This is a genomic window from Streptococcus sp. HMSC034B05 (genome assembly GCF_001809055.1).
GTDB classification, from domain to species: Bacteria; Bacillota; Bacilli; order Lactobacillales; family Streptococcaceae; genus Streptococcus; species Streptococcus constellatus.
The window spans coordinates 1-98,634 of record NZ_KV795609.1; the positions used below are offsets into that span (position 1 = coordinate 1).

The 98,634-nt window shown below is 37.7% G+C and carries 93 protein-coding genes, 4 tRNA genes and 7 pseudogenes; 86 read left to right on the forward strand and 18 right to left on the reverse strand.

The window, feature by feature from the left end; all coding sequences use genetic code 11:
- The 4 genes from HMPREF2542_RS04775 to HMPREF2542_RS04790 form a co-directional block, all read left to right on the forward strand.
- Positions 1-274: LPXTG cell wall anchor domain-containing protein (locus HMPREF2542_RS04775; protein WP_398578083.1), on the forward strand; the 274-nt coding region annotated here is incomplete at its 5' end.
- 192 nt (positions 275-466) lie between these two features.
- The gene (locus HMPREF2542_RS04780) at positions 467-772 is read left to right on the forward strand and encodes a rhodanese-like domain-containing protein (protein ID WP_049480438.1); all 306 of its coding nucleotides are present in this window, start codon (positions 467-469) and stop codon (positions 770-772) included.
- 22 nt (positions 773-794) lie between these two features.
- Positions 795-2,450 carry an FAD-dependent oxidoreductase gene (locus HMPREF2542_RS04785; RefSeq protein WP_058669600.1) on the forward strand — a complete coding sequence of 552 codons (1,656 nt, stop codon included), beginning with the start codon at positions 795-797 and terminating at the stop codon, positions 2,448-2,450.
- Positions 2,440-2,736 carry a rhodanese-like domain-containing protein gene (locus tag HMPREF2542_RS04790; protein WP_003024965.1) on the forward strand — a complete coding sequence of 99 codons (297 nt, stop codon included), beginning with the start codon at positions 2,440-2,442 and terminating at the stop codon, positions 2,734-2,736. The genes HMPREF2542_RS04785 and HMPREF2542_RS04790 overlap by 11 nt, the downstream gene beginning before the upstream one ends.
- A gap of 135 nt (positions 2,737-2,871) precedes the next feature.
- On the opposite strand, the gene HMPREF2542_RS04795 is transcribed toward HMPREF2542_RS04790, so the two are convergent.
- Positions 2,872-3,360, reverse strand: a complete 489-nt coding sequence (locus HMPREF2542_RS04795) for a prolyl-tRNA synthetase associated domain-containing protein (protein ID WP_037596898.1) — start codon at positions 3,358-3,360, stop codon at positions 2,872-2,874.
- A gap of 603 nt (positions 3,361-3,963) precedes the next feature.
- A complete protein-coding gene (locus tag HMPREF2542_RS04800) occupies positions 3,964-4,221 on the reverse strand; it encodes a metal-sensitive transcriptional regulator (RefSeq protein WP_003068825.1) in 258 nt (85 codons plus the stop codon).
- Between the two features lie 106 nt (positions 4,222-4,327).
- On the opposite strand from HMPREF2542_RS04800, the gene HMPREF2542_RS04805 reads away from it, so the two are divergent.
- From HMPREF2542_RS04805 to HMPREF2542_RS10245, 8 genes and pseudogenes are all read left to right on the forward strand, one after another.
- The gene (locus tag HMPREF2542_RS04805) at positions 4,328-5,182 is read left to right on the forward strand and encodes a GNAT family N-acetyltransferase (protein WP_058669599.1); all 855 of its coding nucleotides are present in this window, start codon (positions 4,328-4,330) and stop codon (positions 5,180-5,182) included.
- Positions 5,183-5,318: 136 nt separating this feature from the next.
- Positions 5,319-6,227, forward strand: a complete 909-nt coding sequence (locus HMPREF2542_RS04810; protein ID WP_006269372.1) for a LysR family transcriptional regulator — start codon at positions 5,319-5,321, stop codon at positions 6,225-6,227.
- On the forward strand, positions 6,224-6,697 hold the full coding sequence (gene lspA / locus HMPREF2542_RS04815) for a signal peptidase II (RefSeq protein WP_058669598.1): 474 nt from the start codon (positions 6,224-6,226) through the stop codon (positions 6,695-6,697). The genes HMPREF2542_RS04810 and lspA overlap by 4 nt, the downstream gene beginning before the upstream one ends.
- Positions 6,675-7,571: an RluA family pseudouridine synthase gene (locus HMPREF2542_RS04820; RefSeq protein WP_070484431.1), complete on the forward strand. Its 897-nt coding sequence runs from the start codon at positions 6,675-6,677 to the stop codon at positions 7,569-7,571. The genes lspA and HMPREF2542_RS04820 overlap by 23 nt, the downstream gene beginning before the upstream one ends.
- Before the next feature lie 139 nt (positions 7,572-7,710).
- The gene (locus HMPREF2542_RS04825) at positions 7,711-8,049 is read left to right on the forward strand and encodes a zinc ribbon domain-containing protein YjdM (RefSeq protein WP_058669596.1); all 339 of its coding nucleotides are present in this window, start codon (positions 7,711-7,713) and stop codon (positions 8,047-8,049) included.
- 8 nt (positions 8,050-8,057) lie between these two features.
- Positions 8,058-8,693: a Pr6Pr family membrane protein gene (locus HMPREF2542_RS04830; protein WP_058669595.1), complete on the forward strand. Its 636-nt coding sequence runs from the start codon at positions 8,058-8,060 to the stop codon at positions 8,691-8,693.
- Between the two features lie 336 nt (positions 8,694-9,029).
- Positions 9,030-10,265: an aminoacyltransferase gene (locus HMPREF2542_RS04835; RefSeq protein WP_049480447.1), complete on the forward strand. Its 1,236-nt coding sequence runs from the start codon at positions 9,030-9,032 to the stop codon at positions 10,263-10,265.
- Positions 10,266-10,936: 671 nt separating this feature from the next.
- A pseudogene (locus tag HMPREF2542_RS10245) lies at positions 10,937-11,764 on the forward strand (lytic exoenzyme target recognition domain-containing protein); the annotation flags it as partial.
- A 165-nt stretch (positions 11,765-11,929) separates the two neighbouring features.
- On the opposite strand, the gene HMPREF2542_RS04845 reads toward HMPREF2542_RS10245, so the two are convergent.
- Positions 11,930-13,444 carry a helix-turn-helix domain-containing protein gene (locus HMPREF2542_RS04845; protein ID WP_070484436.1) on the reverse strand — a complete coding sequence of 505 codons (1,515 nt, stop codon included), beginning with the start codon at positions 13,442-13,444 and terminating at the stop codon, positions 11,930-11,932.
- 307 nt (positions 13,445-13,751) lie between these two features.
- On the opposite strand from HMPREF2542_RS04845, the pseudogene HMPREF2542_RS04850 reads away from it, so the two are divergent.
- The 12 genes and pseudogenes from HMPREF2542_RS04850 to HMPREF2542_RS04905 all read left to right on the forward strand — a co-directional run bounded on the left by HMPREF2542_RS04850 (position 13,752) and on the right by HMPREF2542_RS04905 (position 25,601).
- A pseudogene (locus HMPREF2542_RS04850) lies at positions 13,752-14,611 on the forward strand (phosphate ABC transporter ATPase).
- Positions 14,612-14,631: 20 nt separating this feature from the next.
- Entirely contained in the window at positions 14,632-14,895 is a 264-nt protein-coding gene (locus HMPREF2542_RS04855) for a chorismate mutase (RefSeq protein WP_006267865.1), read from the forward strand.
- A 15-nt stretch (positions 14,896-14,910) separates the two neighbouring features.
- Positions 14,911-16,128 (forward strand): voltage-gated chloride channel family protein, encoded by a 1,218-nt coding sequence (locus HMPREF2542_RS04860; protein ID WP_058669593.1) that lies wholly within the window; start codon positions 14,911-14,913, stop codon positions 16,126-16,128.
- Positions 16,129-16,213: 85 nt separating this feature from the next.
- Positions 16,214-17,053, forward strand: coding sequence for a thymidylate synthase (locus HMPREF2542_RS04865; RefSeq protein WP_058669592.1), 840 nt, complete (start codon positions 16,214-16,216; stop codon positions 17,051-17,053).
- Positions 17,054-17,337: 284 nt separating this feature from the next.
- Positions 17,338-17,850, forward strand: coding sequence for a dihydrofolate reductase (locus HMPREF2542_RS04875; RefSeq protein ID WP_037596910.1), 513 nt, complete (start codon positions 17,338-17,340; stop codon positions 17,848-17,850).
- A complete protein-coding gene (locus tag HMPREF2542_RS09765) occupies positions 17,850-18,023 on the forward strand; it encodes a hypothetical protein (RefSeq protein WP_148129462.1) in 174 nt (57 codons plus the stop codon). Before HMPREF2542_RS04875 ends, HMPREF2542_RS09765 begins: the two co-directional genes overlap by 1 nt.
- A 52-nt stretch (positions 18,024-18,075) precedes the next feature.
- Complete coding sequence (gene clpX / locus HMPREF2542_RS04880) at positions 18,076-19,308, forward strand: ATP-dependent Clp protease ATP-binding subunit ClpX (protein WP_003068865.1); 1,233 nt, start codon at positions 18,076-18,078, stop codon at positions 19,306-19,308.
- 12 nt (positions 19,309-19,320) lie between these two features.
- Positions 19,321-19,908, forward strand: coding sequence for a ribosome biogenesis GTP-binding protein YihA/YsxC (gene yihA / locus HMPREF2542_RS04885; RefSeq protein WP_003068868.1), 588 nt, complete (start codon positions 19,321-19,323; stop codon positions 19,906-19,908).
- Positions 19,909-20,232: 324 nt separating this feature from the next.
- Positions 20,233-20,940, forward strand: a complete 708-nt coding sequence (locus HMPREF2542_RS04890; RefSeq protein WP_058669590.1) for a glucosaminidase domain-containing protein — start codon at positions 20,233-20,235, stop codon at positions 20,938-20,940.
- Between the two features lie 175 nt (positions 20,941-21,115).
- Positions 21,116-21,913, forward strand: a complete 798-nt coding sequence (locus tag HMPREF2542_RS04895; RefSeq protein WP_070484443.1) for a formate/nitrite transporter family protein — start codon at positions 21,116-21,118, stop codon at positions 21,911-21,913.
- A gap of 213 nt (positions 21,914-22,126) precedes the next feature.
- A complete protein-coding gene (locus HMPREF2542_RS04900; protein ID WP_070484446.1) occupies positions 22,127-23,863 on the forward strand; it encodes an ABC transporter ATP-binding protein in 1,737 nt (578 codons plus the stop codon).
- On the forward strand, positions 23,853-25,601 hold the full coding sequence (locus HMPREF2542_RS04905) for an ABC transporter ATP-binding protein (protein ID WP_058669588.1): 1,749 nt from the start codon (positions 23,853-23,855) through the stop codon (positions 25,599-25,601). Before HMPREF2542_RS04900 ends, HMPREF2542_RS04905 begins: the two co-directional genes overlap by 11 nt.
- A 117-nt stretch (positions 25,602-25,718) precedes the next feature.
- On the opposite strand, the gene HMPREF2542_RS04910 is transcribed toward HMPREF2542_RS04905, so the two are convergent.
- The 3 genes from HMPREF2542_RS04910 to HMPREF2542_RS04920 form a co-directional block, all read right to left on the reverse strand.
- A complete protein-coding gene (locus tag HMPREF2542_RS04910) occupies positions 25,719-27,254 on the reverse strand; it encodes an ATP-binding cassette domain-containing protein (protein ID WP_058669587.1) in 1,536 nt (511 codons plus the stop codon).
- 375 nt (positions 27,255-27,629) lie between these two features.
- Entirely contained in the window at positions 27,630-28,370 is a 741-nt protein-coding gene (locus HMPREF2542_RS04915; protein WP_003032251.1) for an amino acid ABC transporter ATP-binding protein, read from the reverse strand.
- Positions 28,370-30,547 (reverse strand): ABC transporter substrate-binding protein/permease, encoded by a 2,178-nt coding sequence (locus HMPREF2542_RS04920; RefSeq protein WP_058669586.1) that lies wholly within the window; start codon positions 30,545-30,547, stop codon positions 28,370-28,372. Before HMPREF2542_RS04920 ends, HMPREF2542_RS04915 begins: the two co-directional genes overlap by 1 nt.
- A gap of 194 nt (positions 30,548-30,741) precedes the next feature.
- Here HMPREF2542_RS04920 and uvrB point away from each other — a divergent pair, with 194 nt between their 5' ends.
- The 25 genes and pseudogenes from uvrB to HMPREF2542_RS05045 all read left to right on the forward strand — a co-directional run bounded on the left by uvrB (position 30,742) and on the right by HMPREF2542_RS05045 (position 55,537).
- Positions 30,742-32,730 (forward strand): excinuclease ABC subunit UvrB, encoded by a 1,989-nt coding sequence (gene uvrB / locus HMPREF2542_RS04925; RefSeq protein ID WP_070484449.1) that lies wholly within the window; start codon positions 30,742-30,744, stop codon positions 32,728-32,730.
- Positions 32,731-32,752: 22 nt separating this feature from the next.
- Positions 32,753-33,249: pseudogene (locus HMPREF2542_RS04930) on the forward strand (GNAT family N-acetyltransferase).
- A gap of 36 nt (positions 33,250-33,285) precedes the next feature.
- Positions 33,286-33,836 (forward strand): annotated as a pseudogene (locus tag HMPREF2542_RS04935) (DUF1697 domain-containing protein).
- A gap of 202 nt (positions 33,837-34,038) precedes the next feature.
- The gene (gene hemW, locus HMPREF2542_RS04940; protein ID WP_058669585.1) at positions 34,039-35,169 is read left to right on the forward strand and encodes a radical SAM family heme chaperone HemW; all 1,131 of its coding nucleotides are present in this window, start codon (positions 34,039-34,041) and stop codon (positions 35,167-35,169) included.
- 3 nt (positions 35,170-35,172) lie between these two features.
- Positions 35,173-35,913, forward strand: coding sequence for an acyl-[acyl-carrier-protein] thioesterase (locus tag HMPREF2542_RS04945; RefSeq protein WP_049480998.1), 741 nt, complete (start codon positions 35,173-35,175; stop codon positions 35,911-35,913).
- Complete coding sequence (locus HMPREF2542_RS04950; RefSeq protein WP_049476364.1) at positions 35,900-36,526, forward strand: NUDIX hydrolase N-terminal domain-containing protein; 627 nt, start codon at positions 35,900-35,902, stop codon at positions 36,524-36,526. The genes HMPREF2542_RS04945 and HMPREF2542_RS04950 overlap by 14 nt, the downstream gene beginning before the upstream one ends.
- Before the next feature lie 93 nt (positions 36,527-36,619).
- Positions 36,620-37,393 carry a TIGR01457 family HAD-type hydrolase gene (locus HMPREF2542_RS04955; RefSeq protein WP_070484451.1) on the forward strand — a complete coding sequence of 258 codons (774 nt, stop codon included), beginning with the start codon at positions 36,620-36,622 and terminating at the stop codon, positions 37,391-37,393.
- Positions 37,383-38,021: a TIGR01906 family membrane protein gene (locus tag HMPREF2542_RS04960; protein WP_058669583.1), complete on the forward strand. Its 639-nt coding sequence runs from the start codon at positions 37,383-37,385 to the stop codon at positions 38,019-38,021. The genes HMPREF2542_RS04955 and HMPREF2542_RS04960 overlap by 11 nt, the downstream gene beginning before the upstream one ends.
- Positions 38,021-38,971, forward strand: coding sequence for a CPBP family intramembrane glutamic endopeptidase (locus tag HMPREF2542_RS04965; RefSeq protein ID WP_058669582.1), 951 nt, complete (start codon positions 38,021-38,023; stop codon positions 38,969-38,971). The genes HMPREF2542_RS04960 and HMPREF2542_RS04965 overlap by 1 nt, the downstream gene beginning before the upstream one ends.
- A 77-nt stretch (positions 38,972-39,048) precedes the next feature.
- Positions 39,049-39,471 (forward strand): annotated as a pseudogene (gene ndk / locus HMPREF2542_RS04970) (nucleoside-diphosphate kinase).
- A gap of 154 nt (positions 39,472-39,625) precedes the next feature.
- Positions 39,626-40,516 (forward strand): RNase adapter RapZ, encoded by an 891-nt coding sequence (gene rapZ / locus HMPREF2542_RS04975; protein ID WP_058669581.1) that lies wholly within the window; start codon positions 39,626-39,628, stop codon positions 40,514-40,516.
- On the forward strand, positions 40,513-41,490 hold the full coding sequence (locus HMPREF2542_RS04980; protein WP_003035601.1) for a YvcK family protein: 978 nt from the start codon (positions 40,513-40,515) through the stop codon (positions 41,488-41,490). The genes rapZ and HMPREF2542_RS04980 overlap by 4 nt, the downstream gene beginning before the upstream one ends.
- On the forward strand, positions 41,487-42,398 hold the full coding sequence (gene whiA, locus HMPREF2542_RS04985) for a DNA-binding protein WhiA (protein ID WP_037596929.1): 912 nt from the start codon (positions 41,487-41,489) through the stop codon (positions 42,396-42,398). Before HMPREF2542_RS04980 ends, whiA begins: the two co-directional genes overlap by 4 nt.
- A 272-nt stretch (positions 42,399-42,670) precedes the next feature.
- Complete coding sequence (gene pyrR, locus HMPREF2542_RS04990; RefSeq protein WP_003068905.1) at positions 42,671-43,192, forward strand: bifunctional pyr operon transcriptional regulator/uracil phosphoribosyltransferase PyrR; 522 nt, start codon at positions 42,671-42,673, stop codon at positions 43,190-43,192.
- Positions 43,193-43,196: 4 nt separating this feature from the next.
- The gene (locus HMPREF2542_RS04995; protein WP_070484454.1) at positions 43,197-44,465 is read left to right on the forward strand and encodes a uracil-xanthine permease family protein; all 1,269 of its coding nucleotides are present in this window, start codon (positions 43,197-43,199) and stop codon (positions 44,463-44,465) included.
- 61 nt (positions 44,466-44,526) lie between these two features.
- Complete coding sequence (locus HMPREF2542_RS05000) at positions 44,527-45,447, forward strand: aspartate carbamoyltransferase catalytic subunit (protein ID WP_058669579.1); 921 nt, start codon at positions 44,527-44,529, stop codon at positions 45,445-45,447.
- A gap of 42 nt (positions 45,448-45,489) precedes the next feature.
- Entirely contained in the window at positions 45,490-46,578 is a 1,089-nt protein-coding gene (locus HMPREF2542_RS05005) for a carbamoyl phosphate synthase small subunit (RefSeq protein WP_058669578.1), read from the forward strand.
- 179 nt (positions 46,579-46,757) lie between these two features.
- The gene (carB, locus tag HMPREF2542_RS05010; protein WP_058669577.1) at positions 46,758-49,937 is read left to right on the forward strand and encodes a carbamoyl-phosphate synthase large subunit; all 3,180 of its coding nucleotides are present in this window, start codon (positions 46,758-46,760) and stop codon (positions 49,935-49,937) included.
- A 95-nt stretch (positions 49,938-50,032) separates the two neighbouring features.
- Entirely contained in the window at positions 50,033-50,992 is a 960-nt protein-coding gene (locus tag HMPREF2542_RS05015) for an ROK family glucokinase (RefSeq protein ID WP_037596938.1), read from the forward strand.
- Positions 50,993-51,141: 149 nt separating this feature from the next.
- The gene (rplS, locus tag HMPREF2542_RS05020) at positions 51,142-51,489 is read left to right on the forward strand and encodes a 50S ribosomal protein L19 (protein ID WP_003024326.1); all 348 of its coding nucleotides are present in this window, start codon (positions 51,142-51,144) and stop codon (positions 51,487-51,489) included.
- A 39-nt stretch (positions 51,490-51,528) separates the two neighbouring features.
- A tRNA-Arg gene (locus HMPREF2542_RS05025) sits at positions 51,529-51,600 on the forward strand.
- A gap of 133 nt (positions 51,601-51,733) precedes the next feature.
- On the forward strand, positions 51,734-52,492 hold the full coding sequence (locus HMPREF2542_RS05030) for an alpha/beta hydrolase (protein ID WP_020997813.1): 759 nt from the start codon (positions 51,734-51,736) through the stop codon (positions 52,490-52,492).
- A gap of 327 nt (positions 52,493-52,819) precedes the next feature.
- On the forward strand, positions 52,820-53,263 hold the full coding sequence (locus tag HMPREF2542_RS05035; RefSeq protein WP_058669576.1) for a hypothetical protein: 444 nt from the start codon (positions 52,820-52,822) through the stop codon (positions 53,261-53,263).
- Positions 53,264-53,526: 263 nt separating this feature from the next.
- On the forward strand, positions 53,527-54,201 hold the full coding sequence (locus HMPREF2542_RS05040) for a response regulator transcription factor (RefSeq protein ID WP_070484456.1): 675 nt from the start codon (positions 53,527-53,529) through the stop codon (positions 54,199-54,201).
- Positions 54,191-55,537, forward strand: coding sequence for a sensor histidine kinase (locus HMPREF2542_RS05045; protein ID WP_058669575.1), 1,347 nt, complete (start codon positions 54,191-54,193; stop codon positions 55,535-55,537). Before HMPREF2542_RS05040 ends, HMPREF2542_RS05045 begins: the two co-directional genes overlap by 11 nt.
- Before the next feature lie 429 nt (positions 55,538-55,966).
- On the opposite strand, the gene HMPREF2542_RS05050 is transcribed toward HMPREF2542_RS05045, so the two are convergent.
- Positions 55,967-57,415: an alpha-amylase gene (locus HMPREF2542_RS05050; RefSeq protein WP_058669574.1), complete on the reverse strand. Its 1,449-nt coding sequence runs from the start codon at positions 57,413-57,415 to the stop codon at positions 55,967-55,969.
- 177 nt (positions 57,416-57,592) lie between these two features.
- On the opposite strand from HMPREF2542_RS05050, the gene HMPREF2542_RS05055 reads away from it, so the two are divergent.
- Positions 57,593-59,206 (forward strand): M20/M25/M40 family metallo-hydrolase, encoded by a 1,614-nt coding sequence (locus tag HMPREF2542_RS05055; protein ID WP_058669573.1) that lies wholly within the window; start codon positions 57,593-57,595, stop codon positions 59,204-59,206.
- Positions 59,207-59,253: 47 nt separating this feature from the next.
- Here the strand turns inward: HMPREF2542_RS05055 and HMPREF2542_RS05060 are convergent, their stop codons facing one another.
- The 3 genes from HMPREF2542_RS05060 to coaA form a co-directional block, all read right to left on the reverse strand.
- The gene (locus tag HMPREF2542_RS05060; protein WP_049477276.1) at positions 59,254-59,763 is read right to left on the reverse strand and encodes a DNA topology modulation protein; all 510 of its coding nucleotides are present in this window, start codon (positions 59,761-59,763) and stop codon (positions 59,254-59,256) included.
- Positions 59,764-59,827: 64 nt separating this feature from the next.
- Complete coding sequence (gene rpsT / locus HMPREF2542_RS05065) at positions 59,828-60,064, reverse strand: 30S ribosomal protein S20 (protein ID WP_006269392.1); 237 nt, start codon at positions 60,062-60,064, stop codon at positions 59,828-59,830.
- Between the two features lie 68 nt (positions 60,065-60,132).
- Positions 60,133-61,053 (reverse strand): type I pantothenate kinase, encoded by a 921-nt coding sequence (coaA, locus tag HMPREF2542_RS05070; protein WP_006269389.1) that lies wholly within the window; start codon positions 61,051-61,053, stop codon positions 60,133-60,135.
- Positions 61,054-61,148: 95 nt separating this feature from the next.
- Between coaA and HMPREF2542_RS05075 the strand changes: the two genes are divergently transcribed.
- From HMPREF2542_RS05075 to HMPREF2542_RS05110, 8 genes are all read left to right on the forward strand, one after another.
- Positions 61,149-61,742, forward strand: a complete 594-nt coding sequence (locus HMPREF2542_RS05075) for a class I SAM-dependent methyltransferase (protein ID WP_020997809.1) — start codon at positions 61,149-61,151, stop codon at positions 61,740-61,742.
- Positions 61,739-63,016: a pyrimidine-nucleoside phosphorylase gene (locus tag HMPREF2542_RS05080; RefSeq protein WP_058669572.1), complete on the forward strand. Its 1,278-nt coding sequence runs from the start codon at positions 61,739-61,741 to the stop codon at positions 63,014-63,016. Before HMPREF2542_RS05075 ends, HMPREF2542_RS05080 begins: the two co-directional genes overlap by 4 nt.
- A gap of 18 nt (positions 63,017-63,034) precedes the next feature.
- A complete protein-coding gene (gene deoC / locus HMPREF2542_RS05085; protein WP_006267712.1) occupies positions 63,035-63,697 on the forward strand; it encodes a deoxyribose-phosphate aldolase in 663 nt (220 codons plus the stop codon).
- On the forward strand, positions 63,684-64,073 hold the full coding sequence (locus HMPREF2542_RS05090) for a cytidine deaminase (RefSeq protein WP_003068929.1): 390 nt from the start codon (positions 63,684-63,686) through the stop codon (positions 64,071-64,073). The genes deoC and HMPREF2542_RS05090 overlap by 14 nt, the downstream gene beginning before the upstream one ends.
- Before the next feature lie 72 nt (positions 64,074-64,145).
- Entirely contained in the window at positions 64,146-65,204 is a 1,059-nt protein-coding gene (locus HMPREF2542_RS05095) for a BMP family lipoprotein (RefSeq protein WP_006269420.1), read from the forward strand.
- 130 nt (positions 65,205-65,334) lie between these two features.
- A complete protein-coding gene (locus tag HMPREF2542_RS05100) occupies positions 65,335-66,870 on the forward strand; it encodes an ABC transporter ATP-binding protein (protein ID WP_058669571.1) in 1,536 nt (511 codons plus the stop codon).
- Positions 66,863-67,927: an ABC transporter permease gene (locus HMPREF2542_RS05105; protein ID WP_006269380.1), complete on the forward strand. Its 1,065-nt coding sequence runs from the start codon at positions 66,863-66,865 to the stop codon at positions 67,925-67,927. The genes HMPREF2542_RS05100 and HMPREF2542_RS05105 overlap by 8 nt, the downstream gene beginning before the upstream one ends.
- A gap of 1 nt (position 67,928) precedes the next feature.
- Positions 67,929-68,885 carry an ABC transporter permease gene (locus tag HMPREF2542_RS05110; protein ID WP_039677137.1) on the forward strand — a complete coding sequence of 319 codons (957 nt, stop codon included), beginning with the start codon at positions 67,929-67,931 and terminating at the stop codon, positions 68,883-68,885.
- 110 nt (positions 68,886-68,995) lie between these two features.
- Here HMPREF2542_RS05110 and HMPREF2542_RS05115 read toward each other — a convergent pair whose 3' ends face one another.
- Positions 68,996-69,643: a PAQR family membrane homeostasis protein TrhA gene (locus HMPREF2542_RS05115; protein WP_003068940.1), complete on the reverse strand. Its 648-nt coding sequence runs from the start codon at positions 69,641-69,643 to the stop codon at positions 68,996-68,998.
- Positions 69,627-70,085 carry a DUF1836 domain-containing protein gene (locus tag HMPREF2542_RS05120; protein ID WP_006267836.1) on the reverse strand — a complete coding sequence of 153 codons (459 nt, stop codon included), beginning with the start codon at positions 70,083-70,085 and terminating at the stop codon, positions 69,627-69,629. The genes HMPREF2542_RS05115 and HMPREF2542_RS05120 overlap by 17 nt, the downstream gene beginning before the upstream one ends.
- Before the next feature lie 113 nt (positions 70,086-70,198).
- On the opposite strand from HMPREF2542_RS05120, the gene yaaA reads away from it, so the two are divergent.
- Positions 70,199-70,942, forward strand: a complete 744-nt coding sequence (gene yaaA, locus HMPREF2542_RS05125; RefSeq protein ID WP_070484459.1) for a peroxide stress protein YaaA — start codon at positions 70,199-70,201, stop codon at positions 70,940-70,942.
- Positions 70,943-70,973: 31 nt separating this feature from the next.
- Here the strand turns inward: yaaA and HMPREF2542_RS05130 are convergent, their stop codons facing one another.
- Both HMPREF2542_RS05130 and HMPREF2542_RS05135 read right to left on the reverse strand, forming a co-directional pair.
- On the reverse strand, positions 70,974-71,525 hold the full coding sequence (locus HMPREF2542_RS05130) for an NADPH-dependent FMN reductase (protein WP_006269408.1): 552 nt from the start codon (positions 71,523-71,525) through the stop codon (positions 70,974-70,976).
- A gap of 66 nt (positions 71,526-71,591) precedes the next feature.
- Positions 71,592-72,038, reverse strand: a complete 447-nt coding sequence (locus HMPREF2542_RS05135) for a MarR family winged helix-turn-helix transcriptional regulator (protein WP_020997807.1) — start codon at positions 72,036-72,038, stop codon at positions 71,592-71,594.
- Positions 72,039-72,122: 84 nt separating this feature from the next.
- Between HMPREF2542_RS05135 and HMPREF2542_RS05140 the strand changes: the two genes are divergently transcribed.
- The 6 genes from HMPREF2542_RS05140 to HMPREF2542_RS05165 all read left to right on the forward strand — a co-directional run bounded on the left by HMPREF2542_RS05140 (position 72,123) and on the right by HMPREF2542_RS05165 (position 77,803).
- Complete coding sequence (locus HMPREF2542_RS05140) at positions 72,123-72,611, forward strand: cell wall elongation regulator TseB-like domain-containing protein (protein WP_006267692.1); 489 nt, start codon at positions 72,123-72,125, stop codon at positions 72,609-72,611.
- Positions 72,608-73,786, forward strand: coding sequence for a pyridoxal phosphate-dependent aminotransferase (locus tag HMPREF2542_RS05145; RefSeq protein ID WP_058669568.1), 1,179 nt, complete (start codon positions 72,608-72,610; stop codon positions 73,784-73,786). Before HMPREF2542_RS05140 ends, HMPREF2542_RS05145 begins: the two co-directional genes overlap by 4 nt.
- A 2-nt stretch (positions 73,787-73,788) precedes the next feature.
- Positions 73,789-74,106 carry a VOC family protein gene (locus tag HMPREF2542_RS05150; RefSeq protein WP_058669567.1) on the forward strand — a complete coding sequence of 106 codons (318 nt, stop codon included), beginning with the start codon at positions 73,789-73,791 and terminating at the stop codon, positions 74,104-74,106.
- Between the two features lie 77 nt (positions 74,107-74,183).
- Positions 74,184-75,530, forward strand: a complete 1,347-nt coding sequence (gene asnS, locus HMPREF2542_RS05155) for an asparagine--tRNA ligase (RefSeq protein WP_058669566.1) — start codon at positions 74,184-74,186, stop codon at positions 75,528-75,530.
- Positions 75,531-75,646: 116 nt separating this feature from the next.
- Positions 75,647-76,840, forward strand: coding sequence for an MFS transporter (locus HMPREF2542_RS05160; RefSeq protein ID WP_227743445.1), 1,194 nt, complete (start codon positions 75,647-75,649; stop codon positions 76,838-76,840).
- 213 nt (positions 76,841-77,053) lie between these two features.
- Positions 77,054-77,803, forward strand: coding sequence for a PHP domain-containing protein (locus tag HMPREF2542_RS05165; RefSeq protein WP_058669564.1), 750 nt, complete (start codon positions 77,054-77,056; stop codon positions 77,801-77,803).
- Positions 77,804-77,858: 55 nt separating this feature from the next.
- On the opposite strand, the gene HMPREF2542_RS05170 is transcribed toward HMPREF2542_RS05165, so the two are convergent.
- Together HMPREF2542_RS05170 and HMPREF2542_RS05175 are read right to left on the reverse strand one after the other, a co-directional pair.
- Positions 77,859-78,182, reverse strand: a complete 324-nt coding sequence (locus HMPREF2542_RS05170) for a nuclear transport factor 2-like protein (RefSeq protein ID WP_058669563.1) — start codon at positions 78,180-78,182, stop codon at positions 77,859-77,861.
- Positions 78,183-78,193: 11 nt separating this feature from the next.
- Positions 78,194-78,646: a DUF1694 domain-containing protein gene (locus HMPREF2542_RS05175; RefSeq protein ID WP_037597249.1), complete on the reverse strand. Its 453-nt coding sequence runs from the start codon at positions 78,644-78,646 to the stop codon at positions 78,194-78,196.
- A 174-nt stretch (positions 78,647-78,820) separates the two neighbouring features.
- Here HMPREF2542_RS05175 and eno point away from each other — a divergent pair, with 174 nt between their 5' ends.
- The 4 genes from eno (at position 78,821) to HMPREF2542_RS05195 (ending at position 82,490) form a co-directional block, all read left to right on the forward strand.
- Positions 78,821-80,125 (forward strand): surface-displayed alpha-enolase, encoded by a 1,305-nt coding sequence (eno, locus tag HMPREF2542_RS05180; protein WP_003068974.1) that lies wholly within the window; start codon positions 78,821-78,823, stop codon positions 80,123-80,125.
- Positions 80,126-80,202: 77 nt separating this feature from the next.
- A complete protein-coding gene (locus HMPREF2542_RS05185) occupies positions 80,203-80,937 on the forward strand; it encodes an NAD-dependent protein deacylase (RefSeq protein WP_058669562.1) in 735 nt (244 codons plus the stop codon).
- Positions 80,938-81,088: 151 nt separating this feature from the next.
- Positions 81,089-81,766, forward strand: coding sequence for a SatD family protein (locus tag HMPREF2542_RS05190; protein ID WP_058669561.1), 678 nt, complete (start codon positions 81,089-81,091; stop codon positions 81,764-81,766).
- Positions 81,759-82,490, forward strand: a complete 732-nt coding sequence (locus HMPREF2542_RS05195) for a DUF3307 domain-containing protein (RefSeq protein WP_049480942.1) — start codon at positions 81,759-81,761, stop codon at positions 82,488-82,490. Before HMPREF2542_RS05190 ends, HMPREF2542_RS05195 begins: the two co-directional genes overlap by 8 nt.
- Positions 82,491-82,725: 235 nt before the next feature.
- Here the strand turns inward: HMPREF2542_RS05195 and HMPREF2542_RS05200 are convergent, their stop codons facing one another.
- Positions 82,726-83,571 (reverse strand): DegV family protein, encoded by an 846-nt coding sequence (locus HMPREF2542_RS05200; protein ID WP_058669560.1) that lies wholly within the window; start codon positions 83,569-83,571, stop codon positions 82,726-82,728.
- Between the two features lie 132 nt (positions 83,572-83,703).
- On the opposite strand from HMPREF2542_RS05200, the gene HMPREF2542_RS05205 reads away from it, so the two are divergent.
- From HMPREF2542_RS05205 to HMPREF2542_RS09915, 4 genes are all read left to right on the forward strand, one after another.
- Positions 83,704-84,288 (forward strand): TetR/AcrR family transcriptional regulator, encoded by a 585-nt coding sequence (locus HMPREF2542_RS05205; protein WP_037596974.1) that lies wholly within the window; start codon positions 83,704-83,706, stop codon positions 84,286-84,288.
- Positions 84,289-84,304: 16 nt separating this feature from the next.
- Positions 84,305-84,772, forward strand: a complete 468-nt coding sequence (locus tag HMPREF2542_RS05210) for a deoxycytidylate deaminase (RefSeq protein WP_003068992.1) — start codon at positions 84,305-84,307, stop codon at positions 84,770-84,772.
- Positions 84,773-84,819: 47 nt separating this feature from the next.
- Positions 84,820-85,437: a tetratricopeptide repeat protein gene (locus HMPREF2542_RS05215; RefSeq protein ID WP_058669559.1), complete on the forward strand. Its 618-nt coding sequence runs from the start codon at positions 84,820-84,822 to the stop codon at positions 85,435-85,437.
- A 187-nt stretch (positions 85,438-85,624) separates the two neighbouring features.
- Entirely contained in the window at positions 85,625-85,789 is a 165-nt protein-coding gene (locus HMPREF2542_RS09915) for a hypothetical protein (RefSeq protein WP_003030322.1), read from the forward strand.
- Positions 85,790-85,998: 209 nt separating this feature from the next.
- On the opposite strand, the gene plsY is transcribed toward HMPREF2542_RS09915, so the two are convergent.
- Entirely contained in the window at positions 85,999-86,646 is a 648-nt protein-coding gene (plsY, locus tag HMPREF2542_RS05220; protein WP_070484462.1) for a glycerol-3-phosphate 1-O-acyltransferase PlsY, read from the reverse strand.
- A gap of 182 nt (positions 86,647-86,828) precedes the next feature.
- On the opposite strand from plsY, the gene parE reads away from it, so the two are divergent.
- The 13 genes and pseudogenes from parE (at position 86,829) to HMPREF2542_RS05280 (ending at position 98,588) form a co-directional block, all read left to right on the forward strand.
- Positions 86,829-88,778 carry a DNA topoisomerase IV subunit B gene (parE, locus tag HMPREF2542_RS05225; protein WP_058669557.1) on the forward strand — a complete coding sequence of 650 codons (1,950 nt, stop codon included), beginning with the start codon at positions 86,829-86,831 and terminating at the stop codon, positions 88,776-88,778.
- A 10-nt stretch (positions 88,779-88,788) separates the two neighbouring features.
- Complete coding sequence (locus HMPREF2542_RS05230) at positions 88,789-89,493, forward strand: hypothetical protein (RefSeq protein ID WP_058669556.1); 705 nt, start codon at positions 88,789-88,791, stop codon at positions 89,491-89,493.
- A gap of 307 nt (positions 89,494-89,800) precedes the next feature.
- The gene (locus tag HMPREF2542_RS05235) at positions 89,801-90,550 is read left to right on the forward strand and encodes a DUF6261 family protein (RefSeq protein WP_058669555.1); all 750 of its coding nucleotides are present in this window, start codon (positions 89,801-89,803) and stop codon (positions 90,548-90,550) included.
- 50 nt (positions 90,551-90,600) lie between these two features.
- Positions 90,601-91,194: pseudogene (fic, locus tag HMPREF2542_RS09770) on the forward strand (protein adenylyltransferase Fic); the annotation flags it as partial.
- Between the two features lie 33 nt (positions 91,195-91,227).
- A complete protein-coding gene (locus HMPREF2542_RS09775) occupies positions 91,228-92,049 on the forward strand; it encodes an aminoglycoside 6-adenylyltransferase (RefSeq protein ID WP_058670386.1) in 822 nt (273 codons plus the stop codon).
- A gap of 353 nt (positions 92,050-92,402) precedes the next feature.
- Entirely contained in the window at positions 92,403-94,859 is a 2,457-nt protein-coding gene (parC, locus tag HMPREF2542_RS05245) for a DNA topoisomerase IV subunit A (RefSeq protein ID WP_070484465.1), read from the forward strand.
- 137 nt (positions 94,860-94,996) lie between these two features.
- Positions 94,997-96,019: pseudogene (locus HMPREF2542_RS05250) on the forward strand (branched-chain amino acid aminotransferase); the annotation flags it as partial.
- Between the two features lie 103 nt (positions 96,020-96,122).
- On the forward strand, positions 96,123-96,353 hold the full coding sequence (locus HMPREF2542_RS05255; RefSeq protein WP_058669552.1) for a DUF2969 domain-containing protein: 231 nt from the start codon (positions 96,123-96,125) through the stop codon (positions 96,351-96,353).
- A gap of 52 nt (positions 96,354-96,405) precedes the next feature.
- Positions 96,406-96,486, forward strand: a tRNA-Tyr gene (locus HMPREF2542_RS05260).
- Between the two features lie 41 nt (positions 96,487-96,527).
- Positions 96,528-96,599, forward strand: a tRNA-Gln gene (locus HMPREF2542_RS05265).
- Positions 96,600-96,761: 162 nt separating this feature from the next.
- Positions 96,762-97,961, forward strand: coding sequence for a 30S ribosomal protein S1 (rpsA, locus tag HMPREF2542_RS05270; protein ID WP_003069023.1), 1,200 nt, complete (start codon positions 96,762-96,764; stop codon positions 97,959-97,961).
- 82 nt (positions 97,962-98,043) lie between these two features.
- Positions 98,044-98,115 (forward strand) — tRNA-Arg (locus HMPREF2542_RS05275).
- 65 nt (positions 98,116-98,180) lie between these two features.
- On the forward strand, positions 98,181-98,588 hold the full coding sequence (locus tag HMPREF2542_RS05280) for an NUDIX hydrolase (protein ID WP_058669551.1): 408 nt from the start codon (positions 98,181-98,183) through the stop codon (positions 98,586-98,588).
- Positions 98,589-98,634 lie beyond the last annotated feature (46 nt).

Sequence of the window (98,634 nt, forward strand, 5' to 3'; positions counted from 1 at the left end):
TCAAGAGGATATTGTCAAGGATGTGCATTACACTGCGAATCCAGTGACTCCAGACAAGCCAACACCTCCAGTAGTTCCGTCAGTCTCGGATAAACCAACACCTCCAACTTTGACGGTTGTACAAACACTTCCGACCAAACCAGCTCCAGCGAAAGAAAAGTTTTTACCAAGTACAGGTGATGTACAAGATGGTTCAACTCTTACAATGCTGACAGGTATCGGTTTACTTTTATCAGCTTTAGGTTTAGTTGGTCGTTGTAAAAAAGAAGATTGATGAACCTTTTGTAAACATATAAAAGTAAACTAAAGGTTGAATCATTCGATAGAAAGGATAAGCTTTACAAGCAACTTGGCATAGTTGATTTGTGAAGCTTCCTTTTTTTGTTAAAAGATTGAAACAATATGCTTGACAAAAGAAAGGCTTCATGGTTTAATATACCCCATAAGGGTATAAATGGAGGTGCTTATGTTTCACTTATTTACGAAAATAGATAGTATTTCTACAAGTGAATTGGAACAAAAATTAAAAAAGAAAATTCAACTGCTAGATGTACGAACACCGTCTGAATATCGAAATGGTCATATTCAGGGTGCGAAGAATGTCCCACTCAATGAAATCGCAAGATACACGCCAGCAACAAATGAAACACTGTATGTCATTTGCCATTCCGGTGTGCGGAGCAAAATGGCAGCTAAAAAGTTAAAGAAAAAAGGCTACGATGTTGTCAATGTTCAAGGCGGTATGAGTGCTTGGACCGGAAAAGTTGTTTAAAAGTGATAAAGGAGGAAGTTGAATGAAAATTATCATTGTTGGTGGAGTTGCAGGTGGAATGTCTGCAGCGACGCGTTTAAGACGGCTAAAAGAAGACGCTGAGATTATTATTTTTGAAAAGGGACCATTCGTTTCCTTTGCGAACTGTGGTCTGCCTTACTATGTTTCTGGAGAAATTGCTGAGCGGGAAGACTTGTTAGTGCAAACGCCTGAGAGTTTAAAGGCACGCTTTCGTTTAGATGTGCGACCTTTCCATGAAGTGACGGCTATCTCACCAGATCAACATATGGTGACGGTTCGGCATGACGGAAAGGAATTTACAGAGAGTTACGATAAGTTGATTTTATCGCCGGGGGCAAAGCCTTTTGTGCCTCCAATTGAAGGTTTGGAAACAGCTGAAAATACCTATACTTTACGCAATGTTCCTGATCTAGATAAGATTATGTTAGCTTTAGAAAAACAACCAAAAGAAGCTGTGGTGATTGGTGCTGGATTCATTGGACTTGAAATGGCAGAAAATCTTCGTAAGCGTGGTTTGAATGTGACAATTGTTGAGAAAGCACCGCATGTTTTGCCGCCGCTTGATGAAGAAATGGCTGCTTTTGTTCAGGCTGAATTGTTGAAAAACGGCATTCAAGTAGTTACTTCTCAGTCTGCTACGCGGTTTGAGGACAAGGGAAAGGTCATTGTGCTGGAGAATGGGCAAAAAATTGCTTCTGATGTGACCATTTTATCTGTCGGGGTGCAACCAGAGAATGCTTTAGCACAGGTAGCAGGTATTGAGCTGGGATTGCGTGGCGGTATCTTAGTCAATGAGCGTTATGAAACCAGTCAACCTGATATTTATGCGGTCGGCGATGCGATTGTTGTCAAGCAAGAAGTTACAGGAGAAGATGCACTGATTTCATTGGCTTCGCCTGCTAATCGTCAAGGTCGCCAAGTTGCGGATGTGATTGCTGGAGTAGCTCGAAAGAATAAAGGCAGCATTGGTACAGCTATTGTTCGAGCATTTGACATGACGGCAGCTTCAACAGGGCTGAGCGAGCGCATTCTTCGTATGAATGGTCTGCCTTATCAAGTTATTCATGTCAGTGGTAAGGATCATGCTGGCTACTATCCGGGTGCGACTGATGTGACCTTGAAACTCCTCTTTGAGCCAACAAGTGGCAAAATTTACGGTGCACAAGGTGTTGGGAAAAAAGGCGTTGATAAGCGGATTGATATTTTGTCAACGGCTATCAAAGGTAATCTAACCATTTTTGATTTGCCAGAGTTGGAATTTACCTATGCGCCACCGTTTGGCTCTGCTAAAGATCCGGTCAATATGGTGGGATATGCAGCCTTAAACTTGGTAGAAGGTTTGAGCGACAATATCCAGTGGTATGAATTGGAAGATGAACTAGCTGCTGGTAAGAAGTTCCTAGATGTGCGGACGGTCAGTGAGCTTCAACAAGGTCATTTGAAAGTGGATACGGTTCACATTCCTTTAAATGAATTGCGTGAGCGTTTAGGAGAGTTAGACAAGTCGCAGGATTATATCGTGAGCTGTCATAGTGGACTTCGTAGCTATATTGCCGAGCGCATTCTCAAACAAGCAGGATTTTCTGTTCAAAATCTAGACGGCGCCTTTGCCTTGTACAAAATGGTAAAACCAGAGGGGGTAGAATATGGAAACTAGCATCAGCATGCCTGAATTTTATAAAAAATATCAGACAGAAATCTTATCCATTCTTGATGTGCGAGAAGATTATGAGTTTCAAATGGGACACGTGCCGACGGCAAAAAATCTGCCATTAAGCACTTTTGAGACGGGCTACAAACAACTCAGCCAGCAGGAGAAATACTATGTCATCTGCCAATCTGGCGCACGTTCTGCGGCTGCGTGTCAGTTTTTAAGTGCGCAAGGATTTGATGTAACCAATGTAGCTGGGGGCATGAATTTCTGGCATGGCGAGGTGGAATAAGAAAAGAAAAAAGAAACTGAATAAAAACCTTCCAAAAATAGTAAAAAGCTTAAAATCAAGTTATCAAAAACGTTGATTTTAAGCTTTTTCTTGTTCATTGCTTCATTTTGACTAGAAATTGAGTTTTTGTCCAACCTATAACTCAATAATATGTGGCTCATAACCAATAGCTTCTAGGAATTTGAGTAAGTCCGTTGTGTCTAAAAAGAGTGTTTTTTCATTGGTATTGGGGTGAAAACTCATTCGTTTTTCTGACATGATTTCTTTGTCAAAATAGACTTGAATATCTTTGTCTACATTGTTTAACAATCCAAAAGGAGAAACAACACCTGCTGGCAACATCATTTTTTCAAATAGACTATCAGATGATGCCATGCGGATTTTATTGGCTCCGACCAGTTCTTTAAACAAGTCCATGTCCAAGCGTTTTTTGTCGTCCATAATGAGTAAATAGTAGGCAGTTTTCTTTTTATTAGTAAGAAACATGGTTTTGGTGCGGACACCCTCGATGCCTTCGATGAAGCTGTCGGCTTGCTCGGTTGTAAGCGCTGGTTCGTGCTCTACGATTTCAAATGGAATGTTTAGTTTGTTTAGGGTTTCTTCCACTTTTGTGTATAAGTCCATTTTACTTGCCTCCTTTGGGTTGTTTTATTACTTTTATTATACCATATTGAGGTGTATTTTTCTTTCAATGGGCGACAATCTGCACCAAAAGCAGTTCACTTCATCGACTTGGTCGACAGGTTTTATGAAAACAAGTTTTCTTTGTCGACCAAGTCGACAGTTTGCCTGAAAAGCAGTTTACTTTATCGACTGAGTCGATAGCTTGTCTAAAAAGTAGTTTACTTTATCGACTGAGTCGATAGTTTGTCTAAAAAGCAGTTCACTTCGTCGACTTGGTCGATAACTTGTCTGAAAACGAGTTTCGTTCATCAGCCAGGCTGACGACTTGCCTAAAAACTGATTTGCCCTGTCCGCCGGGCGGACGGCTTGCTTAGAAATCAGTTTGTTCTGTCAGCCGGGCTGAAACGTTGCCTGACAACAAGTTGACTTTTTCCGCCGGGCGGACAGTCTACCTAGAAACGAGTTTCGTCCATCAGCCGGGCGGATGCTCCCTTTGCTCAATAGATCAATTCTATTTTTTAAAAAAGAAGTGATAGTTAGAATAATGCTTTTACTGTGCAACGTCAATAAAAAAACCTCAGCAAGCGAAGAAAACTACTGAGATTATTTTCGTTTGATAAAGTATTGGACAGCTTTTTCTAGCCGCTCTTTTTGAGCTTTAGGATCGTCCAAAGGATGGTTGAGGCATTCGGTGAGATTTTCGGTAATCATCAACTCAATGACACGCTCGACACTAGAGCGAACAGCGGTTAATTGGGTGATAACGTCTGCACAATCGCGTTCTTCCTCTATCATTTTTTGAATGCCACGTAATTGTCCCTCGGAGCGTTTTAGTCGCGTAATAAGCTTTGAGTTTGTCATGTTCTTGTCCTCTGTGTATTTTTTTACATTATATCTTGAATAGTCTCCTTTGTCAAAGTAGCCGCTTTTTCTTTGTGGTATAATGAAAGAGTTAAGGAGAAAAGTGATGAATATTGTAAAAAGAAATAATGTAACAGAAAAAGAACGCCAACAACTGTTAGCAATTACGAGAGATTGTCATCAGCTAGATGGAAGCTATCGTACCCCCTATCTTGATACGACTTACAACGTAGATAAAGATATGCCTGCTTTTTTCTTAGCCTATGAAGCCGCTAAGTTAGTAGGTTATTTATTCGTTTATGCTGATGAACCGAAAGAAGCTGAAGTTTCACTCTATGTGATACCTGCCTATCGGCGCAAAGGAATTGCTCGTGCCTTGCTAAGCGAATTTGCAAATGTAGCGATACAATACAATTTATCCGAAGTTGACTATGTGACAGAAACAGCTTTTTTGACCAAACACCCGAATTTTTTAGAGCATTTTCAATCTCACATAACAGATGCTGAGTTGTGGCTGGAGCAGCCACGCAGGCAATTTGCTTTAGAAAAGAGAGCGGGTTTAGAAGTTGTTTTGGCAGATTTGGACTTGGTCGAAGAGATTGCAACTTTCCAAGCAGAAGCGTTTGGAAATCCTTTAGAAAGCAGCCGCACTTATGCACGTGAAGCTATTTTAGATGATAATACTCTTTTGTTTGTATTGAAAAAAGACGGGAAAATTATTGCATCTTGCTCTGTTGATATGAGCACAGATTTCAATTTTTTCTTTGGTCTAGCAGTGAAAAAAGAGCTACAGGGACAAGGACTAGGCTCTTATCTTATGTCGGCAATAATGAATGACGTGTATGAACGGAATGATTTGAAATTCCAAATTGTAGTAGACAAGGAAAATACAGGTGCTTACAAACTTTACCAACGATTAGGGTTTCAAGTGATGACAGAAGTTGTCTATGTCGGTAAGTAAGAGGAGGCAAACATGTGTCAAGAATGTTATTCTAGGGAAAGTAGGAGAACGCCTTTATTGAATCCTTAGTGTATGACGGTTTAGTTATGCCTTGATTTATGGTATAATGATAAAACATTTAAAAGAGGATAAAAGTATGAATATTCAACAACTGCGTTATGTTGTAGCGATTGCCAACAGTGGCACTTTTCGTGAAGCAGCTGAGAAAATGTATGTCAGCCAGCCGAGCTTGTCCATTGCAGTTCGAGATTTAGAAAAAGAGTTGGGCTTTAAAATATTTCATAGAACGAGCAGTGGCACATTTCTGACACGTCGAGGGATGGAATTTTACGAAAAAGCCCAAGAATTGGTCAAGGGATTTGATGTATTTCAAAATCAATACGCCAATCCAGAGGAAGAAAAAGCAGAATTTTCCATTGCTAGCCAGCACTATGATTTCTTACCGCCTCTGATAACGGAATTTGCTAAACGCTATCCAAAAGATAAGAATTTCCGAATTTTTGAATCCACAACAGTGCAGATTTTAGATGAAGTGGCGCAGGGGCACAGTGAGATTGGCATTATCTATCTGAACAATCAAAATACTAAAGGAATGATGCAGCGGATTGATAAATTGGGACTAGAAGTGATAGATTTGATTCCTTTTCAGACGCATATCTATCTACGGGCAGATCACCCTTTAGCTGGGAAAGAGGAGCTTACTATGGAAGATTTGGCAGATCTACCGACGGTTCGTTTTACGCAGGAAAAGGATGAATATCTCTATTATTCAGAGAATTTTGTGGATACTAGTGCCAGTTCTCAGATGTTTAATGTAACTGATCGTGCCACTTTGAATGGCATTTTAGAGCGGACGGATGCTTATGCAACAGGATCTGGATTTTTGGATAGTAATAGCGTAAACGGCATTACGGTGATTCGATTACAAGACAACTTGGAAAATCGCATGGTTTATGTTAAACGTGAAGAAGTAGAGCTTTCACCAATTGGTGCAGCTTTTGTTGCTGTTATGGAAAAATATTTTGCAAAAAGAGGTAAAAAATGAAACGAAAAGTGATGGTGCCAATTGTGATTGTAGCCTTAATTGCTTTGGATCAATGGGTCAAGTTTGAAATTGTCAAAAACATTCAATTAGGTGAAGTAAAACCCTTCCTTCCAAAGATTTTAAGTTTGACCTATTTGCGAAATACAGGTGCGGCATTTTCAATTTTAGAAAACCAGCAGTGGTTGTTTGCGGTGATTACTTTAGTGGTGATTGGTGCAGCTATTTGGTATTTGAGCAAGCACATCAAAGGTTCTGTCTGGTTACTGTCTAGTTTGAGTTTGATTATTGCAGGTGGGATTGGGAATTTTATTGACCGCATGCGCCAAGGCTTTGTCGTGGATATGTTTCAGTTGGATTTTGTCAATTTTGCGATTTTTAATGTTGCTGATAGTTATCTGACGATTGGCGTGCTTGTACTGATAGTGATGATGTTAAAGGAAGAAGACAATGCAAGTAAAGGTAGAAATTAGTGGTATAAGGTTGGACAAGGCGCTTGCTGATCTGACACCATTATCCCGCAGCCTTGCTAATGAACAAATCAAAAGTGGGCAAATCTTAGTCAATGGACAAGTGAAGAAAGCAAAGTATGCCGTTAAGGCGGGTGATGTGATTACTTACGAATTGCCAGAGCCTGAAACTCTGGAATATATTTCAGAAAATCTACCTCTAGATATTGTTTACCAAGACGAAGATGTTGCAGTCGTAAATAAAGCCCAAGGGATGGTGGTACATCCAAGCGCTGGACATACGAGCGGTACGCTGGTCAATGCCCTCATGTACCATATCAGGGATTTATCTGGCATCAATGGTGTTTTGCGACCTGGAATAGTCCATCGGATTGATAAGGATACATCAGGCTTACTTATGATTGCTAAGAACGATGATGCCCATATCAAGCTGGCTGATGAATTAAAAGATAAAAAATCCTTGCGGAAGTATTGGGCTATTGTGCATGGCAATTTGCCAAATGATAGAGGTGTTATTGAAGCACCGATTGGACGAAGTGAAAAAGATCGCAAGAAGCAAGCTGTTACAGCTAAAGGTAAACCAGCAATCACTCGTTTTCACGTTTTAGAGCGCTTTGGGAATTATACTTTAGTAGAATTGCAATTAGAAACAGGTCGTACCCACCAAATCCGTGTGCACATGGCTTATATTGGTCATCCGGTGGCAGGTGATGAAGTATATGGACCACGTAAAACGCTAAAAGGGCGCGGTCAATTCTTACATGCCAGAACGCTTGGATTTACTCATCCTAAGACGGGAAAAATCATGGAATTTACAGCAGAAGTGCCGATCGTTTTCCAAGAAACGTTAGCTACATTGAGAAAAGGACTGAAATGAGATTAGAGTAAGAAAATATGTAAACTCATGATAGTAGATTTCTTTTAAAAATTAGTCATTTTCTCTTATTTGTCAAATTTTTTATTTTATAGTAAAATGGGAGGGCGCCATAAATTCTAGGTATTAGTGAGGAGAAGATATGAATCGATTACCAAATTGTCCAAAATGCCAGTCAGAATATGTTTACGAAGATGGGTTACTATTAGTTTGTTCAGAGTGTGCTTATGAGTGGAATCCGGCTGAAGTCGATGAAGAAGATGCTGGCATCAAAGCGATTGACGCAAATGGCAATCAACTTGTGGACGGAGATACTGTTACTCTCATCAAGGATTTAAAAGTCAAGGGTGCTCCAAAGGATTTGAAACAAGGAACGCGCGTGAAAAATATTCGGATTGTAGTTGGAGATCACAATATTGACTGCAAGATTGATGGCTTTGGTGCAATGAAACTTAAGTCAGAATTTGTTAAGAAAATCTGAGGTCAGTAATGAAACGAAATGTAATTTTTTATAGCCGCATGATATTGTTTATCTTAGGGTTTGTGGGAGTATATCTTGAAATTACAAAGCATGGCGGTCTTGGCATGCTTATGTATTATACTGTTTTGTCCAACATTATTGTAACAGCTTTTACAGCTTATTTGCTGTATCTAATGGCGCGTTCTGAAAGTCGCTGGCAAACGAAGACACTATTTCGGATTAAAGGCGGTGTCACTATGTGTATCATGATTACCTGTGTCATCTATCATGTTCTGCTTGCTCCGTTAGCGACTGATTTTTATCGACTGGAAAATTTCCTATGTCATTACATTGTACCGTTATGGTTTTTAGCGGATACTGTGCTTTTTGATAAACGTTTGCAATATCGCTGGTTTGATCCCATTGCTTGGACTAGTGTGCCTCTACTTTACATGGCTTTTGCCCTGTTTAATGGTTTGGTTCTTAAGTGGCCTATCCCAGGTGCTAAAGACAGTCCATTTGCTTATTTCTTTTTAAATATCCCAAAATATGGCTGGTCTTATGTCTTACAGTGGTCAATCAAAATTTTTATTGGTTATTTGCTTGCGTGCTTTCTGCTTTACGGAGTTATGTCCCTATCCTCACATAGGAAAGGGTCTTCTTAAATACTTGAAACAGCAAAATTTGTCTACTTGCCTGAAAAAAACTTTCTTTTTGAACGTTTTCTTCAGGTTTTTTCTTGTCGGAAAATGAAATTATTTGGGACTAAGATCAAAATTTAGTTTCTTTATTTTGATTCACAAAAATATTTTATAAATACAAAGTTTTGATAAATGAAGTGCTTCATAATTTTAAGAATTAAGAGCAAATATTTTGACATCATTAAATTTCTAGTGATACAATAACCGAACATGAAAGCGATTTCAAGTAAGAAATGATTTTATTTTTTAGCTTTACTAGCTCTATTTATCAATTTACAAATGATTAAGGAGTACACAGCAATGCCTTTAGAAGTAATTACTAAAGAAGTATTTAAACAACATTATCAAAAAGCGAAACGAAAATCCTTTATCCAATCAGTAGAAATGTCTGATCTATTGAAAAAAAGAGGGTATAATGTTGAGTTTATTGGTTTCTTTACTAACAATCAATTGCAAGTATCAGCCTTATTATTTAGTACAAAGATGGCGGGTGGTTTATACTTAGAAATCAATTCAGGACCTGTTGTTACTAATTATGAGTTCTTACCTAAATTTTATGAAGAATTAAAAATCTATGCAAGAAAGTTAAAGGCTATGGAGCTTGTTGTAAAACCATATGATATTTACCAAGTGTTCAATAGTAAAGGTGAGCCTATTAGTACAGAAAAAAATGAACTTATATCTATGCTTACCAACTTGAATTATCAATTTGATGGATTACAAAAAGACTATCCTGGGGGTGAGGGTGATTGGCATTTTATAAAAGATTTAAATGATTTAACAGAAGAAACATTACTAAAATCTTTTACCAAACAAGGGAAATCATTAGTGAAAAAAGCTAAAACATTTGGTATAGAATTGGCCAAACTTAACCGTAATGAGCTTTATAAATTTAAACAGATTACTTCATCAACTTCTGAGCGTCGCAACTATGATGATAAGACTTTAGATTATTATGAAAAATTTTATGATAGCTTTGGAAACAATGCAGAATTTATTATAGCTAGCATAAATTTCAAAAATTATTTGGAGCGTCTGCAAAGTAATCAGGATGAATTATCCAAAAAAATAAAACAACTACAAGCTTATCTAGAAAAAAACAATCACTCTCCTGAAAAAAAGTTGAATCAAATTCGAGAATTATCTAGTCAATTCGAAACGTTTGAAATACGAAAAAGTGAAGCATATCAGCTATTAGAAAAATATGGAAATAAAAGCATAATATTAGCTGGTAGTCTTTTTGTATATACTCCCCAAGAAACCGTCTATCTTTTTTCTGGATCTTACCCTGAGTTTAATAAATTTTATGCGCCTGCTCTTTTACAAGATTATGTAATGCGAGAATCAATCAAGCGAGGCATTCCACGCTATAATCTTTTGGGGATTACTGGTCATTTTAATGGTTCTGATGGTGTACTTCGTTTTAAACAAAATTTCAATGGTTATATTCTTAGAAAAATGGGAACTTTTAGATATTATCCTTCACCGTTTAAACATAAAGCTATCCAAATGATTAAAAAATTTTTAAACAGATAGAACCTGAAACAACTTTCTGTGATTCTATTACAATTATTCCGCAACTGAAGAGGTTTGATATAAAAAGATTCTCAACATAAAAAATCAGAGGTTCCATTACACTAATGTGTGCTTCTGATTTTTAGTTTCTCTTTAATTTCTTGTTGTATTTTAATAAATTATTCGTCATAAGTAATCTCGAATTAAATTTGATCCTACGCTTTTCTATGAGATTACAGCACTGTTAATCTAACCTTAACAGGTCTGTATCTATATAAAGACCTCCACATCAACTTTTTATTAAGTGAGGTTTAAATTATCCTCTATTTTTTCTACTTGGAGTATTGAAAATTATCTTATGTTTTTTATTAAACATAAGAAACTTAATTAATGGTATAAATCTTTCTTATCCAGAGTGAAAAGATTTCTTCACTGTCATAATATACGGCAATGACTATCCTGAATTCATCAAGATAGACTCCTTAAAATACTATCATCGCTTTGAGAGCAGTAGAATTTGCACAGATAGTCTAAATTTTTAGTTAAACATTTTGCATATAGTTCTCATAAAAACTCCTATTGTATCTATCTTAGAAAATCTATTAAATAATTTAATAAGTATTATTATAAAAAGTAATTTGACTTTCATATCTGCATAGAATACAATTAACAAGAAAGCGCTTTCCTAAACATTAAATAGAGCTAAAAATGTTTTTGCTGCTAGCTATATTCGCCCAGTAGATTAAACTAATATTACAACTGGCTTTGACGGTTATCCAAATGGTTATCCTGGCCATGTGGGAGTGGATTATGCAGTTCCAACTGGGACACCAGTGCGAGCAGTTGCTGATGGTACTGTAAAATTTGCTGGAAATGAAGCCAATCATTCTTGGATGACTTGGCTTGCTGGTAATTGTATACTTATACAACACAGTGATGGTATGCATACTGGTTATGCTCATTTATCAAGTGTTGCTGTATCTGCTGGGACACATGTTAAACAAGGCCAAATAATTGGCTATAGTGGTGCAACAGGATATGTGACTGGTCCTCATCTACATTTTGAAATGCTACCAGCAAATCCAAATTTCCAGAATGGACATTCTGGAAGAATTGATCCTACTCCGTATATCCAAAATGCTCCTGTTTACAATTGTGGAAGCCAGCCTCAGCCTAATCCCACTCCAACCAATCTAAAAGTTTACCGAGTTGATGATTTACAAAAAGTTAATGGAATCTGGCAAGTTAGATGTAATGAACTCGTTCCTGTTGGTTTCAATTGGAATGATAATGGAATAGCTGCTGAAGATATCGACGAAGTAGATGCTAACGGTGTTAAAACTGCCGATCAAGTTTTACAAAAAGGTGGATATTTTGTAATTAATCCTAATAATGTTCGTAGTACTGGAACACCTTTAACCGGCTCAGGAGGGTATAAATGGGCTCAAGTGAACTTTGTACATGGAGGACTTGTATGGCTTAGAGTAAATAGTCAAAATCATCTTCTTTACGGGAAATAGAACATTACGTTTATTCTGAAGTTATAATAATAAATCGTAGTTATCCATTTAATGGGTACTTTGGATAACGATAAACACTGAGGCAAGGGAAATGTAACCCTTGCCTCGCTTTATAATACCAAAAAGATATGAACGTGGTGGTTGAATGTTCTCTTTGTTTTATAACTAAAGTAACTTTTTCAACCCATTGATATATTCCTGATAGCGTTCTTTTTTCAACTTATAAATAGCCTCATAGATATGCTGATAATGAATATCATAAAAATTCATCGAGAAGTTGATAAGAATGTATTCCTTATCTGGAAATAAGCTCTTGATATAAGTTGAAATATGTTGGTCTGCTACAATTATATTTGTTTCTTCGTGATCCTGTAAATGGAGCGAACTATTCAAAAAGTCAATTACCACAATCCGAGTAATAGAAGGGGGAATATTTCTCGAAAAAGCATTCTTTAAAGTCGTTACATCGGCATTATTACTTGCAAAAATATACAAAGAAATAGGTGCCATATTGGCATAAATCAACTCCCTTAGTTGAATGGTCACATGATAAATGTGGTACTTGTATACTTCACCTGTCAATCCCACCTCTTTCATCCATTCTTTGACAAGTGGGCTCAAGAGGAGATAGAGGGGGTCAAACAATCCGCGGTGGTCATATTGGAAAATGTAAGAATTGGGAACCAAACTTTGTAAATTGCAGATAAAAGGCTTCATAAAGAAGAGCATGACAATCCTAAATGGTTGAGAATCGATCAGCTCATCTCCAAATAATAAGCGAAATTTTTGGATGAGCGGCAGTAACATTCCTTGTTTCATGATAATATCAAGAGTTGTATCGCGATCGTGTTCCAACCATTTGTCTCTAGAGAAAGGATTAGGGGTAGTACAATAGGCTAAAAATAGATAATCGTAGTCTGTCGGTGTAAACATCACTTGTAGGGCGGGTTCCAAAATTTTCTTGGTTAAAGTTATCAGTTTTGGATAGACAAGGAGCGTTTTTAGTTTTTCTAGCTCTTGTGAGGCAGGTAGAACCACAGGAAAATTCTTTCGTTTCCACATTAGCACCACGAGAATAGAAAAGAAGCGACTTTCTTCTGTAGCTGCTTCGAAGGCTTCTTGTGAGATGTGGGCATTGGAAGAACGAATCCATTGATAAACGAGTTTTAACTCTTTTTCTTTAATTTCATACAGATGAATGCCAAATTTATATTCCAGCAAAGCGATAAGGAACCGAATACGGTATTCTGGTCCAATGACTTGGTATCTGTCTAAAGATAACCCAACTTCTTTCAAAAAGTCCAAACACTTATCACGTATTCGATAGCCAGTTGCACGGGAGATGTACTCTTTTTGGATAAAGCAAATGAAACTCTCTTTTTCTTCTTGTAAGAAGTAGCGCAAAAGGTGGAGAAAGGTTGAACTTTGATAAATCCGATGAAAACAGATGGAAGGATTGATTTTTGTAATCAGGTCTAAGTGAACTGTGTTCGCAAAAACTTTCAGATAAAATAAATCATTGAATTCCTCTTTCAATTCTGCTAGATGTTGATAGATGATTTTTTCACTAAATTCAGTGAGTTGTGCTAGTTGCTCAATATCAATCGTTTGAAATTCTAGAATGATTTGTAAAATGGTTGCTTTATTTAAAATTGATTCTTCCAAATATTTATCTAACATAAACGATTCTCCTCTGTTTTTTAAAATTACCATACAAGGAAAGGGCTTGTCAACTAAGATTTTAAAGAAAAGGGGCGTTATGAGTATCGTTTGGAGTCATTGAGGTTAAAAGGGCGCTATTTTAGTGGGTTTGTCTCATTTTAAGTAAGTATTTTTGCATTCAATTGAGAAAAAATTTATACATATTCTATTTTAGTATTTTACGATATAAAATGAGTTTTTCAACCATTGAATAAAATCTCTTATCAATTTTTTAGTATATAGATGTATAATAAGCATAGCAATTATAAATGTGAAAAGGTATTCTATGAAATTAAAAATTTGTAAAAATGATTTTAGCCTTCAATGGCAGGGGATTTACCATTTAGCCTTAGTAGATTATCCTGAAATTAACAAATGGGAATTGGAAAAAATTGCCAAGTTCATGGCATATGAAAAAATGTATGGTAGAACAACCAAAATCGAGTGTGAAAATATTGCTTTGCAACACCAAGTGTACTTTTATATAGAGAATAGCAAGGAAAAGTTTCCATTTATTCCGAGGGATAAACGAGAAGCAGGCACTTTTAATGTAGACGGTAAATGTGTAACTTCCAATCATCTCAGCCATACTTGTACTGTAGAAACTGCTAAAAAGATATTAAAAACTGGGAAATTACTGTCTGCTACAAAAGTTTTTGGATTGACTGGTGAACAATTAGTACAAGATAAACGAAATGCAGCAGGTGATCCAGCGGATTATTTTGACTATGTCATGTTTGGGTGGTCTAATACGACATCTGGTTATAGGTTAGCAATGGAACGATTGCTAGAGAGAAATCCCACGGAAGTCGATCTGGAAGAAGCTTTCATACCTGGTGTTAGCTTTCATTTCCGGTATGAAACTATTGTGAATCAAAAGGGCTATGTATTTGATGGTTATCATGCAGCAAAAGTGAAAGATGAGGTATTATTAGATCTCAGTCTTTGTGTCTGCATTATTGCAAGTCAAAATAAAAAGGAATTTGAAGGTATTATTCCAAATTATTTAAAAACAGGATTCATTATTTAGATTATCAAAACGATGGACTGGTAAAATGGAATGATAAGGTATATGAAAAAGTGCTTGAGCTAGATGGTAGAGATAGGACGACCACTAGCATATTGCAAAAGATTTTGATAAGATAGAAAGTAATTAGGAGGCAGCTATGGATTTAGCAGAAATTAGAAAAGAAATTGATCAAATAGATGTAGACTTGATTACCTTGTTAGAAAAAAGAATGGCGTTAGTGAGCCAGGTAGCTCTCTACAAACGTCAGACTGGGAAAGCAGTATTAGATACTCAGCGTGAGCAAATTATTTTAGAGAAAGTTGCAAATAGTGTGCAGGAAAAACAGTATGAAGATACCCTTGTGCAGACTTTTTCAGATATTTTAAAACATTCACGTGCTTATCAAGAGCGGCATATCTAATATAGGAATGATAAAATGAAAAAAATTCATAGGTTAAAGTGGGTCAATATCGGAAATCAAGTGATAGCTATTACGGTATTGTCCATTCTTATGGGACTAGTAATTGGAACTATTGATACGATATTTGGGCGAACGCTTATATTTTTAAGTGAAGTCCGCATCTTGCATTCCCTTTATTTGATTCCTTTTTTAGCTTTTGCAGGATTAGTGATTGTATTTCTCTATCAGAAATATGGTGGGAAAAGTAGCAAAGGAATGACCTTGATTTTTGAAGTTGGTCATGGTGTAGAAAATCACATTCCCAAGCGCTTAATCCCTCTTGTTATAGTGACGACTTGGTTGACGCATCTTTTTGGTGGTTCGGCCGGTCGAGAAGGAGTAGCAGTACAATTAGGTGCCACAGTCTCTCACTGGTTTTGCAAGAACTTTTCTATTCCTAATACTTCAAAAGTATTTTTAGTTACAGGAATGGCTGCTGGTTTTGCTGGACTATTTCAAACGCCACTGGCTGCAGTTTTGTTTGCGATGGAAGTCTTGGTTGTAGGGAACTTGCAGTTGACTGCTTTGTATCCTGCCATGATAGCCTCTCTTGTTGCTGCTTGGACATCACATTCGTTAGGTCTTGAAAAATTTATGCAACCAATTTCTGCTCATTTGAGACTATCTCCAATACTTGTTATTAAATTAGTGCTCCTTGGAGTTTTGTTTGGACTTTGTGGCAATGTATTTGCTTATGCCCTCTTGTGGAGTAAAAAGAAAGCGGCAACTATTTTTCCAAATCCCTACAAACGAATCGTGGTGATGGGAATTGTCTTAAGTATTGTCTTTTTATTGTTGGATAAAGGTCGATACTCAGGGCTTGGAACAAATTTAATTACGGCTAGTTTTGCTGGACAATCTATTTATTTATATGATTGGTTCTTTAAATTACTTCTAACAGTTTTGACTTTATCAGCAGGTTTTCAAGGTGGAGAAGTGACACCGCTTTTTGCCATTGGGGCAAGTCTAGGCGTTCTACTGGCAGGTTTATTTGGTCTTCCAGTTAGCTTGGTTGCGGCGCTAGGCTATGCTGCAGTTTTCGGAAGTGCTACCTCTACTTTCTTGGGACCGATTCTGATTGGTTGTGAGGTGTTTGGTTTTAGCAATTTTCCATATTTTTTCATAGTCTGTGTCGTGGCATTTAGTCTTCACCGACAACATTCGATTTATGGAGCCCAAAAAATTCGATATTGAAAAATAATCTTCTATGAAGTTTTAACTTGTAGGAGATTTTTATTTTGTGTTATACTAGAAAAAGCAAGATTAGAAAAGGGAAGTCATGACAAAAGCAGATACCATTTTTAAAGAAAATATTCGAAGAATTTTATATGAAGGTGTTTTTTCTGAAAATGCACGTCCGCGCTATAAAAACGGGAAAGTTGCTAATTCTAAGTATATCACTGGTTCTTTTGCTGAGTACGATCTGAGCAAGGGAGAATTCCCTATCACAACGCTTCGTCCGATTGCTATCAAATCAGCGATTAAAGAAGTCCTCTGGATTTATCAAGATCAATCCAATAGCTTAGAAGTTTTAGAAAACAAATACAACGTTCATTATTGGAATGATTGGGAAGTAGGAACTACTCGCACTATTGGTGAGCGATATGGTGCTGTTGTTAAAAAACATGATATTATCAATAAAATTTTAAAACAGCTGGAGACGAATCCTTGGAATCGTCGAAATATTATCTCACTTTGGGACTATGAAGCTTTTGAAGAAACAGAAGGATTATTGCCTTGTGCTTTTCAGACCATGTTTGATGTCCGACGTGTAGATGGTGAAATCTACCTAGATGCAACTCTGACACAGCGTTCAAATGATATGTTGGTAGCTCACCATATCAATGCCATGCAGTATGTCGCATTGCAAATGATGATTGCTAAACATTTTGGGTGGGAAGTTGGCAAATTCTTTTATTTTGTCAATAATTTACATATTTATAATAATCAATTCGAGCAAGCAGAAGAATTGCTTCGGCGTGAACCAACGGACTGTGCACCTCGTTTGATATTGAATGTTCCAGATGGAACCAACTTTTTTGATATTAAAGCAGACGATTTTGAATTGATCAATTATGACCCTGTTAAGCCACAGTTGAAATTTGATTTAGCAATTTGATAATGAACAAAATTTCTCTGAATGTAAAAAAGTTTATTATTTTGATACAAAGTGGTTTTGCTTCCTATGCACTTCCAGTTGCCTCCCAGAATGTAAATAAAAAGAATTCACAGAAAGCTGAGTTTCACCAGACTTATTATGTTTTTTCAAAAACTAATAAACGAAGAGGCTTATTTAACTATTTTCCAAAGGCAAATATAAATTGTCCGGTAATTTGATAGTTAAAATCAGCCTTTTTTACTGAAATTTGATAAAATAGAACTATCAATTCAAAGGATGAGGGAATGACGAAGAAAATTGTAGCTATTTGGGCACAAGATGAGGATGGCTTGATTGGGCAAAACAATAGATTGCCTTGGCATTTACCAGCTGACCTTAAGCATTTTAAAGAAACAACAACTGGACAGGTTATTTTAATGGGGCGGGTGACATTTGACGGGATGAACCGTAGAGTGTTGCCTAATCGTACTACGATTATTTTGACAAGAGATAAGTCGTATCAAGTAGACAATGAGCATGTATTGATCTTTCACGATGTCACTTCTGTTCTAAAATGGTATGAGATGCAGGAAAAAGAGCTTTATATTATTGGTGGTGGTCAAATTTTTTCTGCATTTGGGCCTTTCATTGATGAGTTAGTTATGACACGTATTCATGCTAGTTTACAAGGAGATACCTATTTCCCGAAAGAGTTTGATATGACGAAATTTCAGGAGTGTTCTCGTCAATTTTATGCCAAAGACGAAAAGAATGAGTATGATTTTACTGTAACAACCTTCCAGAGAAAGGAGTCGTAATGGAACGTAGTATTTTCGGATTTTTTACGGCTCTTTTGTGTGTCGTTTGTGTCATGGCGGCTACACAGGCTTTTCGTAAAAAGCGGTATGGATTATCAGTTCTCTTTTGGATGAATGCTTTTACAAATTTGGTGAATAGTATTCATGCTTTTTATATGACCTTATTTAAATAATAAACAACTAAACGAACGAAAAAGAATTGTAATGAATAGATTGGAGTGAAAGATGCCTACAAATCGTACGAGCGAAATGATGGTTTATTGTTCTTTTTGTGGTAAAAGTCAAGAAGAAGTTCAAAAAATTATTGCAGGAAATAATGCATTTATTTGTAACGAATGTGTGGAATTAGCACAAGAAATTATTAGAGAAGAATTAGCAGAAGAAGTCTTGGCAGACTTGTCGGAAGTACCAAAACCACAAGAATTGCTTAACATTTTAAATCACTATGTAATAGGGCAAGATCGTGCAAAGCGAGCGCTGGCTGTTGCTGTATACAATCACTATAAACGTATCAATTTTCACGATAATCGTGAAGAAGAGGATGATGTCGAATTACAAAAATCCAATATTCTTATGATTGGTCCAACCGGTTCTGGTAAGACTTTTCTTGCTCAAACTTTAGCGAAAAGTCTAAATGTTCCCTTTGCGATTGCAGATGCGACAGCTTTGACGGAAGCTGGCTATGTCGGGGAAGATGTTGAAAACATTCTCTTAAAACTCTTGCAAGCTGCAGATTTTAATATTGAGCGTGCAGAACGTGGCATTATCTATGTAGATGAGATTGACAAAATTGCAAAGAAAAGCGAAAACGTCTCTATTACTCGTGATGTGTCTGGTGAAGGCGTTCAGCAAGCTTTGCTTAAAATCATTGAAGGGACTGTAGCTAGTGTACCTCCTCAAGGCGGTCGCAAACATCCACAGCAAGAAATGATTCAAGTGGATACCAAGAATATTCTTTTTATCGTTGGCGGTGCTTTTGACGGAATCGAAGAAATCGTCAAACAACGTCTAGGTGAAAAAATCATCGGTTTTGGTCAAAATAACAAAGCTATTGATGAAAATAGTTCTTATATGCAAGAAATTATTTCCGAAGATATTCAAAAATTTGGGCTTATTCCTGAATTGATTGGTCGTTTGCCTGTGTTTGCAGCGCTTGAGCCTTTGACTGTTGATGATTTGGTGCGAATTCTCCGTGAGCCTAAGAATGCTTTAGTGAAACAATATCAAACGCTTCTTTCTTATGACGATGTTACATTAGAGTTTGATGATGATGCTCTCCAAGAGATTGCTAACAAAGCTATTGAACGCAAGACAGGTGCTCGTGGCTTGCGCTCGATTATCGAAGAAACCATGATGGATGTCATGTTTGAAGTACCAAGTCAAGAAAATGTGAAGTTAGTGCGGATTACCAAGGAAGCAGTTGATGGAACAGATAAACCGATTTTAGAAACAGCTTAAGCGAGGTGTTGTATGGAAATTAATACGCACAATGCGGAAATTTTGTTGAGTGCAGCCAACAAATCTCATTATCCTCAGGATGAGATTCCTGAAATTGCTCTTGCTGGGCGATCCAATGTTGGAAAATCTTCTTTTATCAATACATTATTAAATCGAAAAAACTTAGCGCGAACTTCTGGTAAGCCAGGGAAAACGCAGCTGCTGAATTTCTTCAACATTGACAATCAACTTCGGTTTGTGGATGTCCCAGGCTATGGCTATGCCAAAGTTTCTAAGACAGAACGAGCTAAGTGGGGTAGAATGATTGAGGAGTATCTGACGACTAGGGAAAATCTCAGAGCAGTTGTAAGTTTAGTGGATTTTCGGCATGAGCCAAGTGCAGATGATGTGCAAATGTATGAATTTCTAAAATACTATGAGATACCCGTCATCGTTGTAGCTACAAAAGCAGACAAAATTCCACGCAGTAAATGGAACAAGCATGAATCGGTCATTAAAAAAAGGTTAGATTTTGATAAAAATGATGATTTTCTTATTTTTTCATCTGTAAACAAAGATGGTTTAGATGCGGCTTGGGATGCGATTTTGGAAAAAATTTAGGAATGAAAGAAAAGAGGCTGGGACAAAAAATCCCGGTCTTGCTTTTTCGTTAGAAATATCTTTTGACACGTGATACGGTAGCTGATTGCTCAACGCACTGCTTTGAGGTTGCAGATAGGACTTGCGAAGCAAGTCTCAACTTTGTTTGTCTTTTAGACTTCAAAAAGTTTCTAATCATTTTCGCGGAACTGGAACTACGAACGAAAAAGTAAAAATTTTTAGTTCTGTTCTATCGCCTTTATAATGAATCTGTCACCAAATTGTAACTAAGTAACGAGGATTTTATGTTATAATCAAACATATATTATACTGGAGAAATGAACTATGAGAAAGAAAAAATTGAAAAAAAGAGTTTTAACAGTTCTGGTTTTGGTGGCTGTTACTTTATTAGTTAGTGCATTTTTATCCAAGCAAATTCGCCCAGCTAGTGCCAATGATGAGGCTTACCAACGTCCCTTGACCCAAACAGAAGTGTTTATTTCACAAATTGGTGAAACTGCTCGTCAATTGGGTCAAGCAAACGATTTATATGCTTCCGTTATGATTGCACAGGCCATTTTGGAAAGCAATTCTGGACGTTCTGCTTTATCAGCTGCCCCTCATCACAATTTATTTGGAATTAAAGGTCAATACGCTGGTCAATCTGCTACAATGCCTACGCTAGAAGATGATGGGAAAGGAAATACTTATAAGATCAATGCAGAGTTTAGATCGTATCCGAGTTATTTTGAATCTTTGCAAGACTATGTAGCAATTTTAAAGCATAGTCGCTATACCTATGCTTGGAAGAGTAATACGACCAGTTATATGAATGCGACAGCAGCTTTGACAGGGATTTATGCGACGGATACAAGCTATAACGTCAAGCTAAATAATTTGATTCAACAGTATAATTTGACACAATACGATGTACCAGGTACGCAAACAACTAGCGCTACAGCATCTAACAAGGTCTACAATCCTTATCGTCAACAATATACAACACAGGAAGTGTTAAATTTGGATGTTGCTTGGGCGAATCGTCGTCGATAATATTTGTAATTAGATGAGAGAGATTGGGATTTTTATCCCAATCTTTTTTGTTCGGTGATGAAATTAGTTTATTCGTCTATCTTTATGGATCTATAAAGAAAACGTTTCCCATAACTAAAAGTTTGTGATATAATGAACACATCGTTTTTATGACAAAAAACAAGGGGAGATGAGAATGTCAGAATCGTTATTTATTTCAAAAATTGAATATGCGTGTTACAAAAAGGAAGAATTATTTAACAGGAGCAAAGCGAAGTATGCAATTCGTTCGATGTTTGCAGGGGCATTTTTAACACTGAGTACAGCGGCGGGAGTTATTGTAGCAGACCTAATGAATGGATTTGCTTCTGGGACTGGACGTTTTGTTTTTCCGTTTATTTTTGCTTGGGGATTAGTTTACATTCTCTTTTTAAATGCTGAATTAACTACTTCAAATATGATGTATTTAACGGCGGGAACCTTTTTGAAGAAGATAAATTGGAAAAAAGCTTTGCTCATTTTACTATATTGTACATTTTTTAATTTAGTAGGTGCTCTTTTTATTGGTTTTATCTTTAATCAAACTAGTGAATTTACTCATCTCACATCAAAGAGTTTTCTAGCTGGGATAGCAGAGCATAAATTGTCTCGTCCTAATCAGCTCGTCATTTTTGAAGGGATTGTTGCCAATATTTTTGTTAATATTGCAATTCTATCTTATTTGTTGTTGAAAAATTCAACTGCAAAAATTCTGATTGTGATTTCTGCCATTTATATGTTTGTTTTTTTAACCAATGAGCACTTGGCAGCGAATTTTGCATCATTTTCTTTAGTAGTTTTTAATAAAATTGCTGGGCAAATAGAGGTTTTTAATCTTTTAAATATTTTCAGGCATTTTAGCGTTACTTTTTTAGCTAATTGGATTGGTGGAGGGCTTTTGATTGGTTTGTCCTATGCTTTTTTAAATAAAGACGAAACTACTTATGTAGATTGAAAATAGACCGTTCGTGCATATAAATATGTGTTCAAAAAAGTAGAAGAAGAGGATGGAAATGTTTCTCTTCTTTTTATTTGCTTCAAAAAAAGAAAGAATTAAAATCTGTTGCCATGATAAAAGGCATGCAATTTGACTGTATCCGCCAACAAATCGCAGAGCAAGGTAGATTATGATAAAATAGAACTAGTTTTAGATGAGAAAAGAGATTTCATGAAAGATTTATTGAAATATTTTAAAGGTTATGTGAGGGAATCCCTGTTAGGACCGCTTTTTAAATTGTTAGAAGCCAGTTTTGAATTATTGGTGCCAATTTTAATTGCGACAATTGTTGACCAAATAATCCCTGAAAAAGATAGTACACATCTTTATATCATGGTCTTTTTATTGGTTGTCCTAGCATCGTTTGGTGTTGGGGTGGCGATTATTGCCCAATATTATTCCTCAAGAGCAGCGGTAGGATTTACGCGTCGATTGACCAAAGATTTATATCAAAAAATTATGCGTTTGCCAAAAGCTCAGCGAGATAACCTGACAGCATCTAGTTTGGTTACTCGTTTGACAAGTGATACTTATCAAATTCAAACTGGTATTAATCAATTTCTTCGTCTGTTTTTACGTGCGCCGATTATTGTTTTTGGCTCGATCATCATGGCATTTTTGATTAGTCCAAGTATTACGCTGTGGTTTTTGCTGATGGTTGTAGTCTTAACCGCTATTATCTACATCATGTCACGTTTGGTTAATCCGCTTTACGCTAAAATTCGCCCAATTACAGATAAAATTGTCAATATGACACGTCAACAATTACAAGGTGTGCATGTTATCCGTGCTTTTGGACAAACAACTAAAGAAATTCAGGAATTTCAAAATATCAATGAAAATTATAAGACTTGGCAGATAAAAACAGGAATATTGTCTAGCTTGATTAGTCCGTTGACTTTTTTAGTGGTAAATAGTACGCTGATCATGGTTATTTGGCATGGTCATCTGGCTATTGGACAGGATTTGCTGACGCAAGGGAAATTAGTTGCTTTGGTCAATTACCTTTTGCAAATTTTGATAGAACTGTTGAAATTGGCGATGCTCATTACTTCTTTGAACCAAAGTTACATCAGCGCTGGACGAATCCAAGAGGTTTTCGAACAGGAGGGAGAAGATGTTCTGGCAGAGTTACCGATTGTTTACTCTGTGAGTGATCAATCTATTTCTGCTCAAAATGTCACATTTACATATCCACAAGCTGCTAGTCCATCCTTGGAAAATATTTCGTTTGACTTGCTAGCTGGTCAGACTTTGGGGGTGATTGGAGGAACAGGCTCAGGGAAATCAACTCTGGTGCAGCTGTTGGCACATTTGTATGAGGCAGATGCAGGTCAGTTGGCTATTTTTAGAAATAATCGAAGTCCTCGAAATCTGAAAGAATGGCGTTCTTGGATAAGTTTAGTACCACAAAAGGCAGAATTATTTCGAGGAACCATTCGCTCAAATTTATCTTTGGGATTGGACGGCGATGTTAGTGATAAACAGCTTTGGTGGGCTCTTGACATTGCGCAAGCTAGTGATTTTGTACGAGAAAAAGAAGACCAGCTAGATGCGGTGGTAGAAGCTTTTGGACGCAATTTTTCTGGCGGACAGCGTCAGCGTCTCACGATTGCGCGAGCTATTTTACAAAAGGCTCCATTTCTTGTATTGGATGATTCTACTTCGGCACTTGATTATTTAACAGAAGCTAAACTATTGCAGGCTATTAAAGGCGAATTAAAAAACACCAGTTTGATTTTAATTTCTCAACGAACCAATAGCTTGCGTTCAGCTGATCAGATACTTGTCTTGAATAAAGGACAACAGGTCGCTCTTGGCACACATGAAGATTTGCTTCAAACGAGCGATATTTATCGAGAAATTCATCTCTCACAACATAGCAGGGAGGAAAAGCATGAAAACTAGATATTCTAAAAGTAGTTTGCAACGCCTTGCAAGTGACTTATTACAGCAACGTTGGCTTTTCCTATTAGCCACAGTTGGAACGATTATTCAGGTTGCCTTGACCATTTATTTGCCGATTTTAATTGGAAATGCAGTTGATAGTGTTTTACTTCCCGATGCAAGTCAGCATTTGTTTCCAATTCTTTCTAAAATGAGCATGGTGATTGTTGCTAATACAGCAATTCAGTGGTTTAATCCTTTAATCTATAATCAGTTGATTTATAGCTATAGTCAGAAACTTCGGGACGCTGTCATTCAAAAGATTCATCGCCTTCCCTTAGCTTATCTTGATCGTCAAGGGAGTGGTGATTTAGTGAGCCGCTTGACGACGGACGTGGAGCAGCTAAATAATGGTCTGCTCATGGTCTTCAATCAGTTTTTTGTGGGTGTGTTGACCATTTTTGTAACGATTGTGACAATGGCAAGGATTGACTTTTTCATGATGGCATTGGTCTTGCTATTAACTCCCTTATCTATGCTGATTGCGAATTTTATCGCTCGTAAAAGCTACAAGTTGTTTCAAAAACAGACAACAGCTCGGGGGCTTCAGACACAATTTATCGAAGAAAGTCTCTCTCAGGAAAGTTTGATTCAAAGTTTTAATGCTCAAGAGCAGTTCATTGCGAACTTTACAAAGGGGAATGAAAGCTATGCGGATTATTCTCAGGAAGCGATTTTCTATTCCTCGACTGTCAATCCAGCAACGCGTTTTGTAAATGCTCTTATCTATGCGATGATTGTAGGATTTGGTGCAGCTCGTATCTTCAATGGCTCTAGCTTTACGGTCGGACAATTAGTGACATTTTTAAATTATGTCAACCAATACACCAAGCCTTTCAACGATATTTCGTCTGTCATGGCCGAATTACAAAGCGCCCTTGCCTGTGCAGAGCGCTTGTACATGATTTTAGATGAAAAAGAAGTTGTGGAAACTGGAAAAGAAGAACTTACGAGTGAGACTGTCTTTGGAGCTATTCATTTTGAACATATATGTTTTGGTTATGAAAAAAACAAGTCCTTGATTCATGATTTAAATATGACGATTCCTGCGGGAAGTAAAGTTGCTATTGTTGGTCCAACTGGCGCAGGAAAGTCTACCTTGATCAATCTTCTGATGCGATTTTATAATGTGGATGCGGGCAAGATAAAGCTAGACGATCGAGATATTACAAATTATACTCAAGTGTCCTTCCGCCGGCAGTTTGGCATGGTGTTACAAGAAACGTGGCTGAAAAAGACCACGATCCATGATAATATTGCTTTTGGGCGACCAGAAGCGGGTCGAGAAGAAGTGATAGCAGCTGCTAAAGCAGCGAATGCACATTTTTTTATTCAGCAATTACCGAATGGTTATGACACTTATCTAGCGGACGCAGGTGACTCTTTATCACAAGGACAACGGCAGTTATTGACGATTGCGCGTGTTTTTCTAGCTGTACCTAAAATCTTAATTTTAGACGAAGCAACTTCATCCATTGATACACGAACCGAAGTGCTTATTCAAGAAGCTTTTAATAAGCTAATGGTAGGAAGAACCAGTTTTATCATTGCTCATCGTCTGTCTACTATTCAAAATGCAGATATCATCTTGGTTTTGGTTGATGGTGATATTGTCGAACATGGTAGTCATCAGGAGTTGATGCAAGCGAAAGGTATGTATTATCAAATGCAGACAGCGCAGGGAAGTTTGGTTATTTAAAATTAACAAATGGAAAAACTTAGGGAATGATATACTATTTGAGACAAATTCAAAGGATCATTATCACATTTTCTCACATCTTGTTTTTAGTGTAAACTGTCATATAGTTTTCAAAACTTATAATTGTTCTTTCCTTACTTGCTCTAGTCCAGTGTCAGTCAGGTAGTAAATTTTCTGACAGACTTCTTTTAGAAAAGTACGGTCATGAGAAACAGTAATAAAAGCTCCGGTATAGCTTGTAAAAAGTTTTCGAATTTGTGGCTGCGAAGTAGGAGAAAAGTTACGTGTTGGTTCATCTAATAACAAGACATTTGCCTGATCTAATACCATTTTTAGCAACAACAATTTGGCCTTTTGTCCACCAGACAGTTGAAAAATGGGATGATGTACTTCGTTGCGTGTGAATTGCAGACTGGCTAGGTGTGTGAGGATTTTTTCTCGCTCAATAGCCTCTCCTGTGGATGTTAGAAAATCTATTGGAGAATCGACTTCGTTTAAAATATCATGATAGTTTTGAGGCATATATCCTAGTGTAATGCCTCTCTTTTCTTTCAGTAGATGTCGCAGTTCTTTGAGAAAAGTAGATTTACCGATACCATTTTTACCAATAATCCCAATCTTCTCCTGTCCCAAAAGTTCAAAGTTAATATTTCGTACTAAGATATGCTTTTCTATCTTTAAACACATTTGTTGGATAGTAAGTACTCTTTTTGTCGATGGAAGAGGGGAAACGGCAGGAAATTCCAGAATGATAGCATCTGCTTGTGTTGGCAACTCTGTCATTTTAGTGGCTTCTCGATTAAAACGTTTTTCTTGCGAGAGAATATTTTTCATTTTTTTGGCTAGTAATCTACCAGCTGTACTGTCATGAGTATGACGCAAGACATGCTCCACACTTTGTTTGACTCGCTGGTGTTTTGCCATTGCTTTTTGATATTCTTCTCGTTCTTTTTTTGCATCTTTTGTTTGCTTTTTAAATGTCTCCTGTCTCTCTTGGCTATAATTCTCATAATCCAGATTCCTCACAGTCGTTCGAGCTTCCTGTTTTTTCTTAATCAATTCCAAATGAATGATTTTTGTCGCTACATGGCTCAAAAGACTTTCATCATGTGAAACGAAGATAACTGTTCGAGGTGTATTTTGGAGAAAATTTTCTAGCCATATCAGAGTATCTAGATCTAAATCATTAGAAGGTTCATCTAAAAAGAGAAGGTCCCAATCAGTAGAGAGGATTTTTAAAAGTTGAATTTTTAATAGTTCGCCACCAGATAAAGAGGCTAAGGTTTGCTGACTAGTAAAACGTTGACTGTCAAACTTTAATTCTTGTGCAAAGCGGTAAAGTTTGTTGTAATCTAGGTCTACTTCCACATCTCCAAAAAAATAGTCGTTAAGGGAGAGTTTTCTTTCATTTTTAGGTAAACTTTGCGGCAAATAAGCATAACGATTATAGCTTTTTTGAATCTCTCCCGTATAACTAACATAGTCCGAAACAAGTGCGTCATTCATGAGTAGTTTGAGAAGAGTAGATTTTCCATTTCCTTCTTCCCCGATAATGGCAATTTTATCACTTGTATTAACAGTGAGTGACAAATCACTAACCATGTTTTTGAAGTCTTTTAAATGTGTAATGGTTAAATATCGAATTTGTAGCATATATGTCTCCTTATGATGTTCATTGTCATTTTAGAGCTAAGAAAAACAGCCCTATTTACCTAGTAGAGCTGTTTTTGCTTTTGAGTTGCTAACAAATATTGCAAAGCAAGTAGTTTGCGATGGATATATTTAGCCTTGAGAAGTAAAAATGTCTTCTTTGAAAATGAGCAAGAGCACAACAAAAAATCTACTAGATAAAGTTTCCTTTAAGCAATAGATTTCTTGTACATAAGCTCCTTACCTCCGAATTTCATTGATTTTAATATAACAAAAAAGTGATTTAATGTCAAAAAAGACCTGAGTTAAGTTTTCAATTAGGAATAAATTAAATACGAATATAAAAAATCCCGAAACAATTTTCGGGATGGAGTGTTATTACACATTCAAGACTTTATCTAAGAAGTCCTTTAGACGTGGGTGCTGTGGATTATCAAAGATTTGGTCGGGTTTACCGTCTTCTAAAAACTCTCCGTCAGCCGTAAAGATGACACGATTGGCTACTTGGCGAGCGAACCCCATTTCATGAGTTACGATAATCATAGTCATGCCTTGCTTGGCCAATTCTTTCATAACATTGAGAACATCTCCAACCATTTCAGGATCAAGAGCAGAAGTAGGTTCGTCAAAGAGCATAATATCAGGATTCATAGCAAGTCCCCGTGCAATTGCAACACGTTGTTTTTGTCCACCTGAGAGGCTATCTGGCATGGCATCAGCTTTATCAGAGAGACCGACTTTTTCTAATAGCTCCATACCGAGTTTTTTAGCTTCGGCTTGTGTCATTCGTTTGTGCTCGACAGGTGCAAAGGTGATGTTTTCTAAAACGGTCATGTGAGGGAAGAGATTGAAGTGTTGGAAAACCATACCGATATTTTCACGAACTAGATCAACATCTGTGTTTTTATTGGTCAAATCAAATCCGTCCACAGTGATGGTTCCACTTGTTACTTCCTCAAGGAGATTTAAACTGCGAAGAAAGGTTGATTTTCCTGAACCTGAAGGTCCGATGATACAAACGACATCCCCTTCATAGAATTTGGTTGTGATTCCTTTTAGAACTTCATTTTCCCCATAGTATTTATGTAAATCGTTGACATCAATTTTTAACTTAGCCATTATTTAATCCTCTTTTCTAAGCGTTTTGCAAGTCTAGTCAAAAGAGTAATGATAATCAGATAAAAAACTGCTAGGATAGCATACATTTTGAAACTTTGGTAGTTACGAGCAATGATGATTTTACCTGTTTGGAAAAGTTCGACAAGACCAATGGCGGAAACAATTGTTGTATCTTTCAAAGCAATCACAAATTGATTGACGAAATTTGGTAACATGATTTTTGTTGCTTGTGGCAGAATAATCTTTCTCATTGTCTTGGAATAAGAAATACCAAGACTGCGACTGGCTTCCATTTGTCCAGCTGGAACAGCTTGAATCCCACCACGAACGATTTCTGCAATGTAAGCTCCAGCATTGAGTGAAAGAGCAATCGTGCCAGCTACAAAATCGTTAATTGGATTTTGATGACCTGTCATTGATTCAATAAGGTTTGGGATGCCCCAGAAGATAAAGGCTGCTAGAATCATAAGTGGGATCCCACGAATAACATCTACGAAGACTTCTGAGATAATGCGGAGTGCTTTAACAGGACTTACACTAAACATCCCAAAGATGATTCCGATGACCATAGCGATTGCAAATGACAGAAGTGCGAGTGCCAAAGTAATTCCAAGACCACTTAACAATTGCTTGTAGTTATTTCGGAGGAGCCCCCAAATGGTTGTTTCATCAACTGTATTGTCTGAAGAGCTAGTATTTGAGTTTGATTTCTTTAAATACTTATCAAGAATTTTTTGATACTGACCATTTTTTTTGATATTTGCTAAACCATTATTAAACATTTGGATCAATTCAGGATTACTACCCTTTTTTACGGCAAAAGCAGTATCTCCAATAGGAGTTCCTTTGATTGGTGTTTTCAGTTTTTGGCCTTGGCTAATGGAGTATTTAACAACAGGTTCGTCATCCATAACGGCATCCACAGAACCAGAGTTTAGACTGTCATACATAGAAGAAGCATCAGAGAATGTTTTGATTTTGTAATCATATTTACTTTGATTTTTTGTTAAGAAAGTTTGTGAAGCAGTTCCGTTTTTAACACCGATTGTTTTACCTTTCAAGTCTTTATAAGAAGCAATTGTACTTGATTCTTTGACGGCAAGGATAGCGTTTGCAGTATAATATGGTTCTGAGAAATCAAAGGTCTCTTTACGAGCATCTGTTACAGACATCCCTGCAATCATTCCATCGGCTTGTCCAGATTGTACAGCATTTAAAGCAGCGTCAAAACCAGGATTTGTGATTTCGATCGTGAAACCTTGGTCTTTGGCGATAGCTTTTATCAAATCCATGTCAATCCCAGTATATTTGTTATTACTATCTTGAAAAACGAATGGTGCAAAGGAAGAGTCGCTAGCAATGGTATATTTTGCTTTGACAGGAGTTGCTTTTTTGCCAGCAGGAGTAGTAGTATCTGGAGTGGAACTAGTTGCCTTTGTAGATCCTGTCCATTTTGAGATGATTTTATCAAGAGAACCATCTTTTTTCATTTGAGCAAGCGCTTCATTGAATTCCGTTACTAGATATTCATACTTGCTTCCTTTTTTGACACCAAACGCAAAGCTACCAACAGCTTCCCCTTTCATAGAAATTTTTAAGTTTTGGCCTTGCTTGATAGCATATTCAATAACAGGCTGATCATCCATCATAGCATCAATTGAACCAGAATTCAAACTATTATAAGTCAAATCAGTCGTATCAAAAGTTTTAAGATTAAATTTATATTTGTCTTTGATTTTTTCCAAAAAACGTTGAGAAGCAGTTCCGTTTTTAACCCCAACAGTTTTTCCTTTTAATTGTGAATAACTACTAATCGTATTTGTTTTAGTCGTTGCGATGACAACTTTTGTATCATAATAAGTATCAGACATGGTGAAGACTTTTTCACGGTCTTTGGTTTTTGTCATTCCAGCCATGATAGCATCTGCCTGACCAGATTGAACAGCATTGACCGCTGCATCAAATCCAGGGAAAGTCATATTGATGTTCCAACTTTTTAGTTCAGCGACTTTATTGATAATATCTACGTCAATACCTTTGTAAGTTTGATCGGAATCTTTAAACTCAAAAGGTGCATAGGCTGTATCCGATACTACTTTGATTGCATCTGCATGGATATTAGTTGTAGCAAGTAGTGGTAGTAAAGCTAACAAAAAAGCTATGATTTTTTTCTTCATGAGTCTCTCCTTTAAATAATATTTTTAAATTATATCAAAAATATCTTCAAAAGGCAAATATTTTTTGTTTTTTATGTTAGATTTTATGACATATAAATTTTCAATTTGTATATCTAAGGGATAAAATATAAGGTAATAAGCTCAGAAATTTGAAATGATGATACTTATGTTAAAATAGTAGAAAGAGGTATTATATGATAAACAGAATTACAGACAATAAATTTAAATTGATCTCCAAGTATGAGCCTTCAGGTGATCAACCACAAGCCATTGAGCAATTAGTGGATAATATTGAAGGCGGTGAAAAAGCTCAAATTCTCATGGGAGCGACAGGAACAGGGAAGACTTATACTATGAGTCAGGTTATTCAAAAGGTCAATAAACCGACCTTAGTCATCGCTCATAATAAAACTCTGGCTGGTCAGCTCTATGGCGAGTTTAAGGAGTTTTTTCCTGACAATGCGGTCGAATACTTCGTGTCTTACTATGACTATTACCAACCGGAGGCTTATGTGCCTTCCAGTGATACTTATATTGAAAAGGATAGCTCGGTCAATGATGAGATTGATAAACTTCGTCACTCAGCAACCTCTGCTCTCTTAGAGCGCAACGATGTGATTGTTGTGGCGTCAGTCAGCTGCATTTATGGTCTGGGATCTCCTAAGGAATACTCCGATAGCGTGGTCAGTTTGCGTCCTGGTCTAGAAATTTCCCGAGATAAGCTACTCAATGATCTGGTAGATATCCAGTTTGAGCGTAATGATATTGATTTTCAGCGGGGGAAATTCCGGGTGCGTGGTGATGTAGTAGAAATTTTTCCGGCTTCTCGTGATGAGCATGCCTTTCGAGTAGAATTTTTTGGTGATGAAATTGACCGTATTCGAGAAGTGGAAGCGTTGACAGGACAAGTTTTGGGTGAAGTGGATCATTTAGCAATTTTCCCAGCTACTCACTTTATGACAAATGACGAAAATATGGAGATTGCCATTGCCAAGATTCAGGCCGAGCTGGAGCAACAGCTGGCTATCTTTGAAAAGGAAGGAAAGCTCTTGGAAGCCCAACGATTGAAACAGCGTACGGAGTATGATATTGAGATGCTCCGTGAGATGGGCTATACCAACGGTGTTGAGAACTATTCTCGTCACATGGATGGGCGCAGCGAAGGTGAGCCACCTTATACCTTGCTTGATTTCTTCCCAGATGATTTTCTCATCATGATTGATGAAAGTCATATGACGATGGGGCAGATTAAAGGGATGTACAATGGTGACCGCTCGCGGAAGGAAATGCTGGTCAATTATGGTTTCCGCCTGCCGTCTGCCTTGGACAATCGTCCGCTGCGTCGGGAGGAGTTTGAAAGTCATGTTCATCAGATTGTCTATGTATCTGCGACACCGGGTGACTATGAGCGAGAACAAACGGATACAGTAATTGAGCAGATTATTCGACCAACTGGACTTCTGGATCCAGCAGTCGAAGTGCGTCCGACTATGGGACAAATAGATAATCTTTTAGGTGAAATCAATGCGCGTGTTGAAAAGAATGAGCGAACGTTTATCACAACGTTGACTAAAAAGATGGCAGAAGATTTGACAGATTACTTTAAAGAAATGGGAGTTAAAGTCAAGTACATGCACTCGGATATCAAGACATTGGAGCGGACTGAGATTATCCGTGACTTGCGCCTGGGTGTCTTTGATGTCCTGGTCGGGATCAATCTGCTGCGCGAGGGAATTGATGTACCAGAGGTCAGTCTGGTTGCTATCCTTGATGCAGACAAAGAAGGTTTCTTACGAAATGAGCGTGGTTTGATCCAAACCATTGGTCGGGCTGCCCGCAACAGTGAGGGTCATGTCATCATGTATGCTGACACGGTGACTGACTCTATGCAGAAGGCTATGGACGAGACCGCTCGCCGCCGTCAAATTCAGATGGCTTATAATGAAGAACATGGTATTGTACCGCAAACAATCCAGAAAGAAATTCGTGACCTGATCAGTGTAACCAAATCTGTCCTGCCAGACAAAGAAGAAGTCGTTGAAATCGAAAGCCTCAACAAGCAAGAGCGCAGGGATATGATCAAGAAACTGGAAGGCCAGATGCAAGAAGCTGCAGGACTTCTCGACTTCGAACTGGCTGCACAGATTCGCGATATGATTTTAGAGATAAAGGCGATGGACTGAGGGATTTCAAGGAGGAAAGCAAATGGACATCACTATCAAAGCAATGGAAACAGCTGAGGAGATAGAAGGGAAGTCCAGAGTTCATTGGCAGACATGGCGTGAAGCTTATGATGAGATTTTACCTGCGGAATTTCAAGAGCAGATGACTTTAGATAAGTGCCGATTTTATAGTCAAAAGCATCCTGAAAATACCTTGATTGCCTTGAATGATGCTAAAGTGGTTGGCTTTGTTAGCAACGGTGATTTTCGAGATTCAGCTACGATAGCGGGTGAAATTTTCGCCTTGTATGTCTTAAAAGATTATTATGGCAAGGGTGTAGGACGGCAGTCATACAGGCTGCTTTTGCTGCCTTGGATGGTTATCAAGAGATTATATTATGGGTTTTAGAAGATAACAAACGTGCCATCGCTTTTTATGAAAAAATGGGTTTTGTTTTTGACGGTCAGGAAAAGGTCATTAACCTAGGAAAAGCCGTGAAAGAAAAACGGATGATTTACATTAGAAACTCTAACAGTTAGTTTAATAATAATAGATATATTTGTAAGGAGCACTATATGCGTTATGCGCTTTTACTCCGTGGCATCAATGTCGGCGGAAAAATAAGGTCGTTATGGCTGATTTGAAGAAAGATTTGGCTGGGTTGGGTTTTGAAAATCCAGTTTCTTACATCAACAGCGGCAATCTTTTCTTTGATAGCGAGGAGCAGGAGGAGAGGATTCGGGAGATCTTGTCGGCTTATTTTAGTCAATCTTATGATTTTCCCCTGTCTTTCGTCCTTGTCAGCTCTGCCATGCTTCAAAAAGAAACAGCCAATCTTCCTGCTTGGTGGCAGGATGAAACAGCCTTTCGGCGAGATGTTCTCTTTTATCTGCCGGAGACAGACAGGGAGAGTGTTCAAGAGCTGGCAGGCAGCTGGGCGAATGACAAGGAGCAACTGCATTTTGGGCAGACGGCTTTCTTTTATAGCAATGCTGACCAAGCGGACTATCTCAAGTCCAACTACCATAAGAAACTGCTTAAGTCTAGTTTTTACAAGCAGCTGACTATCCGAAACGGCAAGACTTTCCAGAAGATAGTGGAGTTGGTAGGTACAATTCAAAAATGAATAATTGATAGATTTTGGTCTCCTTTTTGCTAACAAATTTATTATTTGAAAAAAGTTCAAGTTGAAGTAACGAATTAAGTTGAACGTTTTTATCACTTATGGTATTTTCGTTGTTGAGCAAGAATATATTGATAGGAGACCTATGTATTTTAGTGTGAACTTTGAAACATCTATATACTAAAATTATGCTATAATAAATGCTATGTATACCAAACCAACTTCTGCCTATGTACACATTCCGTTTTGTACTCAAATTTGTTATTATTGTGACTTTTCTAAGGTTTTTATCAAAAATCAGCCAGTTGATGCCTACTTAGAGCACTTGCTTCAAGAATATACTTCTTATGATATAAAGCATTTACAAACGCTTTATATCGGTGGTGGGACACCGACAGCTCTTTCAGCGAAGCAGCTGGAGTTTTTATTGGCAGAGCTGACGAAAAAGCTGGATTTGTCATTGTTAGAAGAACTGACTATTGAAGCCAATCCAGGGGATTTGGATCCGGATAAGATTGCTGTTTTAAAGGTTTCACCTGTGAATAGGGTATCTTTAGGTGTTCAGACTTTTGACGATGGCATGCTCAAGCAAATTGGTCGCAGTCATTTAGAAAAAGATATCTATGAAAACATCGCTAATCTGAAGCTGGCTGGATTTGACAATATCTCGATTGATTTGATCTATGCGCTGCCCAAGCAAACTATGGATAATGTACGAGAAAATGTAGCCAAGGCTGTTGCGCTAGATATTCCTCACATGAGTCTTTACAGCTTAATTTTAGAAAATCACACGGTTTTTATGAATCGGATGCGACGTGGAAAACTCCCTCTGCCTAAAGAAGATTTAGAAGCAGAGATGTTTGAATACATCATTGAGGAGTTAGAAAAAGTTGGTTTTGAGCACTATGAGATTTCCAATTTTTCTAAACCAGGTTTTGAGAGTCGACATAATCTTATGTACTGGGATAATGCGGAATATTTTGGTGTTGGAGCCGGAGCATCTGGTTATGTCAATGGAGTTCGCTACAAGAATCATGGTCCCATCCGTCATTACTTAGAGGCGGTCGAAAAAGGTAATGCCCGTGTGAGTGAGGAACGCCTTAGCAAGCAAGAGATGATGGAAGAAGAAATGTTTTTGGGATTGCGCAAGAAGTCAGGTATTTCTAAACAACGCTTTGAGGAAAAATTTGGTGTTTCTTTTGATCGGCAGTACGGTCAAGTTGTAACAGAACTGACAGAGAAAGGGCTCTTAGTACCTGACAGGGACATTGTCCGTATGACCAAAAAAGGTCTTTTTTTGGGCGATACAGTCGCAGAGAAATTTATATTGGAGTAAATTATGGGTTTAACTTATCAAATGAAAATGAAAATTCCTTTTGATATGGCAGATATGAACGGTCATATCAAACTACCTGATGTCATTTTGCTATCCTTACAGGTATCAGGGCTGCAGTCCATTGATTTGGGGATTAGTGATAAAGCTATGCTGGAAAAATATAATCTAGTCTGGATTATCACGGATTATGATATTGATGTAGTACGGCTGCCTAAATTTGGGGAAGAAATGACGATTGAAACAGAAGCTTTGTCATATAATCGTTTATTCTGTTATCGTCGGTTTACTATTTATGATGAAGCGGGAAATGCTATTATTAATATGTTGGCTACTTTTGTCCTTATGGATAGAGATAGTAGAAAAGTGCATGCAGTAGAGCCAAAGATTGTTGCACCTTATGAAGCAGAGTTTTCTAAAAAATTGATTCGTGGACCAAAGTATCCAGATTTGAAAGAATCAATTAGCAAAGATTACCATGTCCGCTTTTACGATTTAGATATGAACGGCCATGTTAATAACAGTAAGTATTTGGACTGGATTTTTGAGGTTATGGGTGCAGATTTTCTCATGAAACATATTCCTAGAAAAATTCATCTTAAGTATGTCAAGGAGGTACGACCTGGCGGACAAATTACCTCTAGCTATGATTTGGAGGGCTTGGAGAGTAATCATCAGATTTCTAGCGATGGTGATATCAATGCCCAGGCAAGTATAATATGGAGAAGTTGTGATGACAGAAGATAGTAAATGGTTAGAATGGGCAACTCGTTTGCAAACTTTAGCACAAAATGGATTAGCCTATAGTAAGGATGAATTTGATATTGAGCGATTTCAGGAGATTCGTCAGATTGCAGCTGAAATGCTAGTCACTCCTTCTGGTATGCCACTTGAAAAAGTAAAAGATCTGTTTTGTAATGAAACGGGTTATCAAACACCGAAATTGGATACACGTGCAGCAATTTTTAAAGACAATATGATTTTGCTTGTTCAAGAAAAAAACGGACTATGGGCTTTGCCGGGCGGATGGTGTGATGTGGATCAGTCTGTAAAGGACAATACAATAAAAGAAGTAAGAGAAGAGGCAGGTTTAGAAGTTCAGGCAGACAAACTGATTGCCGTTTTAGATAAACATAAAAATAATCCAGGAAACTCTACCTCAGTACATCACATTACCAAAATATTTGTTTTGTGTACGAGCTTAGGTGGGGAGTTTAGAGCAAATGCTGAGACGATAGCTTGTGGTTATTTTGCTTTAGATGCATTGCCAGCATTATCTGAATCTAAAACGACTACTCAACAAATTGCAATGTGTTTTGAGGCGCAGGCATCCAATAACTGGGAAACCCGATTTGATTAATAAAGTATAGATTTAAAAGTTGAAATAGAAAACTATTTTCAATTTATATAGATTAGAGGAGTATTTAAGCTTTTAAATTAGAGGAGAAAATGAGTGACTTATAAAGGCTATTTAATTGATTTAGACGGAACAATTTATAGAGGAAAAGAACGTATTCCTGCGGGTGAAGCTTTTGTACATGAGTTGCAACGGCGCAACATTCCATATTTATTTGTGACGAATAATACAACACGTACACCCGAGACTGTTCAGGCTATGTTGGCGGAACAATTCAATGTTAAAACACCTATTGAAACGATTTATACAGCAACTTTGGCAACGATTGATTATTTAAATGATAAAAATCTAGGAAAGAAAGTCTATGTTATTGGCGAGGCTGGACTTAAAAATGCTATTTCAGAAGCTGGTTATATCGAAGACACCGACAATCCGGATTATGTAGTTGTTGGGTTGGATTGGGAAGTAGATTATGAAAAATTATCGATTGCTACTTTAGCTATCCAAAAGGGAGCCCATTTTGTAGGAACCAACCCTGACCTTAATATTCCGACAGAGCGTGGTCTCATGCCTGGGGCCGGCTCAATTATCACTTTAATTGAAGCAGCAACTCGCGCAAAACCTGTTTATATAGGTAAGCCAAATGCTATTATTATGGAAAAAGCTGTTGAACGTCTTGGATTGCCATATAAAGAAGTGATAATGGTTGGGGATAACTATCTTACGGATATTCGAGCTGGGATTGATAACGGTATTCCTACACTTTTGGTGACAACTGGCTTTACTCGTCCAGAAGAGGTAGCAGACTTACCAATCCAACCAGATTATGTACTTTCTAGCTTAGCGGAGTGGGATTTTGATGCGCACTAAACTGATCTTTTGGTTGAGCATGCTCTGTCTTTTAGCAGCTACGATTTTATTGACGATTTATCTCACTTGGTTGTTTTATCCTTTGGAAATTTCTTGGTTACACTTAGAAAATAAAGTTTATCTCAAATCCTCGGCGATTCAGTACAATTTTAATATTTTGATGAATTACCTAACCAATCCATTCCAGCAAAAACTCTCAATGCCCGATTTTCACTCATCAGCAGCAGGATTGCATCATTTCCAAACTGTGAAATATCTTTTTCATCTGGTTCAGATTGTTTTCCTAGCAACCTTACCGGTAGTTTATTTGTTTGTAAAACATATAATTAAAAAAGGTTATTTATCTGTTTTTTCAAAGGCCGTTTTGAGTATTGTTTGCCTGCCAATTATTGTTGGAGCTATCGCATTTGGAATCGGATTTGATGCGTTTTTTACTCTCTTTCATAAGATTTTATTTGTTGGAGACAATACTTGGCTCTTTGATCCTAGGAAAGATCCAGTGATTTGGATTTTACCGGAAGAATTTTTCCGCCATACTTTTCTATTATTTTTTGCCCTTTATGAAGGATTCGCATTGTTACTCTATAGCTGGAGTAAAAAAAGTTATTTGAAAAAGAAAGGAAACTGATGCAAACAAATCAGCAAGTAAGAAAAGATATTGGTTTATTCTCTGCTTTATGTCTACTATATGTGGCCGTAATGGCAATGATTAGTCTGATTTATCAAACGATTGTAACCTTATTTCAAGCTATTCGTTATTCTGGCAATCTTGAAAAAATTCAAAAAGTAACGGAAAATTTTATGGAACGAGACGGCAGTTATTATTTGATTGCTGTCTGTGCAGGAGTTTTTATCTTTTGGCTGTATCGGGATGGAAAATTATTTAAGTCTGATTTACGAATGCAGAAAAGAGCCATGACTTCAAAAACGTTTGGGATAGTCTTATCTTTCTTGCTTTTAGGTCAATTAGGGTTCGTCTTGTTTAATCAGATTTTTGAAACAATCTTTAATTTATTTGGTTTTACTATGCTTAAAGCTGTCGAATCAGCTTCGACAGGTTCAGATAGTGTTTCTATGTTTTTGTATGCAAGCTTTTTTGGACCTGTTTCAGAAGAATTGATTTTCCGTGGGGCAGGTTTAAGAACGTTTGAAAAATATGGAAAAATCTTTGCAATTCTGATGTCTTCACTCTTATTTGGTTTATTTCATGGTAATCTCCCGCAGTTCGTTTTTGCAACTTTTGTTGGAATGATCTTCTCTTATGTGACCTTGGAGTATTCTATTTTCTGGGCAATGATTTTTCATATTTTTAACAATTTAATTATCGGAGAAGGATTAACTTATCTCTATTCTTTTTTGCCAGACGATGTAGGAGGTGCCTTGCATTTGTTTATCCTGCTAATTGGTGCAAGCATCGCAGTCATTTTCCTATTTAAAAATAAAACAGATATAAAAAGGTATGTACGGAGAAATCGTGCATATCCAGGAACATATCGGCAAGCTTTCCGCTCGGTCTGGTTTTGGCTCTTCGTATTTTTTATGTGTCTAACATCGTTGACATTGATAAGGCATTTATAAAAGAGAGTTTTGAAAGGACTTTCAACTTTCTTTCATTTATGATAAAATAAAGGTAATAAAAGAGGAGTGTGTCAATCATGGAACAAACATTTTTATTATAAAGCCAGATGGTATAAAACGTGGTTTGGTTGGAGAAGTACTGAAGCGCGTGGAACGACGTGGTTATAAAATTGAACGATTAGAAATGAGAACGAATGTTCCAAACCATATAATTGATCAGCATTATGAAGCTCTTATTAACAAAAGAGTTTTACCCCGCAATTCGTGAGTATATGACAAGTGGGCCTTTGATTATTGGTGTGCTATCGGGTAATCAAGTGATTTCAGGTTGGCGTCACATGATGGGTGCTACTCGTCCAGAAGAAGCTCTACCAGGGACGATTCGTGGGGATTTTGCGCAAGCAGCTGAGGATGGTGCAACGATTCAAAATGTTGTCCATGGTTCAGATTCTGAAGTATCAGCTAAACGAGAAATTGCCCTTTGGTTCGATGAAGAATGAAGCAATAAATATAAATGTGAATTGAGAGAAGAACTACATTAATCGCTGTTATTCTCTCTTTTTTATTATAAGATTCACGTCTGGTATGTTATAATAAAAAAGAATTAACGATACTTTAGGATATTGAAATTGATTGTTGTATCAAGGAGGAGATATGTCAGATAAAAAAATTCATTTAGTAATTGTGACAGGAATGAGTGGGGCAGGAAAGACTGTAGCCATCCAGTCTTTTGAAGATTTGGGCTATTTTACGATTGATAATATGCCTCCTACGCTGGTTCCTAAATTTTTGCAGTTGGTTGAAACAACGCAAGACAATGACAAAATTGCCATGGTTGTGGATATGCGCAGTCGTTCTTTCTTTTCAGAAATTCAACAAGTTTTAGATGAAATTGAAAATAACGATGGACTTGATTTTAAAATTTTATTTCTAGATGCAGCAGACACAGAATTGGTCGCTCGTTACAAGGAAACACGACGTAGCCATCCTTTAGCGGCAGATGGGCGTATTTTAGACGGGATAAAATTAGAGCGGGAATTACTTGCACCATTAAAAAACATGAGCCAAAATGTGGTAGATACGACTGACTTAACACCACGTGCATTGCGTAAAACAATTTCTGAGCATTTCTCGGACTCAACAAAACTCCAATCATTTCGCGTTGAAGTGGTAAGTTTCGGCTTTAAATACGGTATCCCGTTAGACGCGGATCTTGTTTTTGATGTGCGTTTTTTACCAAATCCTTATTACCAACCAGAACTCCGCAATCAAACAGGGCTTGATAAAGCAGTTTATGATTATGTCATGAATCCTACGGAGTCAGAAGAATTTTATCAACATTTAGTGGCACTTATCAAGCCTATTTTGCCGGGTTACAAAAAAGAAGGAAAGTCTGTTTTGACAATTGCTGTCGGTTGTACAGGTGGTCAACACAGAAGTGTCGCTTTTGCCCAACGTTTAGCCGATGATTTGGCTAATGATTGGACTGTTCATTCGTCTCATCGAGATAAAGACCGTAGAAAGGAAACGGTAAACCGTTCATGAGAAAACCTAAAATTGCTGTTATCGGTGGTGGTACAGGAATTTCTGTGATTTTAGACAGTTTGCGTAAGAAAGATGTAGATATTGCTGCCATTGTAACAGTCGCTGATGACGGAGGAAGTTCAGGTGAATTACGGAAAAACATTCAGCAATTAACACCACCAGGTGATTTACGAAATGTTTTGGTGGCTTTGTCGGATATGCCTCGTTTTTATGAAAAAGTCTTTCAATATCGCTTTGCAGAAGAAGACGGTGCTTTAGCTGGACATCCTCTTGGAAACTTGATTATTGCCGGAATTTCAGAAATGCAGGGTTCGACTTATAATGCTATGCAGCTGTTGACCAAGTTTTTCCACACAACTGGCAAGATTTATCCGTCTTGTGATACACCTTTGACGCTTCATGCAGTATTTACGGATGGAAGTGAGGTGGCTGGAGAAAGTCATTTGGCAGAGCACCAAGGTATGATTGAACGAGTTTATGTCACCAACACCTATAATGACCAAAAACCAACTGCTAGTCGCAAAGTGGTGCAGACAATTTTAGAAAGTGATATGGTCGTTTTAGGACCGGGATCATTGTTTACCTCTATCTTACCCAATATGGTGATAGAAGAAATTGGGCAAGCGCTCTTGGAAACCCAAGCAGAGATTGCTTATGTTTGTAATATTATGACGCAGCGTGGTGAAACCGAGCATTTCACAGATAGTGACCACGTAGCTGTTTTACATCGTCATCTTGGGAAAGCATTTATTGACACGGTTTTAGTGAACATTGAGCAAGTTCCTCAAGAATATATGAATTCTAATAAATTTGATGAATATTTAGTGCAAGTTGAACATGATTTTCAAGGCCTGAAAAAACAAGTTCCTCGTGTCATTTCGTCTAATTTTCTTCGCTTGGAAAATGGCGGAGCTTTTCATGACGGTAAGTCTGTGGTAGATGAACTGATGAAGATCATACAGGTGCGTAAATGAGTTTTACTATTAAAGTGAAAGAAGAATTGCTCGGTCTAGGCAGGAAAGACAAAACAGAATTATCTGCAATTATTAAAATGTCAGGGAGCTTAGGAATTGCTAGTCAGGGTTTGACATTATCCGTTACAACAGAGAATGCAAAAATTGCTCGCCATATTTATGAATTATTGGCAGCTTTTTATCACGTTAAGTCTGATATTCGCCATCATCAAAAAACAAATCTTCGGAAAAATCGTGTTTACACTGTTTTTTTAAATGAAAGTGTGGAACAAATTTTAGCTGATTTACACTTGGCAGACTCTTTTTTTGGAATTGAAGCAGGTATTGATCAAGCTATTTTATCAGATGACGAAGCTAGCCGAGCTTATTTGCGTGGGGCTTTTCTGTCAAGTGGTAGTATGCGCGATCCAGAGTCAGGAAAATATCAGTTGGAAATCTTGTCGGTTTATTCTGATCATGCCGAAGGGTTAGCAACCTTAATGCGAAAATTTTTGTTGGATGCAAAAATAATTGAGCGTAAAAAAGGAGCGGTGACCTATCTGCAACGAGCTGAAGATATTATGGACTTTTTGATTGTGACTGGTGCTATGAAAGCAATGACTGAATTTGAGTCGGTCAAACTTTTGCGAGAAGCTAGAAATGACCTGAATCGGACAAACAATGCAGAAACGGCTAATATCGCTCGAACAGTGACGGCTAGTATGAAGACCATTCACAATATTGGCAAGATTATTGATACAGTTGGTTTAGAAAGTTTGCCTGTTGATTTACAGGAAGTTGCTTATCTGCGCGTTAATCATCCTGATTATTCTATTCAGCAATTGGCAGATAGTCTTAGTAAGCCTTTGACAAAAAGTGGTGTCAATCATCGTTTGAGAAAAATCAATAAAATCGCAAATGAATTGTAGGAAATACAAAGAAGTACGGTTTTTGTGTTATATGCAGAATCAATTTAGGGATTTCCGTGAAAACTTTACAGTTTTCTCTTGAATATTTTCAAAAAATGTGATATAGTTATAAAAATTAAATAATCCTTTAAATCTGTCCCGTGAGGCAGACAAGGAGTCAAAGTATAAGATGGTGTCGCACGGTGAGGCTGTTGGTAGTTTCTCTGTGCTTGCCTAGATTTTCTGAAGTCTCCTTGTGAAGGAGACTTTTTCTATTTTTAAGGAGGCTTTCTATGAAAACGAAAGAAGTTGTAGATGGTTTAACAATGAAACGTGCTATTACACGTATTACTTATGAAATCATCGAACGTAACAAAGAGCTAGACAAGATTGTCTTGATTGGTATTAAAACCAGGGGTGTTTACATTGCACAACGGATTCAGGAGCGGTTGGCACAGCTTGAAAAGATCAATGTACCTATCGGTGAGTTGGATACTAAACCATTCCGTGATGACTTTAAAGTGGAAGAAGATACGACACACGTTCCGGTTGATATTACAGATCATGAAGTTATCTTGGTGGATGATGTGCTCTATACAGGACGCACCATTCGTGCCGCTATTGATAATTTAGTTAGTTTGGGACGTCCGTCACGTGTTAGCTTGGCTGTTTTAGTAGACCGCGGACACCGTGAATTGCCGATTCGAGCAGATTATGTGGGCAAAAACATTCCAACTAGTCGAACAGAAGAAATTATTGTGGAAATGATAGAACAGGATGGTCAAGACCGTGTCTTGATTGCGGAGGGGTTATAAGAAAATGAGTCAAAATGTAAAATACGATGTTCATGATATGCCAAAGCCAGGTCTACTTGTAGGATTGTCATTTCAGCATTTGTTTGCGATGTTTGGAGCGACGGTTTTGGTTCCAATTCTGGTTGGAATTGACCCAGCAGTTGCCTTGTTTTCAAGTGGTCTTGGAACATTAGCACATTTAACAGTTACTAAATACAAAGTACCAGCTTATATGGGTTCTAGCTTTGCTTATATTGCAGCCATGCAAATGTTGATGAAAACAGACGGTATCGCTGCTGTCGCTCAAGGAGCTATTACTGGTGGTCTGGTTTATTTCATTGTCGCTCTCACTGTAAAATTTGCTGGAAACGCTTGGATTGATAAAATTTTGCCGCCAGTTGTTGTAGGACCAATCATTATGGTTATTGGATTAAGTCTGGCCAGCACAGCGGTAAACGATGTCATGTTAAAAGATGGTAAATACAATTTAACTTATTTCATTATTGGGATTGTTACTCTCTTTGCAATCATTCTTTTCAATATTTATGGTAAAAAGATTGTAGGAATTATTCCAGTGCTGTTGGGCTTGATTGTAGGATATGTCTTTGCGCTCGTTCTTGGAGCGGTAACAGGAGAAGACATCATTTCCTTTACAAAAGTGTCTCAAGCTTCATGGTTTCATGTCCCACCTATGCATCTTCCCTTCTTAGACTATAGTGTGAAATTCTACCCAAGTGCAATTTTAACAATGGCGCCAATTGCATTTGTGACTATGACAGAGCATTTTGGTCATGTCATGGTACTGAATAGTTTGACTGAAAAAGATTTCTTTAAAGACCCGGGATTGGATAAAACTCTTGCAGGAGATGGTCTTGCACAAGTTATAGCGGGGATTTTTGGGGCACCACCAGTGACTAGTTATGGTGAAAATATTGGTGTGATGGCTTTAAATAAAATCTATAGCGTTTATGTTATTGCAGGTGCAGCAGTACTTGCGATTGTGATGAGTTTTGTCGGAAAAGTATCGGCACTCTTACAATCTATTCCAACTCCAGTTCTAGGCGGTATTTCTATTGCGCTCTTTGGAGTCATCGCTTCTAGTGGTTTGAAAATTTTAATTGAAAAACAAACAGACTTTGATAATAAGAAAAACCTGTTAATTACCAGTGTAATTTTAGTTGCAGGGATTGGCGGCTTAACGCTTCAACTTTCAGGTCTGCAAATTTCGGGAGTTGCTTTATCAACAGTTCTTGGAATTGTGCTCTATCTTATTCTGCCGGAACCTAAAAATTAGTTTAGACACCTAACTTCATTAAAAGAAATATCTCGTATCTAATAAAAGGAGAAATCACATCATGTCATCTAATCAAATCGCTCTTAAAAATGTTGTATCAATGGAAACTCTTACGAATGAGGAAGTATTGAGTTTGATTAAACGCGGAATTGAATTTAAAAATGGAGCGAAAGCTCATTTTGATGAACGACATACTATTTCTAATCTTTTCTTTGAACCATCTACACGAACTCACAAAGCTTTTGAAATGGCTGAATTGAAGCTGGGATGTAATTTGCTTGATTTTGATTCAAAAACGAGCTCCATCAATAAAGGTGAAACCTTGTATGATACGATATTAACCATGTCGGCCCTGGGAGTAGATGTTTGCGTCATTCGGCATCCAGAAGTGGATTACTACAAGGAATTGATTGAAAGTCCAACTATTACAACTGCAATTGTCAATGGTGGAGATGGTTCTGGTCAACATCCAAGTCAAAGTTTGCTGGATTTGATGACGATTTACCAAGAATTTGGGCATTTTGATGGTTTGAAGGTAGCAATTGCTGGTGACTTAGACCACTCGCGCGTGGCTAAGTCCAATATGCAAATTCTAAAACGTCTTGGAGCAGAGCTTTTCTTTGCTGGTCCAGATGAGTGGAGAAGCGATGAATTTGCTGATTACGGGAAATTCGCAACGATTGATGAAGTGATTGATCAAGTGGATGTGATGATGCTGCTTCGAGTACAACATGAGCGGCACGATGACAACTCAATTTTCTCTAAAGAAAATTACCACAGACTGCATGGGTTGACTCAAGAGCGCTATGATCGGATGAAAGATACTGCTATTCTTATGCATCCGGCTCCGGTAAATCGTGATGTAGAAATTGCAGATCACTTAGTGGAAGCTCCAAAATCTCGTATTGTAGAGCAAATGACAAATGGTGTATTTGTTCGGATGGCAATTATCGAATCTGTCCTAAATGGACGAAAAAAATAATAAGCATTAATACGTTGCTGCAATAACAAACGGAGGGCAAAGATGGAAAAGCGCTTGTTAATTCTGGAAGACGGGACGGTATTTGAAGGTGAGGCGTTCGGGGCTGATATTGATGTGACTGGAGAAATTGTGTTTAATACAGGTATGACCGGCTATCAAGAATCTATTACAGATCAATCTTATAATGGACAAATCTTAACCTTTACTTATCCGTTAATTGGAAATTATGGAATTAACCGCGACGACTATGAATCGATCACTCCCACATGTAAGGGAGTGGTTGTTTATGAGTGGGCACGCCGAGCAAGTAATTGGCGCAATCAAATGACCCTGAATGAGTTTTTAAAGATCAAGAAAATTCCAGGAATTGCTGGTATTGATACGCGGGCATTAACGAAAATCATTCGGCAACATGGAACGATGAAGGCAACATTGGCTAATGTTGGCGACCAAATGGTGCATCTTCAAGATCAGTTGAAAGCAACTGTTTTGCCGACTGATAATATCAAACAAGTTTCAACGAAAACATCGTATCCAGCACCGGGTTCAGGTCCTAGCATTGTGTTAGTTGATTTTGGATTGAAACATTCAATTCTTCGTGAATTAGCAGCACGCAATTGTAATGTGACAGTTGTTCCTTATGATACAAGTGCAGCAGATATTCTGCACCTCCATCCTGACGGTGTCATGTTATCCAATGGGCCAGGTAATCCAGATGACCTACCACAAGTGCTAGAAATGATTCGAGGGATTCAAGGGAAAATTCCTCTTTTTGGTATCTGTATGGGACATCAACTTTTTAGTAAGGCAAATGGTGCTCAAACCTATAAAATGAAATTCGGTCATCGTGGTTTTAATCATGCTGTCAGAGAGATTGCGACAGGGCGGATTGATTTTACCAGTCAAAATCATGGTTATGCTGTTTCGCGTGATGGTTTACCAGAGGAGCTTATCATTACACATGAAGAAATCAATGATAAATCAATTGAAGGCGTACGTCACAGATACTATCCTGCTTTTTCAGTGCAATTTCATCCTGATGCTGCACCAGGGCCACATGATGCCAGCTATCTCTTTGATGAATTTATGGACATGATTGCTGCCTTTCAATTGAAACAAAGTGGTAAGTGATGCTCGATGTTATACTGAAAGTTGACAAATAGAGAAAGGAGAAGGGCAAGTTCTCGTATTTGCTTAACCGAATACGGGATGCGGACTTTGCAAAAAAGATAAGTACATCCTAGACGCGAGCGTCGTCGGCTAGTTTCCTATTTTTGCTATATCCGCTTAACGCCCTTAATATCTTATAAATGCCTAAACGTACAGATATTAAAAAAATTATGGTGATTGGATCTGGTCCCATTATCATTGGACAGGCTGCTGAGTTTGACTATGCAGGAACACAGGCTTGTTTATCTTTAAAAGAAGAAGGTTATAGTGTCGTTCTGGTCAATTCAAACCCAGCGACAATCATGACAGATAAAGAAATTGCAGATAAGATCTATATTGAACCTATCACTATTGAATTTGTAACTCGAATTTTAAGAAAAGAACGTCCCGATGCAATATTGCCAACTCTTGGTGGACAGACAGGTCTTAATATGGCGATGGAATTATCAAGAGCTGGGATTCTTGATGAGTTGGGTGTTGAACTTTTAGGAACCAAGCTGTCTGCTATTGATCAGGCTGAAGATCGCGATCTTTTCAAGCAATTGATGGAAGATTTAGAACAGCCCATTCCAGAATCTGATATTGTTAATAGCGTTGACGAAGCTGTTGCATTTGCTGCTAAGATTGGCTATCCAGTCATTGTTCGTCCGGCATTTACGCTTGGTGGCACAGGCGGCGGTATGTGTGCAGATGAGAAAGAACTTCGTGAAATTGCTGAAAATGGTCTCAAACTGTCACCTGTAACGCAATGTCTGATTGAGCGTTCTATTGCTGGCTTTAAGGAAATTGAATATGAAGTTATGAGAGATAGTGCAGATAATGCTCTAGTTGTCTGTAACATGGAAAATTTTGATCCAGTTGGTATTCATACAGGGGATTCTATCGTTTTTGCGCCAACGCAGACACTTTCAGATATCGAAAATCAAATGCTGCGTGATGCTAGTTTAAAAATTATTCGTGCCCTTAAGATTGAAGGTGGTTGTAATGTACAGCTGGCTCTGGATCCGCATAGCTTTAAATACTATGTCATTGAGGTTAATCCACGTGTCTCACGTTCATCAGCTCTAGCTTCTAAAGCAACTGGCTACCCTATCGCTAAATTAGCTGCAAAAATCGCTGTTGGTTTAACTCTGGATGAGATGATTAATCCAGTTACGGGGACAACTTATGCCATGTTTGAACCAGCTTTGGACTATGTAGTGGCTAAGATTCCGCGTTTTCCATTTGATAAATTTGAACATGGTGAACGTCGTCTTGGAACACAGATGAAGGCGACTGGTGAAGTCATGGCTATTGGGCGTAATATTGAAGAAAGTCTTCTCAAAGCTTGCCGTTCACTGGAAATTGGTGTTTATCATAATGAAATGGCTGAACTTGCTGATGTCAGTGACGACGCTTTGATAGCCAAAATTGTTAAAGCTCAAGATGATCGTCTTTTCTATCTTTCTGAAGCCATTCGTCGTGGATATTCCATTGAGGAACTGTCGGATTTAACAAAAATTGATCTTTTCTTTCTTGATAAGCTCTTGCATATCTTTGAAATTGAAACAGAATTAGCAGCCAAGGTTGGTGATATTGCTATTCTCAAAGAAGCTAAGCACAATGGTTTTGCTGATCGAAAAATTGCTGATATCTGGCAGATGACAGCAGATGCTGTTCGCAAGCTTCGTCTTGACAACAAGATAATTCCTGTTTATAAGATGGTTGATACTTGTGCGGCTGAATTTGAATCTGCAACACCTTATTTCTACTCGACTTACGAATGGGAAAATGAGTCCATCAAATCAGAAAAAGAATCCGTCATTGTTTTGGGTTCAGGTCCGATTCGTATCGGACAGGGAGTTGAATTTGATTATGCGACAGTTCATTCTGTCAAAGCCATTCAAAACGCAGGTTATGAAGCTATTATTATGAATTCCAATCCTGAGACCGTTTCAACAGATTTTTCAGTTTCTGATAAACTTTATTTTGAACCGCTAACTTTTGAAGATGTTATGAATGTAATTGAGTTGGAGCAACCTAAAGGTGTCATTGTTCAGTTTGGCGGACAAACAGCTATCAACTTGGCAGAACCATTGTCGCATGCTGGTGTGACAATTCTGGGTACGCAAGTAGCTGATCTTGATCGTGCAGAAGACCGTGATCTTTTCGAGCAGGCTTTAAAAGATTTAAATATTCCTCAGCCGCCGGGACAAACAGCAACAAATGAAGAAGAAGCGGTCGCTTCGGCTCGTAAAATTGGTTTTCCAGTGCTTGTTCGCCCGTCTTACGTTCTTGGAGGACGTGCTATGGAAATTGTTGAAAATGAAACCGATTTACGCTCTTACATGCGAACAGCTGTAAAGGCCAGTCCGGATCATCCTGTCTTGGTTGATTCTTATATTGTAGGTCGTGAATGTGAGGTAGATGCCATTTCTGACGGTAAGGACGTTCTTATTCCTGGCATTATGGAACATATTGAGCGTGCCGGTGTCCACTCAGGAGATTCTATGGCTGTCTATCCACCGCAAAGTCTTTCAAAAGAAGTTCAGGCAACCATTGCAGATTATACAAAACGCTTAGCTATCGGGCTTAACTGTATCGGGATGATGAATATTCAGTTTGTCATCAAAGACGAAACCGTTTATGTTATTGAGGTTAATCCGCGTGCCAGTCGAACAGTACCGTTTTTATCTAAAGTGACAGATATACCAATGGCACAAATTGCTACTAAATTGATTTTAGGAAGCAGTCTGGCTGAACTTGGCTATAAGGATGGCCTTTATCCAGAAAGTCAAACCGTTCATGTTAAAGCTCCAGTCTTTTCCTTCACCAAATTAGCTAAGGTTGACAGTCTTTTAGGACCTGAGATGAAATCTACAGGCGAAGTCATGGGGACTGATTCAACTCTTGAAAAAGCGCTTTATAAAGCTTTTGAAGCATCTTATTTCCACCTTCCTGCTTTTGGTAATGTCATTTTTACCATTGCTGATGATACTAAAGAAGAAGCATTGGCGTTAGCACGTAGCTTCTCAAATATTGGTTACAGTATTTTAGCTACGGAAGGTACCGCTAAATTCTTTAAAGAAAATGGTATTCAAGCGCAATTAGTTGAAAAAATTGGTACAGATGATCATAATGATATTCCAGCCTTTATTCGTAAAGGCAAGGTTCAGGCAATTATCAATACGGTCGGAACAAAGCGAACGGCAGATGAACATGGCCAGGCTATTCGTCATTCTGCCATTGAACATGGAATCCCACTTTTTACTGCGCTTGATACAGCCAATGCCATGCTTCAAGTTTTAGAAAGCCGTAGCTTCATGACAGAAGCGATTTAGACTGGGTTAAGATATATTAAGTTTTATGCAAACCTTTTCAATTCCTGAAAAATCTGTTATAATGAAAATGAAAATAGTTATTAGAGGAGAGTAGTATGTCTAAAAAAATCATTGGGATTGACCTAGGTGGCACATCGGTTAAGTTTGCGATTCTAACCCGAGAGGGAGAAGTTCAAGAAAAATGGTCTATTAAGACAAATATTTTAGATGAAGGCAGTCATATTGTTGATGATATGATTGAATCTATCAATCATCGCTTGCGACTATTGGGACTTGGGGCAGAAGATTTCATTGGAATTGGCATGGGTTCACCTGGTGTTGTGGATCGTGAAAAAGGGACGGTTATTGGGGCTTATAATCTCAATTGGAAAACTTTACAACCTGTAAAAGAAAAAATTGAGAAAGCAACTGGTATTTCTTTCTTTATTGATAATGACGCAAATGTAGCTGCTCTTGGCGAACGTTGGAAAGGTGCTGGTGAAAATCAGCCTGATGTTGTGTTTATGACTCTTGGAACAGGTGTAGGTGGTGGTATTGTCGCGGAAGGAAAACTACTGCATGGTGTAGCTGGAGCAGGAGGAGAATTGGGCCATATTACAGTTGATTTTGATCAACCAATCCTTTGTACTTGTGGCAAGAAAGGTTGTTTAGAAACAGTAGCTTCTGCAACAGGTATTGTTAATTTAACGCGTCGCTATGCTGATGAATATGCTGGTGATGCAGAGCTAAAAAAACTGATTGATAATGGCGAAGATGTTAATGCAAAAATAGTCTTTGACTTAGCTAAATCTGGAGACGAATTAGCTCTCATTGTTTATCGAAATTTTTCTCGTTACCTTGGTATTGCCTGTGCAAACATTGGATCAATCTTAAATCCATCAACGATTGTTATTGGTGGTGGTGTCTCTGCTGCAGGAGAATTTTTATTAGACGGTGTTCGTAAGGTTTATGAAGAAAATTCTTTCCCACAAGTGCGTACTTCGACAAAACTGGCACTTGCAACGCTTGGAAATGATGCAGGTGTCATTGGAGCGGCTTCTTTAGTTCTTCAATAACCCTTCCAAAAAGAAAAATAATTCAAATAAGGCATTTACAATTTTTATAAAATTTGTTATGATATTAGTTAGTGCGTAATGGAAGCACTAGAAAACGACTAATCCGCTGTGGTCTTGAATCGTAAGATTAGTAAGATAGGAGAAGAAAAATGAATCCATTAATCCAAAGTTTGACTGAAGGTCAACTTCGTACTGATATTCCTGCGTTCCGTCCTGGTGATACTGTTCGTGTTCATGCGAAAGTTGTTGAAGGAAACCGCGAACGTATCCAAATTTTCGAGGGTGTGGTTATCGCTCGTAAGGGTGCAGGTATTTCAGAAAACTATACTGTTCGTAAAATCTCTAACGGTGTAGGTGTTGAACGTATCTTCCCACTTCACACACCACGTGTTGAAAAGATTGAAGTAGTGCGTTACGGTAAAGTACGTCGTGCGAAATTGTATTACCTTCGTGCATTACAAGGTAAAGCTGCGCGTATTAAAGAAATTCGCCGTTAATGTAGAAATAACTCTGTCTGTCGGCAGAGTTTTTCTCTAGTCCCCTTAGTTCAATGGATATAACAACTCCCTCCTAAGGAGTAGTTGCTGGTTCGATTCCGGCAGGGGACATCGTAATATGCTGAAAGCTCTTGTTACTAAAGAGCTTTTGTTATGTTTGGCCAAATTTGTATATTTTGAAAGAGAAACAAATAAAAGCTAAAGTAAGTTTTGTTTCTATAGCAGTGAGATAAAGGAGGAAAATATGAAAGCTTATTTTATTGGTGGTTTAGGATGCAATCGTTTCTATCCTCAAGACTTTTTCGACTCTTTGCATTTTCCAGTTGTTTATCTGGATATGTATGATTCTAAGTTGAAAGAACGATTAACTTCATTACAGGCTTTGAAAGACTGGTTTGTAGCACAAGTTGATATGGAAGATGATATTCTGTTAATTGCCCACTCTTTGGGAGCAGATTTAGCAGTTTATCTAACAAGTGTTTATGATAATATTATGCATCTCGTCTTACTAGATGGTGGATATATTGATATGGACAAGATTTGCCCTTTAAATGTAGAAATAGAAGATGCTTTGAATTATCTTCAAACGAATACTTATAGAAATTTAGAAGGAGCTATTATAGCAGAAAAGCAAAATGCCACTGTGTGGTCAGAAAATATAGAGAGAGCAGTTAAAAAAAGTTTTGTCTTTGATGAGGTACAAAGGTATTGGCATTTGAACTTCTCTGAAATACTGCTCACTCGTTTGTTAACTATTAGACGACAAACTACAGGGAAACTATCTCTTTTACAGAATAGAAATGTGATATTGTTTATTCCAAGAGTAAATCAAAGTACGCCCATCTGGAAACAGAATGCTTTGAAAAATATTCCGGATTTTATAGACATTCTAGAAGTGTCTGGCTGTGGTCATTCCTTATATACAGAAAAACCAAAAGAAATAGCAGCATTACTTAGAGATAAAATAGATACTAACCGGCTTTTTGACAAAAAAGAGACATAGTTTTCACTTTTCTAACCGGGGTTCAATAAAATCGTTTCTAAACTAATTCGTATTTATCGGATTTAGTTTTTTTATTTCTATTATTTCTGTATTGTTTCACTATTTTCTTTCTTTAGTTTTAGGTTTATTTAAGAAAAAATTCAGTCACTTTTAAGAAAAAATGGATATGATAGGTACATTCAAAAGAAAGAGTGTGATGAGATAGAAATTTAAAGTTAAGTATATTGATTTGATGCGCTTTATCATAAAGAAGGATTGAATCATTGCAATGTTCTTTGTAACACAGTCTCTGAATGCTTAAAAATAGAAAGAAGGAATTTGACAAAAATGAAACAAGAGAATACAAATAGAAAAGAGAAGATGATCATAGTGGAAAAAAGTACAAAATGGTGGATGACTGTTGTAGCAAGCGGATCACTTGCTATCGGTCTTCTTAGTGGGCTAGGTATTGGCTCATTGGCGACAAATGCGCTTAATCAGCAAACTAAAGTACAGACAAGTACGACAACTCAGGCGCAAAAGAACCAACAAGGAAACCAAGGTGGCCCGGGAATACCTCCGGGTGGACAAAGTGGAAATAACCAAGGTGATCCCAATGGAAGACCTTCCCAACAAAACGGTGACCAAAATGATAATAGTAATAGTAAAAATGGATCAGGAAATAATAATAACTCAAAGAAAAAAGCTCCATCAAATGCTGACGGTTCGACTAAATCAGACAAGAATAGTAGTACGACAGAAAATAATGACTCAAATACAACAAATTCTTAATATTTTAGAGAAAGTCATGCTATAATAGAATCAGAATAGCAGAAAGTCAGTAGATTGAGTTTTAACACGAAAATGTGAAAATAGTGCTTGGTTCATAATTAAGAGAATGGGAAGAAGTGGAATTTTAAAATTTTTAGTTCTTATTCTATTCTGAAAGAATCAGGATGCTGCTTAAATGCTCGGCTATTGCGCCGTTTAGTACATAACGAATTTTTGATTGAGGGATATTTGTCCTAAACTCATATTTTTAGAAGGAAAAGCGTATGATTAAGATTCTATTAGTAGAAGATGACCTTGGTTTATCTAACTCAGTATCTGATTTTTTGGATGATTTTGCAGATGTCATGCAAGTTTTTGATGGTGAGGAAGGCTTGTACGAAGCTGAAAGTGGTGTGTACGATCTTATCTTACTTGATTTGATGTTACCGGAAAAAGACGGTTTTCAAGTATTGAAGGGATTACGTGAAAAAGGTGTTACAACACCGGTATTGATTATGACAGCTAAAGAGAGTTTGAATGATAAAGGACATGGCTTTGAGCTGGGAGCCGACGATTATTTGACCAAACCATTTTATTTGGAAGAGTTAAAAATGCGGATTCAAGCTCTTTTGAAACGATCGGGCAAGTTTAATGAAAATACTCTTTCTTATGGCGATGTAACCATTAATTTGTCAACGAACACTACACTTGTAGATGGAAATGAAGTAGAGTTACTCGGAAAAGAATTTGATTTATTAGTATATTTCTTGCAGAATCAAAATGTTATTCTACCGAAGACGCAGATTTTCGATCGCTTATGGGGGTTTGATAGTGATACAACCATTTCAGTTGTAGAAGTTTATGTCTCAAAAATTCGGAAAAAATTGAAAGGGACGACCTTTGCGAATAATCTTCAAACACTTCGCAGCGTCGGATATATTTTAAAAGATGCTGAATAAACTAAAAAAAGCATGGTATGCGGATGATTTTTCTTATTTCATTCGCAATTTTGGTATTTTTACTCTAATTTTCTCAGCTATGACCTTGATTATCATTCAAGTTATGCGCTCAAGCCTTTATACAACGGTAGATAACAATTTAAAAAGCTTGAGTCAAGATTCGGCTTCTGTGATTAATTTAGCACTTGCTCGAAAAGTAGGGCTAGATCAAAAGTCAGAAAATGGAGAGCCTAAAAGTGGAACAGCTGACAAAGAATTGACAGATAAACCAAATGTTAGTGCCAATACAGAAGTTATTTTATTTGATAAGAATTATAAGCCGATTATTACAAGCAATAATTTCTTAGGGTTCAATAAGCTTTCCTTTAATAGCAAGCAATTAGACCACATTCGTCAGATTCAAGTAAAAAGCAATTATGGTCGAGAAGAAACCTATCGAATGATTTTATTTGAGGTAAAACTGCCTAATTTGGAGACCAATGTCAAATACGCAGCGGTTTTTATCAATATCAGTCAATTGGAACAAACTAGTCAAAATCATGAACAGTTGATTGTGGTGGTGATGATTAGTTTCTGGGGAATTTCCTTGATTGCTAGTGTTTATCTTGCACGGGTCAGTGTTAAACCTCTTTTAGAAAGCATTCAAAAGCAAAAAAGTTTTGTCGAAAACGCTAGTCATGAGTTGCGTACACCTCTAGCTGTGTTGCAAAATCGTTTGGAGACTTTGTTTAGAAAGCCAGAAGCTACTATTATGGAAGCCAGTGAAAGCATTGCTTCTAGTTTGGATGAAGTGCGGAATATGAAAATGTTGACGACAAACTTACTCAATCTAGCACGGCGTGATGATGGGATTAAACCAGAGATTGGTGATATTGAACCCAATTTCTTTAATACAACTTTCACCAACTATGAAATGGTTGCCGCAGAGAATGGGAAAATTTTCCGGTTTGACAATAGGATTCACCGTGTGATAAAAACGGATAAGACCTTGCTGAAGCAATTGATGACTATCTTGTTTGATAATGCCCTAAAATATACAGATGAAGATGGTGTGATTGAATTGACAATCTCTGCAAATGATCGAAATTTGTTTTTGAAGGTTTCGGATAATGGTCCGGGGATTAGTACGGCAGATAAGAAAAAGATTTTTGATCGTTTTTATCGTGTTGATAAAGCACGGACTCGGCAGACAGGTGGTTTTGGTTTAGGGTTGTCGCTTGCAAAGCAAATCACAGAAGCTCTTAAAGGAACCATTGCAGTGAAAGACAATAAGCCTAAAGGAACTATTTTTGAGGTGAAGATTGCGATTCGAACGGATAATAAAAAGAAAAAATAGATTTAGGATACTTTCAGTGTGCCTGTAAAGAAAGTTATTCCGAAAGATGATAATAAAACACGACCAGGTCAAGACGAGTTGTTAGCTAATCTTGATTTGGTCGTGTTTTTTTCTTGTTTAAAAGCATAGTTGAATGAGAATGTCAACATCGTTCTTTCTTGCTTTCATATGCCTGGCGGACGAAGCAAGTAAATTTCAGTTTATTCCGTCAGCCCGGCAGACGAGTTGCCTGAGTTTTAATTTATTCTGTCAGCTGGGCGGACGAGCTGACTAAGTTTCGGTTTATTCTGTCGACTGGGCGGACGAGCCACCTAAGTTTTAGTTTATGCTGTCAGCCGGGCGGACGGGGGTCTCAACTTTCTGTTTGCTTCGTCGCCCCGATCGACAGAGAGAGCGAATTTGGGTTTAGCTCTCTCTGTGTTCCTTATTTTACTGCGCAGACCAGACGCTAACTGATTTTTCTGCAACTGGGAAATCTGCCCAGCCGTCTTCCTCGATTATCACGGCTGAAGAATTGTTTCCTAAGTAATCTTTAAACTCCTTACCAGCCCAATTTTCACCAACATACATGCGTTTTGAATTAGCTTGATCGTTTGTCAAAATAACAGCAATTGGCTGTCCATTGTCTTTGCCTGAACGAGTCCAAGCAATGCAATGCTCGTCGTCAAAATAATCCGTCTGTTCACCATAGGCTAAGTTGAGACGAATATCTAATAATTTATCAAGAACTGTTTGGAAGCTGGCTTGAGCGAATTCGCCGTTGATACCATAGTAGTCTCCATAGAAAACGCAAGGTAGACCTGCTTTACGCAATAAAATGAGAGCATAAGCAGCAGGCTTAAACCATTCTTCAACAGTTGATTCCAGCGCTTGTCCACGTTGTGTGTCGTGATTATCGACAAAAGTAACAGCCGATTCAGGATGATTTTTGACGAGTGTTTGTTCAAAAATATTTCTCAAATCATAGTCCACTCCAGCGCGACTAGCATCAAATAGATTATGATGAAGCTTGACATCAACTAAATCAAAACGATAGTCAATGCTTCCTAAATAATCGTTATTTGCAGTTTCATCACCATTCCAAAACTCTCCAAAGACATAGAAATCTTCTCCATACTTCGCCATAATATCACGGATAAAATTTCTCATAAAGAAAGAGTCGATATGCTTAATAGCGTCTAACCTAAAGCCATGAATGCCAGTCGTTTCGATAAACCAATCTGCCCAATCATAAAGGTTTTGAATGACTTCTGGGTGCTTAAAATCAAGGTCAGCATACATGAGATAATCAAAATTGCCATTTTCATTATCAACTAAGTCATCATCTGCCCACCCTTTGTTGTCTCCTTGAATGAGATAAATCCCTGATTTATTCCGTTGAGCATCATAATCAGTCCCAGTAAAGTGATACCAATGCCACTCAAAATCATTGTATTTTTTGTGGCGACCTGGGAACGTGAATTTAGTCCAACCTTTAATTTCAAAAGGTTCAGAGAGTGCAACTGTACGATCGTTTGGGTCAACTTCAATAACAGTAAATCGCTCTTTGTAATCTGCTGCTGCTTTGTGATTTAAAACGATATCTGCAATAGGCTCGATTCCATTTTCTTTGAGCGACTTAATAGCTTTCAAATATTCTTCTTTTAAGCCGTACTTTGTTCGAATCGTTCCTTTTTGGTCAAACTCGCCTAAATCAAATAGGTCATAGATACCGTAACCAACATCGTTGGAACTAGTAGCTTTAAAAGCTGGTGGCATCCAAACCTTGCGAATCCCTTTAGAAGCTAGATGTGGGGCATCTTTTGCTAAGCGATTCCAATGTTGTCCGTCATTTGGTAGATACCATTCAAAATATTGCATCAATGTTTGATTTTCCATACGAGATACTTCTTTCTTATCTTGATGGCTATTATTTTATCAAAATAACTCTTTTGACGCAAACGTTTGCGTAAATTTTATAGAATCAGAAACGATAAAATGAATTGAAACTGTTATTTTGAAGGTATATAATAAAGCTAGTGAGCTATTTTTATTAAAAAGTTGAAGGAGCCATTGATGAAAAATAGGATTCAAGATATTTTTGACAAGAGCATGGTGATTGAAAGTTTTACGCATACGGATTTGGAAAGAAATATTGAAAATTTTCTCAATCAATATATTGGCAGTCTGCCGTATTTTCAGGAGCATTCGGATTACTTTGGCACATATCAGATTCCGAATGATTTTTTTCATCGCAGCGTGAATTGGGCTTTAGTAAAACGTCATTGTGCAGATACAGTGATTTTGTTTCATCACCATGATACAGTTGATATTGAGGATTTTGGCAATTTAAAGGAAATTGCCTTTGATAATATGGCTTTGAAAAAGGCTTTAGCAAGTTCTGCACTGGGTCAGGATGTGTTAGAAGATATAATTTCTAACGAATGGCAATTTGGTCGTGGATCATGTGATATGAAAGCTGCATTGGCTTTGCAATTGGGAGTAGTCGCAGAATATGCGAGCAAAGCAGAAGGGAAAGTGAATCTTCTTTATTTATCTGTTGGAGATGAGGAATCTTATTCTCAAGGAATGAGAGCTGCGGTAGGTTTGCTTTCTGATTTGAAGAAGAAATTTCATTTAAATTATATCTTGGCTATTGATTCAGAACCATTTGAAAGCAATTCAGCTCAGGAAAAAGTGCTGCATGTTGGAACAGTTGGGAAAATGATGCCTGTCGTGGTTACGCAGGGTATTCTTTCCCACATGAAAGAGCCTCTCAAGGGTATCAATGCTGTTTCGCTTCTAGCAAAAGTAGTAGAAAAAATTGATCTTAATCCTCTCTTGTCGGATTTGATTGATGGAGAGCGGGCTCCTTTGCCCTCATGGTCTTATATGCGTGATTTGAAGGAAAATTATGATGTATCAACTGTTCTTAGGGCAGCAGGCTATTTTAACGTTCTTTATTTAGATAAAAGTCCGAAAGAGCTGATGATGGCAATTCAACATCTTTGTCAAGAAGCTGTTGATGAATTTTATGAGCGCTATCAGACTTTGCAGGTGGTTTATAAAGAGTATAAAAAAGTCACAAAACCTCGTGTATTGACTTATGAAGAGTTAATCCAGTTATGTCAAAAGAAGTCTGGATTTGAAGAATTTATGCACAAGGTAACCCGATCTGCTCATAAAGCATTTCAAGCGGGCTTAAGCTATCAAGAAATAACCATTGAAACTGTTCAAAAGGTGTTAGATTTCTATGATAAAAAGGAAGCATTTGTGGTGCTGACCATTGCACCACCTTATTATCCTTCTATGAATTGCCGGCATCTGAAAAATAGTGTGGTTGATATTGAAAAACTCATTGCACTTTATAGTAGATACTTAGCTGATACGGCGGCTGCTCGTCTAACAGTAGAAGAGTTCTTTATGGGAATTTGCGATATTAGTTACTGTGCTTTAGAAAAATCTGTTGAAGAACATCAGAAAATTATCGATAGTATGGCTGTCCCTGAAAATTTATATCCGATTGATTTCGAGAAAATTCAGGATATCAATGTTTCTGGAATCAATCTGGGTCCTTGGGGAAAGGATTTGCATCAGTTAACAGAACGCGTCTATGAAAAGGATATGTTGAAGACGATTCCTCAATTTCTGTTATATTTGTTAGAACACATTGACAGCATTAAAAAATAAAACAAGAGAGCTATATTCAGTTTAGTTAGGAATATAGCTCTTGTTTTTTATGAAAATTGTGCTAAAAAGTTATCTAGTTCCTTTTGATTGTGAAGGGTTATCCATTTAGAAGCGTACATTTTTTGAAGTTTTTCATAACGTGTGCGAATGTTTATTGTTCGCCCGTCATGTAGAATCCAGCGGATAAATTCCCAATCAAATTTTTCAATGCACCCCTTTGCCGTACTATCGCGATTTTTGCCACGATAAATCAGATAACGCTTAAAAGCACGATAGAGACAACTCCAACGTGAGAAATTTAAAAAAATAATTCGGTCTGCTTGTTTCATTCTCTCTTCATAGCAGCAGGAGCTGTAGTTTCCGTCTATCACCCAGTTTTCTTTGGCTTCTAAAAATCCTTTAACTTGCTCTTGCATCCAGCTGCGGTCACTCATTTCCCAATTGGGTAGAAACTGCAGTGTGTCTAAATGCAATTTGGGAATAGAGTAATACTGGGCTAATTTGGTCGTTAAAGTAGATTTTCCCGATCCAGAATAACCAATGATTGTAATTTTCATATCTAGCCTTTCTGTTTTCAGCAACAAAAAAAGCTCCACTGAGCTCTTTTTTACGTTATGCAGATTATTTTGCAAGTTTTGTAGCAAGACGTGCTTTATCGCGGCTCGCTTTGTTTTTATGAATCAAACCTTTAGTTTCTGCTTTATCGATAGCTGAGCTTGCAGCGCGGAAAAGTTCTTCAGAAGGATTTGCTTCAAATGCTTTAATTGCAGAACGCATAGCTGATTTTTGAGCTGAGTTTTTTTCGTTTTGTTTAACGTTTAATTCAGCGCGTTTGATAGCTGATTTAATATTTGCCAATGTTTTCACCTCCAATGATATACTAACTATCTAATTATATATGAAAAGTTGAAATTTGACAAGCCTTTTTATTTTTTAAGATAAATTTCATCAATTTCATGATTTGCTGTTTTATGAAGAATAATTTCGGCTCGGTTGCGTGTGGGTTCAATATAATCCTGTAAATTGACAAGATTAATAGATTTCCAGACATTTTGAGCAAATTCCATGACTTTGTTTTCTGGCTGAGAAGTGAAAGGATGATAATAGTTAGTTGGCTCTTCTTTTGCTAAAGTGAGCAATTTTTTAAAACGATCCAGATACCAAGTTTCGATATTTTCAACTTCTGCATCCACGTAAATCGAAAAATCAAAGAAATCCGTCATGTAGAGACGTTCATTTTGTGGATTTTGAAAAACATTGATACCTTCAACGATGACAAAATCTGCGGCTGTAACATACTGTTTTTCGTCTGGAACAATATCATAAATTTCATGAGAATAAACAGGAATTTGATAATCCTTTCCATTTTTGATATTGTCCAAAAAGTCAAGCAAGAGCCCCATATTATAGCTTTCGGGAAAGCCTTTGCGCTTGAGAAGATTTTGCTCCTGCAAGTGAGCATTTGGATAAAGAAATCCGTCCGTCGTCACCAATTCAACAGTAGCATTTGAAAATGTTCTAGATAAAAGGATTTGCAAGAGCCGACTGGTAGTAGATTTTCCAACAGCAACGCTGCCAGAGACACCGATAATAAACGGTTGGCGTTTGATAGCTTTCTGTAAAAAAATACCTTTTGAAAATGCTAAATCTTCTTTTGAGCGCTTATAAATTTGGATGAGATTGGTCAAGGGAAGATAAACATCTGTTACATCTTGAAGGCTAATCTTATCATTGAAACTTTTGATGGAATTTAGCTCTTTTTGCGTTAAAGGTGGAGTTGTTTTGCGATGTAAGTTTTGCCAAGTTTTTCGACTAATTTTTTCAAAATGGATAAATTCGTTATTCATAGAGGACTCCTATTAATATGACCATTAGTATATCATAATTTTAAACAAATTGTAAACGGTTTACAAATAAAAGGTCTTTATGTTAAAATAGTTTTATGACTAAAATGTATTTCGCAGAAAATCCAGATGCAGAACATGATATTCACGAACTGAACGTTCAACTTCTGGGACAAAATATGACTTTCTTGACTGACGCCGGCGTCTTTAGTAAGAAAATGATTGATTATGGAAGTCAAACGCTTTTAAAGTGTCTTGATTTTCATAAGCAAGAAAGCGTATTAGATGTTGGTTGTGGCTATGGAACATTAGGACTTACTTTAGTCAAGGCTAAAGAAGTCAAGGCGACCCTTGTTGATATAAATCAGCGTGCTCTTGATTTAGCTCGCCAAAATGCTAATCGTAATCAAGTTCTAGCTACGATTTTTCAATCTAATATTTATCAAAATGTAGAAGGGAGATTTCATCATATTATCAGCAATCCACCGATTCGAGCTGGGAAACAGATTGTTCATGAGGTGATTGCAGGAAGCCATGCGCACTTACTAGACGGAGGTGACTTGACGATTGTTATTCAAAAAAAACAGGGAGCGCCAAGTGCAAAAGCTAAGATGGAAGAAGTATTTGGAAATTGCGAAATTTTAAAAAAAGATAAGGGATATTATATCCTTAGAAGTAGGAAGGAAATATGAGAACAGTTGATGTTATTCAGAAAAAGCGGGATGGCTTAGAATTAACCAGCGATGAAATTAAGTGGTTAATCGAAGGATATGTTGCCGGAACCGTGCCCGATTATCAGATGTCGGCTTTTGCAATGGCAGTATATTTTAAAGGCATGAGTACTCGCGAGATTTCTGATTTGACGATGACCATGGTAGGCACAGGTCAGCAAATTGATTTGTCAGCTATTTCTGGAATCAAGGTTGATAAACATTCGACCGGAGGTGTAGGCGACAAAGTGACACTGGTGTTAGTACCATTGGTGGCTAGTTTTGGCGTGCCTGTTGCTAAAATGAGTGGTCGTGGACTCGGTCATACAGGAGGAACACTTGATAAACTAGAATCCATTAAAGGATTTCAGATTGAGCGCAGCCAAGAAGAATTTATTAAACAAGTGCAGGATATCGGATTGTCCGTTATTGGTCAGTCAAATCAGTTGGTGAAAGCTGATAAGTTACTTTATGCTTTGCGTGATGTGACAGCTACCGTCGATACGATTCCTCTGATTGCAAGTTCTGTTATGAGCAAGAAAATTGCAGCTGGTGCGGATAGCATTTTGTTAGACGTGACAGTTGGGGAAGGCGCATTTATGAAAAATCTAGAAGATGCGCGTGCTCTAGCTCGTACTATGGTTGATTTAGGAAAGGCGGTTGGGCGTAGGACGACAGCAGTTATTACTGATATGAGCCAACCTCTGGGAACTAGTATTGGTAATCGGTTAGAAATTCTTGAAGCCTTGGACATTTTGCAAGGAAAAGGACGAGAAGATGTAACAGAATTTATTTGTGAATTAGGCCAAATCATGCTTGGCTTAGCAAATGTTGAAAAAACTGTAAAAGAAGTGCGAGAACATCTATTTGATGGATCGGCACTGCAAAAATTTGAAGCCATGGTTGTTGCACAAGGTGGCGATTTAGAAGATTTGTACCGCCCTTCATCAGCAAAATACGTTGTAGAAGTGACTGCAGATGAAGCGGGTTATATTTCTGAATTGCCAGCGATGGAGTTTGGTTTATTTGCTATGCGGCTGGGCGCAGGTCGAGCTGTGAAATCTGATGCATTAGACTTTGAAACAGGAATTGTTTTTGAAAAGAAAGTCGGAGAGCCGGTCAAAATCGATGAAATTGTCGCAAAAATTTATGCAAATGAAAAAATTTCACAAGAACTAGTTACAGAATTCAAAAAAAATGTTAAAATAAGTAATGAGTCGAAAAAAGTTCAAGAGATTATTGAAGTAATCGCTTAACTTACAGGAGAACCGAAAATGAAGTTAAATAAATATATAGATCATACGCTTTTAAAGCCAGATGCTCACCAAGAGCAAATTGAAAAATTGATTGAAGAAGCAAGAGAATATGATTTTGCAAGTGTTTGTGTTAATCCAACATGGGTCAGTTTTGCAGCAGAAGGATTACGAGATACAGATGTTAAGGTTTGTACTGTTATTGGTTTCCCTTTGGGTGCAAATACACCTGCTGTAAAAGCTTTTGAGGCAAAAGATGCCATTAAGAACGGAGCAGACGAAGTAGACATGGTTATCAATATTGGTGCTTTGAAATCTCAAAATCTGGTGTTGGTAGAAGAAGATATTGCTGCTGTTGTGGAAGCAAGCGGTGACACACTGGTAAAAGTAATTATCGAAACTTGTTTGTTAACTGATGAAGAAAAAGTTGTAGCGTGTCAGTTAGCCCAAAAAGCTGGTGCAGACTTTGTAAAAACTTCAACTGGATTTTCAACAGGTGGAGCTACTGTTCATGATGTAGCATTGATGAGAAAGACAGTGGGTCCAGATATGGGTGTTAAAGCTTCAGGTGGGGCTCGTTCGTATGAAGATGCAGTTGCATTTATTGAAGCAGGCGCAACGCGTATCGGAGCTTCTTCTGGTGTAGCCATTATGAAAGGAGAAAAAGCTAGTGGCGACTACTGAGTTGATTGATCTAGCGATTGAGACAAGTAAAAAAGCTTACGTTCCTTATTCTCATTTTCCGATTGGCGCTGTACTAGTAGCTAAAAATGGTCAGATTTTTACAGGCGTAAACATTGAAAATGCTAGTTTTGGTCTGACGAACTGCGGTGAGCGGACAGCCATATTTAAGGCTATTTCAGAAGGTGTTACGGAGTTTGAGGAATTAATCGTTTATGGTGAAACTCAAAAGCCCGTTTCTCCGTGTGGAGCTTGTCGTCAAGTAATGGCAGAATTTTTTCCGCAGAATTTAAAGGTAACACTTGTTGCCAAAGATAAATCGACGGTCGTGATGACGGTCAGGGAATTACTTCCGTATTCTTTTACTAACTTGGAGTAGTTGGTAAAAATGGTCATTTGACCAAAGTTAATTTTGCAACTTTGTTGCACATCTTATTTAGGAGGTTCAGAGATGAACAAGAAACAATGGCTAGGCCTTGGTCTAGTAGCTGTCGCAGCAATTGGACTTGCTGCATGTGGTAACCGTGCATCTAAATCAAGCAATAAAGATGCAAAGACAGATTTGAAAGCTGCAATTGTAACAGATACAGGTGGTGTAGATGATAAATCGTTTAACCAATCAGCTTGGGAAGGCTTGCAAGCTTGGGGTAAAGAAAATGGTTTGACAAAAGACCATGGCTTCACTTATTTTCAATCTACTAATGAATCAGAATATGCTACTAACCTTGAGCAGGCAGCTTCTGGTAATTACAAGTTGGTCTTTGGTATTGGTTTTGCTCTTCGTAACGCTGTAGAAGCAGCAGCAAAGGATCATTCTGATACGAACTATGTTATCATTGATGATGAGATTAAAGGTCATAAGAACGTAGCTTCTGCTTTATTTGCTGATAATGAAGCTGCTTACCTTGCAGGTGTGGCTGCAGCAAAAACAACTAAAACCAAGAAAATTGGCTTTGTTGGTGGTATTAAAGGTGCTGTTTTGACTCGCTTTGAAAAAGGTTTTGAAGCAGGTGTGAAATCTGTTGATCCATCTATTAAGATTGATGTGAAATATGCGGAAAGCTTTAGTGATGCAGCAAAAGGTAAAACCATTGCAGCTGCTCAATATGCAGCTGGTGCAGATATTGTTTACCAGGTAGCCGGTGGTACTGGTGCAGGTGTATTCAACGAAGCAAAATCCATCAATGAAACTAGAAATGAATCTGAAAAAGTTTGGGTTATTGGTGTTGACCGTGACCAAAACGAAGAAGGTAAATACAAATCTAAAGATGGCAAAGAATCTAATTTTGTTTTAGCTTCTACTCTGAAACAAGTTGGTGGTACTGTAAAAGATATTGCTAACAAAACAGCAAAAGGGAAGTTTCCTGGAGGTAAAACTACAACTTATGGTTTGAAAGATAAAGGTGTAGATTTAACAACTAAGAATTTGTCTGCTGAAGCTAAAAAAGCAGTAGAAGATGCAAAAGCAAAAATCCTTGATGGAAGTATTAAGGTTCCTACAGATAAGTAATCTGACACTCAAGAAGCGACCTTCGTGGGTCGCTTTTTTGAGATTGAGACAGCTTTTGTCTCAGTAAAGCTGGCTAATCTTTTAGTGAGTTTTACTGAAATAAAATAATTTCTGAAAGGAATTTAATCATATGGCACATGAAAATGTCATTGAAATGCATGAAATAACCAAGATTTTTGGTGAATTTGTCGCAAATGACAAAATTAACCTTAATCTAAGACGTGGTGAAATTCATGCACTTTTAGGAGAAAACGGAGCGGGGAAGTCCACTCTGATGAATATGTTGGCGGGCTTGCTTGAACCAACAAGTGGTGAGATTACTGTGAATGGAAAGTCAGTAACAATTGATTCTCCATCAAAATCAGCATCTTTAGGAATCGGAATGGTTCACCAACATTTTATGTTGGTAGAGGCTTTTACGGTTGCTGAAAACATTATTTTGGGGAGTGAAACGACGAAAAATGGTGTTTTAGACATTAGGAAAGCAATTAAAGATATCACGGAGCTATCTGAAAAATATGGTCTTGCTGTAGATCCTACAGCAAAAGTCGAAGATATTTCAGTTGGTGCGCAACAGCGTGTTGAAATCTTAAAGACCTTGTATCGTGGCGCTGATATCCTGATTTTTGATGAACCAACCGCAGTATTAACTCCTTCAGAAATTGAAGAACTAGAGCATATCATGAAAAATCTAGTTAAGGAAGGAAAATCCATCATTTTGATTACGCACAAATTGGATGAAATTCGTGCTGTTTCAGATCGTGTCACCGTTATCCGTCGTGGTAAAAGTATTCAAACTGTTGAGATTGGTGGAGCAACGAATAAAGATCTTGCTGAAATGATGGTTGGGCGTTCGATATCCTTTACGACAGAAAAAATAGCATCAGACCCTAAGGAAGTTATTCTATCCATTAAAGATTTGATCGTTAATGAAAATCGTGGTGTGCCTGCTGTTAAAAATTTGTCTTTGGATGTGCGAGCTGGTGAAATTGTCGGAATTGCTGGGATTGATGGAAATGGACAAAGTGAGCTAATTCAAGCAATCACAGGCCTTCGGAAAGTAAAATCAGGAAGTATTACTATAAAAGGCGAAGAAGTCGTTGGTCTATCTCCAAGGAAGATTACCGAAATGCAAGTCAGCCACGTTCCTGAAGATCGGCATCGTGATGGCTTAGTACTGGAGATGATGCTGTCTGAAAATATGGCTTTGCAAACTTATTACAAGGAGCCATTAAGCAAAAATGGTATCTTAAATTATAATAATATCACTTCTTATGCACGCAAATTAATGGAGGAATTTGATGTTCGTGCTGCAAGTGAAACTGTTCCAGCATCTGCACTTTCAGGAGGAAATCAGCAAAAAGCGATTATTGCTCGTGAAATCGATCGTAATCCAGATCTTTTAATCGTTAGTCAACCAACTCGTGGACTTGATGTTGGGGCGATTGAATATATTCACAAACGTTTGATTGAAGAGCGCGATAAGGGGAAAGCAGTACTTGTTGTCAGCTTTGAATTGGATGAAATTTTGAATGTTTCAGATCGTATCGCTGTTATCCATGATGGTAAAATTCAAGGCATTGTAACCCCTGCTGAAACCAATAAGCAAGAGTTAGGTATCTTGATGGCTGGTGGTGAAATTAAGAAGGGAGATTCAAATGACTAAGAAAACACAGCAAATTGCAGTGCCTTTGATTTCCGTTGTTCTTGGGATTTTGCTAGGTGCCATTGTCATGTGGATTTTTGGATATGATGCTATTTGGGGCTACGAAGAATTGTTCAAAGCAGCCTTTGGTACCGTTCGAAATATTGGAGAAATTTTCCGTGCAATGGGTCCACTTATTTTAATTGCTCTTGGATTTGCAGTGGCAAGTCGAGCTGGATTCTTTAATGTTGGTTTGCCTGGACAAGCTTTAGCAGGTTGGATTTTGAGCGGCTGGTTTGCACTTTCGTTTCCGAACCTTCCACGTCCGATTATGATTCTCGCGACAGTTGTCATTGCAGCAGTAGCCGGTGGGATTATTGGAGCAATTCCTGGTATTCTTCGTGCTTACTTAGGAACGAGTGAAGTTATTGTAACGATCATGATGAACTACATTGTTCTTTATGTTGGAAATGCAATGATTCATAGTTTCCCCAAGAGTGTCATGCAAAGTATTGATTCAAGTATTAAAGTTGGAGCAAATGCAACCTATCAAACAGAGTGGTTGCGAGCGTTGACAAACAATTCACGGATGAACATCGGAATCTTCTTTGCAATCATTGCAGTTGTTCTTATCTGGTTTATGTTGAAAAAAACAACACTTGGCTTTGAAATCCGCTCTGTCGGACTAAACCCAAATGCGAGTGAGTATGCAGGGATGTCTGCTAAAAGAACGATTATTCTTTCAATGATTATCTCAGGCGCGCTTGCTGGTGTCGGAGGTGTTGTCGAAGGACTAGGAACATTCCAAAACATCTATGTACAAGGAAGTTCTCTTGCTGTCGGATTTAATGGTATGGCCGTTAGTTTATTAGCTAGCAATTCACCAATTGGTATTCCATTTGCAGCCTTCTTATTTGCAGTGCTCCAAGTCGGTGCTCCAGGTATGAATACCGCAACGATTCCGGCTGAGTTGGTAAATATTGTAACAGCGTCTATTATTTTCTTCGTAAGTATTCATTATATTATTGAACACTTTATCAAACCAAGAAAACAAGCAAAAGTCAAGGGAGGAAAATAAGATGAATTTTGTAACGATGTTAAGTCTATTAGTTTCCTCTATGCTGATTTATGCAGCACCTTTGATTTTTACAAGTATTGGTGGAGCTTATTCTGAGCATGCAGGAATTGTCAATGTCGGACTCGAAGGTATTATGGTAATGGGGGCTTTTTCAGGAGTTGTCTTTAACCTTACCTTTGTCAATACTTTTGGAAATTTAACTCCGTGGCTGGCACTTTTGGTTGGCGGTATTGTGGGATTGATTTTCTCTCTTATCCATGCTGTTGCAACGATTAATTTCCGAGCCGATCATGTTGTTAGTGGTACAGTGCTCAATTTGATGGCACCTGCCTTAGCAATTTTCTTGGTAAAAGCTTTCTATAACAAAGGACAAACTAATAATATTCAAGTATCATTTGGCAAATTTAACTTTCCGCTATTATCAGATATTCCTGTCATTGGAGATATTTTCTTCAAACATACCAGTCTAATGGGGTATATTGCAGTAGCATTTGCCTTTCTAGCTTGGTTCATTATGTTTAAGACGAAATTTGGGCTGCGTTTACGTTCTGTAGGGGAGCACCCACAAGCGGCTGATACATTGGGAATCAATGTTTATCTCATGCGTTATTATGGTGTGATGATTTCAGGTTTCCTTGGCGGTGTCGGCGGTGCGATTTATGCTCAATCTATCTCAGTAAACTTTGCTGCAACAACGATTATCGGACCAGGCTTTATCTCACTGGCTGCTATGATTTTTGGTAAATGGAACCCAATTGGAGCTATGTTTTCAAGTCTCTTCTTTGGACTGTCACAAAGTTTAGCTGTTATCGGAAGTCAATTGCCATTCCTATCACACGTACCAGCAGTTTATTTGCAAATTGCACCGTATGTACTAACTATTGTCGTATTAGCGGCTTTCTTCGGAAAAGCTGTTGCACCAAAAGCAGATGGTGTTAATTATATCAAATCAAAATAATTTATTGCAAAAAGCCAAGTTACTTTTCAAAGTAGCCTGGCTCTTTTTATAAAAAAACAATTATTCTGCTTGGAAAAACTTTCTAAAAGAATAATTGTCTTTAAAGTTACTTACATAAAATATACAATTGCAAGATACTGAAGTGCAGATGCTGCTAGGATGAAGAGATGCCAAATCATATGGAAATATGGCTTTTTCTTAGCATAAAATCCTGCACCAACAGTATAGCAGAGTCCTCCAGCCAGCATCAGTCCCCAGAAGACTGGTCCTGTTTGCCCAATGATTTGGGGAACGATAAGAATCACTAACCATCCCATAATAAGATACAGTGCCAAACTGAATTTTTCATTAACTTTTTTAGCAAATATTTTATATAAAATACCAAAAATGGTGGTTCCCCATTGAATGCCAATGATAAGGTAACCTAACCAGTTATTCATAAGAGACAATACAACGGGGGTATAGCTTCCAGCGATAGCGATATAAATCATCGAATGATCAATGATTCGCAAGATATACTTGTGTGTAGAACCATAGCTCATAGAATGGTAAATGGTTGAAGAAAGAAACATCAGAAATAAACTGATGACAAAAATTGAAACTCCGACGGCAGCAAGCATACCATGTTCTTCATAGCTGTAAATAGCAGAAATCGGAAGTAAAATTAGCATGATGATAGCACCAATAGCATGAGTAACGGCATTGGCGATTTCTTCACCAAAACTCAGCTGCTTGCTAAGTTTAAGGGTTTGGTTCATCTTTTGTCCTCCTTTCTAAGGATAAAGCAAGATCTTTCGTTTGATGAAATAATTTTACAGTTTGACAGGCTGCTTCAATAGCAGGTGCAGTATTATCTGTTTTTTCCTCTCGCATACAGTAGACAAATTCATTGTAGAGAGTAGCAGAATCCTTTTCGTTTACTAAAAGCTGAATCGTTTTGATAATATCTGGTATAGGAAAGACAGGCTTCAAAGTTGTCAATACAATCAATCGAGCAATCTGGATACGATTATATTTCTTCTTAATTGGTTTTGGAATATGAGCGTGTTTGACATAGTTATTAACCATAGCAGCGGTTAAAGATTTATCTGTACCACGAAATGCCTGTTCGTTTACACCATTCACATAGAGAAGAACTTGGTCAAGATAGAGATCTAAGTCAGGTAATTCCTCCCAAGTTGGGAATTGTGTGATTTTCAAAATATCCACCTCTATATAATCTAGTCTTAATAACTAGATTATATAATAATAAATGTCTTGTGTCAAGAGAAAAATCATTTGTTCTGCAAAATAACTTTTGATACAATAAGATTATGAAAATTTTAATTCCAACTGCAAAGGAAATGAATCTTAGCCTTAAACCGCATGGCAAGTGTTTTCTTTCAGAGCAAACAAAAACAATTGTAGCTAGTCTGTCACAGTATTCTATTGAAGAGTTAGCGAAGCTTTATCATGTTAATCTGGAGCGGGCAGAAGAGGAGCATCTTCATCTGCAACAATTAAAAAATGAGCAAGCTCTTACTTACCCAGCTTTACATTTATTTGATGGTCTCATGTATCGAAATATCAAAAGAAGTGATTTAATGGAGAAAGAGTTGAGGTATATAGACAATCATTTGCTCATTACCTCTAGTCTATATGGTATTATGCCAGCTATGGCGTTGATTTCACCTCATCGATTGGATTTTTTAGTGAAATGTACCATTTCTGGCAAAAGCTTGAAAAATTATTGGCGCAATGATTATGATGCAGCTATTTCAGGTGAGGAAATGATTTTATCTCTGTTATCAAGTGAGTTTGAGACGGTGTTTTCCAAATCTGTGCGTGATAAGATGCTTCGGTTTAAATTTTTAGAAGATAGAGAAGGAAGTTTGAAAGTTCACTCAACTATTTCTAAGAAGGCTCGGGGGCAATTTTTAACTGCTTTAATTGAAAATCAAATAATAACGAAAGAGGAAATCAAGCAATTACAATTTGCAGACTTTGCTTTTCGAGAAGATTTATCTACTATAGATACTTATGTTTTTGTCAAGGAAAATAAGCAAAAAACGGAATGACGTAAACGTATCATTCCGTTTTGGATTCTTTTTAGTTAATTGCTGCTAATAAAGCTTCAGCTTGGGCTGCGAGTTCAGCTTGTTTTTCTTCAGAAACTGTGAGTTGACCTGTTCCCCAAGCTTCTGGATTCACAGCAACACCAGTAAATGGTTCAACGACATTCATGCGAATAAATGGAAGGAGGCTACGATAATGTTTGAAAACTTCATCTGGAGAAGTTCCATTTGCTACAGAAGAAACTGTTACAAGCTTTTCGTTGAGAGCAGAAGGTCCAGTAGGATCTGAAAGATCAAGAGCACGTGATAACCAATCCAGAAGATTCTTAACAACACCTGGAATAGACCAGTTATAAGTTGGGGAGAAAATCCAGATAGCGTCAGCGGAAAGAATTTCTTCACGAGCTTTGGCAACAGCGGCAGGAGCTGGGCTTTCAATATCTTGGTTGAAAAATGGAATATCTTTGAAATCAAGATAAGAAACTTCAGCTTTGTCAGTAAGGATATTTTCAGCTTGAGCAGCTAATTGATGGTTGAATGAGCCTTGACGAAAAGACCCGACAATAAATAGTACTTTTTTAGACATATAAGTCACTCTCCTTTTCTTTTGTACCTGTTTATGTTACAACAAATATCACTAGTTAGCAAGAAACTAGCTCAAATTTTTAAATTTTTTTAGAATCTGAATTAAATCTTCTTTCTCTTCCCCTGTTAAAATGCTGAGTCCTTGCTGGATATTTTGAATATGATCTGGAAGCACTGCTTCAATTTTGCTACGCCCTTCTGGGGTCAATCCGACTAAAAATGAACGTCGATCAGATGGGTCACAGGTTCGAAAAATCCAGCCATTTCGTATCATATTTTTAATAACAACGGTCATATTTCCAGATGTAGCAAGCATTTTATCAATTAAGTCTTGAATGCGTAAGTTTCCTTTGCTATAAAGAGTTTCTAAGACGGAAAATTGAGTGGGGGTAAGGTTATGTTGTTTTGCTGCTTGGTTTTCAAAATGTCGAATTGTACGAATTGCTTTATTTAAAACAATCATTGTTTTTAAATCAAGACGATTTTCTTGTAAAAGTTTTGTTAGTTTATCCATATCTGTATTTTACCAATAAGTAGTAATAAAATCAATTTTTAGAAAAAGATAGAAAAAAATCCTTATTTATAGTATAATAGACGAGTGAAAAATAGAAGAAAAAATGATAAAATTTTCGTTATATGGCAATATATTATCGGAAGCGTGATAGTTTTAGCTGTTCTCACTTTTTCTTTTCTTTACATTTTAAATCTATCGATGACTCCTTATCAATCCGCTAAGGAAACGGCTAGCAAAATCGCTCGCCAATACGCAGATTTGGATAAAGTGGATCGCTTTGCTATCTATAATGGCAAAAAGAGTTATTATAGTCTTTTGGGGAAGAATCGCAAAAAGACACAGCTTGCTGTTTTGATAGAAGCTGATAGTGATAAAATCTATACTTATGAGTTGTCTAAAGGAATTAGTCAAGAGAAAGCAGAAAAAATCGCTAAAGATAATGGGGCCAAACAAATTGATAAAGTAACATTTGGCTATATCAAAGAGCAACCAATTTGGGAAATCAAATCTGGAACAACTTATTACAATGTTGAATTTGAAACTGGAAGGTTACTCAGTAAGGAGGGACTATGATATTATCAAATCGCGTTTTAAATATGGAAGAGAGCGTGACACTAGCAGCAGCAGCGCGTGCAAAAGCTTTAAAAGCACAAGGACGCGATATCCTTTCGCTGACTTTGGGAGAGCCAGATTTTCCAACTCCGAAGAATATCCAAAATGCAGCTGTCTCTGCAATAAAAGACGGTAGAGCTAGCTTTTATACTGTTACTAGTGGTCTGCCTGAATTAAAGGAAGCAATTGTAGCGTATTTTGCAAAATACTATGGTTATACGATTAAATCAAATCAAGTGACTGTTGCGACGGGGGCAAAGTTCTCCCTTTATACTTTTTTTATGAGTGTCATCAATCCGGGCGATGAGGCAATTATTCCGACACCGTGTTGGGTTAGTTATGGTGATCAGATTAAGATGGCAGAAGGGATACCAGTTTTTGTTCAAGCGACAGAAGCAAATCATTTCAAAGTGACTGTTGAGCAATTAGAGTCTGCACGGACAGAGAAAACGAAAGTTTTGGTGCTCAATTCTCCTTCCAATCCAACGGGAATGATTTATACAGCTAAGGAGTTGTTGGCGATAGGTAATTGGGCTGTAAAGCACGACATTCTCATTTTGGCAGATGATATTTATGGTCGTTTGGTTTACAATGGAAATGAATTCACACCAATTTCGAGTCTATCTGAAGCGATCCGCAAGCAAACAATTGTGATCAATGGTGTGTCTAAGTCGTATTCAATGACAGGCTGGCGGCTTGGTTATGCTGTTGGAGATCCTGAGATTATTGCAGCCATGAGCAAGATTGCTGGACAAACAACTTCAAATCCTACGACTGCAACACAGTATGCTGCTATTGAAGCTTTAACTGGTCCTCAAGATACTGTTGAAATCATGCGACAAGCCTTTGAAGAACGTCTTAATACCATTTACCCTTTGCTTTCCGAAGTACCAGGATTTGATGTTGTAAAACCTCAGGGAGCTTTTTACCTTTTTCCAAATGTTAAAAAAGCAATGGAAATGAAAGGCTATACAGATGTAACAGAGTTTACAACAGCTATCCTAGAAGAAGTAGGTGTTGCATTGGTCACAGGTGCTGGCTTTGGTGCACCAGAGAATGTTCGTCTCAGCTATGCGACAGATATGGCTACTCTGAAAGAAGCTGTTCGTCGCATTAGAACTTTCATGGAGAAATAAAAATGATTGCTCATTTTGGTATCAAAGGAAAGGATTTAGAAGCTAGCAAACTCTTTTATCAAGCAGCTTTAGTTCCTTTAAATTATCGTCTTCAATTTGATAACGAGTGGGTAGCAAGTTTCTCAGAGCCAAAAAATGCGGATCCTACCGGTGATTTTTGGTTGAATATTGGTCAGCAAGAGCTTGAGCATTTTGTCTTCAATGCTCAAAATCCTCAGGAAATTGATAACTTCTATCAAGCAGCCTTGGCAGCTGGTGGCAAAGATAATGGTGCTCCCGGTGAACGTAGCCACTATCATCCTGGCTATTATGCGGCTTAAGCTTATATCATTAATCCAGATGGAAACAATATTGAGACTGTTTATCATAAAAAATAAAAGAAAAGAGAAATGAATTAATGTCTAGAGAATTAGTAAGCATTATTGACGTCCCAAAGCATATTGGTGAAGAAGTCACTATCGGTGCTTGGGTTGCCAACAAATCAGGAAAAGGAAAGATTGCTTTTCTCCAATTGCGTGATGGCTCTGCCTTTTTCCAAGGTGTAGCTTTTAAACCGAACTTTCTTGAAAAATTTGGTGAAGAAGCTGGGCTTGAAAAATTCAATACAATTAAGCATATCAGTCAAGAGACTTCAGTCTATGTGACTGGTATTGTCAAAGAAGATGAACGTTCAAAATTTGGTTATGAACTTGATGTTACTGACCTTGAAATTATTGCCACATCGGTTGATTACCCAATTACACCGAAAGAACACGGAACAGACTTTTTGATGGATCACCGTCATTTATGGCTTCGGTCGCGCAAGCAAATGGCAATTATGCAGATTCGCAACGCGATTATCTATGCTTCCTATGAGTTCTTTGACCGGAACGGCTTTATCAAATTTGATAGTCCGATTTTATCAGGGAATGCAGCGGAAGATTCAACAGAGCTTTTTGAAACAGATTATTTTGGAACTCCTGCCTTTTTAAGTCAATCTGGACAGCTTTACTTAGAAGCTGGTGCTATGGCACTTGGTCGTGTATTTGACTTTGGTCCGGTTTTCCGTGCTGAAAAATCCAAAACACGTCGCCATTTGACAGAATTCTGGATGATGGATGCAGAATATCCATTTGTTACACATGAAGAATCGCTTGATCTTCAAGAGGCTTATGTGAAGGCTCTGATTCAAGGGGTTTTGGATCGTGCACCACATGCACTTGAAATGTTGGAACGCGATACAGATTTGCTTAAAAAATATGCAACTGAACCATTCAAACGCATTTCTTACGATGAAGTAATTGACCTTTTGCAAGAACACGAAAATGATGAAGATGCAGAATACGAGCATATTGAACGCGGAGATGATTTTGGTTCACCACATGAAACGTGGATTTCAAACTATTTCGGTCTTCCAACTTTAGTTGTGAACTACCCTGCTAGTTTTAAGGCTTTCTACATGAAGCCTGTGCCCGGAAACGAAGAACGTGTGCTTTGTGCAGACTTATTGGCACCGGAAGGTTATGGTGAAATCATTGGTGGTTCAGCCCGTGAAGAAAATTATGAAAAACTACTAATGAAGATTAAGGAGAACGGTCTCAATCCTGATGATTATGCCTTTTACCTTGATTTGCGTAAATATGGTTCGGTTCCTCATGCTGGATTTGGACTTGGCTTGGAGAGAATGGTGACATTTGTCGCAGGAACGAAACACATTCGTGAAGCCATTCCGTTTCCACGTATGCTTCACAGAATTGAACCTTAAGAAATGTAAAAACGCCTGTTGGCGTTTTTTTAGAAATAAAATATATGGAAAACGACTAAGTAAGAAAATGAGATGAAATGTTCAGTTTCTTCTTATTCAAGGAAAAAAATATGTTTATGTTTAGGAGAAGTTACAAAAGAAATATTCCTCTTATGGCTGGAGTGGAGTTTCTAGGATTTTTAGGTATTACAAGTTTTTGGATTTTATTTCTCAGCCAAAACAGGATGTCTTTACTGCAAATTGGTCTGTTAGAGAGTATTTTTCATGCAACTGGGATCATTTTTGAAATTCCGTCAGGTATGTTAGCAGACAGGTTTTCTTATAAGGCTAATCTCTATATCAGCCGTTTAACAAGTATTTTGTCATCTATTTTGATGTTGACAGGGCAGGGAAACTTTTGGATTTATGCTCTGGCAATGATTTTCAATGCTTTGTCCTATAATTTTGATTCAGGAACGAGTTCTGCACTTTTATATGATTCTGCAGTAGAAGCGGACTTAAAAGATTGTTATTTGAAACTATCAAGCTTGATATCAGGTGTTTCAGAAGCAGCGATTTCTTTAGGAACAGTATTAGCTGGATTGTTTGTACATGGATATTTGTATGTCACTTATTATATTATGATTGCAGTTTCGATTGTTGTTTTAATCTTGATTTGGTTAATAAAGGAACCAGATATTAAAAGGCAAACTGATGAAGTGGTCACGATAAAGAAAATAATCCTGACGGTAAAAGAAGAAATGAAAAGTAGTCCGAGTCTTTTTGCGTGGATGATGATTTTCCAATTCGTTGGAACAATGATGTGTATGTTTTATTTTTACTATCAGAAACAATTACCAGATTTAGCTGGATGGCAAATTTCGACAGTTATGTTAATTGGCAGCGTCTTAAATATTTTGGCAGTTTCTATTGCCAGTAAGATTGGGAAAACATGGCATTCTTTTCGGATTTTTCCAGTAGTTGTCAGTTTAACAGGGGGAGCTTATATTCTGTCGTTTTTGGAAACTCCATTTATGTATATCCTTGTTTATTTAGCGACAAATGCCTTGTATGCCATGTATCAACCGATTTTTTACAATGATTTGCAACAGTATTTACCAAACTCAGTCAGAGCGACTATGTTAAGCGTTACTTCAATGATGTTCAGTTTAAGCATGATTATCATTTTTCCGATTGTTGGTTGGTTGATTGACAGTTTTGGCTTCAATTCGACTTTTATTGGTTTGGGAACGGTACTGATAGTGTTAGTACTACCTTTAATTATCGTTTTACAAAGGATTCGTAAACAGTTGAAAACAATCGAAAATTAATTTTTTACCTTAGGCTATATTTATTGATAAAATATAAGTTTTATGAGCTAAATTTCATGGACAGATTGGTTTGTTACTTAATCAATCTCTGTGGTAAGGAATTGTAAATGACGGTATTACTATTCATAGACCATAGAAATAGATAATGGAACTAGAAACGATATTTTTTAAGTTTCTGGTATAATTTAATGGAACGATAGGAGGAAAAATATTATGCGTGACAATCATCTTCATACTTACTTTTCTTACGATTCAGATACTGATTTTAGAGATTACTTGGAACATTATGATGGAGAAATTGTGACGACTGAACATCTGGATTTATCTAATCCCTATCCGTATAATGCAGGCTCTCCTCACGATGATATTCCTGATTATAAGTCTTATTCTAGAAAAATAGCTTTTCTCAATAAGAAATATGGAAATCGAATCAAAAAAGGAATTGAAATAGGCTATTATGGACCACGTAAGAAAGATACTTTGGCTTTTTTAGAAGATAAAGATTATGATTTGAAACTTTTATCTGTTCATCACAATGGGAAATTCGATTACTTAGAAGCTCCTGTTTTGCAATTGGAAAAAATGCAATGGATTCCAGATTATTTAAAAGAATTAGAAGAAGCTATTGAAAGTATTCCGGCTCATGTTTTGGCTCATTTTGACTATGGTTTTCGCAAGTTTAATGTGACAGTTGAAGAACTAAAAAACTTTGAACCTCAACTTCGTGCCCTCTTTCAGAAAATGATAGAGTACAACTTGGCTTTTGAACTAAATTGCAAGTCTATGTATCTCTATAATCACGAAGATATTTATATCTATGCTCTATCTTTGGTGAAAGAATTGGGCGGAACAAAGTATTCTGTTGGCTCTGATGCCCATACGTTAGAACATTTTCGCTTGAATTTCGACCAAATCAAGCAAATCCTAACGGCATTTGGTATAGGCGAAGCAGAGTTGTTATAAAAAATAAGGCTAGGATATTATTCCCTAACCTTATACGTTTGTTTCTCAAAAATGATCATAGCAAATATTTATATTTTCTGACAATTAAACCATTTTCAAACTCAAAAATATCACAGGATAGTTGACCGAAATCATTTTTGAGAATAGTAACAATCTGATTTTCATCTGTTGAAAAAGTATGTAAACGGGAAAATTGAACAGTGTTATGACGATAGGCTTGCTGAATCTTATAAAGGTAATCTTCTATTCCATGAATAATAGAAACCTTTTGCTCATGCAATTCCCAGATGATTTTAGTATGTAAAAATTTTTGGCAAGTTTTCCAATCTCTTTGATTTTCCGCTCGAAAGAACAAGGTTAATGTTTCTAAATTTGTCATTAGTGACCTCCTTAATGAAACAACCTTTTCCAAAAAGAAAGTTTCTTTTCTGCTTGTTGGGATAAATCTGATTGGAAAAGTTCAGAAAATTGGATAAGGATTTCTTTTTCGGTAATCTCTACTGGATGATCGCTATGAATAACCAATCCAAATGGAGAATTTTTGCAGTTACTAGACACGATTGTTGCTTTGCAACCGAGATCTTTTGCTATTTTTAAGTAAAAAATTTGATATTGACTGGTGACCGCAGGAGATATTTTCACAGTTACAGGCTGATAGTCCAAGATAATCTTTTGCAACATTTCTTTAAAGTGATCGTGGATAGGAGCACTATTAGCTTCATCAATGCTACATTCTGCTATGACCCGTTCTTCAAATGTTTCTAAAAATTTTCTTTGCTCATCAGGATTTAATTTTAATCCCCCTTGAGCTTTTTCGATTATTGCTTTGTTTATATCTGTCATAAAGTTAGTATAACATACTTTTTTGAAATTTATCCAAGAAACATTCGGAAATATAAAACGCTTACACAGAAAATTATCGTAAATTTCATAGAAAGACACGATTTTTCCTTGAAAAAAACCGATTTTTAAGGTATGATAGGAATGTAAATAAAATAACTCAAAGGAGAGTAAAAAATGTCAATTATTACTGATGTTTACGCTCGCGAAGTCCTAGACTCACGCGGTAACCCAACACTTGAAGTAGAAGTTTATACTGAATCAGGTGCTTTCGGACGTGGTATGGTTCCATCTGGAGCTTCTACTGGTGAACACGAAGCAGTTGAACTTCGTGATGGTGACAAATCTCGTTACGGTGGTCTTGGTACACAAAAAGCTGTTGACAACGTAAACAATATTATTGCTGAAGCAGTTATTGGTTATGACGTTCGCGATCAACAAGCTATTGACCGTGCAATGATTGCACTTGATGGTACTCCAAATAAAGGTAAATTGGGTGCAAACGCAATCCTTGGTGTATCTATCGCTGTGGCACGTGCTGCTGCTGATTACCTTGAAATCCCACTTTACAGCTACCTTGGTGGATTCAATACTAAAGTTCTTCCAACTCCAATGATGAACATCATCAACGGTGGTTCTCACTCAGATGCTCCAATCGCTTTCCAAGAATTCATGATTGTACCTGCTGGTGCACCTACATTCAAAGAAGCTCTTCGTTGGGGTGCTGAAATTTTCCACGCTCTTAAGAAAATCCTTAAATCTCGTGGTCTTGAAACTGCTGTTGGTGACGAAGGTGGATTTGCTCCTCGTTTTGATGGAACTGAAGACGGTGTAGAAACAATCCTTGCTGCCATTGAAGCTGCTGGTTATGTTCCTGGTAAAGATGTATTCCTTGGTTTTGACTGTGCATCATCAGAATTCTACGACAAAGAACGTAAAGTTTATGATTATACTAAATTCGAAGGTGAAGGAGCTGCAGTTCGTACAGCTGATGAACAAATTGACTACCTTGAAGAATTAGTAAACAAATACCCAATCATCACTATCGAAGATGGTATGGATGAAAACGATTGGGATGGATGGAAGAAACTTACTGAACGTCTTGGTAAGAAAGTGCAACTTGTTGGTGACGACTTCTTCGTAACAAATACTTCTTATCTTGAAAAAGGTATCAACGAAGCTTGTGCTAACTCAATCCTTATCAAAGTTAACCAAATTGGTACTCTTACTGAAACATTTGACGCTATCGAAATGGCGAAAGAAGCTGGTTACACTGCTGTTGTATCACACCGTTCAGGTGAAACTGAAGATTCAACAATTGCTGACATCGCAGTCGCAACTAACGCAGGACAAATCAAGACTGGTTCACTTTCACGTACAGACCGTATCGCTAAATACAACCAATTGCTTCGCATTGAAGACCAACTTGGTGAAGTAGCTGAATATCGTGGTTTGAAATCTTTCTATAACTTGTCAAAATAATTCAGTTAGAATACGAATCGGCTAGTGAAACTAGTCGATTTTTTCTTTATTGTATCGATAAATTTTAGGAGGGCAATATGGATAAAATTGAAGAACTGGCTTATATTATTCAAAGTAGTCAAAATATTGTATTCTTTGGTGGTGCAGGTGTTTCAACTGAATCTGGTATTCCGGATTTTCGCAGCTCAAATGGTATTTACAATATTGAGTTAAACCAGCATTTTACAGCAGAGCAACTAGTTTCCCATACGATGTTTGAACGCTATCCAGAACAGTTTTTTGACTTTTACAAAAAATATCTCATTTATCCGGATGCCAGACCAAATGTAGCCCATGATTATTTAGTTTATCTAGAAAAGACAGAGAAATTAAAAGCGATTGTCACGCAAAATATTGATAGTTTACACGAGATAGCGGGAAGCAAAAATGTATTGAAAATTCATGGTAGTGTTGACCGAAATTATTGCACCAACTGTCATCGTTTTTATGACTTAGAGGATTTTTTGAGATTATCTGGAACCATTCCTTATTGTGAGACTTGCGGTCACATCGTTAAGCCAGATGTGACTCTTTATGAGGAATCGCTAAATATGGACGTCTTTTCTCAAGCTATTAGTCGAGCTGATTTACTCATCATTGGTGGAACCTCGCTAGTTGTTTATCCAGCGGCTAGTTTGGTTCAGTATTTTCAAGGACGGCAGCTAGTCCTTATCAATAAAAGTAAAGTGGTACATGATAATCAAGCTAGCTTAATCATCGAGGGAAAGATTGGTGAGGTGCTCAGTAAAGTATGGAAATTAACAGATAATTAATTCGAAAATCAGTGAATGTATGGCATTTAACTGTATTTTTTAAAAAAGTAAAATTTTAAAAATGTCCTTTATAACGGAAATTTTATAAAATGTCCTTTATAATGGAAATTTTTAAAAATTTCCGTTATAATAGATAAAAAGAGGTGAGAAAATGATGTACATTGCTCTTATTGGCGATATTATTGAGTCAAAAAAGATACAAGATCGAGCACAGGTGCAACAGCACTTATTACAATTGATGAAAGAGTTGAATCAGCAATATCAAAATTATTTAGTTTCTCCCTTTACAGTCACAACTGGAGATGAATTTCAAGCCTTATTTTCACCAAATTCTTATATATTTCAAATCATAGATCAGATTTCTGTTGCATTTGCTCCTTATGAAATTCGATTCGGTATTGGTGTTGGAGATATGATTACAGAGATTAATAAAGAACAAAGTATAGGTTCTGATGGTCCTGCATATTGGTTAGCGAGAGAAGCCATTAACCATATCCACGATAAGAATGATTATGGCATCAATCACATTTCAGTTTTTTTGGCAAATGAAGAAGTTAGTTGGACTGTCAATGCTATGTTAGCTGCGTGTTCTTTTATTCAGTCTAAGTGGACAGAAGTTCAATATGATGTACTCAAACAATTACTGGCTGAAAATATATACGATGAAACATTTTCGCATAAAGAAATAGCAAGATTGCTCGGTATTACTCCAAGTGCTTTTAATAAACGTATCAAGGCAAGTGGTCTAAAAATTTATCTCAGAAATAAACGAGTTGCTATGAATCAGATATTAAAAGAGATAGCAAAGGAGGAGAGTAGGTATGTCTAAGTTGTGGGGGTTTTCAGATTTCTTCTTGCAAAATCCAATCTTATTATTAACGTTGATAGCTCATGTTTTAGCTGATTTTCAATGGCAGAGTCAAAAAATAGCCGACTTAAAAAGTCGGAAATTCCCATATTTAATATTACATTTGATCATCGTTTTTCTTCCATTACTGATTTTGAGTGTCTTTTTCCCCAAAAATAGCCTATATTTTGCTGCGGTTTGGCTTAGTCATGTAGTTATTGACTTTTTGAAGTACAAGCTCAATATTTTTATAGAGAAAAAGAAATGTACCAAACAAGCTTTTATCGTTGACCAACTACTTCATCTCATTTGCATTTTCCTATTTTATACCGTATTAGCGAGTAAAACCTATCCACTTTGGCTTAAAAATAGTGTTCTAGTAGCTCAGATGTTTCTATTTTTGGCTATCGTTGGAAAACCTGTTAATATTTTATTTAAGTTTTTCTTTAGCAAATATCAGTCAAATGGAAATGATCAAGATACCATAGCAGGTGCAGGTGCAATGATTGGGATTTTAGAGCGTTATATTATGGCTTTGTCCCTCGTATTTGGACAATTTGCCTCGATTGGTTTAGTTTTTACCGCCAAGTCAATTGCTCGCTATAATAAAATTTCTGAAAGCCAGTCCTTTGCGGAATATTACCTCATTGGCTCACTTTTTAGCATGATTAGTGTGCTCATTGTTTTTAGTTTGCTTTATTTATAAAAAAACTGGGACGAAAATTCCCAGCTTCAAAGTATATGATGCAATAAACCAAGGACGCAGTGGTTTATTGCTCAAAGTATTTGTAATAGAGGTTACTGAGCTGATCCGTTCAGACGGTTCAAACTTTGCAGGAGTGAAACTAGGAGCTAAAAATTTTCAATTTTATTTCGTCGTATACGTAATCTTCTCAGATTATATTCGTTTCATAGTCACCTGTCTAATTCCTTTTGTTACATTATTGAATTTCATAACCTATGAGGAGACCATTTTCTTCGGCGTAAAAACTGCACAGGCCAGAAGTTGGAATAACTTCAATAACAGCTTGAGGAAATTTTTCTCGCACCATTTCGGAAAATTGCTGGCAAAACTTAAGATTATTTCGATGAGCAATAATGATTTGCCCGCCGACATAGCCCGCTTTTATAAGTTCATCAAAAGCTGCAATGAGTGATTTTTTTGCACCACGTGCCTTTTGAAGTAACTCTAGCTTCCCGTCTTGGCTAGCTTCACCTACCATACGGATGTTAAGTAATCCTACAACGGCTCCGACTAATTTGCTTAGTCGACCATTTTTAACGAGATTGTCAACTTTGGCAAGAACGAAAAGTAATTTTGTCTTGGTTTGATAGGTTGTAATTTCTGTCACGACTTCTTCATAACTCAAACCTTGACCAATAAGAAAATTCAGTTTTTTGATAATCAAGTCATTCTCGCCGCCTGCAGAAAGAGTATCAATAATATGAATATTCACATCGGGGTGTTCTTCGAGATAGAGTTTTTTAGCCACTTGTGCGCTATTGTGACTTCCTGATAAGGTTCCTGTAATAGTAACCACAAAAATATTTGAAGCGCCATCAAAAGCCTTCATGTAGTCATCTGGACTAGGGCAGGCTGATTTTGAAGCAGAAGAAGTGGCATACATTTTTTTCATCATATCATCAATATTGAGTTGTGCATTATCTATAAAGATTTCATCGTTTACTTGAATGCTCAAAGGAACATTTTCGAATAAGGTGTCAACAGCAATATTTTCGATAGTTCTATAATCACAACCTGAATCAGCTACAATTTTCCAAGTCATTAAATTCTCCTTTATTGGGCAGTAAATTAGTTAGACATTGACAAAAGTTTTGTCTTTTTTTACAATTATATCATGAAATCTCTGCCTTAGAAAGCCTTTACAGTCGGTTGTTACACGTAGAAAGAAAATGTTATGTCGGAACGTAAAATATCAAAAAAATCCTTAGAAAATTTAAAAATATCAAATGAGGAATCGAATCGAATTACAAAAGAATCATTAGAGATTTCTTTATTGCAATTATTGGAAAAGAAAGAGTTGACTAAAATTACTATTTCTGAATTAGTAGAGAGGGCAGGCGTTTCACGTGCAGCTTTTTATCGAAATTATGATTCAAAAGAAGAGATTTTACAAGAAATTTTTCAACGAACAGTGCAAAAGATTACAGATAAATTGGAACAATTTAATATGAGAACAGAACTTTATCAAGTATGGTTGTTTTTGTTTAAAGAAGTCAAAAAAGAAGCTCGAATTGTTAGTCTAGCGATAGACTACAATTTAGAAAAACTGTTGACAAGTGCTGTGTTTGATATGTTAGAGCAACAAAATTATTCCAGAAAAGAGGCTTCAACGTACATGAATTCTTTTTGGAGTTCGGCGGTGGTTTCTGTTTTGATTAAATGGATAAAAGACGGTATGAGGGTTCCAGCAGAGAAGATTGCATCGCTCGGACTTCCGCTTTTTCCGCAGCGAAAGAATGGTAAATCGAGCGATGAATAAGACAATGAGGTGTAACATGGTTAAAAAAAGATTGGCTTGGGATGAATATTTTGCAGCGCAAGCTCTCTTGATTGCTAATCGCTCAACCTGCAAGCGAGCGAGTGTAGGAGCGGTTATTGTAAAGGATAACAAAGTTATTTCAACAGGATATAATGGTTCTGTTTCAGGAACGGAGCACTGTATTGATCATGAATGTTTGATGGTTGATGGGCATTGTGTGAGAACCTTACATGCAGAAGTGAATGCGATTTTACAAGGTGCAGAGCGTGGAATCCCGAAAGGTTTTACTGTTTATGTCACTCATTTCCCTTGCCTCAATTGTACTAAGCAGCTTTTACAAGTTGGTTGCAAGCGAGTGGTGTATATCAATCAATACCGTATGGATGATTATGCGCGTTATTTATATAGCGAAAAGAAAGTCGAGCTAGTACATTTGCCAATTGAAAAAGTAAAAGAAGCAATTTCGGAGATTGATTTAATATAACTTTTAGAGTGTAACATTTATTTTCTATGAATACAAGGAAAGAAAATATGACAGAAGAACAACTTCAAAAAGCCTGGGAAGCATTGTTTGATGGGCAATATCATCTTGCGAAGCAATTAGTTTATCAAATAGAGCAAGACAATTATAGTACACTGAATTTAAAAGCATATATTGCTTTAGAAGAAAAAGATTTTGCGTTAGCCCGTCAATTTTTAAAAGACTATTATGCTCAAGCTGTGTCTGAAAAGAACCTAGAAGAACAGCACATAGGCTTACATCAACTAGCTATGGTCGAACGAGAAGAAGAACATTTTCAAAAGGCTTATGATTTGATAATGACAGAAGCTGCAATTATTATAGAGCATTTCCCTGATGATGTACTAAAGAAATCAGTCAATTTGTACGAACAAGGATATTTACAGTTCAAACTTGGAAATATTCATCTTGCAGAAGAGCTTTTGCAAGAAACACTAAATTTAGCATTGCAGACAGATGATTTAGTCAACCATGCTTGTGCTTATCGCGCCTTGGCTGAGGTAATGTTAGCTAAGAGAGATATAAAAAGAGCTAAGCTTTATGCACAAAAAGCACTGGCGTGTTTTGAAAAAGCAGGTGATGGCGTTGGAGCGACAGAGCTGAAGGGTTTGATGGCACAGATAAAGTAATAAGATGAAAATTTCATAATGTTTGTAAAATAAAGGTATTCTAATATAAAAATTAGAGTATTTTTATATCCATTTTAACGAACGATGAACTGAAATTTACTAAATAAGATTTTAGTTTATCAAAAAATCTTATATAATATAATCAAAAAATAATAAAAGAGGATTGATTATGAAGAAGAAAAAATAAATGTTTCTATTTTGTCGACATTGCTTAGTCTTAGTGCATTATGTCAATGGTGCATGTCTTTTCCAAGTTTCTACGATTGTTGATAAAGACAAGAATCTTGAAGGTGATGAATTTGTGGTTATTGATATGACGTCGCCAGAAATTATAAAAAAGACACTCACATAATATTCAAGGTGTTACGTTTAAAGATTCAATTTCAGAAATCAATAAAGTCAAGGCTAAATAAAAATGGAAGAATATTACTTCTTCCGTTTTTATTTTTAAAATTACATACTTGCTTACACAGAAATAAATTATTATTATCAAATTTACAAAAATATTGTTTTAAAATGCTGCTTATTGCGGTTGGTGTAAACCGCTATATAGAGTTCCCTTTATTTCTGTTTGGGTTGTTGTTTTGTGATATTCAATCCGAAAGGAATAAGGTTTTCTTGTTTCATCCGAATCCGATGAATATTATCTTTGTGCCGAACGATAATGATGAGCGCTAGTACAAGCACAATCATGGTAAAAAGCACATCGTAACGCGGCAATAGAAAGCCAAATAGTGGAAAAAAGACAACTCCCAAAATGGCAGAGGTAGCAGCTGTCACACTTGAAAAGGAAATCATACTAGTCAGATACAAGCAGCTGAAAAAGATGACAGCTAAATAAGTGAAGAAAGTCGGTGAAAATCCAAGAATGACGCCTGCGCTAGTTGCTACGGCTTTACCACCTTTAAATTCTGCAAAAATGGGAAAGGTATGCCCAAGAACGGCTAAAAGTCCAAAAACGAGAGGAGAAATACCGTTGATGTGAAGAAAAAGAGGCAATAGCGTCGCAAATGTTCCTTTAAAAAAGTCAAAAATAAAGGTGATGATTCCTGCTTTTTTCCCAAGGACACGAAAGGTATTGGTCGTTCCTGTGTTTCCGCTACCGTATTCGCGGAGATTTTTCTTGTAAAATATTTGTCCAATCCAAAGCCCGGCAGGGATTGAACCAATCAAATAAGCTGCTATCAATGTAAAAACTATCTTTATCATGCTTTTATTATACCATGAATTTTGATTTTGATAGTTGAACAACCAGAAATATTTTATAAAATTTGTCTAGGCTGACAAAATGGTGGTGAGAAGCAGAAAGAATACATTATTTTCTAAAAAACTTTGCAAAATTTGTTAAAAACTTGTAAGATAGAAAGGATGAATGATTCAGGAGGTTCCTTGTGACAAAAAAGGAAATCAATATTAATAATTACAATGATGATGCCATTCAAGTATTAGAAGGGTTAGACGCAGTTCGGAAGCGTCCTGGTATGTATATCGGCTCAACCGATGCAACTGGGCTTCACCATTTGGTTTGGGAAATCGTCGACAATGCAGTCGATGAAGCTTTGTCTGGTTTTGGCGACAAGATTGATGTGACGATTAACAAGGATGGGAGTTTGAGTGTTACGGACCATGGACGTGGGATGCCGGTTGGTGTGCACGCGATGGGAATCCCAACTGTTGAGGTTATTTTTACGGTACTGCATGCAGGCGGAAAATTCGGTCAGGGCGGTTACAAGACATCGGGAGGCTTACACGGGGTTGGTTCTTCTGTGGTCAATGCGCTGTCTAGTTGGTTAGAAGTTGAAATCACACGTGACGGTACAATTTATAAACAACGTTTTGAAAATGGTGGAAAGCCAGCAACAACTTTGAAGAAAATTGGGACAGCAGCTAAGTCCAAATCTGGTACGAAAGTGACTTTCATGCCAGATGATACGATTTTCTCAACGATTGATTTTAAATATAATACAATCGCAGAGCGGCTTAATGAATCGGCCTTTTTGCTCAAAAACGTTCACCTTTCTCTGACAGATGAGCGAACGGGCGAGTCTGTTGATTTTCATTATGAAAATGGGGTGCAAGATTTTGTTAGCTATCTGAATGAAGATAAGGAAACATTGACACCAGTTCTTTATTTCGAGGGAGAAGAGGGCGGTTTTCAGGTAGAGGTGGCTCTCCAGTACAATGACGGTTACTCAGACAATATCCTTTCTTTTGTCAATAACGTCCGCACCAAGGACGGCGGAACGCACGAGACGGGCCTCAAGTCAGCCATTACCAAGGTCATGAATGACTATGCGAGAAAGACCGGTTTGCTGAAAGAAAAGGATAAAAATCTGGAAGGTTCTGACTACCGTGAAGGCTTGGCAGCTGTGTTGTCTATCTTGGTGCCGGAAGAGCATTTGCAGTTTGAGGGTCAGACCAAGGACAAGCTAGGTAGTCCACTGGCTCGTCCTGCAGTTGATTCGATTGTGTCCGACAAATTGACCTTCTTCTTGCTGGAAAATGGCGAATTGGCGTCTAATCTGATCCGCAAGGCAATCAAGGCAAGAGATGCACGCGAGGCAGCCCGCAAGGCGAGAGATGAAAGCCGTAATGGCAGGAAAAACAAGAAAGACAAGGGATTGCTGTCTGGGAAATTAACACCAGCCCAATCCAAAAATCCAGCTAAAAACGAACTCTATCTGGTCGAAGGAGATTCTGCGGGTGGGTCTGCCAAACAGGGTCGTGACCGCAAGTTTCAGGCTATTCTGCCTCTCCGCGGTAAGGTTATCAATACTGCCAAGGCTAAAATGGCAGATATTCTCAAAAACGAAGAAATTAACACCATGATTTACACTATTGGTGCAGGTGTTGGCTCGGACTTCTCTCTAGAAGATGCCAACTATGACAAGATTATCATCATGACTGATGCTGATACGGACGGAGCCCATATCCAGACGCTCTTGTTGACCTTCTTTTACCGCTATATGCGTCCGCTGGTTGAAGCAGGACATGTCTATATCGCTCTGCCGCCGCTTTATAAGATGTCTAAAGGCAAAGGCAAAAATGAAGTTGTCGAATATGCTTGGACAGACGGTGAGTTAGAAGATTTGCGCAAGAAATTTGGCAAAGGTGCCACGCTGCAGCGCTACAAAGGTCTGGGGGAAATGAACGCCGACCAGCTCTGGGAAACCACCATGAATCCTGAAAATCGTACCCTTATCCGTGTCACCATCGAAGACCTCGCTCGTGCCGAGCGCCGCGTCAATGTCCTCATGGGCGACAAAGTCCCACCCCGCCGTAAATGGATTGAAGATAATGTCAAGTTTACGCTGGAGGAGACGACTGTTTTTAGTAAATAGGAGGAGATTTATGAAAAAAGAATGGATAAATGATATTGTTAATGCAATTAATTCAACAGATTGGATTTCAAACAGTATACAAATTTTATTAGGACTTTTGACAATTGTAGTTCCAATAATCTATGCAACTTGGGTTTCAAAAAGAGAAACTAAAGAACTTGACAAGCGTCAGGAGAGACTTGAAAAAGCTATAGGACTTTTATCTGAATATCAGATTAAAATTGGCTTGTATGAGAAAAGACTTCAACTATATCACTTTTTTAAGGATTTAGGTGATAAATGGGATTTTCTATATAAAAGAAGTTCGTCAAAAAATAGCTCCACGGATGTTGCTTTATTTGTTACTTTAAATTATTTTTGTCAAGAACTTTTAGAAAAAAATCCAAAAATTATGGAGTATTCTGATGAAGATATTGACAGTTTAGTTTTTACATTGACAGAAAATCATAATAACTTAATAACAAATTTTGAAAATCTGGAGATTTATTTTTCTTTTTCTGATGATCATAGGAATTTAGTGAAAGAAATAAAGAATAATTTTATCGAAATTTATAGAAAACTACTTGAATGTTTTAACACTTTGAAAAATGAAAAAAGACTAAACTCATGTCCTGACATTGAAGTGAGAACATTATATGAGATATTCCAAAGAGAAGAATATTTCTCCATACTAGATTTTTTTAAAAATGAATTAGTTCCTAGTATTAATATATAGGACAAATTCTGAATATTATTCAGAAGCGCAACTTTACCTGCACAAAACATCTCTCATTCAAACTCTCTGGTAAGCAATTTTTGTTTTCGGACAAGCTCGCTAGAGCAAAAGTAAAGTCGTTCAACTTTCGGACAAGCGACTTTTCAGCAAATCCCGATTATTCTGTTTTCGGACAAGAGTTTTTGGATCAAAAGACGAACGCTCCAATTTCGGACGAACGGTTTTTGAGTAAAAAGCCTTTTCCGAAACTGAATAATGTAAAAATGATATGAAATAGATTAGAATTTAAAAGAATTAGGAGAAAATAATGAAATTGACATACGGAATCACTACATTGGACACGAAAACTCTGGATAAAAGTGAATTTTCCCAGCTCATGACCGAGTCGAAAGAGGCGATTGCTGCTTTTAACAAGGCGCACAAGGTGGAAAGTATTTATACGAGTAAGCTGGAAGAGATGAGCCAGCATTTGACTAAGTTTCAGGAGGGGCTTCATCAGACGAAAGCTAGTCGCTTGGTGACCAGTTTAGACCAAACCGACCGCGAGCGAGACGATGCTTTAGGTACGCTGACTGCTTTGGTGCGGGCATTTTCACGAGTCAAGGAGACTGCGACCAAAGAAGCCTACGATACCTTGGCAGGCTTGCTGAAAAATTACGCAGGGATTGCGGCTGCCAACTATGAAAAAGAGACAGAGGGCATCAACCACCTGCTCCAAGAGTTGAAGAAATCGACTTATCAAACGGCGCTGGCAAAACTGCACTTGGAAGCTCATGTGGAAAGCTTGATGACTGCGCAAAAGCGGTTTGAGGAAGCCTATAAGGAGCGCTTGACCGAGTTGAAAGGCAAAGTGCCTAGCCAAAGCAAGCAACTCCGCATTCAGTTACAAGAAATCTACGATTTCCTGTTGGATTTCACCGCTATCATGACCTACGCTTACCCAGAAAGAACGCACTACGCAGATCTTCGCGACCAACTCAACACCATTCGCAGCCGCTACAAAAAACGCAAAGTGGTGAAGAAGACAGAACCCACACAACCAGAAGGGCAGAAGTAAGAAGAACTGTTTAATTTAATTAACAAAAAAACAAGGAAAGGAGTAGCGCAATGACTCTTGATAACAAACTGGGTTTGACAGATTCGATTGAACTAGCGAAGATGGAAGAAAAAATCAGTAAGGCACGCGCCAAACAGCTTTTTGAAGATAAAGTTCTTAATGACAAGAAAGCTGGGACTTATGAAACATTGGCTTTTATTCATAAGTTTCTCTTTGAGGAGATCTACGATTTTGCTGGTCAGATTCGCACATTCAATCTTGCTAAGGGCGATTTTCGCCTTGCGCCTGTCATGTATCTAACAGCTTCCTTAGAGCACATTGACAGTATGCCACAAGAGACTTTTGAGCAGATTGTTGAAAAATATGTCGAGATGAACGTTGCTCATCCTTTTCGTGAGGGCAATGGTCGGAGCATGAGGCTTTGGCTAGACCATCTGCTAAAAGAAAAGCTAGGACAGGTGATTGACTGGTCGCAGGTAGATAAAGAAGACTATCTCCTTGCCATGGAACGCAGTCCTATCCGCGATACCGAAATCAAACACGTCCTTCGCCAAGCTCTCACCAGCCAAATCAATGACCGCAAACTCTACATGAAAGGCATTGACTACAGTTATTACTACGAAGGCTACAGCCTTTACCGGACTGGGGGAGCTCTAGCAAAAAAGGCAGGTGCTCCCATGAGAACTGAAAGTGAAATGTTAGATTTGATTTTGCAAACCGCAAAAGTGCTAAAAGTCGACGCTGTTGCCATGTCCGGCTCGCGGACAAATCCAGATGCTCCCAAGGACGAGTTTCAAGACTATGATGTGGTCTACATTGTGGAGGATTTGGATGGACTGGTAGCTGACCTTGCTTGGTTGGAAAGGTTTGGCAAGCGCATTATTGAGCAGCATAACCTACTAGACCATCGCCGTCTCTACTTGATGCTCTTTGAAGATGGTAATCGGATAGATTTGACCCTTTGCCCTAAGGAGCACATTAAAGAGTGGGTGGATAGCGAAGCAGACTTTATGGTGTTGGACGACCAACAGGGACTTTTTCAACCCTATACCCCCAGTCCCAAACGCTATTGGACAAAACCAGCAAGTGCGGATGACTTTGCAAAATCTTGTAATGAATTCTGGTGGGTTTCAGCTTACGTTGTCAAAGGCATTCAGAGACAACAATTTGTTTATGCAGCAGATCATCTCTATGGTATCTGTCAGAAAGAATTGCTCAAGCTTCTAGCTTGGCAAGTGGCAGCGGACAAGGGAGTGATTGATGTAGGCAAGAACTATAAGTATCTGTTTCAGTATTTTCCCGCGGAGAAGGAGGAGGCCTTCACAGCCCTACTTGATTTCTCCGACCAAGAAAAGCTCACCCAGTCTCTGTTGGCTACCTTGAACTTTTTCCATAAAGAAGCTCAAAGTTTTGCCAAAAAGACAGGTTTTCTCTATGACAAAGAAACAGCAGAGAAGATGCTGGCATATGCCAAGGAGAAGTTGGGAATGGGCGAGTGATTGTTAATTATATCAAATACAAATGCGAGTTTGTGAAAAGTGTAAATGATTAATTACCTGCTCGCCTAATCTAGCAGTTGCCGCTGTAAGTAGTAGATATAAAATCACCAAGTGATTTTATATCAGGGGATCTGAGAGACTCTGGCTCTCAGATTAGCCATGAAACCGTAGGTTTGCTAGCGTCCTATGTTACCTAAGGCAGCTACCCCCCTTTTTATTCTAAAGAAAGGAATTGAACACGGGATTAATTTCTTAGGAAAAAAGATAAATCGCTTTGGGTTCATCGAGTCCTGCATCGATTTCCTATTTTTCTAGAGAAATTTTCGGCAAGCCGAAACGTCCCTTTGTATCTTATGTCTAATATTCAAAACATGTCTTTAGAAGACATTATGGGAGAGCGTTTTGGACGCTACTCCAAATACATTATTCAGGAGCGGGCTTTGCCCGACATTCGTGACGGACTGAAGCCCGTGCAGCGTCGTATTCTTTATTCTATGAATAAGGACGGCAATACCTTTGACAAGGGCTACCGCAAGTCTGCAAAGTCTGTCGGAAACATTATGGGGAATTTTCACCCGCATGGTGACAGCTCCATTTACGACGCCATGGTCCGCATGTCTCAGGATTGGAAGAACCGCGAGATTTTAGTGGAAATGCACGGAAATAATGGTTCTATGGACGGTGATCCGCCAGCGGCTATGCGTTATACTGAGGCGCGCTTGGCTGAGATTGCAGGTTACTTGCTGCAAGACATCGAAAAAGATACCGTACCTTTTGCTTGGAACTTTGACGATACGGAGAAAGAACCAACTGTATTGCCTGCTGCTTTTCCAAATCTTTTGGTTAATGGTGCGACGGGAATTTCTGCTGGTTATGCGACAGACATTCCGCCTCACAATCTGGCTGAAGTCATCGATGCAGTGGTTTATATGATTGATCATCCCAAAGCTAAGGTTGACAAACTCATGGAATTTCTGCCAGGTCCTGACTTCCCAACGGGAGCCATTGTACAAGGGCGAGATGAGATTAAGAAAGCCTATGAGACTGGAAAGGGGCGCGTCGTCGTGCGTTCTCGGACGGAAATTGAAAAGCTCAAAGGTGGCAAAGAGCAGATCGTTGTGACAGAGATTCCCTATGAGATTAACAAGGCTGTTCTGGTCAAGAAGATTGATGATGTTCGGGTCAATAGCAAGGTAGCTGGTATTGCAGAAGTGCGGGATGAGTCTGACCGCGATGGGCTTCGTATTGCCATTGAGCTGAAAAAGGATGCCAATACCGAGCTAATTCTTAATTACCTTTTTAAATATACGGACCTGCAGATTAACTACAATTTCAACATGGTGGCGATTGATCATTTCACACCACGTTTGGTAGGAATTGTACCAATCTTGACCAGCTACATTGCTCACCGCAAGGAGATTATTCTGGCTCGCAGCCGTTTTGACAAGACCAAGGCTGAGAAGCGCTTGCATATCGTAGAAGGTTTGATTCGAGTGATTTCTATCTTGGATGAAGTGATTGCGCTCATTCGTGCATCGGAAAATAAATCAGATGCGAAGGAAAATCTCAAAGTCAGCTATGATTTTACCGAGGAGCAGGCTGAAGCCATTGTCACCCTCCAACTTTATCGCTTAACCAATACTGACGTAGTTGTTCTGGAGGAGGAAGAAGCAGAGCTGCGCGATAAAATTGCGATGCTTTCTGCTATTATCGGTGATGAGCGCACCATGTATAACCTCATGAAGCGTGAGCTCCGCGATGTCAAAAAGAAATTTGGTAATCCTCGTCTTAGTGAATTGCAAGATACGGCAAATGCCATCGAGATTGATACAGCGAGTCTGATTGTGGAAGAAGAAACTTTTGTTAGCGTTACTCGTGGCGGTTACCTCAAACGCACTAGTCCGCGCTCTTTCAATTCATCAACAGTTGATGAGGTCGGTAAGCGGGATGATGATCGTCTGGTTTTTGTCAGCTCGGCGAAAACTACTCAGCATCTTTTGATTTTTACCAACCTTGGCAATGTCATCTATCGACCGATTCATGAACTGGCAGACATTCGCTGGAAAGAAATCGGGGAACACCTCAGTCAGACTATTACTAATTTTGAGACGAATGAAGAAGTCATCTATACAGAATTGGTTGATAATTTTGACGAAGGAACTTATTTTGCGGTAACAAAACTAGGGCAAATCAAGCGCGTAGAGCGAAGAGAATTTAGTCCTTGGCGAACTTATAAGTCCAAGTCTATCAAGTTTGCTAAACTAAAAAATGAAGACGATCAAATTATCACCCTCTCTCCAATCAAGCTGGACGATGTCATGTTAGTGACTAAGAACGGTTATGCTCTTCGGTTCAATATCGAAGAAGTACCAATTGTGGGTGCCAAGGCAGCAGGTGTCAAAGCTATCAATCTCAAAAAAGATGATGTCCTAGCTACTGCTTTTATTGCCAATACTGATTCACTTTATATCTTGACTCAGAGAGGAGCGCTCAAGCGAATGGCAGTTGCAGACATTCCTGTGACTAGTCGAGCGAATCGTGGCTTGCAAGTGTTGCGCGATCTGAAGTCCAAGCCACATCGTGTCTTTCAAGCAGGTCCTGTCTTTGGGGAGCAGCCTGCAGAACTAGATCTCTTCAGTTCAGACAATCCAGCAGCAGAAGAAGAGCAGATCCTTTCTATTGTATCCAGCAAAGGAACGACTTACGAGGTGAATCTAGCTGATCTTGGTTTATCTGAAAGAACCAGCAATGGTAGTTTTATCTCAGATACCATTTCTGATGAAGAAGTGTTTTCTGCGAATCTTAAATAATTGAAAATCAGTCCAAGTGGCTGATTTTTTATTGTCGTTATAAACTGAAATTAAAAAATTTTCAGAATTTTGCAAAAAACCATTGAAAATATCTAAAAATAGTGTAAAATTAAAAACATAAGTTCAAAAAGGAGAATGTTATGTCAGTAAATCTTGATTGGGGAAACCTAGGCTTTTCCTATATGAAATTACCTTATCGTTATCTCGCTTATTATAAAAACGGTCAATGGGAAAAAGGAGAATTAACTGAAGATGCTACTTTGCATATGTCTGAATCTTCTCCCTGCCTTCATTATGGACAACAGGCTTTTGAGGGAATGAAAGCATATCGCACAAAAGATGGTAGCGTTCAACTATTTCGCCCGGATCAAAATGCAAAACGTCTACAACGTACCTCAGACCGGCTCTTAATGCCACAAGTTCCGACTGATATGTTTGTTGATGCAGTTAAGCAGGTTGTTCGTGCAAATGAAGAATACGTTCCACCGTATGGAACAGGAGGGACTCTTTATATTCGTCCGCTGTTGCTAGGTATCGGTGACATCATTGGCGTAAAACCAGCCGATGAATACATTTTTACTGTATTTGCTATGCCTGTTGGAAATTACTTTAAAGGAGGCTTGCAACCAACTAATTTTCTCATTCAAGAGGAATACGATCGTGCGGCTCCACATGGAACAGGTGCAGCTAAGGTAGGGGGGAACTATGCAGGAAGTTTTGTTCCTGGTCAATATGCGAAAACAAACGGATTTTCAGATGTAATCTATTTAGATCCTGCAACTCATACCAAAATTGAAGAGGTGGGTTCTGCCAATTTCTTTGGTATTACCGCAGATAATGAATTTATCACACCACTTAGCCCATCTATCCTGCCTTCTATCACAAAATACTCTCTTCTATACCTAGCAGAGCATCGTTTGGGCATGAAAGCTATTGAGGGGGATATTTTCATAGATGATCTAGATAAATTTGTCGAAGCAGGGGCTTGCGGCACAGCAGCGGTTATCTCTCCAATTGGTGGTGTTCAGCACGGTGATGAGTTTCATGTTTTTTATAGTGAAACAGAAGTTGGACCTGTTACTCGAAAACTTTATGATGAATTAACCGGCATCCAATTTGGCGATGTTAAAGCACCAGAAGGCTGGATCGTAAAAGTTTAAAAATGTTTGAAGCTATCTCTCGGTTGAGGTAGCTTTTATTGTCACATATCACTTGCTAGTTTTCCTATTTTTTTGTAAAATAGAGACTTGAAAGAGGTATATGATGAGTAAAAAAGATAAAAAGATTGAAATCCAATTGGCAGATAGCCGAGTCAAAGTAGGAACTGACCAGCACGAAGGTTATGTTCTATCAATTGGAAAAAAAGTCATTGGTCAAATTGCTGAGTTTAACGGGCAATTTGCTATCATAAAAAATGAAAATGTTGATAGTTTTTATAAAAAACTTGAAAATGCTGTGGAAAAATTGATTGAAACCTATAATTTGAGTAAATAAATGCTTGTATTTTCTTTTCATCAATGGTATAATGAATACTGTTGATTATACAGGAGAGGTAGCGAAGAGGCTAAACGCGGCGGACTGTAAATCCGCTCCTTCGGGTTCGGGGGTTCGAATCCCTCCCTCTCCATGAGCGTACTTAGTTTTTAATGGTATGACCACGTTCTTTTTTGGGGTATAGCCAAGCGGTAAGGCAAGGGACTTTGACTCCCTCATGCGTTGGTTCGAATCCAGCTACCCCAGTTCTTAGGTAATATATCAGATAAATGGTAAAATATCTTAGGGTATTTTATTTCTTTATAGGGTGAGAAACGTTAAAGATAGTTCAATGTCATTGCGGTGCTTAGGAAAAATATTATAAGTATGTCAAGCGAGAAATGCTTGATTGTTGGAGGATTTTTTTAGATGAATGAATTTGAAGATTTGCTAAATAGTGTTAGCCAAGTTGAGCCAGGCGACGTCGTTACTGCTGAAGTATTGACTGTTGATGCGAACCAAGCTAATGTTGCAATCGCTGGAACTGGTGTGGAAGGTGTTTTGACCCTTCGTGAATTGACAAACGATCGTGATGCTGACATTAACGACCTTGTAAAACCAGGTGAAACACTTGAATTGCTTGTTCTTCGTCAAGTAGTGGGTAAAGATACGGATACAGTTACTTACCTAGTATCTAAAAAACGTTTAGAAGCTCGCAAGGCATGGGACAAGTTGGTTGGACGTGAAGAAGAAGTTGTTACTGTAAAAGGGACTCGTGCTGTTAAAGGCGGACTTTCAGTAGAATTTGAGGGACTTCGTGGATTTATTCCTGCTTCAATGCTAGATACTCGTTTCGTTCGTAACACTGAACGTTTTGTAGGTCAAGAATTTGAAGCAAAAATTAAAGAAGTGGATCCAAAAGAAAATCGCTTTATCCTTTCACGTCGTGAAGTTGTAGAAGCTCAAGCAGCAGCAGCACGTGCTGAAGTGTTTGGTAAATTGGCTGTTGGTGACATCGTGACTGGGAAAGTTGCACGTATCACAAGCTTTGGTGCTTTTATTGATCTTGGTGGTGTTGACGGACTTGTTCATTTAACTGAATTGTCACATGAGCGCAATGTTTCACCAAAATCTGTTGTATCAGTTGGCGATGAAATCGAAGTAAAAGTTCTTGATTTGAATGAAGAAGAAGGTCGTGTATCGCTTTCTCTTAAAGCTACAACCCCTGGACCATGGGACGGTGTCGAACAAAAACTTGCTGCCGGTGATGTTATCGAAGGTACAGTTAAACGTTTAACAGATTTCGGTGCTTTTGTAGAAGTATTACCAGGTATTGACGGACTTGTCCATATTTCACAAATTTCACATAAACGTGTTGAAAATCCAAAAGATGTGCTTAAAGTCGGTCAGGAAGTAACTGTGAAAGTTCTTGATGTAAACGCTGATGCAGAACGTGTATCACTTTCTATCAAGGCTCTTGAAGAACGTCCAGCACAAGAAGATGACCAAAAAGAAAAACGTCAATCACGTCCTCGTCGTCAAAAACGTCAAGAAAAACGTGACTTTGAACTTCCAGAAACTCAAACTGGATTTTCAATGGCTGACTTATTTGGTGATATTGAATTATAATCAAATAAAAGGATTGGAATTTGTCATTTCAGTCCTTTTTTACTTGTTATTTTTATAAAATTTTTATATAATAAAATAGTTGCCACCCTTAGTGTAATGGATATCACGTAAGATTCCGGTTCTTGAGATGGGAGTTCGATTCTCTCAGGGTGGATTGTGTTTATTACTTGAAAGTCTTGTTTTATGCAAGATTTTTTATTTTTACAAAGGAGATTGCGAATGCCTATAAAATTGATTGCTCATGCTCTAATTGAAAAAGATGGAAAATATTTGCTTATTAAACGAAGTAAAATAAAACGTGGTTCTCCAAACATGTATCCAGAATATTGGGATATTCCAGGAGGTAGTGTGGAAGAAGACGAGTTGCCGCGAGAAGGTGCTGTACGAGAAGCGATGGAAGAAGTCAACCAAAAGATACAATTAAGTGAGATACTTCATGAGGATAGCTGTTACGATGATACAAAGGGCATCGTTTTTACGCGTCTAGTGTATAAGGCGAAATTGTTAGAATATAATAGAGAGATAAAACTTGATCCGGAAGAGCATACAACATTTCGCTGGATTCAGACCTTATCGGATATGAAAGAAGAAACTATTGTTCCATATTTAAACGATCTATTCAAATAAGTTATAAAGTAAGAGTCTGGGACAATAGTCCCTTTGCTATAAAAAA

What these genes read in the sequence shown, in the direction of transcription:
- HMPREF2542_RS04825 (WP_058669596.1), top strand. Translation starts at nt 7,711, where the DNA reads ATGAATCGATTACCAAATTGTCCAAAATGCCAGTCAGAATATGTTTAC.
- HMPREF2542_RS05045 (WP_058669575.1), top strand. Translation starts at nt 54,191, where the DNA reads ATGCTGAATAAACTAAAAAAAGCATGGTATGCGGATGATTTTTCTTAT.
- clpX (WP_003068865.1), top strand. Translation starts at nt 18,076, where the DNA reads ATGCCTACAAATCGTACGAGCGAAATGATGGTTTATTGTTCTTTTTGT.
- asnS (WP_058669566.1), top strand. Translation starts at nt 74,184, where the DNA reads ATGTCTAGAGAATTAGTAAGCATTATTGACGTCCCAAAGCATATTGGT.
- HMPREF2542_RS05040 (WP_070484456.1), top strand. Translation starts at nt 53,527, where the DNA reads ATGATTAAGATTCTATTAGTAGAAGATGACCTTGGTTTATCTAACTCA.
- HMPREF2542_RS04965 (WP_058669582.1), top strand. Translation starts at nt 38,021, where the DNA reads ATGCAAACAAATCAGCAAGTAAGAAAAGATATTGGTTTATTCTCTGCT.
- HMPREF2542_RS05015 (WP_037596938.1), top strand. Translation starts at nt 50,033, where the DNA reads ATGTCTAAAAAAATCATTGGGATTGACCTAGGTGGCACATCGGTTAAG.
- HMPREF2542_RS05095 (WP_006269420.1), top strand. Translation starts at nt 64,146, where the DNA reads ATGAACAAGAAACAATGGCTAGGCCTTGGTCTAGTAGCTGTCGCAGCA.
- HMPREF2542_RS05210 (WP_003068992.1), top strand. Translation starts at nt 84,305, where the DNA reads ATGGTTAAAAAAAGATTGGCTTGGGATGAATATTTTGCAGCGCAAGCT.
- HMPREF2542_RS04950 (WP_049476364.1), top strand. Translation starts at nt 35,900, where the DNA reads ATGACAGAAGATAGTAAATGGTTAGAATGGGCAACTCGTTTGCAAACT.
- HMPREF2542_RS05230 (WP_058669556.1), top strand. Translation starts at nt 88,789, where the DNA reads ATGAAAAAAGAATGGATAAATGATATTGTTAATGCAATTAATTCAACA.
- plsY (WP_070484462.1), bottom strand. Translation starts at nt 86,646, where the DNA reads ATGATAAAGATAGTTTTTACATTGATAGCAGCTTATTTGATTGGTTCA.
- yaaA (WP_070484459.1), top strand. Translation starts at nt 70,199, where the DNA reads ATGAAAATTTTAATTCCAACTGCAAAGGAAATGAATCTTAGCCTTAAA.
- rplS (WP_003024326.1), top strand. Translation starts at nt 51,142, where the DNA reads ATGAATCCATTAATCCAAAGTTTGACTGAAGGTCAACTTCGTACTGAT.
- rpsA (WP_003069023.1), top strand. Translation starts at nt 96,762, where the DNA reads ATGAATGAATTTGAAGATTTGCTAAATAGTGTTAGCCAAGTTGAGCCA.
- HMPREF2542_RS04830 (WP_058669595.1), top strand. Translation starts at nt 8,058, where the DNA reads ATGAAACGAAATGTAATTTTTTATAGCCGCATGATATTGTTTATCTTA.
- HMPREF2542_RS05005 (WP_058669578.1), top strand. Translation starts at nt 45,490, where the DNA reads ATGGAAAAGCGCTTGTTAATTCTGGAAGACGGGACGGTATTTGAAGGT.
- HMPREF2542_RS04910 (WP_058669587.1), bottom strand. Translation starts at nt 27,254, where the DNA reads ATGCTACAAATTCGATATTTAACCATTACACATTTAAAAGACTTCAAA.
- carB (WP_058669577.1), top strand. Translation starts at nt 46,758, where the DNA reads ATGCCTAAACGTACAGATATTAAAAAAATTATGGTGATTGGATCTGGT.
- HMPREF2542_RS04820 (WP_070484431.1), top strand. Translation starts at nt 6,675, where the DNA reads ATGCAAGTAAAGGTAGAAATTAGTGGTATAAGGTTGGACAAGGCGCTT.
- HMPREF2542_RS05175 (WP_037597249.1), bottom strand. Translation starts at nt 78,646, where the DNA reads ATGACAGATATAAACAAAGCAATAATCGAAAAAGCTCAAGGGGGATTA.
- HMPREF2542_RS04785 (WP_058669600.1), top strand. Translation starts at nt 795, where the DNA reads ATGAAAATTATCATTGTTGGTGGAGTTGCAGGTGGAATGTCTGCAGCG.
- HMPREF2542_RS09765 (WP_148129462.1), top strand. Translation starts at nt 17,850, where the DNA reads ATGGAACGTAGTATTTTCGGATTTTTTACGGCTCTTTTGTGTGTCGTT.
- HMPREF2542_RS04875 (WP_037596910.1), top strand. Translation starts at nt 17,338, where the DNA reads ATGACGAAGAAAATTGTAGCTATTTGGGCACAAGATGAGGATGGCTTG.
- HMPREF2542_RS09915 (WP_003030322.1), top strand. Translation starts at nt 85,625, where the DNA reads ATGTTTCTATTTTGTCGACATTGCTTAGTCTTAGTGCATTATGTCAAT.
- HMPREF2542_RS05130 (WP_006269408.1), bottom strand. Translation starts at nt 71,525, where the DNA reads ATGTCTAAAAAAGTACTATTTATTGTCGGGTCTTTTCGTCAAGGCTCA.
- HMPREF2542_RS04780 (WP_049480438.1), top strand. Translation starts at nt 467, where the DNA reads ATGTTTCACTTATTTACGAAAATAGATAGTATTTCTACAAGTGAATTG.
- pyrR (WP_003068905.1), top strand. Translation starts at nt 42,671, where the DNA reads ATGAAAACGAAAGAAGTTGTAGATGGTTTAACAATGAAACGTGCTATT.
- HMPREF2542_RS04810 (WP_006269372.1), top strand. Translation starts at nt 5,319, where the DNA reads ATGAATATTCAACAACTGCGTTATGTTGTAGCGATTGCCAACAGTGGC.
- HMPREF2542_RS04905 (WP_058669588.1), top strand. Translation starts at nt 23,853, where the DNA reads ATGAAAACTAGATATTCTAAAAGTAGTTTGCAACGCCTTGCAAGTGAC.
- HMPREF2542_RS05100 (WP_058669571.1), top strand. Translation starts at nt 65,335, where the DNA reads ATGGCACATGAAAATGTCATTGAAATGCATGAAATAACCAAGATTTTT.
- yihA (WP_003068868.1), top strand. Translation starts at nt 19,321, where the DNA reads ATGGAAATTAATACGCACAATGCGGAAATTTTGTTGAGTGCAGCCAAC.
- HMPREF2542_RS05235 (WP_058669555.1), top strand. Translation starts at nt 89,801, where the DNA reads ATGAAATTGACATACGGAATCACTACATTGGACACGAAAACTCTGGAT.
- HMPREF2542_RS05280 (WP_058669551.1), top strand. Translation starts at nt 98,181, where the DNA reads ATGCCTATAAAATTGATTGCTCATGCTCTAATTGAAAAAGATGGAAAA.
- parC (WP_070484465.1), top strand. Translation starts at nt 92,403, where the DNA reads ATGTCTAATATTCAAAACATGTCTTTAGAAGACATTATGGGAGAGCGT.
- HMPREF2542_RS05135 (WP_020997807.1), bottom strand. Translation starts at nt 72,038, where the DNA reads ATGGATAAACTAACAAAACTTTTACAAGAAAATCGTCTTGATTTAAAA.
- eno (WP_003068974.1), top strand. Translation starts at nt 78,821, where the DNA reads ATGTCAATTATTACTGATGTTTACGCTCGCGAAGTCCTAGACTCACGC.
- HMPREF2542_RS04895 (WP_070484443.1), top strand. Translation starts at nt 21,116, where the DNA reads ATGTCAGAATCGTTATTTATTTCAAAAATTGAATATGCGTGTTACAAA.
- HMPREF2542_RS05185 (WP_058669562.1), top strand. Translation starts at nt 80,203, where the DNA reads ATGGATAAAATTGAAGAACTGGCTTATATTATTCAAAGTAGTCAAAAT.
- rapZ (WP_058669581.1), top strand. Translation starts at nt 39,626, where the DNA reads ATGTCAGATAAAAAAATTCATTTAGTAATTGTGACAGGAATGAGTGGG.
- HMPREF2542_RS05165 (WP_058669564.1), top strand. Translation starts at nt 77,054, where the DNA reads ATGCGTGACAATCATCTTCATACTTACTTTTCTTACGATTCAGATACT.
- HMPREF2542_RS05255 (WP_058669552.1), top strand. Translation starts at nt 96,123, where the DNA reads ATGAGTAAAAAAGATAAAAAGATTGAAATCCAATTGGCAGATAGCCGA.
- HMPREF2542_RS05080 (WP_058669572.1), top strand. Translation starts at nt 61,739, where the DNA reads ATGAGAACAGTTGATGTTATTCAGAAAAAGCGGGATGGCTTAGAATTA.
- HMPREF2542_RS05055 (WP_058669573.1), top strand. Translation starts at nt 57,593, where the DNA reads ATGAAAAATAGGATTCAAGATATTTTTGACAAGAGCATGGTGATTGAA.
- HMPREF2542_RS04890 (WP_058669590.1), top strand. Translation starts at nt 20,233, where the DNA reads ATGAGAAAGAAAAAATTGAAAAAAAGAGTTTTAACAGTTCTGGTTTTG.
- HMPREF2542_RS09775 (WP_058670386.1), top strand. Translation starts at nt 91,228, where the DNA reads ATGAGAACTGAAAGTGAAATGTTAGATTTGATTTTGCAAACCGCAAAA.
- HMPREF2542_RS05150 (WP_058669567.1), top strand. Translation starts at nt 73,789, where the DNA reads ATGATTGCTCATTTTGGTATCAAAGGAAAGGATTTAGAAGCTAGCAAA.
- HMPREF2542_RS04845 (WP_070484436.1), bottom strand. Translation starts at nt 13,444, where the DNA reads ATGTTAGATAAATATTTGGAAGAATCAATTTTAAATAAAGCAACCATT.
- HMPREF2542_RS04920 (WP_058669586.1), bottom strand. Translation starts at nt 30,547, where the DNA reads ATGAAGAAAAAAATCATAGCTTTTTTGTTAGCTTTACTACCACTACTT.
- HMPREF2542_RS05030 (WP_020997813.1), top strand. Translation starts at nt 51,734, where the DNA reads ATGAAAGCTTATTTTATTGGTGGTTTAGGATGCAATCGTTTCTATCCT.
- HMPREF2542_RS04915 (WP_003032251.1), bottom strand. Translation starts at nt 28,370, where the DNA reads ATGGCTAAGTTAAAAATTGATGTCAACGATTTACATAAATACTATGGG.
- HMPREF2542_RS04900 (WP_070484446.1), top strand. Translation starts at nt 22,127, where the DNA reads ATGAAAGATTTATTGAAATATTTTAAAGGTTATGTGAGGGAATCCCTG.
- HMPREF2542_RS05205 (WP_037596974.1), top strand. Translation starts at nt 83,704, where the DNA reads ATGTCGGAACGTAAAATATCAAAAAAATCCTTAGAAAATTTAAAAATA.
- HMPREF2542_RS04795 (WP_037596898.1), bottom strand. Translation starts at nt 3,360, where the DNA reads ATGGACTTATACACAAAAGTGGAAGAAACCCTAAACAAACTAAACATT.
- HMPREF2542_RS05200 (WP_058669560.1), bottom strand. Translation starts at nt 83,571, where the DNA reads ATGACTTGGAAAATTGTAGCTGATTCAGGTTGTGATTATAGAACTATC.
- whiA (WP_037596929.1), top strand. Translation starts at nt 41,487, where the DNA reads ATGAGTTTTACTATTAAAGTGAAAGAAGAATTGCTCGGTCTAGGCAGG.
- hemW (WP_058669585.1), top strand. Translation starts at nt 34,039, where the DNA reads ATGTATACCAAACCAACTTCTGCCTATGTACACATTCCGTTTTGTACT.
- HMPREF2542_RS05075 (WP_020997809.1), top strand. Translation starts at nt 61,149, where the DNA reads ATGACTAAAATGTATTTCGCAGAAAATCCAGATGCAGAACATGATATT.
- HMPREF2542_RS04860 (WP_058669593.1), top strand. Translation starts at nt 14,911, where the DNA reads ATGAAAAAAATTCATAGGTTAAAGTGGGTCAATATCGGAAATCAAGTG.
- HMPREF2542_RS05195 (WP_049480942.1), top strand. Translation starts at nt 81,759, where the DNA reads ATGTCTAAGTTGTGGGGGTTTTCAGATTTCTTCTTGCAAAATCCAATC.
- HMPREF2542_RS04980 (WP_003035601.1), top strand. Translation starts at nt 40,513, where the DNA reads ATGAGAAAACCTAAAATTGCTGTTATCGGTGGTGGTACAGGAATTTCT.
- HMPREF2542_RS04960 (WP_058669583.1), top strand. Translation starts at nt 37,383, where the DNA reads ATGCGCACTAAACTGATCTTTTGGTTGAGCATGCTCTGTCTTTTAGCA.
- HMPREF2542_RS05145 (WP_058669568.1), top strand. Translation starts at nt 72,608, where the DNA reads ATGATATTATCAAATCGCGTTTTAAATATGGAAGAGAGCGTGACACTA.
- HMPREF2542_RS05050 (WP_058669574.1), bottom strand. Translation starts at nt 57,415, where the DNA reads ATGGAAAATCAAACATTGATGCAATATTTTGAATGGTATCTACCAAAT.
- HMPREF2542_RS05160 (WP_227743445.1), top strand. Translation starts at nt 75,647, where the DNA reads ATGTTTAGGAGAAGTTACAAAAGAAATATTCCTCTTATGGCTGGAGTG.
- HMPREF2542_RS04945 (WP_049480998.1), top strand. Translation starts at nt 35,173, where the DNA reads ATGGGTTTAACTTATCAAATGAAAATGAAAATTCCTTTTGATATGGCA.
- HMPREF2542_RS05035 (WP_058669576.1), top strand. Translation starts at nt 52,820, where the DNA reads ATGAAACAAGAGAATACAAATAGAAAAGAGAAGATGATCATAGTGGAA.
- HMPREF2542_RS05190 (WP_058669561.1), top strand. Translation starts at nt 81,089, where the DNA reads ATGATGTACATTGCTCTTATTGGCGATATTATTGAGTCAAAAAAGATA.
- HMPREF2542_RS05000 (WP_058669579.1), top strand. Translation starts at nt 44,527, where the DNA reads ATGTCATCTAATCAAATCGCTCTTAAAAATGTTGTATCAATGGAAACT.
- HMPREF2542_RS05170 (WP_058669563.1), bottom strand. Translation starts at nt 78,182, where the DNA reads ATGACAAATTTAGAAACATTAACCTTGTTCTTTCGAGCGGAAAATCAA.
- HMPREF2542_RS05060 (WP_049477276.1), bottom strand. Translation starts at nt 59,763, where the DNA reads ATGAAAATTACAATCATTGGTTATTCTGGATCGGGAAAATCTACTTTA.
- HMPREF2542_RS05110 (WP_039677137.1), top strand. Translation starts at nt 67,929, where the DNA reads ATGAATTTTGTAACGATGTTAAGTCTATTAGTTTCCTCTATGCTGATT.
- coaA (WP_006269389.1), bottom strand. Translation starts at nt 61,053, where the DNA reads ATGAATAACGAATTTATCCATTTTGAAAAAATTAGTCGAAAAACTTGG.
- HMPREF2542_RS04855 (WP_006267865.1), top strand. Translation starts at nt 14,632, where the DNA reads ATGGATTTAGCAGAAATTAGAAAAGAAATTGATCAAATAGATGTAGAC.
- HMPREF2542_RS05115 (WP_003068940.1), bottom strand. Translation starts at nt 69,643, where the DNA reads ATGAACCAAACCCTTAAACTTAGCAAGCAGCTGAGTTTTGGTGAAGAA.
- HMPREF2542_RS05215 (WP_058669559.1), top strand. Translation starts at nt 84,820, where the DNA reads ATGACAGAAGAACAACTTCAAAAAGCCTGGGAAGCATTGTTTGATGGG.
- HMPREF2542_RS04995 (WP_070484454.1), top strand. Translation starts at nt 43,197, where the DNA reads ATGAGTCAAAATGTAAAATACGATGTTCATGATATGCCAAAGCCAGGT.
- uvrB (WP_070484449.1), top strand. Translation starts at nt 30,742, where the DNA reads ATGATAAACAGAATTACAGACAATAAATTTAAATTGATCTCCAAGTAT.
- HMPREF2542_RS04805 (WP_058669599.1), top strand. Translation starts at nt 4,328, where the DNA reads ATGAATATTGTAAAAAGAAATAATGTAACAGAAAAAGAACGCCAACAA.
- HMPREF2542_RS04800 (WP_003068825.1), bottom strand. Translation starts at nt 4,221, where the DNA reads ATGACAAACTCAAAGCTTATTACGCGACTAAAACGCTCCGAGGGACAA.
- deoC (WP_006267712.1), top strand. Translation starts at nt 63,035, where the DNA reads ATGAAGTTAAATAAATATATAGATCATACGCTTTTAAAGCCAGATGCT.
- HMPREF2542_RS04835 (WP_049480447.1), top strand. Translation starts at nt 9,030, where the DNA reads ATGCCTTTAGAAGTAATTACTAAAGAAGTATTTAAACAACATTATCAA.
- HMPREF2542_RS04790 (WP_003024965.1), top strand. Translation starts at nt 2,440, where the DNA reads ATGGAAACTAGCATCAGCATGCCTGAATTTTATAAAAAATATCAGACA.
- HMPREF2542_RS04865 (WP_058669592.1), top strand. Translation starts at nt 16,214, where the DNA reads ATGACAAAAGCAGATACCATTTTTAAAGAAAATATTCGAAGAATTTTA.
- lspA (WP_058669598.1), top strand. Translation starts at nt 6,224, where the DNA reads ATGAAACGAAAAGTGATGGTGCCAATTGTGATTGTAGCCTTAATTGCT.
- HMPREF2542_RS05105 (WP_006269380.1), top strand. Translation starts at nt 66,863, where the DNA reads ATGACTAAGAAAACACAGCAAATTGCAGTGCCTTTGATTTCCGTTGTT.